The following is a 111,181-nucleotide window of genomic DNA, read 5'->3' as shown; positions in this document are numbered from 1 at the left end:
ATCTCGGCCAGGGACAGCCGTGTCAAGGTCCTCATCATTCCGACCGACGAAGAGCGGATGATCGCCGGTCACACCCTTGCAGTGCTGCGGTCGGAGCGATGAGCAAGGCAAACCTCGCATGGCCGTGCGCCGGCGCGCTCCTCAGCATCGCAACGCCGGCATCCGCCGCCCCTGGCATTGAGATTCTCATCGGCGATGCCAGGATGGAGACGTGCTGGTCGACCTGCGGCTGCTGAACGGAGAGAACGAAGCCCGTACCGTGGTCCTGAGCCCGGCCGACGAACCGCACCGGCTGCTGCATGACAAATTCAGGCGGAAGCCGCAAAGGATCACGGAAGCGAGGCATGGACATGACCGAACCCTATCGCTCGACGCCGGTTTTCGACGAGAACACATTGCCGGATGCCCTGCGAAGCAGCCACCAGACGAAGGAAGGGGTCTGGGGTTTAATCAGGATACTGGAAGGCGAACTGAAGCTGACCTATGTGCAACCGCACTCCGAAAAACTGCTGACGCCCGGCAATCCGGGTCTGGTCGCGCCGCAGCAAACGCACTTCGTCACGGCAATGGGCCCCATGCGCATGCAGGTCGATTTCTACCACGATCCACCCGCGCTCTGAAGCCAGGTTTCGGCACCTTCCAACTCGCCCAGAACCGTTGTGCCCGCGGTCGGGCCGGTCGGGTGCCCTGACCGCAGCGGCTATTGAATAGGGGGCCGATAATCGTGGTTCTTGAGAGTCAACATGTAAGCTGCAAGCGCATCGATTTGCCCAGGCTCGATCTCGAAATTCATGATCTCGGGGAAATTGTGCGACTCGCGAAGCCATGGGTTCAATGTATGGGTAGTCAGTCCGGGCGTATTGATGATCGTTTCGAAGGATGGCGCCTCCGGCTTGGGTGAGATTCCCTGATCGACGGCATGGCAGGCAGAGCAATGCTTCTGGGCAAATGCCAACCCGCGCCGCTGGGCCGTCACTTCGGCCCGGCTGGTTCCCCTTGCAGGCTCGACGTGCCCCGTGGCAATTGCCCCGCTGGCGGCTGCAATGGCGATGAGAGCTATCGGGAACACTTTCAGTCGCACGGCAAAGTCCCATCTAGGCTGCCTCGGGAAACGTCAACCGCCGCCCTTTCAAGGGGGATGCAGGCGCTCACGTTACTCGCTCAGGGTTTTGGAACAACCTGAGCTGTTACACCAAGCGCATCGACCAATTTGCCGCCAATCACGGAAGCAACCAGCGATCCCATGATCGCGCAGCACATGGCATTACTGCACTGGTCAGCAGCCGCTGGATCACGGATGCCGACCATACAAACTGCGGAGTTCCTCCAGGGCGGCCCTCAATCGAGCAAGTGTATAAGGCTTTTGAAGTACGTCGCGGACACCGCGCTGCATGATCACTACAGCCAGCCGGACCGGAGGCTTGGTGATCTGCAGAAGCATCGGAGTAGCCTTAAGCAAAGCTGCATTCTGATCGAGTGAGGCGATTAACCGCTCCGAGGGAAGATCACCATCAAGAAGGATAACGCAGGGGTGGGCAAGTGGGGGGCGGTCCAGAAATGCTTCAAGATTTTCTACATTGCCGAGCCAGGTGACCGGACCGCTGGTGAGCTGTTTGGCGGTGGCAAATTCCTCATCCGGACCAACTCCTACAAGATGCGTCGGAAACGCTTTAGACCCGGCGTCTTCGGCGCGGGCGCAGCCGTCATTCATCGAGTGCCTTGCGTACAGGCAGGTGAGGAATAAAGCGCACCAAATAAGAGGGATTTCGCAGCATCAGACCATCATCTCCAGCCGTCTGTTGGCACAAAGGCAAGCGCGATCAGGAATGGGCGGTTGCCTCGCCCGCACCTGTCAATCGAGCAACGGTCGCGCCGAGCACATGTTCGCGAAAGGGCTTCTCGAGGACCTGGCTGAAACCATGCGCGAGGGCTCGCTCGGTGAGATCAGCCGATGGAAAGGCGGTGATGAGCACCGCTGGACCGGACCAACCTCTTTCCCTCAGATGGCAGAGCACCTCGATCCCATCGGTTTCCTCCAGCCTGTAGTCCGCGATAAAGCAGCAGGCGTCGCGGGCGGCCGGATCGGCAAGCAGCGCGGCCCCGGCTGCGTAGGCCCGAACATCGAAACCCCGGGCACGAAACAGAAGCTGTAACGATCGGCGAACCCCGGCATCATCCTCCACCAGGAGGAGCCGTGGACGTTCCTGCATCTGGGATGCAATTCTCTCACTTGTCATGACACACCATCAAATCCAGCGACCATGCTGATTGATTGGGAATGTCAGGAAATCGGTGACGGGTCGCTACGTAAGTGTCCGAACCCTTAGCCGGTCACGCCCGCGGAAAATGCGATGCGAAGGGCTTCCGACAGGCTGCGAACACCGAGCTTGGTCATCAGATTGGCGCGATGGACTTCTACCGTGCGCGGCGAAATGCCGAGATCAAAAGCGATGGATTTGTTCGGCAAGCCCTGGGCCAGGCCCTTGAGGACGTCCTGCTCGCGCGCAGAGAGTCCCGCGATGAGGATAGTCGCATCGGCCGCCCGGCCCGCCCTGCCTTCGGCATCGGCAAGGCGCTCAAAGGCGGTTTCGATGGCCGTGATCAGCACTGCCTTCTCGAACGGCTTCTCAATGAAGTCGACCGCCCCGGCCTTCATCGCGCGAACGGCGACCGTGACATCGCCATGACCAGTCAGGACAACAACAGGCATGGAAACGCCACGCTCGTTCAGTTCCTTCTGAACTTCCAGGCCATCCATCTCGGGCATGCGAACATCGAGCAGAATACATCCCTGCTCGGCATGTTTGAGATTCTTGAGAAATTGCACGCCGGAAACCCACGGTGTCACCGAGAAGCCCGACTTCTTCAGCATGAATCCAGCCGAGCGCCGGATCGAGTCCTCGTCATCGACTATGTGAACAACACGCTTTTCATCCATCGAGCTTCTCCGCCTCCGCCCTTACCAAAGTGAAGTGAAACTGTGTACCGCCCCCTTCTGCTGACTCCATCCATATGCGGCCACCATTAGCCTCGACGATGGTTCTGCAAATTGAAAGACCAAGTCCCATGCCTTCCATTTTCGTGCTGACGAAAGCCTTGAAGAGCTGGGCCGCCACCTCGGGCGCCACGCCGGGCCCGGTGTCGGCCACCGTCACGCGGACAAGTCCCGGCTGATCGGGCGTCGTGCGGATAGTGAGGATGCGCCGAGCGGCCGGCCCCATGGCTTCGACGGCGTTACGGATCAGATTCACCAGAACTTGCTGGATCTGGATCTTGTCGACGAGGACGCTGGCTGCCTCGTGATCGATATCCATCCGCGTCTCGACGGCCTTCTCGATGGCGCCCATCAGGCCGAAGGCCGCCGCTTCGTTGATAAGGTCCGGCAGGTTCTCGGCAGTCCTTTCGACCTCACCGCGTGCCACAAAATCGCGCAAGCGCCTGACGATCTGGCCTGCACGCATGGCCTCGCCCGCCGCATCCTCCAGAGCCTCGATGATTTCGGGCAGGTCGTCGGGATCCGGCTGGGCCAGCAAATCGCGAACGGCTTCGACATAGTTCGCAACCGCGGTGATCGGCTGGTTGAGTTCGTGTGCGAGCGTGGACGCCATAGTCCCCATCGCGCTGACCCGGGCGACGTGGATGAGCTCGGATTGGAGTTCCTCGAGCTGCTCCTGTGTCCGGTGGCGGTCCGTCAGGTCGCGGATGAAGCCGGTGAAGACGCGCTGACTCTCGCCCGTCGCCTCTCCCACTGACAGTTCCATGGGGAATGTCGTCCCGTCCTTGCGCTGCGCGAAGACCACTCGGCCGATACCAATGATGCGGCGCTCGCCGGTCGTGAGATAGCGTTCGAGATAGCCGTCATGACGCTCGCGATAGGGCGAAGGCATCAGCATGCTGACATTGGCCCCCAGAACCTCGGCCTGCGAGTAGCCGAAAAGACGTTCCGCCGCATCGCTGAAGGAGATCATCTTTCCCCATTCGTCGATGACGACCATCGCATCGGGGACTGTCGAGAGGATTGAGCGAAGATGCGCCTCGCTGTGGCGGAGGGAGCTTTCGGTGGCCCTCTGGTCGCTGATGTCGTGAACGACGGTGGCAAAGCCGCGCACTGTCCCATCCGGGTTCTTCAAGGCCGTAATCGCCATGTGAGCGAGAAATTCGCTGCCGTCCTTGCGGACGCGCCAGTCGTCGATCTCTATTTTGCCGCGTGCGGCCGCCTCGGTGAGGAACGATCGCGGCTTGCCCGCTGCCACCGCGTCGGCCGGATAGAAGAGGTCGGCCGGCTTTCCGATCATTTCGGCAGCGGTCCAGCCCTTGAGCCGCTCAGCACCCTCGTTCCATATGGTGACGTTCCCATTGGGGTCGAGCATGTAGATGGCGTAGTCTTGAGCGCCATCGATCAGGAGACTCAACTCCTCCGCAAGCACGACGGTGCTATCAGCCAGGTTGCGAGCGACGGTGACGGTGCGATGATAGTTGCGCCACAAGAGGAGCATCGCGACCAGGAAAATCGCGACAGCGATCTGCTGGCTGCCTGCAGTGGGCCAGCCGTCGACGACAACAAGCGTCGCCAGGGTGATCAGCGTGACGCTCGAGATCACGAATAGATCAGGTCTGAGCGCAACGAGCACCATACCCGCCACACCGAGGGTCACGAAGTAGTGGACACGCTCATCGACGTGCTCGGCAAGCTGCTCGCGGGTCACGAAGGCAATGATGGCGATCGCGAGACCAGCCAGAACGGCCGTTATGAGCTGGGAGCGGATCGAACGGTTGGCGAGCAATGATGCAGCGGCTAATGCCGGCGAAAAAGCGCCCTTTCGCTCCGATGGTGGTTTGGTGTCAGTAATTCTTCGCCCCCATCGCCTTGGTAAACGGTACAGCGCCGCGCTGAAATCTCCCCCTTTCCGGTTCGTTTTCTATCAATTGAACACAGATTGAGCCATCGAAAGTTGCGGGGCCAGGCCCGAGGAAGTGGGAGCAAGGCGGATCGCAGCGTCCGCTTCAAATCCCTCCGCAGCCAATTGGAACAAAGACGGATTCGGCTAGTGGGGGGTGGAAGATTGGCACATTCTGCGCTGTTCGTCTGTGAACGGAAACGATCGAGGGATTAGTGGGTGGATCAGGTGGCACCGCAGTGGTCCGTTTGGAGTGTGTTGAATGCGCGGGCGCAGGCAGTCCCGTGCGTCACCACAATTCGTCATTCGAGCAGTCGGAACCCTGACAAGGCAGGTCTATGAACATTCCCGACACGGAATTGCTGCGCGCCCTGGCGGCATCTCTCGCGGTCGGCATCCTGATCGGCATCGAGCGCGGATGGCGACAGCGCGATGCGAGCGACGGAAGCCGCGTGAGCGGGCTCAGAACATTCGGTCTGCTTGGTCTCACTGGCGGGATCGCCGCGCATGTCGCCGATATTCTGGCTGCCGTCATCGCCCTCGCCGCGCTGTCGAGCCTTGTCCTCGGCTATCGCGGCGCTCTCGCCCGCGAGGGGAGCCTCTCGGTCACCAACACCCTGGTCGGGATCGTTACCTTCGCGCTCGGTTATATCGCCGCCAAGGGCCAGGTCAGCGAAGCGCTGGCGGTCGCTGCGGTGACCACGCTGATCCTCACGCTGCGAGAGCAGGCCCACGCCATGCTCAAGGGAATGACGGAAAAGGAAATCGAGTCGATCGCTCGCTTTGCGCTTGTGGCGCTCGTGATCTTGCCGCTGCTCCCGGATCGAAATCTCGGACCCTACGATGCCTGGAACCCCCGCCAGATCTGGATGGTAGTGGTCGTGGTCCTCGGGCTCTCCTTCGCTGGCTATGTCGCGACCCGCCGGTTGGGGCCGGAAAAGGGGATCATGATAACTGCGCTGTGCGGATCGCTCGTCTCCTCGACGGCCGTGACCGCGGCTTATGCGCGGCGATTGCGCCAGAAGGACGGTCCCGAAGCCCCTCTGATCGCGGGTATCGCTCTGGCGTCGCTCGTGATGTTCGTCCGCGTTCAGCTTCTGGCGATCACGCTTATCCCCTATACCGCCCGGTCACTGGCCCTGGCCATGATCCCCGCGTTAGTCGTCGGCGGGTTGACGACGTTACTGGCGTTTCGCGCACGCAGCGCCGAGGCGAGCGCTGGTGAGGTAGAACTCGGCAACCCACTCGATTTCGGGCCGGCGCTACTGCTCGCGGGATTGGTGGCGGTAATGGCCATACCGGCACGCTGGGCGCTCGAGCAGTTCGGCGACCAGGGCATCATCGTAGTGTTGGGCCTGACGGGCATGTGGGATGTCGACGCAGCGGTCCTCACCCTTGCGGGGATGCCCAGGGATATTCTCGACGGGAGCACGGCGGGACTTGCGCTAGCTGTTCCGGTTCTTGCGAACACGGCATTCAAGGGCGCTCTGGCGCTCGGGATCGCCGGACCTCGTCAACAGGGCTGGAAGGCGTCCGGACCTTTGTTCGCGTCTGTGCTCGCCTCTGGCGCAGGGATCGCGGTACTTCTCTCGCTCAGATAGCACTAGACACTGGCGGGATATTCCTCTGGCGGTGCATCCGGTACGGAATCAGGCTCGTCCGGGATGATTTCCGGGACACTCGGCATAGGTGTTTCTCTGGGTTCACTCGGCATGGGTGCCTCAGGCGGGGCCGAAGGTTCGATTATATCGGGCTTGGGTACAACCGGCTGGGTATCCATGCGGGCGCTGTTCCCGCTCGGCTGTCCACGCTGCGCTCTGCCGCAACGTCCACGCCGGAGGCTAGCCGGTGCCGACGTTCCTGCCGGCGGCGGCAATTCCACCTGACGGGTGAAGCCGACGTTGAGGACGAGCGGTATCATGACTACGGCAACGGTGCCTCGACCGGCAGCACTGCGAAGCCGGAACCTGGAGTGACAGGACTGCGCGAAATGGCGAACGCGGCCGAGACCCGTACCGTGTGCACCGGCTGGACTCGCACCCTCCAGAACGGCTGCGAGTTCCTCCCGGCTCATCCCTTTTCCCGTGTCGGCAACGGTAAGCCATAGTCTGCGACCGATACACTTGGTCCGCACAATGACGCGCCCCGCAGTTGTGAGAGCAGTACGTCCATTAGCGACAAGCTCGACGAGCGCGGCATCAAGGGCCGAAGCATCAAGCTTGACCGGAGACTTCTCCGCCGAGACCGTTATCGCAACCTCTGCCCGATCGCCAGCGTGGGCGTCGAGGAGCGATTGCAGCGTCCCGAGATGCTGGTTGAGGTCGAACGTGCGAACCATCGGGATGACTTCCTTGGCAAGCAGAGCGGTCGTCAAAGTTCCTCCACGGCGCGCTGCATGCGAGATCGCGTCGAGGAGCATGGCACGCTTCTCGGGTGAAGGATCGTCTTCAAGCAAGTGGCTCACCGAACTGACGTTCCCTAATAGATTGCGGAGGTCGTGGATATTCTCCCGCTCCGTAATCTGCGCCCGGCTTCGAGCATGCAGTCCTCCATCAGCACAATTCTGTCGCGGCAGGCAGGCTCTCGTGAATTGGGTAAGTTACGTAGCGGGTCACAGAAGCGGGGCAGGCCGTGTCGACGCCATGTCGCGACCTTAGTAAATTCCCGGATAGAGGCGACCCGGACGAGCGCCTAACCCTTGATGCACTCGAGGGCCGAATGTTTGAACGTCGTTCAAGACGTCGATCGCTCCCACCCCCCGCCAGCGGTCTGGCCCTCGAGTCCCTTTCCGCAGGATACGTGCCATCGCTGTCCAGGCCGAATGCTGGCATCAAGGTACCAAGCCTGCGATACCTTCGGGCCCAATGCGTCAGGCCGGTCCGGCATCGTGAATTGGAATGACCTAGATGACCCCGCCCGCGCCAGTCGCGTCGAATGATCCACAAGCCGAAGTGATCGCATATCTCGAGGCGCCGGGGACGCTTTGCCTCGACGACGAACCGCGCCGGATCGATACGCATGCCGCTCGCATTTTCCTTGCAGGCGATCGCGCCTGGAAGCTCAAGCGGTCCGTCAGGTTCGGCTATCTCGACTTTTCCAGCCCCGAAAAGCGCCGCCTGACACTGGAGAAGGAGCTTTTGCTCAATCGCCGGACCGCGCCAGACCTATATCTTGCAGTTCGGCCGATTCGGCGAAATGACGATGGCCTATTAAACTTCGGCGATGACGGAGAACCGATCGATTGGCTCCTGGAAATGCGCCGCTTTCCCGACGATGCGCTGCTTGAGCAAGTCGCCGCGCGCGGCGCGCTCACGGAACCTCTGGTCCTGCGATTGACGGACAGGATAAAGTCGTTTCACGATAGCGCCGAACAGGTCCGGTCACGCTCGGGCCGCGAGCGCATTGAAGCCGTTATCGCGGGAAATCGGGAGAGCATGGCCACCTATCCCGAGATACTGCCTCCGGATAGCGCAGGCCGTTTGATCCAGCGGCAACAGGTCTTGGCCGAACGGCACGCCCGGTTGCTCGATATACGCGCCGCGGCCGGTCGCGTCAGGCATGCCCACGGCGATCTGCATCTAGCCAACATTGCCATGATCGATGACGAACCTGTCCTGTTCGATTGCCTCGAATTCAGCGCCGTCCTCGCGACGATCGACGTGCTGTACGACTTGGCGTTCCTCTTGATGGACCTGTGGGCGAAAGGCTGCCGGGTCGAGGCCAATATGCTCTTCAACCGCTACCTAGACGTCTCACCAGAGGATGAAGACGCAGTGGTCCTCATCCCCCTGTTCCTTTCCATCCGCGCCGCCGTTCGGGCTCATGTGGCGGCAGCACAGGCAAACGGCGACCCATCGAGCGCACTTCGCAAAAAGGCCGAGCAATATCTGAGTCTGGCCCACGAGTTGCTCGCACCCGGTCCGACCCGTCTGGTTGCAATAGGGGGGCTATCCGGGACAGGAAAATCGACGATCGCGAGGCTCGTTGCCTATGGTGTCGGGAGCGCGCCTGGGGCGCGGATCCTACGGTCCGATGTCTTGCGCAAACGGTTGGCAGGCCTTCCGCCAGAGACCCCGCTTTCCAAGGAGGCCTATTCAACGTCTGCGAGCGCGGCGGTCTACGCCGAATTGGAGAGGTTAGCGCAGCTGGCGCTGAACGAGGGACGATCGCTGATCGTCGATGCTGTCTATGCGAGACCTGACGAACGACGGGCGATCGCTCAGGTCGCTGCTCAGAAAAACGTTCCATTCGCCGGCATCTGGCTCGATGCCCCGTCCGAGGTGTTAAAAGCACGGATTGCTGCACGGGTGAACGATGCGTCGGACGCGGATGTGGCTGTTGCCGGCTTGCAGGCCCACTACGATCTGGGCGCAATGGATTGGCGGCGGGTAAGCGCCGAAGGCGACCGTGGGGTCATCGCCGACCGGGTTCGATCAGCCTTGGCCGTGGCATAAGCGGGGTCGTCCCCTACGCGAATCCGAACCAAGGAGAGCCCCGCCGAAAGCCGGGCCAGGGAAAGGCGTAGGCATGTCGTCCAAGGCACTCGGGTCACGGCCTCGGAGCCAGCCGGAAAGCCCTAATGCGTTGCGCTCCTATTCGGTGGTCCGGCCGTCGAAATGCTCATGCGCTGCTTCAGCATCCACCTTGGTTGGGTGGACAGTCCCATCGATATGTTCGGGCGGCCCATAGATCGTGTAGAGTTGGAGCAACTCGTCGCCGGTGTTGATGATATTGTGCTGGGCGCCAGCCGGCACGATGATCCCGTCATCGCCTTTGATCGGTGTGCTGACACCGTCGATGAGGACCTCGCCCTTGCCGTTTTCGACGCGGAAGAATTGGTCACGATCATCATGGACCTCGAGCCCAATCTCCTCACCCGGCTTCAGCGCCATGAGAACGAGTTGGAGGTTGCGCCCAGTATAGAGCACCCGACGGAAATTACGGTTCTCCTCGGTGAGGGACTCGATATCTCCGATAAAGCCCTTCATGGCGGCGTCCTTGGCTTACCTGGCGGTTGGTGCCGCTTTCTGCCGCGAACCCGTCCACCCGTCTTTCCGGGATGTTACTTAGTGACGGTGCTCGCCAGGACAGGGAGAAGTGCGCTGTGGATGTGACGGTTTTCAGCACGCGCGGCTACGACCGCGAATTCCTCGACATAGCCAATTCGGCCGCCGGGGCGCCGCATGTACTGCACTTTATTGAAGCGGGCCTGTCCAAGCAGACCGCCGCGCTGGCGAAGGGAGCGACAGCGATCTGTGTCTTCGTGAACGACCGTCTCGATCGAACGGTACTAGCATCGCTCCGCGAACAGGGCACAAGGCTGGTCGCGCTGCGAAGCGCAGGCTTCAACCATGTCGACCTCGAAGCAGCCGAAGCCCTTGGAATAGCGGTCGCACGCGTGCCGTCCTATTCACCCGAAGCGATCGCGGAACATACGATCGCGCTGATCTTGTCGCTCAATCGAAAGCTACACCGGGCCTATGTTCGGGTGCGCGAGGGGAATTTCGCTCTGGACGGTCTGCTCGGCTTCGATCTGGGCAAGCGGACGGTTGGGATCGTCGGTACCGGCAAGATCGGCGCGACCGTGACGCGTATCCTCGGGGGCTTCGGGTGCCGGATTCTCGCTTTCGACCCCTCGCCCGATGCCGACCTTGTCGCTTCAGGCGTCGAGTATGTCACGTTCCCGGAGCTTCTGCAGCAGGCCGACGTCATTTCCATCCATTGCCCGCTCACGCCGCAAACCCATCATCTGATTAATGGGCAAGCGTTGCAGTTGATCCGGCCTGGCGCGATGCTCATCAACACGAGCCGTGGAGCCGTAATCGATACAAAAGCGGTTATTGAAGGCCTCAAATCGGGGAAGATCGGATCATTGGGTCTCGACGTCTACGAAGAGGAAGGGGATCTTTTCTTTCGCGATCTCTCCGACGAGATGCTGCAGGACGATGTCTTCGCCCGGCTCCTGACCTTCCCCAACGTCCTCATCACCGGGCACCAGGCGTTCTTTACCCGCGAGGCCCTCAGCGCGATCGCCGAAACGACGATCCGGAATATCTCGACTTTCGAGACGACCGGACAGGCCGAGTACCAGATCGGCACCGAACTGCTCACCTGAGGACACATAGGTTAAGCTCCCCAGCCAGGGCTCCGCACGGGATCTCAGAAAGCCGCTGTGCGCAAGCTCGAGATCGCGCAGGTCTCGGGATTGCGCAGGCCGTCCTCCCGGAACGACGACAACCTTGTCCGGCTCCTCGCTCCCCCATTCGACCGAATTCCGCGCGACCCGGGCTATATCAAGGCCTATTCCCCCGGCATCCGTGAGAGTGACGGCCAATACACCTCATGCAGCAGCCTGGCTTGCCATTGCGGTTGCGCGCAACCGTGATGGCGACTGCGCCAAGTCCCTGTTCGACTGGATCAACCCGATCCGGCACGCATCGATGCGCGAATCTGCGGAATATTATCGGACCGAACCTTACGTCGTCGCCGCGGACATTGCGGGTGTGCCGCAGCATCTGGGGCGCGGCGGCTGGACCTGGTACACTGGTGCGGCCGCGACGGCTAACGGCTTTGGGGCGTAGTCAGGCTTTCCGGCTTTCCGCGGTATCCCCTACTGCCTGGATGCGCCCCCCTTCCGGCGCTTCGGACTCTACGTATTCCGACCCGGGACGTAGGGCCATAGTCCTGACCACGAAGAACAACGTCTTTCCGTCGAAGAAACGAGCGGCGGTCACACGAACCCAGGAGTTGGGAAATGATCAAGAAATCCGTCATGGCGGCGCTCGCTGGCATAGCAATGCTCGGCGCCACCCCCGTGTTTGCGCAAGGCATCGGCCATACCTTCTTCATGCGGGGTTCGATCGTCGACACAAGCGCCAGCGGCACTGTCGTCTGCATCGGCAAGGCCGACGGCGCCGAGGTCGGGCAGACCCTCGAAGTCTACCGCGTCGTGCAGCACCCCGGCCCGGCTTCGTCCAAGGGCAATGTCGCGCCCTTCCATCGCCAGCGCATCGGCCAGGTGACGATCGATCACATCTACGACGATCACTTCGCCCATGTCAGCGTCACGGAAGGCAAGCCGGCCAAGCACGACATCGTCGAGCTGCGTCGCGGCAACTGACACAGCATCGCAGCGCGAGACGGCCGCTTCGGCGGGCGACCGTCGATAAGAGGCGATTGGCGCCCACTAGAAAGATGAAGGAGCTCTCCATGAAAGCACTCATGTTTGCGGCGGCGGCAGGGTTGGCCCTGTTCTCGACCGTACCCGCCACCGCCCAGGGCATCGGCCATACCTGGCTCATGCGTGGATCAATCGTCGGCAGCGACGACACTGGTCCCGTCGTCTGCATCGGCAAGGCCGATGGCGCCGAGGTCGGGCAGGTTCTCGAAGTCTACCGCAACGTGCCCGTAGCCGGCAGCTCGTACAAGGGCACTGGTCCCGCCTTTCGCAGGCAGGCGGTCGGGCATGTCAGGATCGATCACATCTATGACGATCATTTCGCCCACGTCAGCGTGACCGACGGCAAGCCTACCAAGCACGACATCGTCGAGCTGCGCAGGAATTAAACGTGGTTTCGCGTTCTCTCATGCCGTTCCGCCCTGCGTCAACCTGCACGACCGCAGGGCGGAGATGGCGGCAACCGCGAGGCAGCACGCGGCTTGCCGACCGGGCGAGGATCGAACCGCGTTGCGTCCCGACCCGAAACCCTGATCCGGTGCGCGGAGGCGCCGCGTTGTCATGACGGCCTTTAAGATCGGCGAGCTTGCCGCGGCCGCCGGCGTCGGGCGCGATACGATCCGCTACTATGAGCGGACCGGTCTCCTGCCCACGCCGGACCGCACCAGCGCCGGCTACCGGCTCTATGGAGATGTGGATCTCCTGCGTCTCAACTTCATCCGCTCCGCGCAATGGCTGGGCTTCACGCTCGCCGAGACGAGCGAGCTTCTCGCGCTCAAAGCCTCCGATACCGCGAAGGCATCCGCGGTGCTCGATATCACGCTCGAGAAAATCCGCGAGGCGGAAGCCCGCATCGAGCGGCTCACCGACATCCGCGATGTTCTCCGCGCGCTCGCCGATGATTGCCCGGTCGATGTTCCGGTGACCGACTGTCCCATTCTGACCTTCCTTTCGACGCGGCATGATTCGCGCCGAACCGAAGCACACACATGACAACCGCGGGAGAGCGACAACCACCAAGCAAGAGGGAGTGATCATGAAGACACGTATCATCATTGCAGCGGTACCGGCCCTGTTCCTTGCCGCCTGCGCAACCACGCCGCCGACAACGGCCGAGATCGACAGCTGCCGGACGATGGAGGGAAAGATGGGCCTCCAGAGTCCGCACGATCATGGCGAGATGAAGCAGCAGGGGCTCAACCCGATGAACCTGTCGCACGACCGTTGCCGCCGGATTCTCGGCGACAGCAAATGACGACGTCCCGGGTGGCTCCGCGCCACCCGGTTTTTTTCAATGAAAGAGGATAGAGGATCATGAACAGCATTTCGAAATCCGTTTTGCCCTTCACCGCCGCGCTGGCCGGCGCGCTTATGCTCGCCGGTTGCGGCAGCAAGAAGGACGAGACCGTGCCCGCCGCGACCGATTCCGCGGCGCCCTCCAACCTCGCGACCGATGGCTCGGGCGGCGCGGTGCCCGAGGCGGACACAAGCGACAATGCGATGCACGATGCCATGAAAGACAAAGAGCAGATGGAACGCCATCATCGCCAGGAAATGGACCATGACGCAATGCGCCAGGGCGGCATGAACCAGGGCGCTCCGGCGACCGACCCGGCGCCGATGAACCAGGCGACCCCGATGAAAGACATGTAAAAATCGTACGGGGATCCGGGATGCTGAATGCGATCGGCCTGCGCGGCCTGAGCCTTTGCGCGGCGCTCGCGCTGGGACTGTCCACCATCGCGAGCGCTCAGGAAGGCGAAGACCATGCCGCGCATCATGGCGGCGCGGCGTCGTCCATGGCCGGCGGCGACCCCATGGCGCCGTCGACGCCTGCGAACGGGTCCGGCATGGACGCGATGATGGGCGAGATGATGGGCGAAGCCGGCGAGCATGGCCGGAAGACGGGCCCCTTCATGTCCCAGTTGCTTGTGCCCACGCTCGGCGCGGACGATCGCAACCGGATCGCCCGGCAGGCGCGCGAACGTGTCGAGCAGGGGCTCGCCCTGATCGGCGAGGCGTCGACCGCCGCCCGCTCGGCTGATGCCGGAACGCGGACCGAGGCGGCCTGGCGGATGCGCGAGGGTGCCGACTTATTCCGTAGCGGCTCCACCGCGCTCGCCGCGCTCGATGGCGAACGGCCTCCCGAGCACACCGCCGTCTCGTGGTTCCGCGAGCGGATGGGCCTCGGCCCGCTACCGCACGAGATGCCGGCGCGGTGGTTGGGCGTCTCACCGTCGCATTTCATGCTGATGTTCGTGCTGGCGCTGGTCAGCGCCACACTCATCGCGCTTCAGCTCGCGCGGCTGCGCCGGATCCGGAAGATCGTCGGCGCAGGTGCGCCAGCGACGCCGGCGCTCGGAGCCGCGCCGGCCATTCCGGCCCCGGTCTCGCCCAGGGTTGCGCCGGCTTCCGCGACTGGCCCCGACGCCCTCGCCCCCAGCAATTCCGCGCCGGCGGCGGGCGCGTCTCTGCGCAAGCCGAAAAGCTGGTCCGGCCAACTCCGTGTCGTCCAGATCGTGCGCGAGACTCCGACAGTTCAGACTTTCCGCCTCGCCGATCCGGCGGCCGACCGCCTGCCGTTCGATTTCCTTCCCGGCCAGTTCTTGCAGGTCGAGGTCGAGCCGGACGGCGGCAAGGCGGCGCGCAGGTCCTACACGATCGCTTCGTCGCCGACGCAACGCGCCCATGTCGAGCTCACCGTGAAGCGCGAGGAACAGGGTGTCGTCTCGCGCCATCTGCACGACCAAGTGTCGGTCGGCGACCTGCTCAAGATCACCGGCCCTTTCGGCGCCTTCACCTTCACCGGAACCGATGCCGAGAGCATCGTGCTCATCGCTGGCGGCGTCGGGATCACGCCGATGATGTCGGTGCTGCGCTACCTCACCGACACTGCCTGGCAGGGTGAGATCTTCTTTCTTTACGGTGCGCGCTCGACCGAGGAGTTCGTCTTCCGCGACGAACTCGAGCGGCTCGAACGCCGCTTCGCCAACCTGCATGTCCTCGCCGCGATGCAGCGCGCGCCAGGGACGGTGTGGCTCGGCCCCGAGGGTCCGATCACACGGCAGATGCTGGTCGATGCGGTTCCCGACATCGCGCACCGCCGCATCCATATGTGCGGCCCGCCGGGCATGATGGCGGCGATGCGCCAGGAACTGGCCGAACTGGGCGTGCCCGAAGCCCAGCTTCATACCGAAGCCTTCGGTCCTGCCTCGCTGCCGACCGAGCCGGAAACGCTTGAAGTCAAGTCTCCGGCGGCAGCCGCAGAACGAACTCCGACAGCGGCGCCATCCGTCGCGGCCACCACGATCACCTTTTCGGTCGCCGGAGTCTCGGCCGCACTGCCGGCGGACCAGACCGTTCTCGAAGCCGCCGAAGGGGCCGGCGTCGAGATTCCCTATGCCTGCCGCTCGGGTGAGTGCGGGGTCTGCGTGACCCGGCTGATCTCGGGCGAGGTCACCATGGAGGTCGAGACCGGCCTGGCGCCCGAGGACAAGGCCAAGGGCTATGTCCTCGCCTGCCAGGCGAAGAGCACCGGGCAGCCGCTCGTGGTGGAAGCCTGATGCGCGAGCGCGGCGATCTGCTCGTCGGCCTGCTGGTCGGTTTCCTCCTGCTCTTCCCGCTCGGTTATGTGCTGCATGTCGCGCCGCGCTTCCCCGGCAGCGCCGCGGGCGGCATCATCGGCATCGCCGCCGTGCTGTTCATGCTCCTGACGCTCCCCTATGTCGCCGCCAAGCACTGGTCATGGGCCGATCGCCAGCTGACCCGGTTCGTCAGCAAGCCAACACTGTTGGCCGTGCATGTCTATGCCGGCGTCCTCGCGCCCATACTCGGGCTCATCCACGCCGCACACAAGTTCGCCAGCCCGGTCGGCATCCTGCTGACGGGGCTGCTGCTGCTGACCGTCCTCACCGGCTTCGTCGGCCGCTATTTGCTGGCGCAGGCCGCCAAGGCGCTGCGCGGGCGCCGCTCGGAACTTGCCTCGCTCCAGTCGGCCTTCCTGCACCTGCCCGCGCCCGCCGCCGCGCAGCGCATGCCGGGCGCACCACTCTCGCGCTGGAAGCGCCTGTTCTTCGTGTCCGCGGAGCCGCCCGTTCCGGCGATGCCCGAGGAGGCCGAGGACATCGCGGCGGCGCTCGCCGACACCGAGTTCGCGATCCGCGCCGAAGAGGCGACGAACCGGCTCTTCAAGCGCTGGCGGTGGCTGCACATCCTCGTGGGAAGCCTCGTCTATGGCCTGCTGCTGCTCCACATCGGCGCCGCGATCTACTTTGGGCTACGCTGGCTATGACACGCGGCAAGCTGCTCTACTGGCTCTTCCTCTCCGCGTCGCTCGCGCTGCTCGTGCTCGCGGTCGCGACGCGCTCGAGCGCACCGGCGGGCGCAGGGCCGATCGCGCGGCTCGTCATGCCGGGGCCGCTGTCGGCCGCACACCAATCCTTTGGCGCGCAGTGCACGAGCTGCCACACGCCGCTCAAGGGTGTCGAGGACAAGAGCTGTATCTCCTGCCACGCCGGCACGGATTTCGGCACCAAGCAGTCGACGCAGTTCCACGCCCAGGCGAAGCAATGCACCTCGTGCCATGTCGAGCATGAGGGCGATCGCGGCATCGTTCGTATGAATCACGAGGCGCTGCTCGATCCGAAGGTCTGGCAGGCAGGCCCCATGTCGGCGCCGTCAAATCCACTTCCGATGATTCCCGAGACGGCGCTCAACTGCGCGAGCTGTCATTCGATCCGCGACCCGCATCTCGGCCTGTTCGGGAAGGACTGTGCCAGTTGCCACACGACCACAAGCTGGCAGATCTCCAACTACCGGCATCCCTCGGTCAACTCGACGCAATGTTCCGAATGCCACAAGGCGCCGCCCAGCCATTTCATGGAGCATTTCAGCATGGTGTCGCAGCGCGCAGCCGGCTCCAAGGCGCGGGTCGATCAATGCTTCGCCTGCCACACCACGGACAGCTTCAACAACATCCGCCGGCGAGGCTGGTATGATCACCATTGATGCGGACTGGTTGAACGCCTTCTTCCGGCTTGCCGTAATCGGTCTCGAACTTGCGGGCACGCTAACGATCCTTGTCGGCGCCGCGCTGGCGACCTGGCTCTTTGCGAAACGCGCGCGCGCCGGCGACGGCACGCAGGCGTACAGCGCCTTTCGTTCCGCGCTCGGCCGGAGCATCCTGCTGGGCCTCGAATTCCTGGTCGCCGGCGACATAGTCAAGTCGCTGGTGATCAACCCGACGCTTGAGGACCTGATCGTGCTGGCGGGGCTGGTTCTGGTCCGCACCTTCCTCAGCATCTCGCTCGGGGTCGAGATCAACGGTCACTGGCCCTGGGAGGAGACCCGCATGGCCAGGGAGAAGGCACGCATGGCCAGGGAGAAGGCACGCATGGCGCCAGATGACACGGGTCCGAAGATAACGTGACGGCAAGGCAGTCAGGAGAGCCATGATGATCGAGAGACGGGAATTGTTGATTGCGGGCGCCGGCCTGGCGGTGGGCGCGGCGGCTCGTCCGGCCGCGGCGCAGCGTCATGCGATGGAGGGCATGGCGATGCCGATGTCGATGACCGAATGCATCGATGATTGCATCGCCTCGCACCGCATGTGCCTCCAGACGGCGGCCTATGCGAGCCGGAAAGGCGGCGCGCTGGCCACCGCGCCGCTCCTTGCCATGCTGGGTGATTGCGCGGAATTGTGTCAGGCGACCGCCAATTCGATGCTGCGCGAATCCCCGCTGCACAAAATTCTGTGCGGCGCCTGCGCCGAGGCGTGCGAACGATGCGCGCAGGAGTGCCTGCGTCATGCCGGTGACTCGCAGATGGCCCGTTGTTCCGCCACCTGCAGGGACTGCGCCGCAAGCTGCCGCGAGATGGCGGCAATGGATGGCTAAGTCCGACGCTTCGCACATTACGTATACTGATGCGCTCCGCGCCGCACCATCTCCGGGGCAAGCTCGGTCGAACGAGCGACAGACCGACCGTGCAACACCCGGGCGGAACTCACGAACAGACTGAAGGATAGCATAGTGCGAAAGAAGACGATCATTGTAACCGCGGCCGCCGCGCTCGGTGTTCTCGCCGTCGCCGCCGGACCGGTGCTGGCGGACGAGATGCCTCCCGGCATGCCGGACATCGCGGCGGCGCCGAAGGCCAAGACCGCCGCCCCCAGTGCCGAAGCGGCCCATCATATGCAGGGCATGCGGCACGGCGGCGAGCAGATGCACGCGCAGATGATGCCCGAGCACAAGATGGCCATGCACGGCGCCTCGGGATCGGACGACGCTTCGATGTCGGGCATGTCGCGGGGCGGCTGCTGACAGGCGACTAGGCCCGGTTCAGCGATGGCCACCACCAAATAACGGCAAAGATGTTGGCCCACCGTGCACGCCACGGTGGGCCACTTTTTTGGAGGACACCAAAGCAGGCTTTCGCGCGTCACATAAACCGTCGAGTAGACAACATGGCCGGACAGGATCGCGAATAGTCTTGACCCTGGACTACGGTCCAACCTGCATGATTGCTGCAATGCTCATCGGCCCGCCGGTGGATTCGTAACTTACGTATATCGACGACGAGGCCCCGACGGCATTGTCGTGTCGACGATGCCGGACGCGAAGAATGCGGCGGCGGGCAGTCAGGAGACAAGCCATGGACAAGACGACACTTCTCGCGGCCGCCCTCGGCCTTCTCGCGACCGGAACCCTCGCCGCCGGCCCGGTCATGGCCCAGTCGGCCCCCGCCCATCCAGCAACGGCACATCCGGCGCCGGCGCCCTCGACGGCGCCCGCCCATCAGGACGGCATGGATCATGGCGGACAGCAGATGCACGACCGGATGATGAGTGACCACCAGGCCGGCACGAACAAGCCCGCGAAGCCGGGTCATGCATCGGGCACGCCCAAGCCGGCCGCACCCAAGGCGCCGGCCATGTCCGACAAGCCGAAGGACGACTGCTGCATGGGTGGCATGCCGATGCCCAAGGACAAGCCGGCCGACAGGCCCATGGGCCACATGTGAGATTTCCAGCCCCATAACAGACCGACCACAGGGGCTGGAGGCCCGCCGTCGCCCCCCGCCGGCGGGCCAGTTCTTCGGCGACCCGGGTAACGGCCTCCCACGGCATCGACCGCCGCCGGCCGTCCCGGGCGCCCTTGACGGGGGCAACAGAAGGAGCGGGATCATGTTCGAACAGGCCATCGGGACCATAAACACGGCCCCGGCTTTCCGGCACCGCTATGACAATTTCATCGGTGGCCGCTGGAGCGCTCCCGCCGGCGGAGAATATTTCACCGACACGAGCCCGATCAACGGCGCCCTGATCGCCGAGTTCGCCCTCTCGACGCCGGAAGATGTCGAGCGCGCGCTCGATGCGGCGCACGCCGCCAAGGATCAATGGGCCAGGGTCTCGCCGGCCGAACGCGCCCGACTGCTCAACCGGATCGCCGATCGGCTCGAGGACAATCTGGAGCTGCTGGCGCTCGCCGAGACGATCGACAACGGCAAGCCGATCCGCGAGACGCGCGCCGCCGACGTGCCGCTCGCCATCGATCATTTCCGCTATTTCGCGGGCTGCATCCGGGCGGAAGAGGGCGGGATCTCGACGATCGACGCCGACACGATCGCCTATCATTTCCGCGAGCCGCTCGGTGTCGTCGGCCAGATCATCCCGTGGAATTTCCCGCTGCTGATGGCGGCCTGGAAGATCGCTCCCGCGCTGGCCGCCGGCAACTGCACCGTCATCAAGCCCGCGTCCCAAACGCCGCTCACGCTGATGATGCTCGCCGAACTCACCGCCGACATCCTGCCGCCGGGCGTGCTCAACGTCGTGACTGGGCCCGGGCGCACCGTCGGCCAGGCGATCGCCGCCAATCCCCGCATCGCCAAGGTCTCCTTCACCGGCGAGACCGTCACCGGCAAGCAGATCATGCACGCCGCCGCCGACCATCTCATCCCCCAGACGATGGAACTCGGCGGCAAATCGCCGAACATCTTCATGGCGGACGTACTCGACGAGGACGATGCCTTCTTCGACAAGGCGCTCGAGGGTTTCACGCTGTTCGCCTTCAACAAGGGCGAGGTCTGCACCTGTCCCTCGCGCGCGCTGATCCATGACTCGATCTTCGACCGCTTCATGGAACGCGCCGTGGCGCGCGTCGCGGCGATCCGTCAGGGCGACCCGCTCGATCCCTCGGTCCAGGTCGGCGCCCAGGCGTCCGAGGACCAGCTCCACAAGATCCTCGGCTATATCGACATCGGCAAGGCCGAAGGCGCGCAATGCCTGACCGGCGGCGCCCGGGCGCTTCCCGGCGGCGAGCTTGATCAGGGTTATTTCGTGCAGCCGACCGTGTTCGTCGGCGAGAACAGCATGCGCATCTTCCAGGAGGAGATCTTCGGGCCGGTGCTGTCGGTGACGACGTTCAAGACGGTCGAGGAGGCGATCGGGCTCGCCAACGACACCGCCTATGGGCTCGGCGCGGGCGTCTGGACACGGAGCGGCAATACCGCCTACCGCCTCGGCCGCGCGATCGAGGCCGGCCGGGTCTGGACCAACTGCTACCATCAGTACCCCGCCCATGCCGCGTTCGGCGGCTACAAGGCGTCGGGCTTCGGGCGCGAGAACCATAAGATGATGCTCGACCATTATCAGCAGACCAAGAACCTGCTCGTCTCCTATGACGAGCATGCGCTCGGCCTGTTCTGACACTCTCATAGAAGGAGATGCAGCCATGGCCAAAACCATGAAGGCGGCCGTCGTCCGCGAGTTCGGCAAGCCGCTCGTGATCGAAGAGGCGCCGATCCCCGAGGTCGGCCCTGGCCAGATCCTCGTCAAGATCGCGGCGACGGGGGTCTGTCATACCGATCTCCACGCCGCCGAGGGCGATTGGCCGGTGAAGCCCAACCCGCCGTTCATCCCGGGCCACGAGGGTGTCGGTCACGTCGCCGCGGTCGGGGCCGGCGTCACCCATGTCAAGGAAGGCGACCGGGTCGGCGTGCCGTGGCTCTACACCGCCTGCGGCCACTGCGTGCACTGCCTGGGCGGCTGGGAGACCCTGTGCGAACTCCAGCAGAACACCGGCTATTCGGTCAACGGCAGCTTCGCGGACTATGTCCTCGCCGATCCCAACTATGTCGGCCATCTTCCCGATAATGTCGGTTTCCTCGATATCGCGCCGATCCTCTGCGCGGGCGTCACGGTCTATAAGGGGCTGAAGGCCACCGAGGCGAAGCCGGGCGACTGGGTAGTGGTCTCCGGGATCGGTGGCCTCGGGCACATGGCGGTGCAATATGCCCGTGCGATGGGCCTCAACGTCGCCGCTGTCGACATCGATGATCGCAAGCTCGATCTCGCGACGCGCCTTGGTGCCGCATTGACGGTCAATGCGCGCGATCAGGATCCCTCGGCCGCCATCAAGAAGGCCATCGGCGGCGCCCACGGCGCGCTGGTGACAGCCGTTTCTCCCAAGGCGTTCCAGCAGGCGCTCGGGATGGTCCGGCGCGGCGGCACGGTCGCCTTGAACGGCCTGCCGCCCGGCGATTTCCCGCTGTCGATCTTCGACACCGTGCTCAACGGCATCACCGTTCGCGGCTCGATCGTCGGCACCCGGCTCGACCTGGTCGAGGCGCTCGCCTTCGCCGGCGAAGGCAAGGTCCGTGCGACGGTGCACACCGAGAAGCTCGAGGCCATCAACGATGTCTTCGCGCGCATGCACCATGGCGACATCGAGGGGCGGATCGTCCTCGATCTGGCCTGACCTCCCCCGGACGAAAGACCAATGGACCCGATGACTTCCTTTCACGCCTTTCCGATCGCGCGGCGCCGTTTCGTCCAGGGGCTGGCGCTCGGCGGCGCCGTCGCGGGCTTCGCCCCGGCGTTGCTGGCGCGATCCACTGCCGCGTCAGTCTCCGAGCTTCGCGGAACCGAGTTCGATCTCGAGCTGGCAGAACTGCCCGTCAACTTCACGGGCAAGCGCCGTATCGCGACGGCGGTGAACGGCAGCGTGCCCGCGCCGGTGCTGCGCTTCCGTGAGGGCGATACGGTCACGCTGCGGGTACGCAATGCGCTCAGGGAGATGTCGAGCATCCATTGGCACGGGATTATCCTGCCCCCTGAAATGGACGGCGTGCCGGGCATCAGCTTCGGCGGCATCGCCCCGGGTGAGACCTTCCACTATCGCTTCGAACTGCGCCAGACGGGCACCTACTGGTATCATGCCCATACGCTTGCTGAGCAGACCGGGCTCTATGGCGCGATCGTGGTCGAGCCGCGCGAGCCCTCCGCAGTCGCGCCCGACCGTGACTATCCCGTGATTCTCAGCGACTGGTCGGATGAGTCGCCGCTGCAGATTTTCACCAACCTCAAGAAGCTGAGCAGCTATTATAATTTCGCGCAGCCGACCGCTGGTGACTTCCTCAAGGACGTGAACAGGCTGGGATTGGGCAAGGCGCTTGAGCGTCGAGCCATGTGGAACGGCTCGCGCATGAACCCCACCGACTATAGCGACGTGTCGGCGGCGACTTACACTTATCTCATGAACGGCACGACGCCGGCGGGCAACTGGACCGGTATCGCCTCGCCCGGCGAGCGAGTCCGTCTGCGCTTCATCTGCGCGGGGACGGCGAGCTTCTTCGACGTTCGAATACCCGGCATCCGCCTCACCGTCGTCTCGACCGACGGCCAGGCGGTCGAGCCGGTCACGGTCGACGAGTTCCGGATCGGACCGGGCGAGACCTACGATGTCGAATTCACCATGCCCGATGCTGGGGCGCATACGATCTTCGCCCAGTCGATCGATCGGACCGGCTATGCCCGCGGCACGATCGCGCCGGCGTCCGGCATGATCGCGGCAGTGCCGCCGCTCGATGATCGGCCCTGGCTCGATCCGGTCGACATGATGGGCGCCATGAGTGCGATGGGGGGCGAGCATGGTGGGCATGGCATGACGGAGATGCCCCCCAAAGCCCGCCACGCCCGCACCGAATATGGCGCGAACACAGACATGCGCGTCGACTATCCGCGCACCAATCTCGACGATCCCGGTGCAGGTCTTCGCGGCCGTGCCTGGCGTGTGCTCACGCTTGCGGACCTTCGCACGCCAGGCGGCGATCCCGACCCGCGCGAACCGGAACGCGAGATCGAGCTCCATCTCAACGGCAATATGGAGCGCTTCATCTGGGCCCTGGACGGCATCAAGCTCAACGATTCCAGGCCATTGCATTTCAGGGCGAACGAACGCCTGCGCGTCACGCTGGTCAATGACACGATGATGGCCCATCCGATGCATCTCCACGGCATGTGGAGCGACGTCGAAGGGGCCGATGGGGCATTCCTCGTGCGCAAGCATACGGTCGTCGTCCAGCCCGCCCAGCGCGTAAGCTTCCGTGTCACCGCCGATGCGATGGGCCGCTGGGCGTTCCACTGCCATCTGCTCTACCATATGGCGGCCGGCATGTTCCGGGAGGTGGTGGTCGCATGATCTTCCCATCGCACGGCCGAGCCTCGCTCCTCGTTCTCGTCACCGGACTGTTGATTGCCGCTAGGCCCGCGCTCGGCCAGGAGCCCGCCCACCAGCATGATGCTACCGTTCCGGAGGCTGAACAGGCGCCGCAGCCCGAGCCTCAGGACCATGCCGGGATGGACATGCAGGGCAGGGACATGTCCGCCGGGGAAAGGTCCGGTGACCAAATGAAGATGGACATGGGCGCGATGCAAGGTGGCAAGGCCCCGCCAGATGCCCGCGATTCCGACGATTATGCGAACGGCTATCGCAACTCGATGCTGCCTGGCTGGGAGACGTCGGACAAACTCTCGATCCCGAGAGTCCTTATCGACGAACTCGAATTCGCCACCGGCAATGAAGGCCAGGGCATTGGCTGGACCGTACAGATCACGAACGGAACCGACAACGACAAGCTCTGGTTGCGCAGCCAGGGCCTGAAGAACTCGCGCGACCGCCTCGACCGCGAGAGCAGCGTCGAGGCGATGTGGTGGCATAGCAGCGGCCCGTTCTGGGGCACGCTGCTGGGCGTGCGCCAGGATCTCGGCAAGGGTGCCACGACCTGGCTCGCGGCCGGTGTCGAGGGGCTCGCACCCTACTGGTTCGAGGTCCAGCTCACCGGCTATGTCGGCGACGATGGCCGTCTCGCGGCCCGCGCCAAGGCGTCCTACGAGATTCTCTTCACCAACCGCCTGATCCTGACGCCGCAAGTCGAGAGCAACTTCTATTCCAAGCGCTCCACCGAACGGGAACTGGGCGGCGGCTTCAGCAACATCGAGCTGAGCGGACGCCTGCGCTACGAGCTCTCGCGGAAGATCGCACCCTATGTCGGGTTCGTCTGGGAACGCGCGCTCGGCGGCACCGCCGACTTCCGGCGCGCGGAGAGCGAGAGCCCGGTCGAGCGTCGCGTCGTCGTCGGCGTCCGACTATTGCTGTGATTCCGGAGGGCCTGTCGGGGAAATGGCAGGCCGGGCTCAGCCATCGCGCGCGCAGGCGGGACCCGCATTCGCTCTCGTCCATCCTGCTCCTGCTCGCCGTCGCCGCCGCGGCGGCGGGCCAGACCGCCATTCTCGCCTTCCTTCCCGCCTTGGTCGACGGCGAAGCCGTCGGCCTTGCGCCCCGCGTGCATGACTTCCACGTCGCCAGCCTGACCGCCATCCATCCGCTCGCGGCCCTGCTTACGGCGCCGCTCTGGGGTTGGCTTGCGGATCGGATGGATTATCGGGTCCTGCTTCGTACCACTCTCGTCATTCTCGCATTCGTGACGGCACCGATCGGAGCGGTGTCGCTGCCGGCGCTCTATCTGCTGCGCGCAATGGCGGGCATGGCGGCGGCCGCCATCATCCCGCTCGCGTTGCTGTCCGCGAGCTTCGCGGTGTTCGAGCGCGGCGAGCAGGCGAGGCGCTTCACCTGGCTGACCGCGTTTGTCTTCCTGGGAGACATGGTCGGCCCCCTGCTCGCCGAGATCTCCGCGGCCCTGACTCCTCGCATACCCCTGCTGATGGTGGCGCTCGGCATCGCTGGCGTCGCCATCCTGCTGTACCTCGCCCATCTGCCGCCCCGCTGTGTTGCCTGTCCCGAAATCCGCCACGCGCGAGCGTCGTCCCGTCCTGCAACCTCGATGCTTCTGCTCATCGCGGCGGTCGGCGGGGGCGGGCTCGCGGCCATGCATGTGGCCCTGCTCGTAGCGCGCGGCTCGGATGCGCCGGGTCGCGATACGATCGCCTGGATGCTCAGTCTTTGCGGATTCGCCATGCTCGCCGCGCAGCTGTTCCTCGCAAGGGTCGCCTGGCTCCTGACCATGCCGAGGCGGCTCGCCAGCCTCACCCTCGCCCTGCTCGCGGCGAGCCTCTTCCTATTTCCGCTGGGTCACGACGCGCTCCCGCTGGCAGGGATCATTTTCGTCGCGGGCTGGAGTTCCGCGAGCCTTCGTCTGGTCACCAGCTTCTGGATCGGCGGGAACGCCGTTGCTTCGGGATCCAGGCTGGGATTGCAGCATGCCGCCGCCAGCATTGGCCAGGCGCTCGGGCCATCGGCCCTCGCCGTGGCATCGCCGCAAGGTCAGCCCGTCATCCTGTGGACCATCGGCAGCCTCGCGCTGCTTCTGCTCCTTTTTCTGCCCCTCTTCTGGAGAGGGCCAAAGGCAGAGCCATGAGAATGGATCTCGAGCGTCGGCCACCTATTCCACCCGGATTTCCCGAATGGGATCGCTCTTGGTTCTGGCCGCTACCCCAGTGTGGCGACCTTCAGACATCGCGCAGTCGCAGAAACGGAGACTAGGTTATGCAATTGGCCATCATCGGCCTGGGGCGGATGGGCGCCGGTATTGCGCGCCGATTGATCCGCGGCGGTCATCAACTCGTCGTCTTCGACCATAACCAGAGCGCGACCAATGCTCTTGCCGACGAGGGCGCGATCGGCGCGATCTCGCTGGAAGACGCAGCCGCCAGGCTGTCACAGCCACGCATCTTCTGGATCATGCTGCCGGCGGGCGCGCCGACCGAAAGAACGGTTGAAACGCTGATCGACCTTGCCAGCCCTGGCGACATTCTGATCGATGGCGGCAACAGCTTCTACAAGGACGACATTCGGCGCGCGAAGACTTGCTGCGAGAAACAGCTACTATACGTCGATGTCGGAACATCCGGTGGGATCTGGGGGCTGGAACGGGGCTACTGCATGATGATCGGTGGCGCGAAAGCAGCGGTCGATCATCTCGATCCGATCTTCGCGACACTCGCGCCAGGGCTCGGCACGATCCCACGAACGCTCGGCCGGATCGAGAACGACGGCGAGGATTCACGCGCCGAAAAGGGGTATGTCCATGCCGGTCCGGTCGGGTCGGGCCACTTCGTCAAGATGGTGCACAACGGCATCGAATACGGGCTGATGCAGGCCTATGCTGAAGGCTTCGACGTGCTCAAAGGGAGATCCTCCGACAAGCTTGCCGAGAATGAGCGCTTCGACCTCAACCTCACCGACATCGCCGAAGTCTGGCGGCGCGGCAGCGTCATTTCGTCGTGGTTGCTCGACTTGTCAGCAGCGGCATTGGCCAAGGATCAGATGCTCGAAGCCTATAGCGGTCGAGTCGCTGATTCAGGCGAGGGCCACTGGACGATCGAGGCGGCGATGGAAGAATGCGTACCGGTCCACGTTTTGTCGGCGGCGCTGTTCGCGCGCTATCGCAGCCGTGTCGAGGGAACGTTCGGCGACAAGCTGCTGTCGGCGATGCGCTTCGGCTTTGGCGGTCATGTTGAAATTCCGCAATAATCGGGCCGCCCTGTGCTTTCACGACCGATAATGACGAGAAGGTTTGCTGATGGGCAAGACTGGCTTCTCCAACGAGAATAATGAATGTGCCGTCGGCGTTTCCGCGGCGAACCAAGGAGTATACGCATGAAGTTGAGCCTGCCCGTCGCCCTCCTGTTCCTGGCCTCGCCCGGCGCGGCGCTCGCGGCCGGTGATGCGCTCGTCCACCGGGATCCGGGCTGCGGCTGCTGCGAGAAATGGGCGAAGATGGTCCGGGACAGGCTCGGCCGGAAGGTCGTCATGCGTGAAGATCCCTCCCGGGCCGCCTTCCAGCGCCGTAACGGCGTCCCCCCCCGGCTGTCCTCCTGCCACACGGCCGTCATCGACGGCATGATCTTCGAAGGCCATGTGCCCATCGCCTACATGCAGCGCGTTCTGCGGACGCGGCCCGCGGGTGTCAAAGGCCTGGCGGTCGCAGGCATGCCACTGGGCTCGGACGGCATGGAAGTGCCGGGAGCGCAGCGGCAGCGTTACGACGTCGTTGCGTTCGGCTCAGGCGGCGTGAAGGTATTCGCCCGACATTGAGGTCGTGCGGCAGATGTCTCACGAGTGGTTGCTTCATTCCCTATTGGAAACCAGATTGCGCGTGACGGCCAACCGCATCGAGCACCGCTCGGCCGATCAGCGGCTTGGGAATGACGTGATCGAATCCGGCTTCGTGCGCGCGCCGGGCAAGGCGATTGTCGTGAAAGCCCGAGATCATGATCGCAGTGCCGTTCCAGCCTTGCGCGCGCAATTGCTCCAGCATCGCAAAACCGTCTATGTCGGGCATGCGATAGTCTAGGATTACGCAATTCGCATCGAGCGCTTCGGGATCCGCCAACAGGGCGCGTCCCGTCGTATAGCCGCACACCTGATACCCGTGCGACCGCAGCAGCAGGTGAAGCGCCCGCCGCACGGCCGGATCGTCATCGGACAGGAGGATCCTATACTCGCGGTTGGAAGAGGAACGACGAGACGACATGAGGCGAGGTGCAATACCGAGAAGGAGAAATTTGCTTTCCAAATGCCTATTTCCGGCGGGGTTCGTCGCTACGTAAACATCGCAGTCACTTCGATTTGCGGCCCATGCCGGCAGCGAATGCGATCCTCAGGGCCTCGGACAGGTTGCGAACCTCGAGCTTGGCCATGAGGCTGGCCCGATGGACCTCGACCGTTCGCGACGAGCATCCCAGATCGTAGGCAATCGTCTTGTTGGGATAGCCGTGCGCCAGTCCCTCTAGCACTTCCTGTTCCCTGGGCGTCAGGCCGGCGATGCGGACTTGCGCTTCAGAGGCTTCGATGGAGCGGACATCGGCATCATCGATCCGGGCGAACGCCCGCGTTACGGCCTGGAGCAGGGCCGCCTTCTCAAAAGGCTTTTCCAGAAAATCGATCGCGCCGGCTTTCATCGCCTGCACCGCAACCGAGATATCACCATGGCCCGTGAGGACGATGACCGGCATGTTTACGCCGCGTTCGGCCATCACCGCCTGCACCTCGAGACCATCCATGTCCGGCATCCGGACATCGAGGATGACGCAGCCGATCTCCGCCGACCTTGCCGACTTCAGGAACTCGACGCCCGATGCGTAGCTGACAACCTCATAGCCGGATGTCTTCAGCGCGAAGCCGGCTGCCTTGCGGATGACCTCTTCATCGTCGACCAAATGAATGGTTCTTCTATCCTCCATCGTCTCCCTCCGCCCGCGCGTGGATCAGTGTGAAATGAAAGCGGGTGCCGCCGCGGTCGGGGTGCTCGACCCAGATACGGCCGCCATGCGCCTCGATGATGGTCCGGCAGATCGAGAGACCGAGACCCATGCCGCCAGCCTTGGTCGACGTGAAAGCGGTGAACAGCTGCTCGCGGATCTCTTCGGCGATCCCAGGGCCGGTATCTTCGATCCTCACCTCAATCAGGCCGTCGGAGCGTAGCGTCGACGCCACCTTGAGGACACGGATCGAGGAGTTCGCCATGGCCTCGATGGCGTTGCGCATCAGATTGACGAGGACCTGCTGGACCTGGACCCGATCGACGAGGACCGGGGTCGCGGTAGGATCGACGGCGAAGAAGCTGCGCACGCCGCGCTCGCGCGCGCCGACGAGCGCCAGTTGGCACGCTTCGGCTATGACCTGGGGAAGATCGTGTAGGCTCTTGTCGACCTCGCCGCGCGCGACGAAGTCGCGCAGCCTCCGCACGATGTGCCCGGCCCGGAGCGTCTCCTGCGCGGCGTCGTCCATCACCGAGCGAAAGGATGCGAACGGCTCGCCGTCCTGCTCGTCCAGCATGTCGCGGATCGTTTCCAGATACAGCGCGACGGCGGCGAGCGGCTGGTTGAGCTCGTGCGCTAGGGTGGAGGCCATCGTCCCCATCGCGCTCAGCCGCGAGACATGGACCAGCTCGGCCTGCAATTCCTTGAGCTTCATCTCGTCCTGTTCCTTAGCAGTGAGGTCGCGGATGAAGCCGGTGAACATCCGCTGGCCATCTTCTCCGGCCTCGCCGACGGACAACTCCATCGGGAAGGTCGAGCCGTCGCGGCGCTGGCCGACCACCACCCGGCCCAGGCCGATGATCCGGCGCTCGCCGGTCTTGAGATAGTGCGCGATATATTCGTCATGACGGCCGCGATCGGGCTGCGGCATCAGGCAGGAGACATTGCGCCCGATCAGGTCGGCTTCCGAATAGCCGAACAGGCGCTCGGCCGCGGCGCTGAACGAGGTGATCGTCCCCACCTCGTCGATGATGATCATCGCATCCGGCACCGTCGCCAGGATGGACTGCAGATGCTGCTCTCGCGTCTCGATCGACGCACGGACCGCCGCCTCGTCGGTGACATCGCGTGTGATGCAGCCGAACCCGAGATGAACCCCGTCATCGAACAAGGCGGTGACGGTCAGGCGTGCCAGATATTCCGAACCGTTCTCGCAAACCCTCCAGGCTTCGCGCTCGAAGGTTCCTTCGTGCAGCGCTGCCGTGAGATCAGCTTGCGGCCGGCCCGCCGTGACCTCGTCGGGCGGGTAAAACATGTCGTGGGGCTTTCCCACGACATGGTCGATCGGCCAGCACTCGATCCGCTCTCCTTCCTCGTTATAGCTGAGCACCCGCCCCGAGACGTCGAGCAGCGAAAGGATGTAACCACCCGCTTGGCGCAGGAAGAGCGATGCGAGCCGTTCGGTGTGAGCCACACCGTCCTGGAGGTTGTGATCCTTGTCGGTCATGGCATTCTCAGCGCCGCGCGAGGATGGCCTTCATCTGGTCGATCTCCTGTCGCTGCGACCGTTCGATCGACCGGCAGAGCCCGATCACTTCCGGATCGCGCAGCTTCGCCTCGCGGCACATCAGGATCGCGCCGGAATGATGGGGAATCATCGAGCGCAGGAACGCCGCATCGCCGATCGTGGTCTGGGTGCGGATCAGCGCATAGCTGCCGAAGAAGGCGACGAGCGAGGCGGCGGTCAGGGCGATGTTGGCCGCTCTCGATGGGAACATGTGCCGCATGGTGAAGATCATCAGCACCACCATCGGCGCGACCATCATCAGCGTCATGTAGAGCATATTGAGGTTGTTGTAGAAGCTTTCGAGCCCATCGATCATGACGAACATCACGAGGTACATGATGATGCCGCTGACGAGGGTCTGGAGCGCAAGGCTCCAATAGGCTCCCTTTTTTCCGCCGCCGTTGCCTTGTGCATGGTCCATGGATCATCTCCTTGATTCGGCCCCCGGCGATTTCATCGAGATCGCTTCGTGCCCAGACACCCCGCCCCGCCATTGACCGCTCCCGAGCCTAGAACCAGAAGCGGACGCCGACGACCACGCTCGTGGCATGGACGTCCTCTCCCGCGAGGCGGGAAAGCCGCGCCGTATCGCCGGTCTTGCGCAGATAGGATACCCCGACATAGGGGGCGAACTGGCGGCTGATCTCGTAACGCAGCCGCGCTCCCAGCTCGATATTGACGAACCCGGAGCCGATGTCATTCTCCGGAACGTCCTGCGCCGCAAGATTGAGTTCAAGGCGTGGCTGCAGGACGAGGCGCTGGGTGATGCGCTGGTCGTAGTAGCCTTCCACCCGGCCCAGCAGGTCGCCCTTGTTCGAGAGGAACAGTGCGCCCTCCACCTCGAACATTCCGGGCGCCAGGCCCTCGAAGCCGATGGTCGCGTAGGTGCGGTCGGGTCCGCGGCCGAAGTCCTGGCGGACGCCGGCCTGCAGGTTGAAGTAGGGATCTATGGCATGGCTGTAGAGCGCCTGGATCTCGGCGGTGTCAATGCCGCGGCCGAACTCGCCTTCGCCCTCGCTCTTGAGCCAGAGCCGGTTGATGTCTCCGCCATAGAAGCCTTCGCCGTCCCAGCGATAACCATCGCGTCCACTGTGCGCCTGGTACTCGAAGACGTTGAGCATGAGCTGGCCGAACTGGCCGCCGCCGCTTTCCTTCATCATCGCCTCGCGCGAGCGGCCCATCTCGCCGCCCGGAAAGTCGCGATCGGCGTAATGATCGCGCGGGACCGGCGGCGGCGGGGCATTACCCGCGGGCAGCGCCGTGCCGGTCATCTCCTTTGCCGGCATCGACGCCTCACCATTTTGCGAACGATCCATCCCCGGCATGTCAGGCATCGCGCCACCCTGGTGCTGCGAATGGTCCATCTCCGGCGGCGTGTTGGGCTTCGCGCCGGATTGGTGCTGGCTATGATCCATGCCGGGCATGGCCGGGATGGGTTCGGCGGACAGACGCTGCTGATCGCTTGCTGGCGACCCATGCTGGGAATGATCCATGTCCTGCATGGTGTCGGCAGCGGGCGTGCGCGCGTCTGCAGGCTTTATCCTGGGGCGGGATGGCGCGGGCTGCGAGGCACGGGGCTTCGTAGGTGCCTTGGCCGGCTTGGTCTGTGCAGGTTGCCCCATGCCGGGCATGTCGTGTGTCGAATGATCCTGCGCGAACGCAGGCGCGGCGAGTACGAGCGCGACGGTACTACCGAGCATCGGAAGCGAGCGGATCATTGCGCGTCTCCCTTCGGGCGCACGCTTACGACGCGCATCATCCCGGCATGCATGTGGTAGAGGAGATGGCAATGGAACGCCCAGTCGCCGACCGCGTCGGCGGTGAAGTCCCAGGTCACCTTGCCGCCGGGCTGGACGATCACGGTGTGCTTGCGCGGCGCATGGTCGCCGTGGCCCGTCACCAGCTCGAAGAAATGGCCATGGATGTGGATCGGATGGCCCATCATCGTGTCGTTAATGAGGTTGATCCGCACGCGCTCGCCTTCTGTGAACGGGATCGGCTCGTGATGGTCCGACATCTTCTCGCCGTCGAACGACCACATGAACCGCTCCATGTTGCCGGTGAGGTGGATGTCGATGCTCCGGCCGGGCGCGCGGACGTCGGGATTGCGCTCCAGCGCCATCAGGTCCTTGTAGACGAGCACCTTGTGGCCGACATCCTCCAGACCCTGGCCGGGCTCTCCGGTGCGGTCGACCGGCATCGGCGAGATGGTCTGGACGCCGGGATCGCGCTTGACCTGGGGCGCGTTCGAGAAGTCGCGCATCTTCATCGAGCCCATCGCCATATCGTGGCCGCCATGGTCCATGCCCGCCATTTCGCCTCCGGCGTTACCGCCGGCCGCCATGGCCGAATGGTCCATGGCTGATTGATCCATGCCCGACATCGCGCCATGATCCATCGCGCCGTGGTCCATGGTGGAGGATCTAGCCGCCGCGCTCGCGGCTCCAGTCGCAAGGCCCGCCGACGCGTTCTGCTCGGCGCTCGGATCGACGCCGCGCGCCGCGCCGCCCGACATGTCCATCCCTTCCATTCCGTCCATGGAGGACATGTCCATGCCCATGTCCTTCATGTCGGCGAGCGGCCTGGGCCGCAGCGGCGGCACCTCGCCGGCCATGCCCGCTCGCGGCGCGAGCGTGGCGCGCGCCATCCCCGAGCGGTCGATCGCCTCGCCGACGAGGGTGAAGGCCTTGTTCTCGCCGGGCGTGACGATGACGTCGTAGGTCTCGGCGACGCCGATCTGGAACTCGTCGACCGTAACCGGCATCACGTTCTGGCCATCGGCCTGGACGATGGTGAGCGGCAGCCCGGGGATACGCACATTGAAGGTGGTCATGGCCGAAGCGTTGATCACCCGCAGCCGCACCCGCTCGCCCGGCGTGAACAAAGCGGTCCAATTGTCGGACGGACCGTGGCCGTTGACGAGATAGGTATAGGTGGAGCCCGTCACGTCCGAAATGTCGGCCGGGTCCATCCGCATCTGGCCCCAGTCGAGCCGGTCCTTGAGCTTCTGGTCGCGGGCCGACAGCAGACCTGACAGCGTCTGCCGCTGGAAGTTGAAGTGCCCTGGATTGACCTTGAGTCGACGGAAGATCGCTTGCGGCGACAGCGGGCTGTGATCGGCGAGGACGATCACGTGCTCACGGTCATAGGCGACCGGATCGGCGCCCGCCGGATCGATGATGATCGGCCCGTAATGGCCTTCCTGCTCCTGCAGGCCCGAATGGCTGTGATACCAGTAGGTGCCGCTCTGCACGACGGGGAACTGATAGAGGTAGTTCGATCCCGGCTTGATGCCCGGGAACGACACGCCCGGCACACCGTCCATATTGGCCGGCAGGATCAGCCCGTGCCAGTGAATCGAGCTGTCCTCCTCGAGTTGGTTGATGACGTTGAGCCGCACATGCTGGCCCTCACGCAACCGGATAAGCGGCGCGGGCACGGTGCCGTTGATCCCGATCGCCCGGAAGCGGCGGCCGTCGATGGTCATCGACTGGCGCGCGATGGTGAGCGTGATGTCCTCTCCCGACACCGTCGGCAGAGTCGGGCGCACCCCCGCCGAGATTGTCTGGGCCCAGGCCGGGAGCCAGGCGGAGAGGGCAAGGCCGCCGCCCGCGCGGGCCGCGCCCCGCATGAATTGCCGACGGTCGAGAACGGATGTCATGGGCGGCGTCTCAGCTCTTGTTCATATGGGCCTATTGGAGATACGCAGCCCGTCCGCCCAACCCTCAAACTTTTTGCAGAATTTCCGCCAGGCGCATCCGCGCGCGATAGAGCCTCGTCTCGACGGCCTTTTGACTTATGCCGAGAATCTGCGCGGTCTCCGCTTCGCTATGCCCCTCTATCGTCCGCAAGATGAGCGGCTCCTTGAGTGTTTCGGGCAAGGCCGAGATCGCGCTCATCGTACGCTCGAACTCCTGCTCGGCCGCCATTCTGTGATCGGCCAGCGGCGCTTCGTCCGCGACGTCCTCGGCGTCGCTGATCGGGAACGCAAAGGATAGGAAATTCCGGACTGTCCGGCGGCGGCGCCAGTCGTGACATTTGTTGATCGCGATCCGCGACATCCAGACCGGAAAGGGCCGTTCCGGATCGTAGCGGCGCAAGGCGCCGAAAGCCGCGACGAAACTGGCCTGGGTCACGTCGAGGGCTTCGTCGGTATCCCCGACATGGTTGCGCACCAGCCGGTAGACCCATTCACGGTGGCGCCGGACCAGTTCGCCGAAGGCCGGCTGCCGTCCCGCCAGCGCCAGCGTGGCGAGCTCGGCATCCGAACAGCCGGCGAGTTCGAGCGTCACCGTTCCTTGGCCGTCAGCGCTTTCACCACGGCCTCGTCGAACTTGACGGCTTGGTCGGGACGCAGCACGGCCCGCATCGAGAAGATGTGCTCCAGCGTTTCCTTCTGCAGCTCCCCCATCGCCTGGTGCGAACGGTCCACGGCGGCGGCGACCTTCGGCCCGTAACCATGTTCGATCTCAATCGCCTCGGCGAGCCGCACGTTATCGGCGCGCAGCTCCGCCTCCAGCGCCCGGCGGCGGATGGCGAACTTCTTCTCGATGACGTCAAGCCGCTCGTGCTGCTCTGCATCGATCCTGAGCTGACTGTGGAGAAGCTCGTGCAGTTCGTTCTCGACCGGCTTCTGCGGCACGACATAAAGCCGTCCGATCACGACGCCGGCCAGGGCTGCGGCGAAGGTCAGCAGGACCAGCAGGGCTATCCTGCGCCAGTCCCGCATCACTCGCCGCTCAGCAGAGTCGACGGCGCGAGCGCCAGCCGTGCGTCGAAGGGCGACAGGGTCGTGGCGGCACCCCGATCGGTTTGAACTACCGATCCGGCAATGCCGAACACCAGGGCGATCACGGCGACGGCGCCGAAGGTTCCGGCCCGGAGCGCGGGTGCGGCCCGGATGCGGGCCAGCTCCTCCATGACAGCGCTGTCGATCGTCGCGAGCGCGGCGGGAAGCGGCGCATTGCGCAAGCGCGCCAGCATCTGATCGAGATCATCCATCGTCGTTCTCCTTCCTCATTCTCCATTACGCATCACAGCCGCCTACCCCTCGTCAGCCACAAAAAGATAATCCGAGGGGTCCGCCGACGGGATGCGTATTTCCCTATGCCACCAACCTGGAGAACTCCGATGCGTCCCCTTCCCGTGTTTGCCGCCCTAACGGCCGCTGCCAGTCTCTTCGTTTCCGCACCGGCGCTTGCCCATCCCAAGCTCTTGTCTTCGACCCCCGCCGCCAGTGCAAGCGTGGCGGCGCCATCACGGATCACGCTCACCTTCAGCGAAGGCCTGATGCCCAAGCTGTCGGGCGCCGAAATCGTCATGGCCGGGATGCCGGGCATGCCCAATCACCGTATGGCCGTGACCGGTTTCCAGACCGCGGTCGATGCCGACGGCAAGACGCTGGTCCTGACGCTGGCGCGTCCGCTCTCGGCCGGCACCTATCAGGTCACCTGGCACGTCGTGTCGACCGACACCCACCGGATCCAGGGCAATCTCGCCTTCACCGTGAAATGACATCATGAGTGACGCCGGCCTCATCGCGGTCCGCTGGGCGCTCTACGTCGATCTCGGCCTGCTGTTCGGCCTGCCGCTGTTCGCGCTTTATGCGCCGGGTGGCGTCCGGATGGCTGCTCGGCATCTGCTCATGCCCGCACTGATCGCCGCTGTTGCGCTGGCCGGCGTCATACTTTCCGCGCTCGGGTTCGCGGTCCAAGCCTCGGCCATGACCGGCCTGCCGATCACCCGGCCGGATGTCTCGATCCTCGGCGACCTGCTCAACGAGACGGCGCTGGGCCTCGCGCTCAAGACACGGGTCGCCGCGCTCCTGATCCTCTTGCTATGCGCGCTGTTCTACGGCCGCGCACCGCGCGCAGCAGCCGCGGCATCGACCCTTGTCGGCGCATGCGCCCTGGCAACGCTTGCCTGGTCCGGCCACGCCGCGGCCGGTGAAGGCGGCATCGGCTGGCTGCAGCTGGCGGCCGATCTGGTCCATCTTCTCGCCGCGGGGGCCTGGATCGGCGCCATCGCCGCTTTTCTGCTGCTTGCCGTGCGATGGGTTGATGCCGACGACATGGACCATGTGTCGCTGACGGAAGCCGCCCTGCGCGGCTTCGCGATGGTCGGAACCCTGGTCGTCGGACTGCTGATCCTCACTGGAGCGGTGAACGGCGCCATCCTTGTCGGTCCGGGCAACGTGCTTTCGCTCGGAAAGACCACCTATGGCCTGCTCCTGATCGTCAAGCTGACGCTGTTCGCCGCGATGCTCGGCCTGGCGGCGCTCAACCGCTACCGCGTTACGCCCGCGCTCGGCCTTGCCATCGCGCAAGGCGATGCGCGGCGCGCCATGGCGATCCTGCGCAAGAGCCTGCTCGCCGAGGGCGGCCTTGCCATCGTCATCCTGGGGCTCGTGGCCTGGCTGGGTACTCTTTCCCCGCCGATGTCGGCATAGCAGGGATGACCGCCAGGAAGTCCTACACGCCGCCGCTCGGCACCGGGTCCACGCGAGACTATGATCGTGTGATCCGGCTCTGGACTCGCGAAACCCGCTGGCGGAGCGCGATGCTTGCCGCTGTTGCCGCTCGGCCAGACGAGACGATCGTCGATGTCGGTTGCGGAACGGGCAGCTTCGCGTTGATGCTGAAGCTTGCGGAACCACGGCTCACTGTCATCGGCATCGATCCGGATGCGGAAGCGCTCGAGATCGCGCGCGGCAAGACCCGTACCACGCAGGCCGACATCGAATGGCGCCAAGGGTTTGCCATGGACCTTCAGGCCCGGATGGCACACGCTGCCGTGTCGAGCCTCGTGCTGCATCAGATGCCGGTGGGTGAGAAAGCAGCGACGCTTCGCGCGATGCACAGGGTGCTGCGGCCCGGTGGCCGCCTCGTCATCGCTGATTATGGACGCCAGCGGGGGGTGATGCGGCTGCTGTTTCGCCTGACCGTGCAACGCCTTGATGGCGTGAGTGATACTCGGCCTAATGCCGACGGTGTCATTCCAAAGCTGATCGCAGCAGCGGGATTTGAGGACGTCGCGGAACCCTTCATGATCTCGACGATCACGGGAGCGATCCAGCTGTTCACCGCGCGCCGGCCGATCTCGGATATCCAGCGATCCGTTGCGAACGATCCCGACTGATCTTCGGGCGACCGGCGCCGACGCTTTCGCAGGATCACCTCGGAGATTACGTATTGCCCCTGACACGGTGTCAGACCCTACATCGTCAGGCGTCGAAAGGAGCAAGGCGATGAACGAGACACATGGAGCGGCGCAAGGCGGCGGTTGCTGCGGCGGCCACGGCGCCGCGAAGATCGCGGCCGGCGTCAAGGACCCGGTCTGCGGCATGACCGTGGATCCAGCCACGACCGCACACCATGCCGAGCATGGCGGCGAGACCTGGCATTTCTGCAGCGCGGGCTGCCGCACCAGGTTCATCGCCGACCCCGAGCGCTATCTCGGCCCGCCCCTACCGCCGGTCGCTGCGCCCGAAGGCACGATCTGGACTTGCCCGATGCATCCCGAGGTCCGGCAGGACCATCCCGGGTCCTGCCCGATCTGCGGCATGGCGCTGGAGCCCGCCACCGTGACCGCCGACAGCGGCCCCAGCCACGAGCTGGTCGATTTCACGCGGCGCTTCTGGGTCGGTCTCGCGCTCGCTCTCCCCGTTCTGATCCTGGAGATGGGCGCACATCTCTTTCCGGTGATCCATCGCCTGGTGCCGATGTCGATCTCGGTGTGGATCCAACTCGTCCTGGCGACGCCGGTCGTACTCTGGGCCGGCTGGCCCTTCTTCGAGCGCGGCTGGGCATCGGTGAAGACGCGCAACCTCAACATGTTCACCCTGATCGCGATGGGGACCGGGGTCGCCTGGATCTACAGCGTCGTCGCGACCCTCGCGCCGCAAGTGTTCCCGCCCGCCTTCCGCAGCGAGGATGGCATGGTCGCGGTCTATTTCGAGGCAGCCGCGGTCATCACCGTCCTCGTTCTGCTCGGCCAGGTGCTCGAACTGCGTGCACGGGAGCGAACCTCGGGCGCGATCAAGGCGCTCCTCAACCTCGCCCCCAAGACCGCGCGCCGCATCGGTGCCGATGGCCGCGAGGAAGAAATCGGCCTCGATCTGGTCGTGGTGGGCGACCGCCTGCGCGTGCGGCCCGGCGAGAAGGTGCCGGTCGACGGCGTCGTCGAGGACGGCCGCTCCTCGCTCGACGAATCCATGGTGACCGGCGAGTCCATGCCGGTCACCAAGACGAAGGCCGACAAGGTGATCGGCGGCACGCTCAACCAGACCGGTGCGCTGGTGATCGTTGCCGACAAGGTCGGGCGCGATACCATGCTCGCGCGGATTGTTCAGATGGTCGCCGAGGCGCAGCGCTCGCGCGCACCGATCCAGCGAATGGCCGATCAGGTCTCTGGCTGGTTCGTCCCCATCGTCATCGCCATCGCGGTGATCGCGTTCATCGCCTGGGGCATCTGGGGGCCTGAGCCGCGCTTCGCCTATGGGCTGGTGGCCGCGGTCGCCGTGCTGATTATCGCCTGTCCCTGCGCGCTGGGGCTCGCCACGCCCATGTCGATCATGGTCGGGGTCGGGCGGGGTGCCGGGCTCGGCGTCCTCATCAAGAATGCCGAGGCACTCGAGCATATGGAGAAGGTCGACACGCTCGTCGTCGACAAGACCGGCACGCTGACCGAAGGGCGTCCCGCCGTGACGACGATCGTGCCGACGCCGGGTTTCGATGAGACGGAGCTGCTGCGGCTTGCCGCGTCGGTCGAGCGCGCCTCCGAGCATCCGCTGGCGCTGGCGATCGTCGAGGCGGCCAAGGAACGGGGTGTCGCCACAAGTGACGTCGGCGATTTCGATTCTCCGACCGGACGCGGCGCACTCGGAACGGTCGATGGCCGCCGAATCGTACTCGGCAATGCCCGCTTCCTCAGCGAAGAGGGTGTTGCGACCGAAGCGCTGGCCGAGCAGGCCGACGCGTTGCGCCGCGACGGCGCCACCGCCATTTTCATCGGGGTCGACGGCAAGGTCGGCGGGGCCTTCGCGATTGCGGACCCGGTCAAGGAGACCACGCCCGACGCGCTCACCGCGCTCAAGGCCGAGGGTATCCGCGTGGTCATGCTGACTGGTGACAATCGCACGACCGCGGAAGCTGTCGCGAGACGCCTGGGGATCGACGAAGTCGAGGCCGAGGTGCTGCCCGACCAGAAGAGCGCTGTGGTCGCCAAGTTCAAGCGCGAGGGACGCGTGGTCGCCATGGCCGGCGACGGCGTCAACGACGCGCCGGCACTGGCAGCCGCAGATGTCGGCATCGCCATGGGATCTGGCACCGACGTCGCGATCGAGAGCGCGGGGGTGACCTTGCTCAAGGGAGACCTCATGGGCATCGTGCGGGCACGGCGGCTGTCTCAGGCGACCATGTCCAACATTCGGCAGAACCTGGTGTTCGCCTTCATCTACAATGTCGCCGGCGTGCCCGTCGCGGCAGGCGCGCTCTATCCGCTGTTCGGCATCCTCCTGTCACCGATCATCGCGGCGGCGGCCATGGCGCTCTCCTCGGTCAGCGTGGTCACCAATGCGCTGCGGCTCAACCGGAAAGCGCTGTGAACATCGGCGAGACATCGAGGCAAAGCGGCGTCTCGGAGCGTATGATCCGCCATTATGAGAAGATCGGTCTCATCCCGGCGCCGCCGCGCCGGGGTGCCGGCTATCGCGATTATGGCGAGCGCGACCTCCATCGCCTGCGGTTCATTGCCAATGCCCGCGATCTCGGCTTTCCGATTGAGGAGATCCGTACCTTGCTCGGCCTGTGGACTGACACTGGCCGCGCTAGCGCGGAGGTTAAGCAGCTCGCACTTGCGCGCGCCGAGGAACTCCAGCGTAAGGCAGAAGCTCTTACCGTCCTTCATGACACGCTGGTCGATCTGGCCGAGCGTTGCCAGGGCGATCATCGACCGGATTGCCCAATCATCAATGAGCTTGCCGCCAGACGCACCTGAAAGTCGCTGACACAGCGAACCACGCTTCCCGGATAGCACCGCCCGCTATGGCGACCGGGAGCTTGGCTCGCCTGCCCGGCTGCCCGACCCCTCACAGGCAAGGGCGTAAACACTCCGCTCCAGTTCATCCAGGATGCTGGCCGCCGTCGACGGGTATGACCATCCCGGTGATGCACCGCACCGCGCCGCGCGCGTGGCGATAGGACCGGGCGAGATGGCATGGACCCGGATGCCCTTGGACCCGAGCTCGGCGGCCGCATAGCGCGTGGCGCTATGCGCTCGGGCCGTCGATCGGCCCGGCCGGGGAGGCGGATGCCTTGAGGCGCGGGATGAAGCCGGGCACGCGCTGCATATAGCCGCGATAGTCTTCGCCGAAGGTCGCCAGCGCCTCGCGCTCTTCGTGCTGCGCCAGACGAATGTACATCACGACCAGCACCGGAAACATGGCGAGCGTAAGGACGGTCGGCCATTGCAGCAGGAAGCCGAGCATGACGAGGATGAAACCGACATATTGAGGGTGGCGCACCCTGGCATAGATCCCGGTAGTCGCAAGCTTGTGGTGGCGCTGGCTCTCATGAAGCGTGGTCCAACCCGCCGAGATCAACCAGAAGCCCGCGCCGATCAGGACGAAGCTCGCGACATGGAAGGGCCCGAAATGCGGGTTGACCTTCCAACCGAACATCATCTCGAGGAGATGGCCGGCGTCGTGACTCCACCAGTCGACCCCGGGGAAATGGGATTGAAGCCATCCCGAGAGGAGGAAGATCGTAAGCGGAAATCCATACATTTCGGCGAAAAGCGCGACGATGAACGCGCTGAACGCACCGAAACTGCGCCAGTCTCGCTTGGTGGCCGGCTTGAAGAAGCTGAACGCGAAGAGAATGAACACCGCCGCGTTGACCAGCGCGAGCCCCCATAGGCCATAGCCATAATCGGGATGCGTCATCGCGGCTCCCCTTCGGTGCGCTGGATGGAACTGGCCGGCAGGGCGGTCGGCGATTGGGTGTTTCCGTGATCCTGGCCATGCTGATGACTGCCATGGCCGTGGTGCATGAACAGATGCATGAGCGGACAGGCGAGCAGGATCAGATAGGGCAGCACGCCGAGGAAGTGCGCCGTATGCTCGGTGATCAGGAAGAAGCCTGCAATCAAAAGAAAGCCGATCAGAACGATCGTCCCACGTTTGCGCATTCGATGGTCACGATCGTCCATTTGCCGCTCTCTTCTAGCCGATGCCATGCGAGGTTAGGCCCAAGTCCGGGTAGCAAAGTATAAGTAGAGGCCGCAGTCTGACGCGGGTCTATCCGGTCGGCCGATCGCCGCCGTCTTCTCGTCATCATGCCAAGTGAAAGCCCAAGGGTCGTCCTGCGGCTTTTGCGTATAGTCGCAGGCCAGCCGCGCACCGAATGCTGGGGCCACGAAAAGAGCGTGAGAGGCAGGCCAGAAACATGCATAAGCGGAAAAAGAAGCATCGTCTTCACCGCCACCTGAGCGCCACCATGCTCGAGCACGAGGCAAGGATCGAGCTTGCGCAGCGCCCTGCCGAAGGCCTCGGCGTCGCCTTTCTCGGGGCATCGGGAACCGTGACGGGTTCGCGTTATCTGGTGGACGATGGCGAGACGCAGCTGGTGGTCGATTCTGGTTTGTTCCAGGGTCCCAAGGATCTGCGGCGCTTCAATTGGGCTCCGATGCCGCCCGAGGTTGCCGATGTCGATCTGGTGCTGTTGACCCATGCACATCTTGATCATTCCGGTGCACTGCCCCGCATGGCGCGCCTCGGCTGGGACGGAACCGTTTTGAGCACCCGCGCCACCGAGGCCCTGTGCGAACTTCTGCTCCCGGATAGCGGTCATCTTCAGGAGAAGGATGCCGAGTTCGCCAACCGTCACGGCTTTTCGAAGCACCAGCCCGCGTTGCCCCTTTACACCCAGGCCGATGCGCGCCTGGCGCTGCAACGGTTCCGGACGATCGAGTTCGGGGTGTGGCATCCGATCGCCGACGGCATCAAGGCGCGCTATCATCGCGCCGGCCATATCCTCGGCGCCGCCTCGATCGAGATCGACTGGAGGGGGCGCACGATCCTCTTCTCAGGCGATGTCGGGCGTTATGGCGATGCCGTCATGAAGGATCCCGAGCCCCCTGCGCGGGCGGACTATGTGCTGATCGAGTCCACCTATGGCGATCGCCGCCATGAACAGGTCGACCCGACACGGGCGTTGGGGGACTATGTCGAGCGGTGCATCAAGCGCGGCGGGACCGTCGTGATCCCCGCCTTCGCGGTGGGGCGCGTCCAGTCGCTTCTCTATCATTTCTCGCGCCTGCGCGCCGGTGGCCGCCTGCGCGACATTCCGATCTTTCTCGACAGTCCAATGGCGATCAACGCGAGCGGGCTGATGTGCGACTTCATGGAGGAGCATCGGCTGACCCGCGCCGAGTGCGAGGCGGCATGCGGCGTCGCGCACTATGTCCGGGAAGTCGAGGAGTCCAAGGAACTGACCGCCAACCCCGCCCCCAAGGTCATCATCTCGGCCAGCGGCATGGCAACCGGTGGCCGCGTCCTCCATCATCTCAAGCGCTTCGCGCCGGACGGGAAGAACCTCATCCTCTTTTCCGGATTTCAGGCGGCGGGAACGCGCGGCGCGGCGATGATCGGCGGTGCCCGGACCATCAAGATCCACGGCGAATATGTCCCGGTCGAGGCCGAAGTCGCGAACCTCACCATGCTCTCGGCGCACGCCGATAGCGACGAGCTCATGCGATGGCTCGGCTCGCTGAAGGAAGCGCCCAAGCAGGTGTTCGTCACCCATGGCGAGCCGTCCGGCGCCCATGTGCTGGCGAAACGCGTCTCGGAAGAGTTGGGCTGGTCCTGCAGCGTGCCGACGCTGGGAAGCTGGGGTCTGCTCGCATGAAGGCCGATCCGATGGTCGAGAGCGAGGCCGACGCCATCGCGACGATGCTGCGCGCGCGTCGACTTGGCCTCAGCGCGGCCGGCAATGATCTCATTGCCGTCATGCGTCACGACTGTCCGGTCTGCCGGTCCGAAGGACTCGCGTCGCGCGCGCAGGTGAGCCTGCGCGCCGGCGAGCGTGAAGTGGTGGTTTCCCTGCTCCACAGCTCGGGCGATGTTCCGGGCCCGGGGGAGATCGGCTTGTCCGAGACGGCCTGGCACCGGCTCGGTGTCAGTGACGGCGATCTGGTCGAGATAGCCCACGCCCAGCCGCTCGCCTCGCTGAGCGACGTTCGCCGCCGCATTTATGGGAACCGGCTCGGCGAAGAGGCCTTCTCGGCGATCATCGCCGACATCGCGGAACGCCGGTACAGTGATGTCCATCTCTCGGCGTTCGTCACAGCTTGCTCGGCTGTCCCGCTCGATACCGGCGAGACGATCAGCCTCACAAGGGCGATGGTCAATGTCGGCGAACGGCTGAGCTGGCCCGGCGCGGTCATCGTCGACAAGCACAGCGTTGGCGGATTGCCGGGTAATCGCACGACGCCGATCATCGTGTCGATCATGGCAGCAGAAGGCCTGATCATGCCCAAGACATCCTCGCGTGCGATCACCTCGCCGGCCGGCACCGCGGACACGATGGAAGTGCTGGCGCCCGTCGACCTAGACGTTTCGGCTATCCGCCGTGTGGTCGAGCGCGAAGGCGGCTGCATCGCCTGGGGCGGCGCGGTGAAGCTCAGTCCGGCCGATGATGTGATCATCGGCGTCGAGCGCGTGCTCGACATCGATGCGGTCGGCCAGATGGTGGCCTCGGTGCTCTCCAAGAAGATTGCCGCCGGGGCGACCCATCTGGTGATCGATATCCCTGTCGGGCCTACGGCGAAGGTGCGTAGCGCCGAGGCAGCAGCGACACTAGAGACGGCGCTGACCGCTACCGCCGAAGCCTTCGGCCTTCGCACCCGCGTAATGTGCGGCCCGGGTCTGGAGCCGATCGGACGGGGCATTGGCCCGGCGCTCGAAGCGCAGGATATATTGGCCATACTTCAGGGCGAACCCGGTGCCGACGATCTCGCACAGCGTGCCTGCGAGCTCGCGGGAGGCCTGTTCGAGCTGGCGGACGTCACGCCCGTGGGGCAAGGGTTTGCGCGGGCGCTGGAGAGCCTGGAAAGCGGCCGCGCGTGGGCGAAGTTCCAGCGTATCTGCGATGCGCAAGGCGGGATGCGCGCACCGCCGATCGCCCGGTTTCAGCAGGATATGATCGCACCGCAGAGCGGTCGGCTCGTCAGTATCGACAACCGCAAGCTCGCGACCGTCGCCAAGCTTGCCGGCGCACCGATCGCCAAAGCCGCGGGCGTCGCGCTGCATTGTCGCCTTGAGCAGACGGTTGAGGCGGGTGCGCCCTTGTGCACCATCCACGCCGAGAGCCCGGGAGAGCTCGACTATGCGGCGGCTTTCGCTGTGAGCGACGGCGCGATCTTCGGGATCGCCGAAGCATGAGCGGGCCCGTCGTCTTCGCCCTGCCGGGCAGCGAGCCGTTCGCCCATTCCTTGCGCCAGCGCCTTGGCGGCGAGGCCGGCCTGCTCGAGCATCGGCAGTTTCCCGACGGGGAAACCTATCTGCGGATCATGACCGATGTCACCGGCCGTAACATCGTGCTGGTCTGCGGCCTCGACCATCCCGACGTCAAGCTGCTGCCGCTCCTGTTCGCGGCGGATACGCTACGCGAACTCGGTGCGCGGAGGATCGGCCTTGTCGCGCCCTATCTCGCCTATATGCGCCAGGACATCCGCTTCCACGCGGGCGAGGCGGTGACCTCGCGCAGCTTTGCCACGATCCTCTCGCGCCATCTCGACTGGCTGGTGACGGTCGACCCGCATCTGCACCGCTACCATGCTTTGGGCGAGATCTATCGCATACCGAACCGGGTCGTTCATGCCGCACCGTTGATAGCAGGGTGGATACGAGAAGACGTCGCGCGGCCGGTCATTATCGGCCCTGACAAAGAAAGCGAACAGTGGGTCGCGGAGGTTGCGGCCGGTGCGAATGCCCCCTTCCTCGTCTGCGAGAAGGAACGCTCTGGCGACCGAGACGTGCGGATCGCAATCCCCAACGCCGGATCCCTGCTCGATCGCCAGCCCGTGCTTGTGGACGATATAGCGTCCTCGGGCCGGACCCTGGCGGTTGCGGCAAGGCAGCTCGTCGCACTCGGCTTCCCCCCGCCCGATTGCGTTGTGGTCCATCCGCTCTTCGCAGGCGATGCGGCGCAGGTGCTGAGCGGTGTCGTCCGCCGCATCGTCAGCACCAATACAATCCCGCATGCGACGAACGCGATCGAGGTGGCCGCTCCTGTCGCCAAAGCTGTGCGTGACGTTCTTACGGAGCTCCGGGGGTGAACACGGCCCCGGAGCTCTGGGACAGTGGCTTCAGGACAAGGGAGAGCATCGACGGGCGAGCGTGGAGTCCTGCAAGGCGCGCTGTCGAACACCAGCATAGCTGCTGTAGGACGGCTGAAGACGTTTCAGGATATCGGGGAATCTACGGATCAACGGACCATCAGGATCGGTGTTGGTTCCGTGATCGACTCACCAACAGCCCGACATCGGAGCACGACATGCGCTACAGCAGTGGAAACTATGAAGCCTTCGTCCGTCCCCGCAAGCCCGAGAGGGCGGATCGGAAATCGGCATGGTTCGTTGGATCGGGCCTGGCTGGGCTGGCCGGGGCAGCCTTCCTGATCCGCGACGGGGGCGTAGCCGGGGGTCGCGTCACCATCCTGGAGGAACTGGAGATACCGGGCGGCGCGCTGGACGGCCTGGACGTGCCGGAAAAGGGGTTCGTTATCCGGGGCGGGCGCGAAATGGAGTCGCATTTCGAATGCCTGTGGGATCTGTACCGGTCGATCCCGTCGCTGGAGATTGAAGATGCAAGCGTCCTCGATGAATTCTATCGGCTCAACAAGGATGACCCGAATATCTCGCTGCAGCGCGTGACCCAGAACCGGGGGCAAGATGTTCCCGACAAGGCTCTGCTGACGTTGAACGACGCGGCGCAGAAGAATCTGCTCTCGGTCTTTCTCGCGACGCGCGAGGAGATGGAGAACAAACGGATCAACGAAGTGTTCGGCGAGGACTTCCTCAACAGCAATTTTTGGCTCTATTGGCGCACAATGTTCGCCTTCGAGGAATGGCATTCAGCGCTGGAGATGAAGCTCTATCTCCACCGTTTCATCCATCATATCGGCAGCCTCGCCGACTTCTCTTCCCTCAAGTTCAACCGCTACAACCAGTATGAATCCATGGTTCTGCCGCTGGTGAAATGGTTGCAGGGCCAAGGCGTCCGCTTCCGTTATGGCGTGAAGGTGACCGACGTCGATTTCGACATACAGCCCGATCGCAAACAGGCGACGCGGATACGCTGGGTCGAAAAGGGCGTCGAAGGCGGCGTCGATCTCGGCCCTGACGATCTGATCTTCATCACGATCGGCTCGCTCACCGAGAACTCGGACAGCGGTGATCACCAAACGCCCGCGAAACTGAAGGAGGGGCCAGCACCGGCCTGGGACTTATGGCGCCGCGTCGCGGCCAAGGATCCCGTGTTCGGGCGCCCTGACGTGTTCGGATCGCATATTCCCGAGACCAAATGGGCATCGGCGACGATCACCACTCTGGATGCGCGCATTCCCGAATATATCCGCCGCATCGCCAAGCGCGATCCATTCAGCGGAAAGGTGGTGACGGCCGGCATCGTCACCGTGAAGGATTCGAACTGGCTCCTGAGCTGGACCGTGAGCCGTCAGCCGCACTTCAAGAAGCAGCCGAATGACCAGCTCGTGACCTGGTTGTATGCGTTGTTCGTGGACCGGCCCGGCGACTTCGTGAAGAAGCCGATGCAGGATTGCACCGGCGAGGAGATCACCCAGGAATGGCTGTATCATATAGGCGTGCCGGTCGAGGACATCCCGGAACTCGCCGCGACCGGGGCGAAAGCGGTGCCGGTGATGATGCCCTACATCACCGCCTTCTTCATGCCTCGTCGGGCCGGCGATCGCCCCGACGTGGTGCCGGAAGGCGCCGTGAACTTCGCCTTCATCGGGCAGTTCGCGGAATCGAAGCAGCGCGACTGCATCTTCACCACGGAGTATTCGGTACGCACCCCGATGGAGGCGGTCTACACCCTGCTCGATGTCGAGCGCGGCGTGCCCGAAGTTTTCAACTCGACCTATGACATCCGTACGTTGCTGGCCGCGATTGCACCGCTGCGGGATGGCAAGGGGATCGACATCCCAGGGCCGGCCTTCCTGCGCGGACTGCTGATGAAGAAGCTCGAAGGGACGGAGATCGGCGCGCTGCTGGAGGAGTTCCATCTGATCGAGAGATAGCGGGGAGTCCGGGAAACGGATGGGCGCGATGGGATAAAAGGACGCAGTGATCGGGCTTGGCGGTTCCGCGGGGCGACAGGGCGATCGATGCCCGGCCTGACTACGCTCAACGGACGCCCGCTGTCGAACCGGACGATCCCCACCTTTGCGTCAGTCTGCTTGATGCGAGAGACTGCCGCATCGACGGTCGTGGATGGAAAGACGCCACACGGAAAATACCCTCTTGACCCTGGACTATGGTCCAACCCGCACAAGCGGCGAGCGTGAAGCGGTGGCGCGTCCATCGCCGACGCATGTTGCTCATTTTGCCGGTCTCAGGAGGATCATGGGAGAGAGACGTGTTGTTCATCTCGTCGACGATGATGAAGCCATACGCAAATCGGTCGGGTTCACGTTGCGCAAAGCCGGCTTTGTCGTTCAACTCTATACATCTGGGGTAGAATTTCTGCAGAACGCGGACGAAGCCGAAACCGGCTGCGTACTGCTGGACATGCACATGCCCGTCATCGACGGTCTGCAGGTTCAGGCCGCCATGGCGGAGCGAGGGATTGCCATGCCGGTGGTGGTGCTTACCGCCAACGGCGATGTCGCCCTGGCCGTCCAGGCGATGAAGGGCGGCGCGGTCGATTTCCTCGCCAAGCCGATCGAGAAGGCGTCGCTGCTCGATGCGATCGAGCGCGGCTTTGCGCGGATCGAGCACGTTGACAGGCGCACTGCCGAACAGGCGCAGGCCCGCGAGCAGATCGCAGCGCTGACCCCGCGCGAGCAGGAGGTGTTGGAAGGCATGGCGCAAGGTTATCCGAACAAGACGATTGCCTATGACCTGGGCATTTCGTCGCGAACCGTCGAGGTTCATCGCGCCAGCCTGATGCTCAAGCTGGGCGTGCAGACGCAGGCGGACGCCCTGCGGATCGCGTTCACGGCCGGCATGGGCAAAGGGGCCGAAAAAATAAGGGCAACCATGCATCCCAAGGTTGGGAGCAGCGCGGCAGCGAAAGAACGTAGCTTGTCCGGGCCTCGGTGCGTCGAGGCTCTCTATAAGCCGGGACCCCGGGCGGCACGTGACGCGGCGCCGAGTTCGACGACCTCCGCCGTGATCTGGTCCTGACGTGTGATCCGCTCCTCGAGGCGCAGGGCCTCGCCCTTGCGATCGATGTGGCTGCGGGCGGTCGCCATGGTGCGCAGCCGTGCCTCGTTCTCGGCGACGAATGTCTCGACTGCCGCCGCGCAGATCTGGGCGAAGACATATTCCACGGTCAGGTCGCCGATGAGGTCCGCCGCCTTGATGTTGATGAGCGGCGGCAGATCCGCCGTGGACGTGGGGAAAGTGTCGAGGTCGAGCGGCAGGAGGCTCGCACGCACGATCGAGACGCCCTTGCCGCTGCTCCAAACCGGATAAGCCATGGTGATAGGCACCGCGCCGGCCTCCTCCAGAAAGTCGTAAAGCGCGTCGATGATGCTTGTCGCCAGAGCGGGTAGCGCATCGGCCTTGCTCGGCATGCTCGCGCTCCATGCGATGCGCAGACCGCGCTCGGCCGCAAGTGCGGCCGTGCGCGCGCCAATCAGAAGAATATGCCTGTCCTGCAAGTCGGCCGCGGCGCCGTCGAGCAACTGCTCCGGAAAGGCGCCGGCAAAGCCTTGCTCCGCACCGAACAAAATAAGGCCACCTTTTGCAGCGTGATCCGTCCGTTTGCGAGAATGCTCCAGCGGTTCGGCAAGGCGGCGTGCCTGGCCGATAGCCGTGCGGGCGGTTTCCGCGTAACGGCGCACCGCGGGCAGCAGCGCGCGCGCCTGCTGCGCCCGCTGCGCGGCAATGCCCTGCATGGCATTGACCACCGCGCCGAGCTGACGGACGGTCTCGATCCGGTGGCCAATCTCGGCGAGGCGATCGCTCATGATGCAGAGCCGGCCGGCCGGCTCTCGATCAGCGCTTTGACCGTCATCATCAGAGCGGACCGCTGCGCGGTGTCGATCTGTCCAGTCCGCTCGATCTGCGCGCATAGATCGGGGACGTGATCGTCGATCCAACTTGCCAGCCGCGTGCGAAGCGACGGTATCTCCGAGACTGCCATGTCGTCGAGCAACCCTTCACCAAGCGCGAGCGCCAGCGCCACCTGGTCAACGACCCGCAGCGGGCTGAGCAAGGGCTGCACGAGCAGGGCGCGCAAGCGCTTGCCGCGTTCGATCTGCGCCCGCACGCGCGGCTCGGGCTGCTCGCCGAAGCGGGTGAACATCTCGAGCTCGAGGAACTGCGCATAGTCGAGGCGCATGGTCCCGCTCGCGTCGCGCAGGACGCGAAGCTGCGTCTTGCCGCCGACCCGGCTCACGCTCGTGCCCACATCAATGGCGGGCTTGTGCCCTTGCGCGAACAGCTTCGCGTCGAGAATGATCTGACCGTCGGTGATCGAGATCAGATTGGTCGGGATATAGGCGCTGACATTGCCGGCATCGGTCTCCGCGATCGGCAGGGCCGTAAGCGAACCACCCCCTTGTTGGGCCGAGAGACACGCCGCGCGTTCGAGCAGGCGCGAATGGAGGAAGAAGACGTCGCCGGGATAGGCCTCGCGCCCAGGCGGCTGTCCGGTCAGCAGGGCGATCTCGCGATGGGTCGCGGCATGCTTGGTGAGATCGTCGAGAACCACCAGCGCATGGCCGCCACCATCCCGAAAATATTCGGCCATCGTGAAACCCGCGAACGGCGCGATCCATTGAAGCCCCGGCGCCGCGGCGGGGCTCGCCACAACGAAGATGGTGCGGTCCGGCGCGCCATGCCGCCGCACCTGATCGATCGCGCGCGCGACCGCCGAGCTTTTCTGGCCGATCGCGACATAGACACAGATCATGTCGCTGGTGCGCTGGTTGATGATCGTGTCGACCGCGAGCGCCGTCTTGCCGGTGGCGCGGTCGCCGAGAATGAGTTCGCGCTGCCCCCGGCCGATGGCGAACATCGCATCGATCGCGAGCGTGCCGGTCTGGACCGGCTGGACGACAAGGTCGCGTTCGATGATCGCCGGCGCCGGCCGTTCGACAGGATCGAAACGCCTGGCCCTTATCGGCGCGCCGCCATCGAGCGGACGGCCGAGCGGATCGACGACGCGGCCGAGCAATGCCTCGCCGACAGGTACGCGGACCACCTCGCCCGAGCCGGTTACGGTATCTCCTGCCTCCACCTCCGTGGCATCGTCGAGCAGCACGCAGCCGATCCGGTCACGGTCGAGCGTGTGGACGAACCCGGTCTGGCCGCGGGCGAAATAGAGCAATTCGTCGAGGCGCGCGTCCGGAAGGCCCGAGACCATGGCAACGCCGTCGCCGATCGATTCCACCCGGCCAATTGCATCGACACGCGGCCCGAGATTGGCGCGCGCGATGCAGCTCTGGGCCTGCGTCAGCCAGTCTTCAGGCGATCCGGGCATGATCGTCCTCATGGAGGCTCTCCACCATGGCGTCGAGATCGGCGCGCCAGCTGTTGCGCACGACGGCGTGGGGCGTGCGAAGCTCCGCGCCGGCGATGAGATCTGGATCGACCGCGAAGATCGGGGTCGCGGTATCCGGCAGGATTTCGCCAAGCGCGCGCGCTACCTGCGTCTGCAGATCTGCCGTCAGCGGCGCGGGCGTCGCGACGGTGACGGGCCCGGCGGCCGCCAGGCTGCGGCGATCCGCCTCGGAAAGGTCCCCGAGCCGCGCCTTGAGCGCGTCGACCATGGCCTGCACCGTCTGCTCGGGCGGGAGACGAGCGAGCAATGTGCCCGCCATCGAGGCGGCGAGGCTCGCTGCCTTTTCCCGCCACTGCGCCGCCACCCGCCCGCGTTCGGCATCGATCGCCGCATGGCCTTGCTCGACGACGGCGTCCGCCTCGAGCCTGGCCTGCGCGAGGAGGCGCTGGCGCTCCGCTTCGGCCTCGGTCCGGATCTCGGCGCGACGAGCCGCCGCATCCGCGACGAAGCCGTCATTCTGCGTCTTGAGCGCCTGCGCTTCGGCCTGTGCCCGGTCCTTTGCCTCCCGCGCTTCGTCGAGCAGCGCCTGGGCCGATGCCTGGCGGGCAGCGATGGCATCCATCACCGGACGGAACAGGAAGCGTCCGAGCAGCCACACGAGGATGAGGACATTGACCGCCTGCAGCGCCAGCGTCCACCAGTCGATCCGCATGTCAGGCGAACGGGTTGGCGAAGAGCAGCAGCAGCGCGATCACGAGGCAGTAGATCGCCATCGTCTCGATCATCGCGAGGCCCACGAACAGCGTGCGCGAGACGGTGTTGGCGGCTTCGGGCTGGCGCGCGATCGCGTCCATCGCGGCGGCGACGGCCCTGCCCTGCCCGAGCGCCGGGGCGATTGCGCCGATCGAGATCGCGAAAGCGGCGCCGAGGATGCTGGCGAGATGGATCCAGTTCATGCGGGGGACTCCTGTTTGGATGGCGGGCGGGCGCCGTTCTCGCTGATAGCGCTCCCGATAAAGACCATGGCGAGCGCGCCGAAAATGTAGGCCTGGACCGCGCCGGTCAGCATTTCGAGCGCCATGAGCGGGATCGGGACGAGCAGCCCGGCGAGGCTCAGCACGACGCCGATCATGAAGACGCCGCTCATGACGTTGCCGAACAGGCGCACCATCAGCGAGAAGCTGCGGGTGAAGAGCTCGACGATATTGAGCGGGGCGAGCAGGATCGAGGGGCGCGCGAAGGTCGCGAGATAGGCCCTGGGCCCGAGCGCGCGGACGCCGAACCAGAGCGTTGCGCCGAAGACGATCAGCGCCAGCGCCGCGTCGGTTTCGAGGGTCGCGGTCGGCGGCTCGACGCCGGGGATCAGCGACGACCAGTTGGCGACCAGCAGGAACAGGAACAGCGTGCCGATCAGCGGCAGATAACGCCGCGGCTCCGCCTCCATCGTCTCGCGGATCTGGCCGGCGACGGTCTCGACGACCAGCTCGAGCGCCGCTTGGGCTCGTGATGGGCGTAACGCAAGGCGGCGGGTCAACAGCCAGCTTCCGATTGTAAGGACAGCCATGATGCCCCAGGTCGTGGCCACAGGCTGGCTGATCGGCACCGGACCGATCGCGAACAGCACATGGCTTTCAAGTGGTGACGCGAATTTCATCGGGCGCCTCCGAGCCGGTGGAGCATGATCTGGCGCCCGCCCATGAAGCCGGTTGTAGCGGCAAGAAGCGCCGGCCACCCTTGCCGGCTGGCGATGACGAGAACCAGAATAGTGACGGCGAGACGCCCGAGCCTGAGCAGGATCGCGCGCGATGCCGGGCCGCCATGGGTGACGAGGTCGGCTTCTCTGGCGATGGCCGCGAAATGGGCGAGGCCGACCGCAAATCCGAGGGCCAGGAACAGGATGGGGGAGAGCTGGCTCATTGCCGGTGCATCCAGCGCCAGCCCGACCAGCAGCCGAGGGCGAGCCCGACGAGCAGGAGCGGCGCGGTCCAGAAGATGCCGCTATCCAGCCGGTGGTCGAGCCAGCGGCCGATCGCGAGACCGACCAGCGCGGGCAGGACGATCTGCCAGCCGAGCACGCCGATCTGGCCGAGATTGCGGGCGACGGAAGGAAGCCGCTGCGCAAGCCGCCGCCGTTCCGCGCGGGTCCGGATGGCTTCGACGATCGGCTGCTCGGGCTTGTCCGCGGTCACAGACCAAGCTCCCGGCCACCACCCTGCAGGGCCTCGACCATATGGCGGATCGCCTGCATCCTGAGTTTCGCCGACGCGGTCCGTTCGGATCGTTCGCCCTCGTCGCGCTCGCGGTAGCGCGCGAGCACGTCATGCTCGAGCGTTCCGAGGTCATCGCCGACATGGCCTTCGCGCGTCGCGACCGCGACCTCCGTGCCGTGGCTCACGGTCAGAATGCCGTTGCGCACCGCGCAATAGCCGGGAGCGCCATCGAGGCCCCGCCAGGAGACGATCGAGACGCCAAGCGCGGTCAGGAAATCGGCGTGGCCCGACAGGATGCCGAAACTGCCGCTGGCATCCTCGGCGCGAACCGACCTGACGTCCGTGTCGACGAGGATCGCGGTCGGATCGGTGATCCGCAGCTTCATGCGCCCTCCCCCACGCGAGAGCGTGCCTCTTCAATATCGCCCACCATGTAGAAGGCGCTCTCGGGCCAGTCGTCGGTCTCGCCGGCCAGGATGGCCGCGACGCCCTGCAGCGTATCGGCCAGCGCCACAGAACGGCCGGCTTGCCCGGTGAAGGCCTGGGTCACCATGAAGGGCTGGGTCAGGAAGCGCTGCAGCCGCCGCGCCCTGCCGACGATCAGCCGATCCTCGCGGCCCAGTTCCTCGATACCGAGCAGCGAGATGATGTCCTGAAGCTCGCGATAATGCGCGATCGTCTCCCGGACCTGCTGGGCGAGCGCGTAATGATGATCGCCCACGACCTGCGGATCGAGCAGGATCGACGACGATCCCAGCGGATCGACCGCGGGATAGATGCCTTCGGCCGCCATGGCGCGCGAGAGCAGAATGGAACTGTCGAGATGGGCGGAGATGGCGGTGACCGCAGGGTCGGTGAAATCGTCGGCGGGCACATAGACCGCCTCGATCGCGGTCACCGCCGCCCCATGCACCGAGGCGATGCGCTCCTGCAGCGCGGCCACCTCGCTGGCCAGCGTCGGCTGGTAGCCGACGCGCGAGGGCATGCGTCCAAGCAGGCCCGACACCTCGCTACCGGCCTGGACGAAGCGGAACACGTTATCCATGAGCAGCAGGACATTGCGCTTCTGCTCGTCGCGAAAATATTCGGCGATGGTGAGCGCGGTCAGCCCGACGCGCCAGCGCGCGCCCGGCGGCTCGTTCATCTGCCCAAAAACGAGCACGGTCTTGTCGATCACACCCGAGCCGCGCATGTCGGTGAGCAGCTCATGGCCCTCGCGCGACCGCTCGCCGATGCCGGCAAAGACGGAAACGCCTTCATAACGCGCGACCATCGCGTTGATGAGTTCCATCACCAGCACGGTCTTGCCGACCCCCGCGCCCCCGAACATCGCCGCCTTGCCGCCCTCGGCAAGCGGCGCGAGCAGATCGATGACCTTGATGCCGGTCTCGAACATTGCCGTCGTCGCGCTCTGCTCGTCGAGCGGCGGGGGTGCGCGATGAATTGGCCTCAGCGGCACATCTGCGGCGAGCGGCTCACCGCCGTCGCCGATCTGGCCAGTCGGGGTGAGGAGGCGTCCAAGGACCGTGTCGCCGACCGGCACCAGGATAGGGCCGCCGAGAGCCGTCACCGCGACATTACGGTTAAGACCGGAGGTTGGCTGAAGCGCGACCGCGCGCACGGTCTGTTCGTCGATGTGGCTCTGCACCTCCGCGATCAGCGGGATCGATCCCGCTTCGACGCGGAGCGCTTCATTGACGGCGGGGAGCGGAACCTGGGTAAACTCGACATCGAGCACCGGACCGCGCAGCGCGATAAGCCGCCCCATCCTGGCCGCGGTTAGCATCGCACCCATGGCGGCCTCCGGGCCCACTTCCCAGTCTGAGCGATCGCGCGGCGGATGGCGCACTGCCGATGGCGGAAGGGATCGTCGATGACGAACTCCGGGATGAACTCAGGGATGGACGAGGCGTGCATCAGCGAAGCTTCGCAGGGACGCCGCGGAATCGACATACGTAAAGTTCGCGGTTCTCTGTGGCTTCACCTTCGCTCGCTAGGTGCTAACGCTATCGACACGAATGACGATGCCGACAGCTGAGCCGTCATTCCCGATCCGGCGCGCTCCGGCGGGGGACCTTCAGCCACAGCGATCTCGGGCTATCGTCCATAGTATCCTTACGTAGTGACCAAGCAGCAAAGGGTGGCGATGGTCTAGGCGAACGGCGGCTCTCAAATGGAGCCGCCCCCCGATGGGAAGCCGGAAGGTCATGTCAAAACCGCACGTTCTCTGGTTCGAGGATATCAGGATAACCGACCTGCCGGCGGTCGGCGGCAAGAACGCGTCGCTGGGTGAAATGACCGCCGCGCTTTCCAGCAAGGGCGTCAAGGTCCCGTCGGGCTTCGCCACCGACGCGAGCGCCTATCGGACCTATGTCGCCGAGAACCGCCTCGAACAGGGGATCGCCACCCGTCTCGGCGAGTTCCATTCCGGCAAAGCCACCCTCCAGGAAACCGGTACTGCCATCCGCGCGCTCTTCCTCGAGAGCAGCTTTCCGGCGCAGATCGCCGACGAAATCCTCTCGGCCTACGGAGACTTGAGCCGACGCTTGGGCGTTGATCGCCCGGCCGTTGCCGTCCGCAGCAGTGCCACGGCAGAAGATCTTCCGGACGCGAGCTTTGCCGGCCAGCAGGAAACCTTCCTCAACGTCCGGGGCGAGCGTGAACTCCTCGACGCCTGCAGACGCTGCTATGCTTCGCTCTTCACCGATCGCGCCATCAGTTATCGCGAAACCAAGGGGTTCGATCATCTCGACGTCGCGCTGTCGATCGGCATCCAGCAGATGGTACGCTCGGATCTTTCAGGCTCGGGAGTGATGTTCTCGGTCGATACCGAGACAGGTTTTCCCGACGCCATCGTAATCAGCGCGGCTTGGGGACTTGGCGAGACCGTGGTCCAAGGCACGGTCAACCCCGACAAATATGTCGTTTTCAAGCCGCTGCTCGCGCAGCCGGGAACCGAGCCCATCGTGGACAAGGAACTGGGCGGCAAGGCTTTCCGCATGGTCTATGGCGAGGGCGGAAGCCACCGCACGAGGATCGTCGAAACGACAGCGCAGGAACGCGCTACGCTCGTGCTCGAAAATGCGGACATCATCCAGCTCGCGCGCTGGGCAGTTGCTATCGAGGAGCACTACCTGCGCCCCATGGACATGGAATGGGCGAAGGACGGCGAAAGCGGCGAACTCTACATCGTTCAGGCGCGGCCAGAGACCGTCCAGGCACAGTCGAGCAGCACCTCCTTTCGGCACTACAGCCTCACGCCGAAAGGCAAGCCGCTCGCGACCGGTGCCGCCATCGGCATGGCCATCGCCGCAGGCAAGGCCTGCGTGATCCGCACCGCTGCGGACATCGAACAGTTCCGCGACGGGTCAATTCTCGTCACCGAGACGACCGATCCGGACTGGGTTCCGATCATGAAGCGCGCGGCCGGCATCGTGACCGACCATGGCGGCACGACGAGCCACGCCGCGATCGTCAGCCGCGAGCTCGGCGTGCCCGCGATCGTCGGCACCGGCAACGCCACCGAACTCCTTCTGGACAACCAGGAAATCACGATCAGCTGCGCCGACGGCGACATCGGCACGATCTACGAGGGTGCGCTCGATTTCGCCGTGACCGATATCGACATCGGCTCCCTGCCGGCGACTGGAACCGACATAATGGTCAACATCGCGAATCCCGCCGCCGCCTTCCAGTGGTGGCGGTTGCCGGCGCGCGGCGTCGGGCTCGCGCGGATGGAGTTCATCATCAATGCGCACATCAAGGTGCATCCCATGGCACTTGTCCATCCGGAACGCACGGCGCCGGAGACACAGCGCCGGATCCGCGACCTCACGCACGGCTACCCGCAGCCTGCCGACTATTTCGTGGATGTTCTGGCGCGCGGCATCGCGAAACTCGCAAGCCCCTATTATCCGCACCCGGCGATCGTGCGACTCAGCGACTTCAAGACCAACGAATACGCGCATCTCGTCGGCGGGGACGCTTTCGAGCCGGAAGAGGAAAATCCGATGCTCGGCTTCCGCGGTGCCTCGCGCTACTATGACGAGCGCTACCGCGAGGGCTTCGCCCTCGAATGCCGCGCCCTCAAACGGGTCCGCGAGACCTTGGGCTTTGCCAACGTCATCGTCATGGTCCCGTTCTGTCGCACGCCGGCCGAAGCGGACCGCGTGCTCGAGGCGATGGCCGCCAACGGTCTCGTCCGGGGTGAACACGGACTACAAATCTACATGATGTGCGAAATCCCGTCGAACGTGATCCTCGCGGAACAGTTCGCCACGCGCTTCGACGGGTTCTCCATCGGATCCAACGACCTTACCCAGTTGGTGCTCGGCGTCGATCGCGATTCCGGTATTCTCGCTAGTCTGTTCGACGAGCGGGATGAGGCCGTCACCCGGATGATCGCGGAGGCCATCCGCAAGGCGCATGCCGCCGGGATCAAGATCGGCATCTGCGGACAGGCGCCGAGCAACCATCCGGAGTTCGCGGCCTTCCTCGTTTCCGAAGGGATCGATTCGATTTCCCTTAATCCCGACAGCTTCGTTCGGACGATAGGCGCGGTCGCGGATGCGGAGCAATGCAAGCCTGGCTGAGAAGTTCTGCGAGGACGGATCTGAGCCCATTTCACGCCGCAGCCACTTTCCACCGCATGGGGCGTTACCGGACAGAGGCTGTGCCGCCGGCATTAGTAAATATCCCAATGTCCCCTGCACCGTCGCGCCGATACCGTCATTAAGGTTGGCCGGAATCGGGCAGAAGGCCAGACCTTATGTAGCTGCCCCGAATCGAAGCCGTCGGCGACCGGGGGGACGGACGGCAACTGGAGGTCGTCCCATGTCTGTCATTTCCGCGTTCCCGTCGCTCTCCCCGGCTCCTGCATCGCCAAAAACGCCCGGTATCGTCGCCTGCATCGACCGCTCCGATCGCAACGCCTGGATCTACCCGCACGCCCTCGCGCTCGCGACGACGCTCGATGTCCCGATAACCCTTCTGCAAGTGCTGGACAGCGGCAATTCGCCCGATGCATGCCCGGACCCGATCGAATGCAGCCTGCGCCGCCGCGAGGCCCTGCGCGCGCTGGATCGATGCACCTCCGCCGTTGATGCGCCCTCGACCCAAACCACTATCGAACTCGCGGAAGGCCCCGCTGCCGAAGAAATCTGCCGTTTCGTGCGCGACTGCGAAGACAGAATGGTCGTGCTGGGGCGACGCGGAACGCAGGAAAGCGGCCGCAGCGGCATGGGAGGCACCGTTCACAAGGTGCTGTCGCAGGCGCCAGGCTCCGTGTTGCTCGTCCCCGTGGAGGCGCCGGCCCCGGCTGGCGCCTATAGACGGATCGTCGTGCCGCTGGATGGCTCTCGCTGGGCGGAAAGCGTCCTGCCCCTCGCCGCACGACTCGCAAGGACCGCTGATGCGGAACTTCTCCTCGTTCATGTCGTGCCTACCCCCGAAATGATTGAAGCGCGCCCCCTGGAGGTCGAGGACAAGAGACTCCGGCAAGGTCTGATCGAGCGCAACGAGCAAGCCGCTCGAAGCTATCTGGACCGAACCCGATCCAACTTGTCATCGTCCGGCTTGCGCGTGCGCACCATCTCGATCCGCGGCGAGGATGTGCGCGAAGCGCTCAACGACCTCATCCGGCGAGAGGGTGCAGATCTCGCCATATTGTCAGCGCGCGGGCATAACCATCAGCATGTCTCCGATCTCCCCTATGGGACGGTTGCCTCCTACCTGATGGCGCACTGCAACGTGCCGATGCTGGTGACGCCCGCGACGAGCCGCAATGCTCAAACGTCCATCCAGAATGGGAACGATCGCCTCCGGTTACCGCTCGCGACCCAGGCCTGATCATGGCCGATATCGAGGAGAACGACCCCATCGTTGGGGCGGCAGACGAGGCTGCCTCCCGCCATCAGCTCACCGGACTGATCGGCAACTCCGCGCCCCTCCCGATCTGGTCGCATCTCGACGCGATGAAGGACTGGCTGACCCGAGCCCGCCAGGAAGCTGCCCAAGCCGATCGGCACGGCAGCGCCGCCGCCGAATGGCTGCTCGACAACGACTATCAGATCCAGCGCGCAATCCTCCAGATTCGCGAGGATCTTCCCGCCGAATTCTACGCAAAGCTTCCCGGCCTCGCCGAAGCTGGCCTCAGGCGGCCGCGCATCCATCAGCTCGCCCATGCTTTCCTGCAGGCGTCCCACCTGCAGGTGTCGCTGAATATCGCCGTCCAGTTCATCGACCGCTATCAGAAGAAACTGCCCCTCAGCATCGCGGAGACCTGGGCATTCCCCACGATGCTGCGCATCGTCAGCCTAGAACTTCTGGTCACAGGCTTTTCTCGCCTCTTTCCCCAGATCGCCCCCCCATTCCAGGTGGATGATACACCCGGCACGTCGATTGCGGCGATCGACGACACCGAATGCGTCGCGCGAGGGATCGCCAATCTCGCGGTGACCGCGACCATCCAGTGGAACGACTTCTTCGATCGAACCAGCCGGGTCGAGACGATCCTCAAGCGAGATCCGGCCGGCATCTACGCACGCATGGATTTCGAAACCCGAGACCGATATCGGCACGCTGTCGAGCAGCTTGCCAAGCAGTCCGGCCTACCTGAATGGGACGTGGCGCAACGCGCCCTGCGGCAATGCCATACCACGAGCGAAACCCCTTCGGGTCACGTCGGCTACTGGCTGGTCGATGCGGGACGGCGGCTTTTCGCGGATGCCCTCGATCCTCGCCCCTGGACGTTCGGATCGACGATGCGGCGCGCGGCGTCATCCTGGCGGTCTGTATGCAGCCGGCCTGCTCCTCGCTGGGCTTGCAGCCTTTGCCCTTCCGACCTGGTATCTCGTCTGGTCTGGCGCGCCTCCCCGATCCTTGCTGCTTTGCATCGCGCTCACGCTGCTACCTGCCTCGATCATCAGCATAACCTTCGTGAACTGGCTCGTGACCCAAATCACACCGCCTCGAGTCCTTCCCAAACTGGCTTTCAAAAAGGGCATCCCCAAGGACTGCGCGACCGCGGTCGTGATGCCCGTTCTCCTCGCCCAGGTGTCCGACGTCCCCCCGCTGCTCCAGCGCCTCGAAGCGCACCGCCTCTCCAGTCCCGACGCGAGCCTCGCATTCGTGCTTCTCAGCGACTTGGCCGACGCAGATACCGCGACGCTTCCCACCGACACCGAGATCGAAGCCGCGCTGATCGCAGGCATCGAGGACCTGAACGCGCGCTATGCGGATCCCAAAGGCCACGGTCCCTTTCATTTGCTCCATCGCCCACGGCTCTTCAATGCGGCGCAGGGCTGCTGGATGGGCTGGGAGCGTAAGCGCGGAAAGCTGGAGCAGTTCAATGCCTTCGTGCTGCGTGGCGATGCGATGCCGTTCAGCCTTACGGCGGGACGGACGGAAGCGCTTAGGCAATGCCGTTTCGTGATGACAGTAGACGCGGATACGCGTCTCGCGCCCGGGGTTGTCCGGCGTCTGGTGGGCACGCTGGCCCATCCTCTCAACCGCGCTCATTTCGACCCCGAAACCGGCTGCATCGAACGGGGCTATACGATCCTTCAGCCCCGCGTCGAACTCGCTCCCGAAGCCACCGGCCAATCCCTGTTCGCCCGCTTGTACGGCGGGGACACGACGATCGACATATACTCGCGCGCTGTCTCCGACGTGTACCAGGATCTCCTCGGCACCGGCGTCTTCGTCGGCAAGGGCCTTTACGACGTCGCTGCGTTCGAACGAAGCCTCGAAGGGCGCATCCCCGAAAATGCCCTGCTGAGCCACGACCTCTTCGAGGGACTGCACGGACGCGCCGCGCTGGTGAGCGACGTGATCGTCTATGAAGAGTTTCCGACCGGCTATCTCGACTTCGCCGGGCGCTGGCACAGATGGGTGCGCGGAGACTGGCAAATCCTGCCCTGGCTGTTGCCCTTCGTGCCAGGCCGCGACGGGCGTTGGCTGCGCAACCGGCTCGGCTGGTTCGACCGTCTCAAGATTTTCGACAATCTGCGGCGCAGTCTGGTGCCCGCCAGTATCGTCGCCCTGCTCCTGGGCGGATGGTTCCTTCTCCACGGCGAGCCATGGGTCTGGACCCTGCTCGCGGTCGTCGCGCCCGGCGCCTACCTTTTCACCGACCTTGTGACGGGTTTCGCGCAGGGCCGGCGGCGCGGCGTGATGCACCGCGTCCTGCGCCGCCTGACCGACCAGTTGGGGCGCTGGACCCTCGCCATCGCCTTCCTCGTGAGCGACTCCTTCATCGCGCTGCACGCGATCGCGGTTACGATCTGGAGGCTTCGGTCGGGGCGCCGCCGCCTGGAGTGGACATCCGCCGCTCATACGGCCGCGCGAAACGCAGCGCGCCATCCGCGCATCGCGGCCTGGCGCGAGATGGCCGCCTCTCCACTGCTCGCAACGGTGATCGCCGGCGCTTTGTTTGCCGTTGCCCCGGCTTCGCTGCCGGTCGCGGCGCCGCTTCTGCTGCTCTGGTTCCTGGCGCCGGAGATCGCGATCCGGATCAGCCGTCCTCTCCAGCCGTCGCAGGAACCATTGCCCCCGGCGGACAGGAAATTCCTCAGGCTCATGGCCCGGCGTACCTGGTTGTTCTTCGAGACGTTCGTGCGGCCCGAGGACAACTGGCTGCCTCCCGACAACTATCAGGAGCCCCCTGACGAAGAGATCGCCCACCGCACATCGCCAACCAACATCGGCATGCTGCTGGTGTCGATTCTGACCGCGTGGCGGCTCGGGCATGTCGGCCTCAACGAGGTCGCGACCCGCCTTGGCGACACGCTCGACAGCCTCGACCGTCTGGAACGCTACCGCGGCCACATCCTCAACTGGTACGACACCAGGACGCTCGCGGCCCTCGAGCCACGCTACGTATCCACGGTCGACAGCGGCAATCTCGCGGTCTGCCTGATCACCGTCGCCCAGGCGCTTCGCGAAGCGGGAAGCGTGCCGCCGGTGGCGGCCGATCTCTGGCTTGGACTCGAGGACAACATCGAGCTGCTCGTCCAGGCAATCGGGTCGGTCGAGGCCTCCTCAGCCGCCGGCACGATCCTTGCGGCCATGCGCCAGACGGCGGAGCGCATCGGCGCTGACGAACCGGCGTGGTACCAAGGGATCGACGATCTCATTTCGACCTGCCTGCCGAAACTGCGCGAGCAGATCGGCCTGATGGCGGCCGGCACTGCCCAATCCGATATCGGCACCTTGCGCGACATCCAGGCCTGGCTCGAACGCCTCGACCATCATCTGACCAGAATGCGGGGCGACTTGCGGATGTTCTCGCCATGGTGGGAGATTCTCAAAAATCGCCCGGCTGATTGCGCTGAGACCGCGGCAAGGGTCGCCGCCCTCCTGGCAAGTGGCTCCAGTCCGACACTGGGAGTCCGCGCGAGGCAGGCCACCAGCGTCCTCGAAGCGTTCAGGCAGACGTCTGTGTCGGACCCGAGCCGGCAATGGGTAGACGCGGTTCTGGCGGCGATCGAACAGGGCCAGGCGGCCTCGTACGAGCTTTACGATCGTCTCGGCGGCCTATCGCGCCGCGCGGCTGCCGCCGCCCACGCGATGGACTTTGCCTTCCTGCTCGATGGGGGCAGCCGGCTCTTCCACATTGGTTACAACGTCAGCGCCGACCGCATCGACCCGCATCACTACGACCTGCTCGCCAGCGAGGCGCGTCTCGCCAGCTTTTTCGCTATCGCGAAGGGCGATATTGATCCGTCTCACTGGTTTCACCTCGGCCGCCCCATCACGAAGCAGGAGGTCGGTCTCGCGCTGGTTTCCTGGAACGGCTCGATGTTCGAGTATCTCATGCCGAACATCTTCCTGCACAGCGACCCCGGCACTCTGCTCGGAATGAGCGATCGGACTGCCATCAGCATTCAGGCCGCTTTCGGCAAGGCGCACGGCATCCCCTGGGGCGTTTCCGAATCGTCCTTCGCCTCCATGGGTCCGGATCGCGTCTATCGTTATCATGCGTTCGGCGTCCCTGCCCTCGGGCTGCAGCGGGGCCTTGGCCGCGACCTTGTAGTGAGCCCCTATGCGACCGCGCTCGCTCTCACGATCCGGCCAGCACTGGCGACGAGAAACCTCAAGCTGCTCGCCGAACTTCAGTTGATCGGCCGGTATGGCTTCTTCGAAGCTGCCGATTTTACGCCAGAGCGGCTGCCGTCGGGCGAACACTTCGCGCTGGTCCGCTCCTACATGGCCCCTGTGCATTGTAGGGACACAGATTCACGGTAGCGGTTTGATGAGCAGCGGCATGAGGCCATTGGCGTCGAGATCGAGGTGATCGGACCAGACATAATCGCCGGTGAGATTGATGCGATCCCAACCCAACGGCGAGAGCCGGGACAGCATAGCTGGATCGATGGGGCTTCCTCGACGACGCATTTCGTCGACGGCGCGCCCCAGATAGCGACAGTTGAACAGGATAATCGCTGCGGTGACGAGGTTGAGCGCGGCCGCTCGGGTCTGCTGGTTCTCCAGGCCACGGTCGCGAAAACGGCCGAGCCGATGGAAGGCGACCGCCCGGGCAAGGCTGTTGCGGGCCTCGCCCTTGTTCAACTCGGCAGTGACGGTACGGCGCAGAGCCGGATCCTCGAACCAGCGGAGCGTGAACAGCGTGCGCTCGATCCGCCCGATCTCCCGCAGCGCCGCAGCGAGGCTGTTCTGCTGGCGGTAGGCGGACAGCTTCTTCAGGATCAACGATGGCGTGACGGTGCGGTGACGGATCGCGCCAATGACACGTTCAATATCGGGCCAGTGGCTGACGATCAGGTCCCGGTTGAGCCTGTGACCGAACAGTGGCGCAAGCCTGCCATAGCGCTTCGAGGGTTCGAAAGCGTAGAGGCGCCGGTCGGACAGGCGAGGAATGCGCGGCTCGAAATCGAGCCCGAGGAGATGCATCGTCGCGAATACGATGTCGGAAACGCCGCCTCCATCGACGTGCAGCGCGGTCAGATCGGCGTTGCTGTCATGGCCGAGGAGCCCATCGAGCGCATGGATGGCTTCTCCTGCCGTGCCGGCGATCACCGTCTGGTGCAGCGGCGCGTAGCGGTCGGTGATGGTGGTGTAGATCTTGACCACTGGGTCGCGACCATAATGGGCGTTGACCGCTCCGCCGGCTTCGCCCGGCCCGCCCAGGTAGAAGGCCTGGCCATCCGCGGAAGCCCGGTGTCCTTGCCCAAACCAGGCGGCGATCGGCTCGGCGTGGATGGCGTCGGTCAGACAGGCGAGCGCCGCCCGAAAGGTTTCCTCGCGCATGTGCCATGTCTGCATGCGCAGCAGCGCGCGGCGTGATCCTGCGCCGCATACCTCGGCCATGCGCGACAACCCGAGATTGGTCGCTTCGGCAATCAGAGTGGCGAGGAAGGTCCGCTCGTCGCCGGGCGGCAACCCGGTCGAGACGTGCCCGAAGTGCCGGGTGAAGCCGGTCCAGCGTTCGACCTGCGAAAGTACGTCGGTGATACGCGTCGCAGGCAGCATGCCGTAGCAGGCAAGCGTCAGGTGCCGTCCTTCGTCGTGCCCGGCATCATCGTCCTTCAGTTCCTTGGGAAAGCGCAATCGCTCGCCAGCGAACAGGGCAGCATCGCGTCCGGCCAGATTGTGGGCGACGGCGCGCAAGGCGCTGTCGAGCTGCGCGGCGCGCTGATCGAGCCATGCGTGTGGATTACCGAGCGAGAACGGCGGTTGCAGCGCTGCGCCGGATAACGGCGCGAGCAGCACGTCCAGCGACCTGTGCAGCCTTGACCTCGGCACCCAGATATCACCCGAGGCCAGTGCATTGGTGAGCGCGCCGTAAGTCGCCATCTCCCAGTGCGTCCGGTCGATCTTGCCGGCGACCACGACATGGCGGTGCCAGCGCCGCTCGACATGACCGAGCGGAACGTCGGCAGGGAGCGGCTTGCGCCAGTTGCCATCAAGATCCGACAGGACCGTCATCGCGTTGCGCAATGCCGCGGTGCCGGCTCGACCGTGGAAATCGAGCGTTTGCAGGAATAGAGGTCCTGTTCGCTTGAAGGTCCGGTACTCGGCTGCGATCTCGCTTAGCACATCGTCCCTGTGAGGTGCCGCGGTACGACGGATGATCGCGGCATCGGCATCGAGCATGTCGAGAGGCACGATATCCCTGAGGGCCGCGCCGATATCTTCACCGGCACGTGCTGCCCGGCTAACTGTTTCCAGCACAGTGGCGATGCGCATCAGCCGGTCGCGGCCTTCGCGTCCCGAGATCGCGATCCCCTGTTCCAGGCGTTTGCGGGCACGAAGATGAGCGCGTCCCATCAAGGTGCCGAACATGGCGATCGCCGCGTCGGTAAGCGTGGCCTCCAGCTCGCGCAGCGTAGCAAGCAGGATGACCCGCCTGCGGGAAGCGCGCATCTGTTGGAAAGCCTGGGCGGTATAGCGCACGCCTTCGCGGGCGAACTGCGTCAGGCGTGGCTCGTGCAGGGGATCGACCGGAACACAGGCAATACCGGTCCTGTGAATCAGCGCGACCTTTTCGAGGATTTCAGCGAGCGAGGCTGACGCTACGCGGGGCTCCGGTTCGCGCAACCACGACAAGCGGCTCTGTCGGTGATGCACCTTCTCGTCGACCAGCGTATCGAGACGCTGACGCATATCCGCATCGAGTTTATCGTCGACTGCGGCGACCAGATCGGTTTCCGCCCGCAGCATCGCCTCGGCCGCCATCCGCTCAACGACGCTGATGCCAGGGATGACGATGCGCCGCGTGCGCAGCTCGTCGAGCAGTCGATCGAGCAGAATACGCCCGTCCACGATGGCCATGGCTTCGGTTTCTAGCCAGGTCATCATGATGCCGCGCGCTGGCCGGCTGAGATCGGTGAAGCCGAAGCGCGCCTTGATGGCGGCAAGCTGATCGTAGCGGGTCGGCGCTCGCCGCGCGAAGTCGGCGACGACGCCTGCATCCACTCCGACCTGTTCGGCGATGTGGTCGAGCATGATTGCAGGCAACAGCTCGCCTGTGCGCAGATGTCGCCCCGGATAGCGCAGGCAGCAGAGTTGCAGGGCATAGCTCAAGCGGGTCGCCGGAGTGCGTGCGAAGCCGATCGCAGCAAGGTCCTCGGCATCGAGGCCATGATGTCGCACCACCGCCGCCTCGCTGTCGGGCAAAGCAAGCAACGCGGCGCGCTGCCGCTGGGTCATCGGAATACGTGCGGGCATGTTTCATCCTCCAAAAACCTCTTGCCTTTTGTTGGCTTAGTGAAAGAGGATTGTGAAAGACCCAAGGCTGCGGAAATTGGTGCATGCTGTTTCCGCCTCCAGATACGGCCGTTTGTGAAAGAGACGCAGATGACGCGCGAACCCTATCTGATCGGTTATGCCCGCGTGTCGAAGGGCGACGACCAGTCGAACGCCGCGCAGCGGCGCGCGCTCGATGCGGCCGGCTGCAAGCGGGTGTTCGAGGAGACCGCCAGCGGTGGGCGGTGGGACCGACCCAAGCTTCTGGAGATGATCGGCCAGTTGCGCGACGGAGACGTCGTCGTCGTCTGGAAGCTTGACCGGCTGTCGCGCAGCCTAAAGGATATGCTGCACATCATGGAGCGGATCGAGCTGGCAGGCGCGGGCTTCCGCTCACTGACCGAGGCGATCGACACCACCACCGCGGCAGGGCGGATGATGATGCAGATGGTGGGAAGCTTCGCCGAGTTCGAGCGGGCCATGATCCGCGAGCGTACCAGCGCCGGCCTTGCCCAGGCTCGCGCAGAAGGACGGATCGGCGGGCGTCGGCCCAAGCTCGGCGACAAGCAGCGCCGCGAAATCGCCGAGTCCGTCACGTCCGGCCGCAAGTCCGGTGCCGAGATGGCGCGGCTCTACGGCGTCAGTGAACCCACCGTCTCGCGCATCGTCGCCGCGCACCGCCAGCAATTCAGTCAGCAGCAGAGGGAACAGGCATGAAGCGTGGTCACGATCTGTCCGGCGTCATGAAGTTCGCCACCTCGCCGGCCTGGGGCGAGCATCTGGGCGAGGCGCTCGGCGATCATCTCGGGCTGGCGATGGAGGAGTTCGACTTCGAAGCGGACGAGCTGGCGGACATCGTCGGCGATCATTGGGCCGGCGTGTTGTGGGGATGCGCGTTCGAGGATCTGCTGACGCGCACCATCCAACCCGACCGGAACATCGTCGATGACTATATTCGGCGCCGGGGCTGGAATGAGAGCGGCCCGACCAAAATCTACCTGCGTGCCCTTCGATCGTCAGTGATGAGCCTCCACGAGGTCAGCGAGGTCGAGCCCGGCAGCGGCTTCCTCGTGCGCGACCTGATCCGGGGCGGCGAGCCGCTTCGAGTATCCGAGCGCAGCGCCTCGCAGACGCTGAAGCAATGGGACAGGATCGGTGCCCGCGTCGTGCAGGTCGGAGGCAAGCACCTCCTGTCGGGCGGCGTGCTGTCGTTCACGATGGAGGCGGCCGAGGCGCTCGTCGCCGATCTACGGCGCTCGAAGGGCAAGCGCAGCCCGCGCACCGCGTTGAACCTAGACGCCGACGATCTGGCTGCACTTCCGGCCCTCATCAGCACGGCATGGCTGTTCGATGTCGTTCCCAAGACCATGGGACCGGCGCCCATCCCCACGCTGCACAACATTGATGGCGAGGAGGTGATGTTCCACCGCGTGCGCTTTCCCTTCGCACGCGGCGTGACCCAGGCGCTGGTCGGCGAGCGGCTTGATACTGTCCCTGCGCTTCAGCGGGAAACCACGCACTTTTGGAACTGGCTGGGCGAGAAACCGAACGGAAAAGCGAAAAGCACCGGGCGCATGGCGTGGGGTGTGACGATGGCGGACGGCACCCCGGTGCTCGGCAATGTCGAATTGAAAGGCCGCGCCCTGATGCTCGCCGTCACCTCGGCCGAGCGAGCGAAACGCGGCACCGCGCTTATCAACGATGCGCTCGCCGGGTTGGTCGGCTCGCCGCTGACCACGATTGAGACGGTCGAACAGGCCATGGCGGCGCGGGCCGAGGGGCTGACATCATCCGAACCGGCACCCGCCATTGCGCCAGAGGTTGCAACCCCGCTCATCCATGCCATGCTCGACCGTCAGTACCGCGCGACGCTCGATGAACCCGTCGGCATGCTCGGCGACATCACCCCGCGCGCAGCCGTTCAAACTGCCGCAGGCCGGCACCGAGTAGCCGGGTGGCTCAAGCATCTCGAAAACCGCAGCAGCAGCCAACTCGACGCGAACGACCCGATGGCCACCTACGACTTCACTTGGATATGGCGCGAACTTGGCATCGAGAACCTGCGCAAATAGTTCGCTACCCCTGACGTCGATGCCTACCGTGAATCCGTGTCCCTACAATGCACAGAGGCCATGTAGAGCGCGGGTGCGAGCATCAGCAAATTTGCCGTCGCGCTGAATGCCGCGATGGCGCGGATGCTGCCACGCAGGCTCAGGACCGCTGCGCGAATTTCATCGAAGGTCTCGGTCTTTTGCATCGGGCTCTTTCGGGAAAGGCACAGTCGGGATGGCGGGCGAAACCGCCATCCCTCCCATGTTCGCGCCTGTTGGGGGTTCAGGCGGCGAGCAGCAGCACTTCCTCGCTGAACGGCGAATTGGCGACCAAATCGGCAACCGAGTCAGTCAGATCGATGTTGTAGTTATTCACGAGAACCGACTGGAGCGCGTCAGTCGAGCCATTCATCAGGTCCCAGATGATGTTATGGACATCGGTATTCTGGCCATCCAGCAGGTCACTTGTCAGATCCCCTGGCGAGAACGTGAAGCTCAGAAGAGCATCATCGTCGAAGTCCGCGAGACTGTTTGAGATGGTGATGCCGGTGATCTCACCATAAACTGTATGGTTCGTTGCACCGGAGATAACCCCATCCACCCAGAGGTTGTAATAGAAGATGTTGCCGGTGATCTCGACGGCATACCCCAGCGTCTCGTTGCCATAGGTGTAGGTCGAACCATAGTTCGCGACGCCATAAACATTCGACGCCGTGATCGTTCCCGTAAAGTCACCCGTCGTGTCAGGGTGCGATCCCGCCATGCCAGCTTCTTCCACGGCATCCAGAACCGTTCCGAGCGAACTGGAGGCGGTCAGAATTCCAGGGAAGTTGTTCACATCTTCAAGAATAATCGATACGGTCATTTTCATTCTCCTGCATTTTTACTTCAGGAATGTGCCGCAGAAAATGCTCCGGCACGGCGTTCGGAGACGGTTTATCCATCTCCCATGCGGGCATTGCCCGCATGTCTGGTGTGAGACGCCGATTGCAGCGTCATCAGAATTTCATCTGGATTCCCCCTGTAATCGTGCGTCCGGGGGCAGCGACCATCGCAATATAATCGCTCTTGCCATCAATATACCGTTGATTGGTGAGGTTCTCGACTGACGCAAAGAAGCGGACGCGTTCGTTAAATATGTAGCTTCCGTACCAATCGAGCGTTGAATAGCTCGGCCACATGTCACGCATGGCGGAGGTCTCATCGCTCCACATGATGAGATCGCCTGTGCCGCTGTGGATGAACCGGAAGCCCGTATCCAGCTTACGGTTAAAAAGCCTGATACCTGCATTCACAGATACCTTGTCTATCAGTGCGCCGGCGACGCTATTCAGAACATTAAACGTCGCCCAGGTCTGGGCCTCTGCCCATGCCTGCCAAGTAGGATAGCCAGCATCGAGAGCCATCTGGGCTTCTGCGGTCAGTGAGCCGTCCTCATTGGCGATATCGTACTTGCTTGTGCCGACGCCGACTGGATAAAGGTCTTGGCTAAAGATGTTCTTTTTCCCAGTGTAGAGCGTGGCGGCAGCGCCAGCGTAAAATACACCGGCATCGTAGCGAGCCTCCAATTCGAATCCTTGAAAACGCATGGGCGTCCGATTATTGACGAACATCACACGCCCGAGACCGGTCGGAGTGCTGATATTATCCCCAGGAAGGTTGTTCTGCATTGAAGTGTATAAATAGTCTCTCGCCCGCGTGTTAAAATATCCGAACTTGGCGAAGAACACGTCGTTTTCTTTAAAGACATCGCTGAAATTTATGTTTGCGCCCAATTCCCATGTCGTGGTCTTTTCGGGATCGGCGTAAGGGTTAGCAAACATGCTGGCGATCGGGTCGCCTGGATGGCCGCCGGTCATCAGTGTTTCGTTGATGGCAGGCGGCCGCCAGGACTTAGCCCAGCTACCATAAAGTTCGAGCCAGTGCGTAGGCCGGAGCGCACCGGAGAAAGAAGGAAGGAAGCGCCCCTCGGAGCGATCTACTCGATAATCGTAGAAATCACGTACATCGAGCCAACGTGGCCGAATGCTTCGGTTTGTAAGATAGTTCGCAAGATTGGCGATAGCCCATTCCTCGCCGCCGGCAGTTAAGTTCTGGCAGGTACCGGCGTCATAAGTACCCGCACTTTCCCTGCATGTATTGCTGAGAAGCCTTTGGAAGCGAGTTTCATATGTGCTTACTACGCCCAATATCTGGGTCGTTCCCTTTAGCCAATAGCGATCATATCGTAGGCCCGCGCCGATCGTATAAAGATCGTTCTTCACCTCGAAATTAGCGAACAGGCCGCCCATCGACCGTCGCCCGCGTGGATTAAGCGTGTCGCCACGTCCATATTGGTTGTAGGTATCTATGAGTCGGCCTTCGCGATCGACTATTACCGATGAATGCGCGCGATCCTGATAGACCTCGACGCCATAATTAGCGGTCAGGACATTCCCGCCTCCAAAATCAAAACGGGATGTATTATCTAATTGAACGCCATAGGTGCGCGTCCTGAGTCGCTGATCCATTCCGTAACCATATCCGCATGGCGTAACCCAACTTGTGGGTATCTCTTCTCGTTCGCAGAACCCACCGGCCCATGCCAGATCGACTCTCGATGCAGCCGTGGCGTCGACGGGGTAACGAGCCGTGGTATAGTTGCGATTGCGCGTGTTGACGTGATAGAGCTTTAGCCTGAGATTTATCCAGTTGCTGTCCGGCTTCCAGTTATAGTCGAACGCGAAATTCTCTGACGTGATGCTCGATGTACCCAAGCGCTTCCAAGGCGAGCCATTCTCATCCAGCAGACCAGTCCGAGTGTCACTCACATGCTCATAATCGAGCCAGGTGCCAACGTAGCTGAGCTGAACGACATGGCCGTCCCCCAGCGTCCAACGCGCTTTGATGAGCGCGGATTCCTGAAGCTGACTCGCATATTTGATGCGGCTGATCGTCTCCAGCCCATCAGCACCCGTAAAAGTGAAATTGGCCAGCCCATCATCACCTTTGGTGCCGACGTCGTAATCGCCAATGTCGCGCCGTGAGTAAGCAGCCATTAGCTCGATGTTATCGGTCAACCTGCCGGCGATCGCGGCGCTTCCAAGAAAATTGACTCCATTGCCTTCCCCGCCAAGGCCAGTCGTAGCGCGCAGTCTCGCGCCAATGCGATCGCTCTCGCCGTTTAGAATATCTTCTGGTCCAATAGTCTTGAAATCGACGCTACCCGCTATCGCACCCATCCCGTAAACATTGCTTCGCGGTCCTCGCTCTATAGCGACGGCTGTCAGTAATTCAGGATCGACATACATCTGCCCGTTTCGACCCTGGTGGCCGTTCTGGACGAAGTTCTGGCGCATACCGTCGATCATCATGTTGACGCGGCCGAAGTCCTGCATGCCCCGGATATTGACCGAGAGCCCCGGATTGAGCCGGTTGACCGCGCTGGTAACGCCGGGAACTTCCGCGATCAGATCGGCAGCGTGGCGTGCGGGCGTGCGGTCCATTTCCTCGCGCGTGACGACGCTAACTGCGCGTGGGGCCGCGAAAATCTCGTCCGCGCCGCCCGCCGCACCACCGGTGCCGACGCTCCCGTCACGACCGAACCCGCCATTGCCACCGGATTGCTGGCCTTCCACACGCAACGAGCCCAGATTGACGGTACTTCGCGTATCCCCGGAGGCTTGCGCCGTCTGGGGTGCTGGTTGGAGCGTGACGAACCCGTTATTGAGTCTCCAAGTCAGGCCAGTTCCTGCCAACAAGCGGTTCAAGGCTTGGTCGCTCGACATGCGGCCCGACACACCCGGCGACGCGCGGTCGCGGATCTCGTCCGCGTCCACGTTTACCTGCATCCCTGACTGGCGCCCGAAATCGGCCAATGCTTCGCTCAACGTCCGCGCGGGTATGTTGAAATCATGTGTAGCAGCCTCGCCGCCAGTCTGGGCCTGCGCTGCATGCGGGGCCATAATGCCCACCGCCGCAACCGATGCCAGCAACGATATCGCCAGCATCCGGCCCTGTGTTTTATCTGAATTTGAAACCCCCGAACGCACTATGAGCCACCCTTTCATTCCTTAGCGGCGGCATCTCATGCAACTGATAATCAATTGCAGATGCCCCTACTATAAAGAACAATCGAGGCTCGGGAATTTCCGGAAAAAAAATGCACAGGAAGCGGAAAAAAGCGCGAATCCCTGTTAATCGTCGCCCTGATCGGCGGTGATGACCGTGACCCATGGCGTGACGTTCCGCACTGTCAAACCATGCGACTGGGCGAGGGCCTGCAGCACTTCTCTCGACTGGCGCGTGTCATAAACGCCGGTAACCCGCCGTGTGTCGAGACCGGTGCCATAGGTCAGGATCAAACCGCTATGCCAGGGTCTCAGCGCGTCGATCACTTCGCGCACTGGCCTGTCGCTTACGATGATCTGATGATCGGTCCAGGCCGCGATCCGCGCAGGATCGACATCCTTCCGGAAGGCGCTCTGCTCCGCACATCTCAGATCGAGTGCTTCGCCGGCGGTCAGCCTCTCCGTCTGATCTGGCTGGTCGTCGCAGGCCACACGGACGAGGCCGTTCCGAACGGCCACCGACACCTGATGCCCCGCCCCTTTCCGCACTTCGAAAGCTGTGCCGAGAACCGTGGTCGTGGTAACGTCCGTGACGACCTGGAATGGATGATCGGGATCGGGCGCGACATCAAACCATGCCCTGCCCCGAAGCAGCTGCACTGTGCGTTCTCCGCCCCTGCTCACATCGAACGCGACGGCGCTTTCTGGCGCGAGGATCATTTTGCTGCCATCGGCAAGCTCAACCGATCGCATTTCGCCGGTCCCCGCAATGGCATCGGCGCGCAGATCGAGCAGCACACCGGGGGCCACGGTGATCGCAAGACAGGCTACCGCTGCTCCCAGAAAGATATGCGCGGCTCGCCGCCTGTTGTTTCGGCCGAGGAACGGCAGGATGGATGGCTTCACCCTGCGCCAACGATGGGCGTGGGCCGGAGGCATCGTGCGGACAACATGCGATATGCGCTGCGTTTCGGCCCATGCGTCCCGGTGAACCGGCTTTGCATCCAGCCATGCGTCGAACTCGGAGCGTAGGGCGTGATCTTCAGGATCTTCCTGAAGGAGAATGACCCATCCTGACGCCTCGCGGTTGGCGCGGCGCCGTTCGGCCATGTCTTCACCTGTGTCGCGCCCGGCGCTCATGGTTTCCCTTTGTGATGAACAGTCGCCATGATGGCTTTCCCCCATTCATTAAACAATCGAGCAGGGCATTTTTCCGGATGAAATGCGAATTTTCATGCGGACATGCGATCCGCTATGGCGCGGCAACGCTCAATGCCTTCAAGGATCAGCGTGTGAGCTGTCGATTTCGAGATTCCCAGAAAGGCTGCGATCTCTGTGAGTTTTTTACCGCCGATCCGATGCATTTCGACAGCGATCCGCATCTTTTCCGGCATCTCCCGGAGCGCGAAAATAATTCGCGCATATTCGTCGCGCGAGATCGCGATCACTTCCGGGTCCGGCTGATCTGACGCAATGCCAATCGCTTCTATCTCGTCGCGCGCATCGAAGATCCGCGCCTCGATCTGCTTGCGCCTCGTCCCGTTCAGCGCAAGGTTGCGCACCGTCATTCGCAGATAGGCAATAGCGTCCGGCGCTGGCAGCTTGGCGGTTCCAGTGCTGGCGCGAAGCCAGGCCTCCTGCACAATGTCTTCCGCGTCGGCGGTTTCGCCCATTATCCTCTTTGCATAACGGATAAGGGCCTCGCGATGCGAGAGGAACAATTTGAGGGTAGCCTTTCCGTTGGGCACTCCTGGCCCCTCATCGCCTTGCCAAATTCGGTTACGCTATCATCATTCTTAATGCGATCCAATCGCAATTGGGGAGAGAAGTACACCCTCGAGGATACTTCAGTTTTCGAGAATGAGCGAACTGATGTTCAAGAGCCGCGGATTGGCCCAAAAAACCCCGGACTCAGTTCGCTCATTCTTAAAAAATGACATTATATCCTCACCGTGGCCCAGGCGAACGGGTTGCGCGCAAGGGACGCGACATCCATAGCGGTGGGCTCGTGCCATATGCATAAATGAAGGCTCACTGCGGACTTGAACGATTACATTTTGCTGTTCGTCATCATATTGGGCGTGAACCTGCTACCCGCATTCGGTCCGCCAACATGGTCGATCATCCTGTTATTCAGTCTGAACACAGACCTGCCGGTAGTCGCTCTGGTTCTCATTGGCGCACTGGCGGCTGCATCCGGGCGACTGGCGCTGGCCTATGCTTTCCGATTTTTCGGCGGGTATTTGCCGGCAAAATATCGTCAGAACCTGGAAGCCGCCCGCCAGGCGCTGGAAGCCAGGCAGCGCAATATGATACTGGCCCTGGGCCTGTTCGCACTGTCGCCGTTACCCTCGGCTCAACTGTTCGCTGCGGCAGGTTTTGCAGGCATTCGCTTGCTGGGTTTTACGCTCGCCTTTTTCGCGGGGCGGCTCGTTTCCTATTCCATCTACGCCTATTCCGCGAAGGGCATCCGCGAAACCAGCATGAACGACCTTTTCACCTCCATGTTCTCCAGCCCCATGGGAATAGCGCTGCAGGTCGCGATGATCGGCTTCGTCGTGCTTTTGGTCCGGATCGATTGGAGCAAACTGTTGAACAAGGTCGGTGTAAAGGATGCCTCCGAGAAAAGCGCAAATGGTTCATCGAAACCGTAACGGTCATCTCGCTCAGGATGCCCAATCAGCGCAAGGTCGTGACACGAACAGGAAAAACCTTCGCACTCATTGTCGGCACGCCAGAACGGGCATATGAGCCCAAAACAGGACGAAGCCCATCGCTGAGGCGCCGCTGCGCACCCTTTACTCTTGATCGCCACCCTATTCCCCTACCCTCCGGTCCCCCCGGCGCTGCGAGCCTTCACTGCGCCCGGGATCGCCTTTGACGAGCGATATGAGAGCATACGTCGGCTCCCGCTCCATCATGGACTTCAATCGATCGGCAATTCGAGGTCGGGATCGGCTTTTGCTTTTGCGGCTTGAAAGCCGGGACGCCCGGATACCCGCTTCAAATAAGCCCGAAGGTCTGGATAGGGAGACAGGTCAAGGGGAACAAACGCCCGCATCGTGGTCAACGGAAACATGATCATGATGTCGGCGATCGTGAAAACATCACCGGCGAGCCAGCTATGACCCTGGCCGAAATGCGTGTCGAGCGCCGTCAGATAACGGGCGATGCGATCACGCATAACCTGGGCCATTCCTCCCTCACCCATCAGCATCATCATCGCGGGCATGAGCGAACCGTTGGCGAAATGGCACCAGTAGAGGAAACGCGCATAGTCAGGATGATCCGACGGCAGGGTCAGCCGCCCGTTTCCATAGCGGGCTACGATATAGTCGACGATCGCACCGGATTCGGAAAGTGCAAGGGCGTCATCGGTAATGACTGGCGCCGTCCCGGCGGGATGCAGCGCCTTATATGTGGCAGGTGCAAGCCGTGTGACGGGATCGCGGTCGTAGCGGACCAAGTCATAGGGTATCGCCAATTCCTCGCAAAGCCAGACGATCCGGTCTGATTGCGATATGCCAAGATGATGAACGGTCAGCATGGGTCGTCTCCTCTGGAAATACGGTCATTGTGCAAGGCTCGGCAAGGCGCCAAGCGTCGTGACGAGCCCGCGAACCTGCTTGCACAGCGGGACCACGGATGCGGCATCTAGGGGGAGGCAGACCTGCCGATCAAGATTCTGAGGATCGCCATCATCCGGGCAGGTTCATAGCGTGCCTCCTCCGTTGTCGGCAGGTGTTTCTGAAAGGCGATCCGGGCAGCGGTCCCGGTGATCGATCATATAAAATCATCCGAATGACAATCCCGCTCACCGCGTTCTCTCAGCCTCTATGACCATCCCCGAACGCGTCTTCTCGCCGGCCTTGAGGCCCTCCACGATCGCCGCTGCTGTGCGACAGGCAAGCGCGATAATCGTCAGGGTCGGATTGGCCCAGCCCGATGTCAGGAAGAGTGAACTGCCTGCAATGGACAGGTTTTCGATGCCATGGACCCGACCATAGCTGTCGGTAACTCCCTCGTGCGGGCTATCCGACATGCGGGTGGTACCCATATGATGATAACCGCCGATCGGATGCGCGCTCACCAGCGGATCAAATTGCCAGTCCTCGCCTTCCAGCCAGGGTGCCGCCTCGACTGTGCCCAGATTCAGGCGCCGCAATTCGGCGTCGAGCGCATGGACGAGACCGGCGACGCTATGCGTGTCTATTGCACTGGTGCGCCAATGCAGGCGCGAAATCGGCACGCCCATCGGATCACGAAGGTTCGACAGCATGACCCGGCTTTCCCGATTGGGTGCCTGCTCGGCCCGCACAAGCAGGGCGACATCGAGCAGCCGCATCTTGTTGAGGACCCAAGGCCGCGCCGGCTCGGAATAACGCAGGATGCGATGGGCGTTTTTCTTGACCGTCATCCACAGTCTGCGGCCACGGCGGTCAGGCGCCATTTCATGCTTCAGTCGGCCATAGGTCCGCATTGCATAGCTTTCACGCCCATGAGGCGGCTGACGTCCAGCGATCGTCAGCGAGGTGTTGAGCAGCCCTTGCTCCTTCTGGAGCTCGATGCCCGGTGCCAGCAGCGCAGCAACCGGCTGCCCCTCCACTCTATGCCTTTTGGCAAAAGCGTTCAGCAGTAGCCATGTCTTTCCCGAGATGACACGTCCGCCTCGCGCATGAGGATGTTCCATGAAGCAACGGCCGACCCAGTCGTGACCATTACCCAGTCCCATCGGCATGATGGATCGCGATGCCAGCAGCAGCCGGGCATTTTCGATGCCGCCGGTCGCAAGCACATAGTGGCGCGCCCGGACAGTGATGCGATTTCCCGAAAGGCTGCGCACATCCAGATGGTCGATAGTTCGCGCGCTGGGAGCGGCCACCACCTCCTGTACGGTCGCCTGCGTGACAATCCGGCAGCGGGGATGGTCACGCAGGTCCCGGCAATTATCGAAGGAAAAGCGGCCATGTATCTCATCGAAGGTCCAAAGCAGGGAGCGAATGCGATCGGGGTTGAAATCAGGCATGGCGATGCCCGCCGCGATCAGATCAGATGCGACAGGATGCCTTGGGCGCAACCCAAGAATTTCCCTGGCTTGCCGATAATAAGGCTGCATCTGCGCCCAACTGACCGGCCAGCCACTATGTTCGACCCAAGATCTCTTGGCAAAATCGATCGGGTCGAGTTCCGCGCAGCGGCCGCCCCATATCGCTGTTGACCCACCAAAGAAGCGCAACCGCGCATTTTCCAGGTCGTAATAGTCGAGCCCGGTGATTTCGCCTTCATTGAGCGCGGCAATCTCGGGGTCGAAGTCGATACCGCCGCTTTCCAGCAACACGACGTCGATGCCTGACTCGAGCAGCTTTCGGGCTAATGTGATGCCAGCGGCGCCGGCTCCGACAACGCACACTTACGTGAGCAGCGCCTGGCCCGCGACTGCGTCGAGATGATGATGCATGGGTGCTTAAACCAATATCTTCTATAAATTGATTGATCGACCGTTTGCCTCCTTCGGCGAGAGATAAGCGTCAGGGTAGGGCCAAAGAGCCGGCCCGCGGCGCTTTCATCGCATCTGTCAGCGCGATCGGACCAGACGAACCTCTGTATCTTTCTGCGTTCATTCGTCGGTCCCGCCGCTCAAGCCATCGACGCGATCGTCTTGCGAAATCGCGACACCGCGATCGCGAAGAACAGCGCGCCGATCCCCGCGATCGCGAGAAATTGGGACCAGACGACATCGAACCCGGCGCCGCGGAACAGGATCGCCTGGCCTAGCTCGACAAAATGGGTCGTAGGCGCAATCAACATGACGTCCTGAACGATCTGCGGCATGCTCTCGCGGGGCGTGGTGCCCCCGGAGAGCATTTGCAGCGGCAACAGGACCAGGACCGCGAGCATTCCGAATTGCGGCATGTTGCGCGCGAGCGTCGCCATGAAGATGCCGAGCGATGTCGTCGCGAACAGGACAAGTGCCGCGCCGGCGAAAAATAATGTCGTTGATCCCGCAACGGGAACGCCAAGCGCGCCGCGCACCACGAATGTGAGCGACACGAAGGAGGCGACGAGAACGACCAGCCCCATCGACCAGACCTTGCTCATCATGATCTCAAACGGCGTCACAGGCATTACGAGCAGATGCTCGATCGTGCCATGCTCCCGTTCGCGGATGAGCGCGGCGCCGGTGAGAATGATGGACAGCATCGTGATCTGGTTGATGATCTGGCGGAGGCCGCCGAACCAGCTCTTGTCGAGGGTCGGATTGAACCGGGCGCGCAGCTCGAGGTCGACCGGCAGCGCCGTCCTGCCGCGATAGCGCTGCAGGAACTCATTGGCCTCGCCAAGAGCGATCTGCTGGATATAGGCGCTGCCGGTAAAAGCCTGGGACATGCGCGTCGCATCGGTGTTGAGCTGCACCTCGGCGGGACGCCCCGCCAGCACGTCGCGCTGGAAACCGGAGGGGATATGCAGCACGAACGTGTATGTACCCGCGTCCAGGCCGGGGTCGATCTGTGCCGGGCTAATCATTACCGGCTCCTTGAACTGGGGCGGATAAAACGCCGCGACGATCCGCTGCGAGAGCGGTGAATTATCTTCATCGACAATCGCAAGCGCAGCCTTGTGCAGCGTTTCGGGCATGGAGGAAGCCGACATATAGACCGACAAGGTGAAGCTGAACCCGATCAACAGAAGCATCATCGGATCGCGCCACAGGCTCCACAATTCCTTCACGCCCAGACGGTAGATGTTGGAGAGCTTCTGGCGCATGTCAGCTTTCCTGCTTTTTAAGGAGCGCGATCGCCAGACCGACGATGACCGGTCCCGAGACCAGGAGCGGCCAGAAGGAGTGGACGAGGTCGCCAAAGCCCAGCGCCTTGTTGAACACGCCGCGCGTGATCGTGAACATATGGCTTGCGGGATAGATCTCGCCGATCGCCCGCCCTACCCCTTCGAGCGACGATACGGGATCTATCATGCCGCCATAGGTCACCGCCGGGATCAGGGTGCCGACCATGGCGAGGAACATCGCCGCGATCTGGGTGCGCGTTATGGCGGAGGCAAGCAGACCCATGCCCGTCGCGATCAGCGAGAAGAGGAAAGCCGACGTCATCATGGCCACGATGCTGCCATTGGGAAGAACATCGAAGAGGATGGCCGAGACCAGCACCATGACGATGAAATTGACCATGGCGAGCGCGACATAGGGCAGTTGTGTTGATTTCCACTGAGAAGTGACCCGGGTAGGGCGTAAATTTCCACTGAGAATTGACCCATGTTGAACTCGTCCCTGGCTTTGGCAAGCGAGGGTATATGGAGTGTTGGACATGGCGTTATTGAGCGTTATCCGGCGCTGGCATTTTCGCGATCATCTACCGATCCGAGAGATAGCGCGGCGCACCGGACTATCACGCAACACGATCCGCAAATATTTGCGGTCCGAGACGATCGATCCGCGATTCAAGGTGCCTGATCGACCAAGCAAACTGGATCCATTTGCTGAGCATCTGGCGGCCTGGCTGCGGCGCGAGATGGGCCGATCGCGCAAGCAGAAGCGCACGATCAAGCAGTTTCACGCCGATCTGGTGAGCCTGGGTTATGAAGGATCCTACAACCGGGTTGCCGCTTTTGCTCGGGACTGGCGCGAAGATTATCGGCGCCAGCAACAGATTGGCGGGCGTGGGACATTCGTGCCCCTGTCGTTCGCGCCGGGGGAAGCTTTCCAGTTTGATTGGAGCGAGGACTGGGCAATCATTGCCGGGGTTCGGACCAAGCTGCAGGTCGCGCATTTCAAGCTCAGTTACAGCCGGGCATTCATCGTGCGCGCCTACCTTCTGCAAACCCATGAGATGCTGTTCGACGCCCATAATCACGCCTTCCGCGTGCTGGGCGGCGTGCCGCGCCGGGGTATCTATGACAATATGCGCACGGCGGTCGACAAGGTCGGGCGTGGTAAGGAACGCACCGTCAACGCACGCTTCCTGACGATGGTCAGCCACTATCTGTTCGAAGCCGAGTTCTGTAACCCGGCTGCGGGATGGGAAAAGGGGCAGGTCGAGAAGAATGTCCAGGATGCGCGGCACCGTCTGTGGCAACCCACGCCGCAGGCCGAGAGCCTTGATGCGCTGAACCTGTGGCTGGAGGAGCGCTGCAAGGCGTTATGGGAGGACATCTCTCACGGGATCGAACCCGGGTCGGTTGCCAATGCCTGGGCCGATGAATCTGAGTGTCTGATGGTTGCGGGCAGGCCCTTCGATGGTTTTGTGGAATATCGCAAACGGGTATCGCCGACGTGCCTCATCCACTTTGAGCGCAATCGCTACAGCGTACCGGCCTCTTTCGCCAATCGCACTGTCAGCCTGCGCGTCTATCCTGATCGCTTCCAGGTCGTCGCCGAGGGGCAGCCAATCTGCGCGCATCAGCGCATCATCAACCGCTCTCACGACGGTCCAGGTCATACGGTTTATGACTGGCGTCATTATCTGGCGGTCGTGCAGCGCAAACCCGGCGCCCTGCGCAACGGAGCGCCCTTCCTTGAGCTACCCGATGCGTTCCAGCGTCTGCAGCGACATCTGTTGCGCAATCCTGGCGGCGACAGGGAAATGGTCGAAATACTGGCGCTGGTTCTTCATCATGATGAGCAACTGGTGCTGACGGCGGTCACCATGGCGCTGGAGGCTGGCGTTCCGACCAAGACCCATATCCTCAATCTGCTCTATAGGCTGGTCGACGGAAAACCGATCTCCACGCCGCCGGTGACGGCGCCCCAGGCGCTCAAGCTGGTCAGCGAGCCGATGGCCAATGTCGAACGCTATGATGATCTGCGCAAGGAGAAGCGTCATGCGTCATGACCCTGCCAGCGGCGCCATCGTTGTCATGCTCCGCAGCCTCAAGATGCATGGCATGGCGCAGGCCGTCACCGATCTCATGGAACAGGGATCTCCAGCCTTCGAAGCCGCCATCCCGATCCTCTCCCAGTTGCTCAAAGCCGAGACAGCAGAACGGGAGGTTCGGTCTGTGGCCTATCAGCTCAAGATCGCGCGCTTCCCTGTCTATCGCGATCTGGCCGGCTTCGACTTTACCAGTAGCGAGGTCAATGAAGCTCTGGTGCGTCAGTTGCATCGCTGCGACTTCATCGACATCGCCGACAATATCGTGCTGGTCGGCGGTCCTGGCACCGGCAAGAGCCATGTGGCAACCGCGCTGGGCATCCAGGCCATCGAACATCATCGAAAGCGCGTCCGCTTCTTCTCGACGGTCGAACTGGTCAATGCGCTCGAGCAGGAAAAAGCACAGGGCAAGGCCGGTCAGATCGCCAATCGCCTCCTGCACTCCGATCTCGTTATCCTGGATGAGCTTGGATATCTGCCGTTCAGTGCTTCAGGTGGCGCGCTGCTCTTCCATCTGCTGAGCAAACTCTACGAGCGCACCAGCGTCATCATCACCACAAACCTGAGCTTCAGCGAATGGGCCACCGTGTTCGGCGACGCCAAAATGACCACGGCGCTTCTCGATCGGCTTACCCATCACTGCCACATCCTGGAGACCGGCAACGATAGCTTCCGCTTCAAAAACAGCTCTGCCAAGCAGGCCAGAACCCAAAGGAGAAAACCACGGGTTGACCCACCCATGACACCCGAAACATAATCCGCAGACGGGTCACTTCTCGATGGAAAACCCGGGTCACTTCTCAGTGGAAATCAACAGCCTTGCGGCCTAAGCGTTCGCTGATTGTTCGCTCTTAGCGTTGTTTAGCGTACCATCCACGCTATGCCCTCAGCCACTGAACAGATCGACGCGTTGCCCGATCAGGCTTGTCCCAACGATCAGGCGGTAGTCGGTTTAACGCTCAATCCCGAGTATTTGTCCAAATCCGCCTACCCGCTTGAGCTTCTCAAAGCCGCCGGCGTCACTCCGGTTGGAAGCCGCCCCAAAAGGGTCACCCCCGAGAAGCGCTCCCGGAACCGCGAGCCGGCGGAAGCGCTAACGACAGAGTTGTTCGTGATGGCGCCGCGCGCGACGTTCCGAAACTGGAATCAAGCCTTGCCCGCCTTAACGGAGAACGCGCCGGGCGCAAACGATCTCGCTTCGCTGGAAGATATCGAAGCGCCCAGCTCAGACGACAAAATCAAGGGTAGATTGCCGGACGCCAGTGAAGCCGTTTTCGAAGTGGTGCTGCACGCCGACCCCCTCGCGGGTGATCAATTTGTCCTACCCTATTTCCGAGAATTCCTCGCGTCACTTGGCGTCGAGACTAACTTTAATCGTCGCTTCTATGCGGGAGGATTGTGTTTTCTTGAATTAGAGGCGCCGGTGGACCTGGCCGATGAAATCGCTACCTTCACGGTCGTCAGGGCGCTTCGGGAAATGCCCCGCCTGCGAATGCTGCGTCCGACGATCCGGGCCGCAGCACTTCCTGGTCAAAAGGTCATTCTTCCTACCGGATTAGCTCTCGAACGGAATGACCGAGGACGAGCTGCGCAAGGATGCCTGGAAATGGGAAAACTGCCTTCACGCGACCAAAACCTTGCGTGGCAATAGCCTACGTAATCCCGCTTTCGACATCCATTACAATGCGAGGCTCGAAGGCCGGGATTTTCGGCCATCCGAACCTCTGTCCTATGCAATGATTATCTCTGTTCACGCGAAGAACTCGGCTGACCTCTATGATCAGGTCGTTCGTCGTTACGTTACCCAGCTTGAGCCGATCCGGCCTGTCATCGATATTCCGGTTCGTATTTGACAATGGCCGCGTCACGAATGCACCCAAGGCCCTAAATGGCGACACTACTCGCAGATTTGATCCCAGACTTGTGTTAGAAAGTGGCATGAGCATTCCACCCCGCCGGCGAAAGACGGCTTATTCCTCTCTGCGCAGGATTTGCCGGCGGCTCGACGTGCCTTTTGTTGTCGGACAGCGGAACCGGGATGGTTTGATATCTACTGGCGTTCATCCGCACGAAAATCCGGCCGATGAAGGGACTGCCGATTTATCGACTTCGGTTCCGTAGCCGGGCGGCAAAGGCTACCACACTTCAACCGACAATTGGCCGTCTTCGGATTTCAATGCGCTGCAACAGCGTCGTGACCATATTGCAAAATAAGCGGCATCGCCACGTTCTGCGGCATGCGCATATCGAGCAGCATTTCGATGAAAGCTGCGTCCTGCGCCGCCATTTCCGCTCCTTCGATCCGCGCACTGGCAACAGACTCGGCATAAGCCGCGCGCGCCTGCGCCGCCGCTTCATCGGAGAGAGGAGTGAAATCCAATTCCGCGATGCGGACTCGATAGGCGTCAAGAATATCCATCATCAGATTTCGCCAGCAACATCAGTCATCGAGTCTACCCCCCAGTCGCGTCATCAAGTCCATGCGCTCATGGAAGATCGCGATAATCAGCGCAGGAGCGCCCTCTCGGGGGAGGCAAAACAGGTAGTGATGTTCACAGTGCGACATGCGCAGCGCCGGGTAGATTGCGCTCATGTCCTTGAACGCGCCTTTGCTCGCAGCAAGGTTGGCAATGCCAGCTTGCAGCTTGGCAATATAGCGACGAACCTGCGCCTCGCCCCATTGCTTTCGCGTGTATCGGATGATGCTCCGTAAATCGGCTTCCGCCTCATCCGTCAGAACATAGCCGTTCAAATGCGATTGCCCTCGGCCAGTTCCTCCTCGAGAATTTCGTCAATGCTTTTGCTGGACACCTTGCCCGCAAGCCCTGCCTCGATGCGAGCCTGAAGCAGAGTCCGCAATTCGCCCCAGGCTTGGTCCGATCCGGCGCCGGTCGGAAACAACCGCTCAAGTGCATATTGCTTGATCGTTTTGCCCTGCAACGCAGCCATCGCCTTAAGGCTTTGATGCTGCTGGTCGGTAATGTCGATGGTCAGTCGACTCATGTCTCGATGCTCCATCATTTTGTACAAACCCACATTTAGCACATTTGTGGCACTGGTGACAGCGCTAATGGTCCTGTGATTATTCGTCGACCGACCGGTGGCAGCTGCCACCACCTAGCGGGACCGCTCAGGCGATCGTGTGCGCTCCGGGCTTTCGCGCTTCATCTTCCGCTCCATCGCGGCCACCGTTCGTTCGTGGACGGTCGGAGAGCGTCCAACCCTCACAAATGCTCGCACCTCATCCGCGAGTTGCCGGTCCTTCGGATCGGTGCTGCCCGCAAGGCGTTGCGCGGCGGCAAGATAGTGTCGACACACGGCTTCCCATGCCCGTTTGCCGCGCGCCACGAAAAGAGGCGCTCCAGACTGACACCGGATCTGCGCATAAGCTGCAACCGTGATTTTCCCGTTTGCTTTCGGTGCGGGCCCAGTGCCCGCCCTATAGCGTTCCCGTGCTCGCAGCAGCGCGGTGCTTTGGCCAGCCCTACCAACCCCGCGCACTCGGCGGGGCGTCGCTTCGGCCGCCACACCCCTTTCCCGCAATTCTTCGGCGAAGCGCTCGCGATAATGATGAAGCGTGTGACGCCGCGGGTTGAAGCGCAGTCCGGTGTCACCTCGGGCTGCAACGGTCAGGTGGACGTGAGGCCTCGGGGTATCGGTATGCAGCGCCAACACATAATCCCACTCATGCGCGATTTCGCTGCGAGCCACTTCGCCCACGGCCGCGAGAACCGCATCAGCGCCCGTGCCTGCCGGCATCGAGAAAACCATGCTCACCGCAGCGACCGTTGCCTTGTCGCGCCGATAGGCGGGATCGCTCCAATCGCGGGCAAGTTCGGACCGATCGATCTGCTCGGCAAGAATGTCGCCGTCGCGCGTTTCCAGGGCAACTTTACCCTTACGGCCGATATAGTCGAAATGGGCGGTCAACTTCTGCACGCCCTGCTTTCGGCACGTGACTTTGACCATAACCTCTGGCGTTCGGGAGACCACGCGAGCAAGACGGGCGCGTGTGCCACCGGCTCGCGCTCCGCCATATGCGGACATGAGCTTGCGTGCGCCGCGCACATTGGGGTCGGCCACGCTCCTGGGCCGAAAGAGTTCCGAGAGAACGCGCGCCTCAAAGCTGCTGTCAAAGTCGCTCACCGGGAATCTCCCAATATGAAAGGTCCGCCTTTGTCGCCGCGCCGATGCCATCGACGGCAGCGCCGATTGCCGCCCGCAGCTCGTTCACCTTGCGCAGTTCCTCACCAATTTCGGCTGCATTATCCGCCAAAGCCATTCTGTTGGCGGCCCGCGCTAGCTGGTTCACGTTGCGGCCGATACGCTGCAACGCCTGTCGGCAATTCAGCAGCTCTTCTCGCAGTTCACGATCAACCGGTGCCGCGATCCCAAGTCTGCGCCGTACCAATACCGTGGCCCATGTCGTCGGTGTCATCCGCCGCGCCTCCGCCTGGTGGCGGAGTACGATCATTTCGGTATCGGTTAGACTCAGGCGCGGGAGACGTTTCTGAGCACCTTGCTTAGCCTCCGCTGACGGCTCCCGTTCATCACACGTCGCGCCGGACTGTCTGAGAACCGCGTCAACAAGCTGGCGCATGAATGGGCCGCGACCTCCTCGCGATCCCGCAAGCGTATCGATCATGGTCAGCTTGGCCGCCTCGATCCTGAAGGCCAGTGTCCTATCCATGTCGGGGTAGGTTTCGTTCAGTGGAGCGGTCCAGACCGTCAGGAACGCACCAGACGTTAACAATTGTCGCCGCCGGGCTTATCCTGCCATCAACAAAACCTACCCCGCCATCAACAAAACCTACCCCGATTAAGCTGGAAAACGGTGGCAGCTGCCACCAGCATCGTCTGCTCCGTAACCAGCCAGAACCGTTGACCGGTAATGGCTCACATGCCGGCAAATCCCGCTCGCTCACTGCAGGCGCCCCTTGCTGGAGAAATCCGGCTTCGTGCGATCAAGGATTGCGCCCATGAGGCCCGAGAAGTTCACCTGTCCCCGCAGGCCCTTCTCCCCCATGGCAGCCAAGCAGCCATTCGGCTTTCTGACGTGATAGCGGTCAGCCGGGTCAAGTGCAGCATTGCGCTGGATGATTATGACGCACAAAGCGGCCCTCTCGCGTCCAAGACGCTCACAAGCTGCCTGCCACGTTCGTCGGTCGATGCCCATTTGCTGCGCCATCTGGAAGGACGTTTCTACGATGGCAGGCCAATTCACCCCTCCATACATATCCAGCACGCTCCGATACTCATCGGTCGCAAGCGCCGACGCCAGCCTCGGCGTCACCTGGTCGTGCGAGCGGCGCGACGCGGTGGCGGCGCTACAGGTTTTTGAAAATTGTTTTGTTGGTATATCAGGTGCGAAGTTTTCTTCCGATCGATCGGAAGTGTTTGACGCACCGGAGCATTCCGCCAACTCAGCCAAAACCGCTGACAGTGCGGCCTTGATCGCCTCCAATCGGGTTAGGTCAGCGATGCGCGCCGTGCGGCCATGGGGCAATATGTCGGCTGCAAGCGCCTGTGCCTCAGCACTCTCGCTCTTCCTGATGGCACGGTTAATCTGCCGTATCTCAGCCCTGCATCGGTCGAAGGTGTGATTGCGGAGCCGCAGTGCATCCATCTTGTCCAGCATCTCCCGATGGCGCTGGATCAGGGGAGCCAGATTGATGCCCGCGGCCCATGTAATCCGCCCATCACGGCGATCTCCTGACCGGGCGCCATTAGTCCCCATCGATCGGACAAGGAAGCCGGCCTCCTCCAGTTCGCGTTCGGCTGAGTTAATCGACCTGGGCGACAAGTTTAGCGCGCGAGCGGTGCGACATACCTGTCCCCAGACCGCGCAAATGCGGCCACGCAGATAATCCTCATCGGAAGTCTTCAGCACATAGTGTCGAACCAAGGCGATGGCGGTGCGGGAGAGGCGATAATGAACCTTGGCCACCGCTTCGAACGCCGCCAGCAGTTCGAAGCGGCTGCACCCATCTGGAAGACCAGAATGCGTCAAGGTGATGCTCATTGCGCCAGCCCCTCGCTTCCGATAGACTGTGCGAGCCAATCCCCAGCTATGGTTTGGTTTGCCCTCGCGATGGTGCCAGCCTTCGCGGGGGTTTTATTTTGCCTGCCGGACGGCCTGCCCCGGTTAGACATTGCCCCCGCAACCGCTTGATCTTCCGTGCGGCGAGAATCAGAGGTTAGACAATTGAAACCCGCAGCGGCTCGTACTTCTCGAAGCCCAGGCAAGGATCACGGTATCCCCGACCACTGACCCGTGCCAGTCGCCGGGGATAAGAAGAACAGGAATACCCGTCGCGAGCAAAAGACGTTCGGCGGACCAGGACGATGGGAGAAAATCCAGCAAAGGATGGGTTGCGACGATCAGGTCGCAATGCAATGCCCGCAACATCGCATCATCATTGGTGCCGTCATGCCATATGATGCGGAACTCCGAACGGATGCCATATTCTTCGGTCAGATCGGCGAAATGACGTGCGGCGGCAACGGCGCGCTGCTCATCCTCTTCTCTCTGTTTCTGAATGACGGAAGATATTGCCCCGCCACGCGCATAGCTGGACGCGGGATCGAGCGGTGTGCGGGCGACACCATAAATCCCGATGAGATGGGCATCATGACGCTGCGCAAGCGCTGCCGCATGGCGACCAATCCGTTCTCCTTCAGGCCTGGCATTCAGGAATACGGCGATATCTCTCCAACTGGTCAGCAATGGTCATCACCCTGAAGATATGCCGGCCCATGGAGGTACGGAAGCGCCCTCGGGCCAAGCGCAAGCCACCATATAAAAAGGAAACTCTGGAGTATAGATGCTTTCTTCTTCATAACCCTCATCGGAACAGGGCACCCTTCCCGCAAATGTTACAAATCCGTAACCGCGCAGACAAACCATGAGGCTTCAAATCGCGTAGCCTCTGGTGACATGGATGAAAGCAGCGGGAAGCGCGGCACCTGGAAGACCGCCCTATTGCAAAGGAACAACGAAACGTGAGCGTGGCCGGTTCAACCAGAGACTATCACTCGCTCGATACCGACACCGTCCTCGATGAACTCGGTGTCGACGGCGCAGGCTTGAACCATGCCGAAGCTGCAGAACGATATCGGTTTCATGGTCCCAACGCCCTGCCCCAGGCTCGCTCGACCCCTGCGCTCATCCGTTTCCTGGCGCAGTTCAACAGCGCCCTTATCTATTTTCTTCTCGCCGCAGCAGCTGCGGCTGCGCTGCTCGGCCACATCGTCGACGCCGCGGTCATTTTCGTTGTGGTGCTGATCAACGCGATTGTCGGCTTCGTCCAGGAGGGCAAGGCCGAGCGGGCTCTGGGGGCGATCCGCGACATGATCGCGCCGCATGCGACAGTGCTGCGGGCCGGCGCGAAAGAGACGATCCCTGTTCCGCAGGTCGTGCCCGGCGATATCATTTTGCTGGAGGCCGGCGACCGCGTCCCCGCTGATATGCGTCTGATCCGCACCCGCGGCTTGCTTATCGACGAAGCGCCACTGACAGGAGAGTCCCTGCCGGTGGAAAAGCAGGACAGCCCTGTGGCGACCGAGGCAGATTTGGCTGACCGTCTCAGCATGGCCTATTCCGGCACGCTGGTCGCATCGGGTCAGGCGACCGGGGTCGTAACGGGAACAGGGCTAAATACGCAGATCGGCCGGATCAGCGGTCTGCTCCAGGGTGTCGCAACCGTGGCCACGCCTCTTCTGCGCCAGATCAACCGCTTTGCCCACCGCTTCACCCTAGTCGTCCTGGCTGGCTCCGTCGCGCTGTTCGCCTTCGCCGTACTGGCGCGCGAGTTTCATTGGGTCGATGCGCTGATCGCGGTCGTGGCCCTTGCCGTCGGTATCATTCCGGAAGGACTGCCGGCGGTGATCACCATCACGCTTGCCATCGGCGTACAAAGAATGAACGACCGAAATCGGCGATCGCGCGGGATCTGCCGATGACCGCCATCGTACCAAGATCGCGATAGCGAAACGGCACCGCCTTTTTGCGGCCCGCGATCCGGTCGGCAATCAGTCTTCCGACATATTTTCCCTGTTGCTTCGCCACGGGGGCCAGGCCGGGCAGCGGTTTGGCCGTGCCCGGATCGAAGCTGGCGACGTCGCCGATCGCGAAGATGTTGGCATGCCCGGGCACGGAGCAATTCTCCGTCACCTTGACGGCGCCATTGCGCGCAGCCGCGGCACCAAGCCAGATCGCGGCGGGCCGCGCTTGCGTGCCCGCGCACCATAACACGACAGCGGCGTCGATCCGCTCATCGCCCAGAACGATCCCGTCCGCATCCACGAGCGTGACCGCCTCGCCCAGACGGACCTCGACGCCGAGCGAGCGAAGCGCGCCCGACGCATAGTCTGGCAGATCGCCGGGAAATGCGCCCAGGACATGCTGGCCAGCCTCGCACAGGACGATGCGGGCCGATTGGGGATCGATATGCCGGAAATCACGGGCGAGAGTGGTCCGTGCCAGTTCAGCAATGGTGCCGGCCAGTTCGACACCGGTCGGACCGCCCCCGACGACTACGAATGTCAGGAGCCTCGTCACCTCCGCAGGATCGTCGCATTGCTCGGCGCGTTCGAACGCGAACAGCAATCGGTCCCGAATCGACAAGGCGTCATCGATCGATTTCAGGACCTTTGCGTGGTCCGCCCACTCGTCACGGCCGAAAAAACTGTACGCCGCGCCAGTGGCAAGGACCAGATAATCGTAGCGGAGCGTTCTGCCGTCTGCGAGTTTCACGACCTGCGCGGTCGGTTCGACGCCAGTCACATCGGCCATCAGGACGCTCGCATTGCGGTTTCGCCTCAGGAGCACCCGGCTCGCCGTGGCGATATCAGCCGGCGACAGGGCCGCTGTCGCGACCTGATAAAGCAATGGCTGAAAAAGATGGTGATTGGTACGATCGACGAGGAGTACATCCGCATCCGCGTGCTTTAGCGCTTTCACAGCCGCCATTCCGCCAAAGCCGGCGCCCACGATCAAAATCTTCGGTCGCATCCTAAATTCTCATAGCCATTCCGACGAGCCTCCATCTTCGCTTCTGTAATCACGTCCATTGCTGGGATTTGCAACCGACCGCGCCGATCGCCCCGATTCGGTGGAACTGACAATCCCGGTGGCATTCTATTTGCGATAAGCCGCCAGTTGCCAACATATCGGGTAAGCACCGTTGGTTCGGCCTCATGAAACATGGCCAGGTGGATAGGGCAGCCGAACAGAACGATTCCAAATATTCACCTTAGCCGTTTGGCATTACACGCCGCATGAACGCGTCGAGTAATGGCACCGTAAACGCGGTATCTCCATGGGCCGGACTGTAAAGCATCCCCTTGGCGATCAAATTGTTGCGGGTCGGCGCCACGCTTGAAACCTTCACGCTCATCGCTTCGGCCAGTGCGCTCCGCGTCGCGCTATCGACATCCCCTCTGTGACAGGGAATATCAGCGGCATCCCAACTGTGCTTCTCCCATTCCTGGAAGAAATACGGATATCCTTGCGTTCTATCCACGATAGCGCTCAGCGCAATATCTTCGATCGTTTCACCTTCCCGTTCAATCGGGAGGCAGATCGCATCTCTAGCAGACACATTGTCGAGCAGCCCGATCGCAACAAATTCGAAAAGGCGTTCTGCATAGGATTTGGCGCGCCCCATTCGACCAATAAGCTGAGGCAATCCTGCAGCGATCATCGTCACCGGCAACTGCTTCTGCCTCGCCCGGCGCAAAGCGCTGGTCAACGCCGCAAGCTGCGCTTCAGGCACGTATTGCACCTCATCGATCACCAGTTCCATCGCCGAACCCCATTCCCGTGCGGCCTTCCCTATCGTGACTATCAGATCCGAAAGATCCGCTTCGAGATCGCCCCCTCTGAAGCCTGCTTCTCTCGGTGGAGCCGCAGCAGCGCCGCCCGAAGCGCCGAACGAGAATGCCGGGGAGAGATCGGTTCTCAGGCGCTTCGATCATAAAGATCGACGTCCCCTCCACCTCGGCGGCATCCCGCATCGTCACCAGCAACACGGTCTTGCCGACACCGCGAAGACCGTAGAGGACACTGGGACGCGCGGCGCGGCCCATGCGAATGCGATCCAGCGCGACAGCGTTGCGGTTCATTCTGCCCCAAAAACGCCAGATCTGGGGTAATACGCGGCACGGTCTCGTCACCGGCGATGACGACTGTCATGCCAAGCCGCGTGATATCGTAGAGCTTGCGGCGAAGTACCGACAGCGTTTCATCGCGGGCCTCCCCCTCAGCCCTGGTGCCGAGGACGATCAGCTTCTACCCACTCTCGCGCCAGACCTCGGCTAGTTTGACGCCCAGTTGAGTGTTTGCCTTCGCCAGAGCGACAACATGGTCGAGGATTGACTGACCTGTTCATCTCGCGTGGCCCACCCGAACACATACGCTGAGATAGTAGCGCCGAGCTCATCACCAATGCCGTCCAGCAATGGCAGCCTAGGATACCAGTCACCCAGGAAACGGCGACACTGCCATATCCGGCCACCGGTTCCCGCTTCTCGTCGCCCCTATCTCGGTGCGTCGATACCGGTTGCTGCGAACACCTTCGGTCCGAACCTCACGCGCATGTGGGTTGCGACCTTTGTTGCATAGGCCCGCTGTCGCCAGGCGGTGGGGCTGTGATAAGTGCCGATGGCCTTCCAATAGTCGCCTGTAGCCTCCAGTCCGGAGATGAATATCCAGCGCGCCGCTTCGACATTGAAGCAGGCATCGTAGCGCAGCCAATGGCGGACCTGATGCTCGGACCTGCCGATGAGGCGGGCGATGCGGGGCACCCACCATGAGTTGATCTGGAGCGGTCCCAGGTCATGCGTTCCGTTGGTGTTGGCGATTTCGGCTCCGATCCAGCCCGCCTCCTGCTTGCGCAGTCCCCAGAGGGTCTTTTCGAGCCAGCCATAGCCCCGCGCAGCAATGCGGATGCAGCGCGCGAGCTCGGCCGCCTCCGCCGATCCTCCACGCTGTGCCAGTGCGGGCGTTGGCGCGAGAACAAGCGAGAGCGACAAAAGCGAGGCGATGCCGATATAATAGCGGGGTCGCTGCGATCGTGAGCAGGACAGCGCGTTCATGACGACGTCCGCCTGAAAGCGATGGTTTCTCTGGGGCGACGAGGTTCACACAGGTCAGGTAAGAACGGCGCCCCCGTCAACAGGGCGAGCAGTTTCTGGCCTGACACGATCTGGATACCCGTCGCACCATCGACAACGGCGCGACTCATCCCGCCGGTGCGGCCGGTATGAATGAACAGGCCGCGCTGCCTTCTGGTGGCGCAGAGCTGGGCAAAGTCCCAGACATGTTCGGGCCTGATGGCGTCTTTGTAGCGCTTGGCCTGGATCAGGAAGCGTATTCCATCGATGATGACTTCGCCGTCGACGCCGCCGTCACCCGTATAGCGGCAATTGCGGATGACGCGGTGCCCGCGCCGCTCGAAGGCTTCGAGCAGCAACTCCTCGAACGCGAGCGGGTCCATGGCGCGGAACCGCGCATAATGGAGCGCGACCGGCTGATCGCGGTCCCGCCCCCGCAGTTGCTCGCACATCTCCCGGGCCTGCCGCCGTCGCCATCGATGGCGGATGGGGATGCGGTCGTGACGAAAGAGAAGCGCCAGCAGTGCGGTGCAGAGGATCAGAATGAGAACAAGATTCAGATTCATGGGTAACCCTCCTATCGGTCGTGTCCGCTGCCATGATCGCCATGGTCATGCTGCGGTTGAGGTGCTGGCTGGTGAACATGATGGGGCGCGCTGCCACGCTCGGTGGATTCGGGCGCGCGATCGCGATCGAGAGTGCCGCGCAGGAAGCGGTCGACCAAAACGGCAGCCTCTTGCGCGCGACTGGCAAGGCTGTCAGCGAAGCCCGGCGGGCCTGTGTTACCCCGCCCCTGCCGGCGCTGTTCGCGCTCGGCGTTGCGTTCGTCCCGTTCGCGGGCATTCGCCTCGCGCGACCGATCGTGGCGTTCCTTGTGGCGCGCGCCCCGCTGCTTGTGGCTGTCGGCCTTGAGCCGGCCAAGCCCTTCGAGCGTCGAGGTCTTCTCGCCCGAGCGCGACGCCAGCTTGGCCGCAAGACGTGTCACATCCTCGGTCCACAGCTTCACACCATAGCGAGCGCGGGTGATCGCAGTGTAATAGTTCTGGCCGTTGACCAGACCGGATTCGACCGGCGCCAGCACATAGGTCCGCGGGTAGCTTTTCGACTGGGAGGAATAGACAGTTTCCGCGTAGCCGTGGTCCCAGGTCCTATGAGCGGACAGGTCCACATCCTGCACACGCTCGCCGCGGTCCCATTTGATAGTGGCAATCGTCCCGTCGAAGGCCAACACAGTGCCACGCTCGGCGTTCTTGACGCCGATATCCTTGTTGACGAGCCGCCACTGGATGCGGTCCCCCTCGCCGAGCTGGCGCTGCTCGGTCAGGAAGACGTTGACGTGCGCCGCTTTGCCAAGCCGGGGATTCCATTCAATCTGACGGCCATGCTCGTCGGCCAGGCGCACGACCTGGCGGCCATTATTATTCCGCCCAATCCCGACCACGCGATATTCCGCGTCCCGGGCGATTCCGAGACCCGCGTAGTCGCGCGCAAACTTGAGCACCTGGCCTTCAGTGTAGAAGCGGGCGATCTGCTTTTCCTGATCTGTCATGCCCGCCGGCGTCAGGACTTCGAGCCGGTGATCATTGGCCGCGACCGCGCCCTCGCGTTTCAGCACTTCGCGGATGTGGCTGTTGACGATCAACCGGGTCGCATTGTCGAGCACAAGGATATTGGTGGCATTGCGCGCAGCGGGCCGCAGCCGGGTCCACTCGACGACGATATCCTTGGCGAGAGCCTCTGCGGTCTCCCCGGTGTTCACACGATCGAGCGCGGCAAGCGAAGCCGCATAGTCGCCCTTGCGCGCCATCGCCACCGACTCTTTCGTCGTCCTGGTTTGCTGGCGCATGGGATCGAGAAGTTGACTGGTGGGCAGTCCCAGCTGCTGAAGGAGCCAGAACGCCTTGCCCTGCTCGATCGCACCGGTCTGCTTGTTGTCGCCAAGCAGGATGAGCCTCGCGCCGGTCGCGCGGCTGATCTCCAGGATGCGCAATGCCTGACGGTTACCGAGCTGGCCCGCCTCGTCGAGCACAAGAATATGCCTGTCGGTGATATTATGGCCGCCACCGGCGAGCAGTGAGGCGACCGTGCGGGATTCGATATTTGCCTGGTTACCCAGTTCTGCCGCTGCCGAAGACGTCGGCGCAAGTGCGATTGTCATGTAATCGTCGCGGGTCGCATCGACCAGCGCGCCGACCAGGGTCGATTTTCCTGCGCCCGCGACGCCGTGGATCGCGACAAGACGGTTGTTGCCCGTACCGATCCCTTCGAGCGCGCGCGCCTGCTCTTGCGTCAGACCGGCAGCAACCGCGGCCTCTGCCAGCCGCTCGGAGCTGGCGACGGGAGAGGCATCGCCCATGGCGAGCGATAGATGTTCCGACAGGGCCAGTTCCAGTTTCGCGGTCCGCCGCGACGAGCGTCCCCGTGGAAGCGGTTGATCGCCGGTCTGGCGTACTGTGCGGAGCAGCTTGCGATCGGCTTCCTGAGCATCGAATATCGGACGCACGTCACCGAACCGGACCTCACCGACATGGGAGGCGAGCGCGGTGCGGTACAGCCGCCCGATATTGTTGACCGCTTCACGCGTCTCGCTTTGCCGGATTCCGAATAGCGCAGCGCGGCGGGCGACGCCCGGATCAGTCTCGATCGTGCGTTCGCCGCGCTCCGCGACGGCCGCCAGGAGCTTGTCGAGATCCTCGCGCCAGGGTTCGGCACGTTTGTTCCACCGCTCCTGGAGGTCCTCCAGTCCGATCTTTTCCTTGGCTTTGCGCGTCTCGAAGAAGGATATGCGCCGAGCAGCCTGTCCGGTGAGGCAATGTTCCTTCGCATGGGCGTTTATCTCCTCTGCCCGCTGCGAATATTCGCGGATCATTTCGCCGGGGACGCCGGCTACCTCGAACAGACCGCGGCGCGGATCGAACACAATCTCGTGACCGAGCTCACGCACGTCATGGGCTAGTTCGTTGCGATAAATCTGCCCAGTAACGAGCTGTTCCGCGAACATCGAACGCGTCTCGAGGCTCGACATCCGGTCGCCACGAAGATGGTTGGTCATGTTGAGGACGACGACATGGGTATGAAGGTGCGGATCGAGGTCGCGGCTCGCATGTTCGGTGAAGCGGGCGAAGAGAAGCCGGCCGGTCGTTTCATGGACGATCTCGCCCTCGACGCGGCGGCGCAGTTCGGCATGCTCTTCAAGATGGGCCAGCGCGACGCCAACCGCCCGTTCATGCGCTGCGATGATCCGCTCGTCGCCCGTCACCAGCGCCAGGATCGAGATCGACTTGGGGGCGCTGATGTTGAAGTCCCAGCCGGGATGGTGCTGGATACCTTCCTTGCGGCGCCGACCGAGTTGCTGGTCGCCGACCTTGCCGGCCAGCAGTTCCTCGAACTGTTTGGGATCGACCTTGCCCGACAGGCCGAGACCGGGAGCAAGCTTGCCACCCCATTCAGACGGTTCGTCGCCGCCCTTGGTATAATAGTCGCCGATCGTATAGTAGCGGCTGATATTGGCGGCCGTGCCCTTGAGACGGCGGGGATGTATCATGCCGGCTTCGCCTTCTCGCGCGGTCCTTCGGACCGGCCATGGCTATCGAGCGATACGCGAAGGGTCCCCCGCCGCGCGCCCAGCAGTGGGATGGGCGTCGCGACCACGTCGTCCGCATCAGCATGGTCCTCGATCGGCAAATCGCCCTCGCCCATGTCGGGATCAGGATGATCCGGAGGTATTGTGCTTTTGTCGTGACCGGCCGCCTCTTCGGGGATCGGCACACCGGTCGTCTCGTCCACGGGTGGAGGATCGTTCGGGCGGTTGAAAAAGTCGCCCTGCGGCTTCCCGGGTGTCGGTCTTGCGCCTTGGTCCGATGAAGCCTCTCCTTTCCTAGCGGCCGTTTGTCGTGCTTGCGCCGCCCGGCGACTTTTCCGTGTCTCGCATATGATCTTCTCGCCGATCGGCAGTCGCTTGGGCGGTTCGTTCCGTTCGATGAAGGCGGGTGCGACCGTTGGCAGGAGATTGAAGCGATCAGTGAAGCGCACGACGGGGAGGTTGCGACCGAACCGGAGAAACCCCGAAAGGTTGGGCAGGTGGTTGACCTCGGTGTCCATCACCAGCGGGCGGGTCACCTGCATACGGCTTAAGTTCACCCCGTCGCGCATGTCGTTGACGCCGTAGGACATGCCCTCGTTCGCCTCGACTTGCTCGACCCGGCCGAGATTCTTGGAGATGAGTTGCGAGGTATCGGAATCGTTGGCCCGGAGCGCCACCCAGGTCGAGCAGTAGCCGGTGATGGCGGCGGCATCCTCCTTGCCGTAGGTGGCATTGAGCTGGGGATAGGACTGGAACCCCAATATGCCGCAGCCCCCATATTTGCGCGCACGGGCCAGGAAGTCGGATAGCGAAGGAAGCTTCTGAAGCGTCGGCAACTCGTCGATCACGCAATAGAGCCGCCGGTTGCGATCGGGCGTAAGGCTCATGATCGCGCTGATCGCGATATCGAGCCAGACGGTGATGAGGGGACGCAGCGAGGGAAGCTGGTCGGCCTTGACGGTCACGAACAGCCAGCTGTCGTCCTTCTCGTCCTCGACCCATTTACGGATCGAGAAACCGTCCACCGTATCGTCAAGATAGGAGAAACTGCGCATGACCGAGGCGAGCTCGGCCTGGACGCCGGCAGAAGTGCGCTCCCCTTCCGAGGAGATGAACGCGGCGGCATCAGTGCCCTTCACATAGGCGGCGAGGTCCGCGACCGGGGAGCGGAGCACGCGGTCGAGCAGGATCGAGATGAGGGTGTGCTTCTGCCGGGCAAGCTTGCGCAGGACCGCGACCAGCGTACCGCGTGCTGCCTTCGACCAGAAGGGATCGCCATGCTTGTCGGGGATGGTAGATTCCGCGATCTGGTCGTAGTGATACTCCTGCGGGACATCGACCCAGGGGCTCCAGATGTCAGTGCGCTTGTCCAGCGGGTTAAGGAGGATGTCGCGTCCGGGGCGGTAGAATTTCTCGACGAAGCTCCCGGCGGTGTCATAGACGATGGCCCGCTTGCCCTGCTTGCGGATCCCAGCGAGCATGGTGGTGATGAGGTTGGTTTTCCCCGTGCCGGGGGCGCCGACAAGCAGGATATGCTCCGGCTCGAAGGCCTCTGGCACCGCGACGCCGCCGATGTTGAGCGCCCCTTTCTTCTGCCCCCGGAGAGCACGGCGGACTTCCGAGATCGTCCCAAAGCGGGCGCCGCGAATATATTCGTTGGACCCGAGGCCGCGTCCTGTCCGGGTAAAATAGAACCAGGCGAAAACCAGCGCGGCGAGTGCCCCCATACCGGCAATGGCCGCCCCATGGATGAGGTCGGTTTCGAGTTTACCGAGCGCCTTCTTACCGACGCGGGATTCGATAAGGGCGTCGGCCGACGTCCAATATTCCCGACCGTCCGGGGTGCGGAACAGCATGGGGTCACTGGTTCCTCGCGCGGTATCGGCCTTGAAGCTGGCCTCCGCCATCTTGACCAGAACGAAACGCTGATACTCGCTCGACTTCTCGAAGGCATACCAGCCAGTCCCCATCGCCCACAGGACGATCCCCGCGACCACGGTCTGGAAGAAGACCTGGGTGGTCATCCTGACATTGTGGACGATCGCCTGACCACCGCGGGTCCATGAGCCCAATGTGTCGTTACGGAAGATGCTCATGATTGCGCCCTCCCCCGAACAGAGGCATCCGGGACCGCCTGATCCTTCAGTTCGGGGTGAGACCCGGACGGCAGAAGGAAGCGATCGCCGCCATCGCCACCGTGGCAGGAGCCTCTAGTGGGGGACAGGGAGCCGACAAGCGCGCCCGTGACGGGGGTATCCCCACGCCCGCTCATGGCTGGTCCTCCGGCCCGAGCAGGCCCTTCGCTTCGAGCAACGCTTTGGCGTCGGCCATGCCCTGCTCGAGCGCTTCGGGCGACCGACGGCGTACCGATGCCGCGACGATCGAGAGTGTCTGTATGACGCAGGAGAGGATTTCGTCCTGCGTCGTATAGACGTAGCCGCCGCGAGGGTCGGCGGCCTGGTCGATCGCAGGGCGGAGGAGTTCGGCAACGCTGATGCCGACTTTACGAGCACGGCGCTGCAGCCGCTCGCAAAGCGCATCGTCTATCCGGATTGTGATCCTTGCCAACGTGGGCGCTCCATCAGGAGCTTCGGCAAGGAGATCACGACGCAGCCGCAATATAGCGCGGATGGACGGCAATCACAATAAAATCGACGTGGCAGACGCGTCTGCCAGCAGAAAACGGCGGAAATGCTGGGGGTTTGGGACGCCGCTTTCTGGGGCGGCAGACGTGTCAGCCACTTTTGTGGTTTTTTGGCTGACGCGTCTGCCAGCGCAAGGCACTGATTACAGGGCCGTTTTCGGCCACAGCACCCGTGCGTACGGTGCATTACAAACCGCGCAGCGCGTGCGTCGCTTGCCCGCAGCGACAGCGTCGCTGCGTCATCTCTACCGCTGCCGGGCGCACCCTTGCGGTTTCGGTCGATGTGGGGGAATTTGCCGCGCTATGCGGCGGGGGTCGCTTGTGGCGCGTGTGCGCCTGTGCGACAAGGCGGGCGTGACGAGTGGGCCAGCCTGAACAAGGAAACTGGTCATGCCGAAAATGTCTGAACGCGATAAGCTCGCCGATCTGGAAGCGCGCGAGAAACGTATTGCGAGCGAGATTGCCGCAACGCGCCAGAGGCTGCGCGATCGCTATGCGGGAATCGTCACGGCGCTGCCGGTCGAGCAAGTGTCGGAACGCGAGTTCCGCGACGTGCTGGGCCATGTGTTGCGGCTGGGCGGTGCTGCCGCGCTGGCCGCGCTCAAGGGGGCATCGGTTGCGCCCGATGCCTCCCGTTCGGGGAAAGCGCCAACGGCCCAAGCGCCCGCGAAGGGAGACAACGGCGCGGCTGCCGTTCCCGGCGCGGGGACGTGAGACTGTCGGCCCTTCCCTTTTTGGGTTCCTCCCGCCGCCGCGCCGTCAGGCGCGGCGGCGTCCGGTGGCACGAAAAAAGGCCAGCGCGCTGGAAAGCGCGCCAGCCTTGGCGGGGGTGTCGCAATGTGGGGCGCGGCGCTTGAGGCAGCGCCGCGCCGTCTCGTGTCAGCCGTAGCGGCGCGCTCGCCTGAACGTGTCCGAGGGCTGGAATATATCCTCCGCCCGGTAGGTGTCGATAGTGTGCGGTCGTTGGGGCTTGGGCTTATCCTTCGGCCAGTGGAAAGCGTGAATGGGAACGCCCTGCTTCCGCATGGTCTGGTAAAGATTGGCCTGTATGCCCGATCCCTCGCAAAGCACGGCTTCGACCGGACGAAGTTCGGCTATTTTCTTGTTGCGGGTGAAGGCGGGTTTCTTGCCGCCGCCATAAAGGCCGAAAGCGACAATCGGCACACCTTCGCGCGCGGCCCATGCTGCCGCGATGGCATCGGCCCCCTTGCGCTGCCCGGTCGTCACAAGCGTCATGTGCGGAACGCGCGCCTTGATTTCGGTCAGCTTCGTCCAGAGGGGTTCCCATTCCTCCCATATGGCGGGGCCGGAAAAGACGACAACCGGGCCTTGCGGATGGTGCTGTTCCCGCTTGGCGAGGGCGCGTTCCCGCAGGAAATCAACCGCGCTGATATAGCTTGCGGTCGTTACGGATGACGCCTTGCTACCCTTGGCCGGTGCCCATGCGCGACGCCAGCAAGCCTTATACATGGCGGCGGCGTAGTCGCGCATTGTTTCGATATTGGCGCGCTGCTCGGCAAGCGACTGGCATTGAAGCTGCGTATCCTCAAGGTCTTTGTTGAATACCTCGCTCGGCTCCATGCGCCGTGTCATGTCTAGGATTTTGCTGGCCAGGTCATCCTCTTGGCGTTTCAGCGTTCCCGCGACGAATTGGAAGCTGTTGACGATGCCCCAAGCGACTTGCGGGGCCAGCGGGTCAAGGCGTGTGTCGGTGAATAGGCAGTAAAGCGACGTGATAAGTTCGCCGCAAACCTTCTGCGCGGCAAACGGCTCGGGCATGTCATGTTCGCCCGGTTCTTCGCCCGGTTCAATGATCGAAAGGGGAAGCGGGTCGCCAAACGACGCTTCAAACTCCGGCGTTGCGGTTTCCTCCGCGATAAGTTCCGACAAGTCGGCAAGTGTGCTAACGCTTCTCTTAGCTGACTTCTTGGTCATGGGTCACTCCTGATGGCAGGTTGATCGGTCAGGGTCCGGGGAAGCGTTGCTGCGCTCCCCCGGCCCGTCTCGGCCTAGCGGCTAGAACTGGACTTCATCGTCCAGATCGGCGGCGGCGCCTTGGCTGGACAGTTCGCCGTTTTCATTGGCGGTGCTGTCCCCGAAGCCGTAGTCGTCACCGCCGCCGCGACCGGAAGGTGCATCGTTGCGCGACGTGCGGAGGGTAGGCCCGAAATCGTCGCGTTCCTGCCTGCGCCATGCTGCGCGGAAGCCTTCTTCAATCGAGCCGAAAAGCGCGATGGGGAGGGGTTCGGGCATAGACGGATCGTCCACATGGCCTTGATAGAATACCTCGCCCGTCCGCTTTGCGACGGCTGCCCAGAGCGCGCCGACCTGCACGACGCGGCCGCCGACATTGGGGGCGATGATCTCAAAAGCGGGGGCCAGTTCGTTTTCGCTTTCGACCGGGCGCAAGGCCAGCTTGGGCAGGTCGATGGTGCGGGTAGCAATCCAGCCCAAAATGCGCCCCTTGTTCAACTTGAACTCACCGATATTCATTGCCTTTACTCCTATATGTGCCTCCGGGGATCATTCCCCGTCTGCACCTATACTTATACCACCTCCCCTTTATTTGTTATATGTCATTGTTTTCTTGACAGTATTTCATCGTGTCTGGTGAGCCTGAGCCAAGAAAAAGGCCGCGGTAGCGGCCCGAACAAGGAAAAGCATGGCGAAGCCATTCCTTCCTGATCACCTGAGGAGAAGCGGGTGCCTGTCTGTCATCGCATCCGGAGCCGCCTTCGCCGGGGCTCAAGGGTCAGGGCTGGTCCGGGCAAGCAAGGGACGTCGCGCTGCGCCCTAGTGGAGGTTGAAGAAAATGGGCCTGCCGACACCTTTGGGACAGGCAATTCCGTCGGCAGGCCCATTTTCTTCTACCGGAGCTTGGGCGGAGGCAGCCCTTGCTTGCCCGGACCAGCCCTGGCACGCCGAGACCGTGCGAAGCGGCGCAGGATGCGATGACAGACCTGCTCCGAGGGTGATGGCGGGCCGAGGCGTCCTCGCCGAGGTCCGCAGCGACGGTGCCGCCGGCGCGACGCTCGAAGACCAGCGCCGGGCGCGCCGCCAAGGTGCTAGGCCGGCCCCATCCAGAGAACGTCGAGGAGGATGCTGCTGGCCTTGCGTGCCTCGACGATGACGGCAGTATCCAGGAGCGGCGGGAAATCCTGCGCGCCCCTGAGCCGCCAGACGTGGCCATCGTCCATCTCGAGGAGGAAGCCACGCGCGTTGCGGCGAAGACGGCCATGGAGACGCAGGGGTGCAGCCGCCATGGACACTGCGCGGGAGGATGGCCGCTGTGGGCGGCCCCTGCGGAGGAAGAAAGCATGACGAAAGTCCTTCAGCATAGGAGGTTTGAGAGCTTGATTGCGTTCTTTTTATGTTCTAGTAAATGGTTGAAAGGACGTTTCTCCATGATCGCGGATTATCTCACCACCTTCGATTTTAACATGCCACTGATCGATGCGGTGAACGACTCCGATCTTACCGGCGTGCGTAGCGAACTCGCCGCCCTCGCTCTGGGGGAAGGCCTGGATTCCGGCTACTATGAGGCGCAGGAACTGGCAGAAGCCTTTCTCGATGCGGCTCGCGAAGCCAATGCGGAAATCACCGATCCGAACAGCCCGGCGCGCAACCGTCTGGTTGAGATTCACGATCACGGGTCTTCCTATCAGCGCCGTCTGTTCGACAAGGTTGCGCCCCTGCCGCTGGCTGATGCCGCAAGCGATCTGGTCTGGCTCGCTGCCCTGATGCGCGATCGGGCAGACATGTATCGCCCGGTCGAAGCGGCCCGCCAGTCGACGCGCTGATCCCGCACACCTGACCTCGACATCCGGTAATTTCACACGAACCGACTGGCAACTAACGCTTGATCGGGCTAGGGGATGTGCGTCTGCCGGTGGTGGGCCGGAGCGTTGAAACTCCGAGAGATAGAGTCGGCTGCATGCCTTTGCGGCCGGATGGCCTGTACTATGTCCAGGCTCCGGCTAAAAATTCAGGCACGCGTCTATCTTTCGCGTTTTCAACCGTCCGGCTCAGGGGCCGGCATCCTCCACAAGGAGGGTGCCCGCCGACTGAGCGCGGACTAGCGGAGAACCAAAGATGACGGATGAAGCACCTGGGTTGGAAAACGCTATCAAGCACATGGAGGCGGCTCTTGAATGCCTCGTCGATCCCAAGGACCAGGTGGTGGCGATGCGGCTGTCGCATGCGCTGGATTTGGCCCGCGAGCGGCTGCTCGAAGGGGCCTGAGGCTGTGCCGCCTATGCGGAAATGCGTTTCAGCATGTCCGCGGGCGACACGATCGTGGGGGCAGGCAAACCTTGAACCTCAAGTAAATCCCGGTCCCCACTCACCAGCCAGCGGGCCGATCCGGCAATGGCGGCGCGGATAAACATATCATCGTCGGGATCCCGGCTGCTGACCGGGAGAGGATCGCTGTTCAGTTCCACCCAGTCCGCGATAGCGCTGAAATCGTGCAGGATCTGGTTCCGACGCTCGATCGTCAAATATCTGTCGAACTTCGGACGCCAGAGCCGGGATCGGAATTCCTCGAAAGTGGGTTCGGCGAAGATCAGCCGGGCATTAGCGATCACCCAGTGGGTCACTCTGGCAGGGGGCGATTCCGCCGAAAGCGCGGCGCTGATGAGGACATTCGTATCGAGAACGAAAGCGTCACCCTTCATCGGAAAGCAGACGCTCCAGTTCGCTGTCGGTCAGGCCCTTGCGCGCAGCCTCGCTCGCGGTTTCGCGTAGCGTGCGGGCAAGCCTGTCCGCGTAGAACTCCCGCATCGCCGCGTAATCCTCCGGGGAAACCATGACGCCGACCACCCGGTTGCGGCGCGTAACCCGCACGGGCTCGCGCTGAACCCGGTCGATCAGTTCGCCGAAGCGGGTTTTGGCTTCATTGGCCGTAATCGTCTGCATAATACCTCCATTCGATCGTATCGATCGAAACGATCGATTCAATATCTAGAGATGAAACGCCCGCCTTTCAAGCGGTGGACAACGGTCCGCAAAGGATCAGAGGTCCATGAAGCGAAGCTGTTGCAGAGTTCGGAAATTGGCATCGCGCCGAGCCTCGGTGTGGCAGGCGCAACGGCCAGTGTCGGTCTCCTTGATGCCGGTCGAGAGGCAAGGATAGGTTTTTCCGGCGCGAGAGCCGGTCATGATTCGAGCGGTCGAACGGCAGTCCAGGCGACGATCAAGGGCGTAACCGATATCGCGCAGCCGCCGCTCGATGTCGTCGAGAGTGACAGGGTGCCAACCCTCGTCGACGCGAGCGGCAAGCTCATTGGCAAGGGCGGGATTCATAAGCGAATGTCCTTCGATTGATGGCCCTGCGTGCCCGTGTGGGCCAGGAGTTTTCGCGAAAGCCCCGGCGTGGTCACCGTGATGTCAGTCGAGGCGGCCGGAAGTTAGAAAGGCCATCCGTTTCGCGTTGCTGGACAGGACGGCAAAGCGGTTTTCGGCTCGGAGAAAGACGACGATATAGCGTCCACGCTCGCACAAGTGACGGATGTTGGCCCGGCTGCCTTGGCTGGACCCATCCCAGATGACGAAGCCGGCCCCTGCCAGGCCAGACATTTCGCGGTCTTTCGCGTTGTGGAAGGCGCGCGTGCCGGAAGGTGCGTTGGCTCTCACGTGTTGGACAGGCCAGTGCCCGAGATTGTGCCGGGGGCTCGTGTCGCTGCAAAAGACCGTGACATGACGCACGCCGCAATCGGCAAGGAACCGCTGGACAGCCGCGTCCGCACCGCGTGCATCCCCGATAACGACGGGCAGCGCCTGGTCGACGATGGCGCAGAGCCGCTCCTTCACGACGGTCGGGAGGTGCCGGATCGACAGGGATCCCGAAATGAAGACCGGCGGCGTTCGAGACAGACTACCCGAAGCGTGGTTGGCAACGTGCATGGCTGGTGGACTCCCAAATGGACCTCACCACCATCCCTCCTCCTTCTCTTCGCGCGGCTAAGACGAGGCCCGCGGACTATGCACCGTCCCGATGCCGCAGTTCGCGGAATTGCCGCAAAAACTCCGCCTGATCGGGGTATCGCGCAATCCATTCGGCGCGGGGGATCAGAAACCCGGCGGCGATCAGCCGGCTGCGCAGGTCCGCGGTGACGATGTCCTTGAGGCGCTCGGGCATCTCGAGCGGAAACGTGTGAAACTGGCATAGCCAGGATAGGTCGTCCGGCTCCTGATGATGCCGGAAATACTCGGCGTCGAAGAACAGCTCGGCGTTCACGACCTGATTATTCCTGATCTGCACGACATATTGGCCGCCTGGCGGCGTCGTCGCCAATTTGGGGGCCGATACCTGCCGGGCGTACCATGCGCGGGCGGAGGCGAACGCGATCCCGCAGGCACGACCGTAGACGGCATGGAGGGTCCAGCTTACCGGATGTCCGGCGGAGCCGAGATGAAATGTGATTTCCTGCATGGCGCAACTCCTGTGAAGAGCAGAGGCAGCGCCTCGCCCCGATGCGACCCACTTCCCGGATTGCGTGCATCCCGCTGACGCGAGATCGTCATTTCTGATATTTGGCGATGATCCGCCGAGCGAGATGCTCGATTTCTCCGCGGTCGGCGGTTTCGGTGCAGTCGCCCGGAAAGACCGTGAAGTCGTCCGACGCCGCACTGCCTTTGCTGACGTATATCCGCCAGACGTTACGACGCAGTTCGGCCTGTTCCCTTGGCTCGGTCCCTGGCATGAACATATCCGCCCACCGGCGCTCGTCGGGGTGGTCCGAGAGGTCGGTCCAGTCTCCGAGCGTGCCGAAGACCGTAAAGCCGTCGACCACGGCGTGATGCTCGCGTGCGGCGCGGCGTTCGGCCTCGCGCCTGGGTGCGTCGCGTCTCTCCCTGGCCTCCGCCTGCTTCCACCGAAGCGATGCCAGGCCGTCTTCGAGGCCCTTGATGATGTCGGGCGCCACGGCTTCCTGCCGCTTGGGCACGATGTAATAGTCGCGCGACCGCGATCTGTTCGGCGCCATAGCGCGCGAGGGTCAGCAACGCCTGGAGTTCGGTTTTTGACAGCGTGATCCGAAGGCCGCTGGTCATGACGTGGGTTTTCATCGGCGGCGCTCCTGGTGCCAGGGTTGCAGGCCCGCGAGCGGGAGCTTGTGTTCCCGTGTGGCGTGGTGGCGGTCTTCCGAGAAGAAGCCCCAATGGCCGGTCAACGAGTATCGCAGGAAGAAGAGCTTCTCGCCCTCCTCGGTCCTGATCCACATGCCCGGCTTGATGGGATATTGGGCGGCAGCGTCCATTGGCGTAGCTCCGTGACGATGGGAATCGGGATCAGGCGACGTGCAGGACCAGACCTTCGTCCATTGCCGGACGCGTCTCCGTTATGCGGAATGGCTGGATCGGATCGCCCGTGCGCAGGACGAACTGATGGCGTCCGGTGGTCTCGCGTATGCGGATCGCCAGCGCATAGGCTCGGTCGAAATCGCAAAGGCGGGATCTGAGCGGCGACAGTTGGGCCATGATATCCTCCTTGTGTGTGCGTTGAGGAAGCTTTGCGTCCCGCCAGGCGGGCAAGGTCGACGCTGGATCAGGGTCTCAGGTGATGGGCCGTCGCGATCGGAGAAGTGCGAGCAGCGCCATGTGCATTTCGATCATCAGGCGACCGCTTCCACGGCAATGCGGAACGCCGCGCCATCGTCCAGGACGAGGTAGATTTGCGTCCCGGTTTCGATGTCGCAGCTCGCGATGCTGTCGATATTGGCGCTGGTGCCGTGGACTTCCGAAATCACATGCGGCGGACGGTCTTCCTCACGAGCTCCGCCATCGTCACATTTGGCGGCATGCGTCTCCAGAAGCTCTGACAAAAGCCCGGCGATCGTGCTTGCGCGGGTCGGATTGTCGCTGTCGTCCCCGGCGGTGTCGACCACCTCGCGCAGGATCGGCGTCAGCACGTCGTTGATCTGGAAAAGCAGGTTCGACCTTCCGCTATCGCCCAGGCCGTCGAGCAGCCGGTCGGGAATTAGGTTGTTGACGGCATGGGTCGCGTCGTCGACCAGCGCGTCGAATTGATCGTCGTGCATCGGATGTTTCCTTAAAAGGCACGGCCGGAGCCGGCGCGGCAGGCACCGGCCCGATCGTTCGGGATCAGTCGGGATTCTTCCACCGGGCGTGGAAAAAGACGTGCATGGGCACGTGCCGCGCGGCGGCTGCCACGGCGTCCTCGAGCCCCGGACGCCATTCTTCGGGAATCTCGACCATGATATTGGTGCCGCAAAGGCCGCCATCCGGCTCGACCGCGATCGGCGCTTCACCAGTCCAGGCCTCGGCTGGAATCGTCACGCTCCATGCGGGTTCGGTTTCATCGGGACCGGACCGGACGATCGTATGCCGTCCAACCAGGCTCGATAGCGCGAGGCCAGATGAAGGCTGCGACCGCAGACGGGCCGCGCGCCAACCGAAGGCGTCCAGTGCGAGCAAGGCCCGTGGACTGTCGATCCCCGAGCCATTGTCGAGGACGGAGAGGGTCGGACGTCCTTCATAATCGAACGTTTCGACATGGATCCGGCAGGCACCGGCGCGTTGGGCGATGCGGAACAGTTCGCGTAAGATCGTATCGAGCGGACCGGGCGGCTCGTCGGCCTGTGTGAAGCCGGAACGGCCGCTTGTCGTGCGTGTCGAGGTGGAAAATGACATAGGAGTCTCCTGACTGGCAGCGAACCCATCGCCGCACCCCTCCCGCCACCTTCCCTTCCATCAGGGCGATTGAGCCGTTCACTGACCGAGGACGTCAACGCTGGGCGGTCATCCTGGCCCGAACACGCTCCAGCCATTTGTCCGGGTTGCAGTGGTGATCGATAAACTCGTGGGACCACGCGAACACCGTCGCGGTGTCGGGCTCGACCGTGTCGAGCGCATCGCCATAGTCGGGATGGTGCGCACCTTTGCACGAGTTGCGCATGAATATGAGCGCGCCGGCGCACATGGCGCGGGCATCGGTGCCGTCGCCCGGGATGGTCTTATGGCATGGCAGCGGCGGCCCATCGAACTGGATTTGCTGCGTGAAGTCTTCCGGCCGATAGCCGCCAAGCCAGCCGGCAGGATGGTCGCGGCGCCAGGGGCACTCGTTGCACGGCCGTTTGAGCAGGGGCTTCACGCCGCACCTGCCCGCAGGGTGTGCAGCGTTTCATTCATGAGCCAGCGGGTCGGGCCGCCGAAGATCTCGGTGTCGGATATGACATAATATCCGCCCGCAAAGGAGCGGCACCCGTCGTCCTCCTCGTTACCTTCCGCCCACTGAAAACCGAAGGGCAACGCGGATTTGCAGACCTTCTGGATCAGCGAGGCGATTGACGGAACGTCGACATCATGGCCGCTGATGAATGCGAACTGCGCTTTGCCCTCCGGATCGCCCCGGATACTGAGGTCGGCGTCAAAGCCGAGAAAGCCGGGATCGGACCAGAGGTCGAAGAAGCCGGCGAAAGGATCGTCTTCTTCCGGTTTCTTCGGGAAGGTGATCTTGAAAGCGTCGCTGCGGGATGCGTAGTAAGCTTTCACCGTCTGCATGCCGTCGATCGGAAGTTCGGCGAAATCGCTGGACAGCTCATCGGCCACGGCAAAGCATTCTTCGAGTAACAGGGCTTCGTGCGGCATCACCGGAATGGCGAAAGCCGTTCGCACAAAATTGTTGGTCATGTTTCGGCTCCTTGATGAAAATGACGGGATTTGGCTCGACCGGGCGAATCCCGTTCGGTCACCGATCGCGTCATCGGGGTTCGCGGGCGGCTCCTCGTGGAGCGGAAGGTCTCGCGGACGCAGCTAGATCGTCGGCCCGTGCGGCAGCCGGTCGGCGATCTCGGCGTCGGTGAGATTTTCGAGAAGCTTCTGGACAGTGCCGACGCCCGGTTCATGGACGAGGATGGACCGTTTGCCGTGATGCTCGGTGGGCCAGGCGTCGGGATTGAACTGACCTGCGAGACCGCGAAAATCATCGTGCGTGCGCTCCCAGATCAAATCCAGGGCGGCGTCTCGCGACAGGTTGGCCATAGCGACCTTCTCATACGCGATGATCGCGGCCCGCATCGCGTCGGGGCTGCTGCGATCGCCGAGGTTGCAATATCCGGTGAACCAGCGCCTGCGTCCGTCGATGCTATCGATCTCGAAGAAAACCGAGCCGACGAAGCCGGCCTTGAGCTCGGACAAAGCGAACATCCCGGCTCGCATGAAGAGCGGCGGCAGCACTTCAAGCATCGTGTCATAGCCCTCGCGGTCCACCTCGAACCACGTATTTTCGTAGGCTTTCCCGGAGATTCGATCCTCGAACGGGCAGTCGGGAATCCGGTTGAACAACTCGAACATCTGCTTGCGCGTCGCAACGCCGTCGAAGATTTTCGTGAAGGGCGGCTTTTGTGTCATGGCACGGCTCCTTGTGGACGCGGCCCGACGCGCCGCGCGAAACGACGCGCCGGACATGCGCGAGGGGAAAGCTTGGCTACTCGGCGGCGTCGACCGAAGGCGCGTCGTCATTGTCCGCGAAGGCGGCCTCGACCAGATGGTTGACCGCCTGCATGCTGATCGCCCGGTCCTTGGGGATCAGCCAGGTGACATGCTGGCGCAACGCCTCGCGCACGCGCTCGAGGACCGCCGCATCCTCGCCGAGAAGCAGCATGTTCGCGGCGAAGCGGGCCTGCATCTCGAATGCCGCCTGTTGGGTGTAATGGCTGTCGGCGTCGCAATCCTCGTTGGGCCAGAAGCAGGAGGCTTCGAGCAGCGAGGCGAGTTCGCCGGGCGTGATCGCGCAGTCGGTGCCGAGCAGGATGGCGACGTCGTCGAGGTCGCTGCAACAGTCGGTGGGGACGATCAGCACATCGGCGGGGAATGCGAGGATGTCGGCGGGTTCCTCGGAATCGGCGGTGGCCCGCACTGCGAGCTCGAGCGTGATCGCGCCGACGCGGCCGGAATCGACGTCGTCGGGAACCGATGCCCCGTCGTCATAGTGGAACGTCTCGTTGTCCGTCTCGACCTGAAAGGACAGCCCCAGGACGCGCGGGAGCGCATTGTACCAGCCATATCCGGCGAATTCGAGCATCGCGCGAACGGGCGAGCCGCCGAGACCATCTGCGGATTTCAGCGCGCGGTCGACGCACTGCTCGATGTTCGCGGATAGCGTGGGCATGATGACCATCGGTTCCCCGGCGATCCGCTCACCCGGAAAGATGTCGTTCGTTTCGGCGATGCGGGGTGTCCAGAGGTGCAGGAAGGGCGCCGCCTCGGGCAGCGAGATGCCGAGTTCTCGCGCGCGGAGCCATTGTGTGTAGGAAAGCCGATGATGGCCCTCACGGGCGATGGTGCGGAAAATCGCCGCTTGGCAGGCTTCGCGCAGGGCGTCGAGCGCCGTATTCTGGACCATTTCCTTGCGTGCCGGAAGCACAAACTGCAAATTTTTCGCGTCCACGATGTCGACCTTGGCATACCAACCGCGCCCGCCATCGGCGTCATGGACATGCGGCAGGCGGCACGGGACGGTGAGGCCATGGAAGTTGATTCGGGCCTGCTCGCGGTGGGGCGTGTACTTGTCGAGAAAAACGCCGATGCTGCACCCGTTCCAGTTTTCGACGCGCACGGCCTCTTTCAAAAAGGCTTCATGGGCCTGCCGCTCCTCGCCATAAAAGACCGGAAGCGGATAGAAGCGCGCCGCGTTTTTCACCGCTTCTCCAAGCTCGTCGATCCACGCCTTGGACAATTCGATTTCGATTTCGGTGCCCTTGGCGATTATTGCCGGGACAAGTTCGAGCGGCTCCCCGCTCTCCCACTCCTGCGGCGGGATCGTCACTTGCCATCCGTCCTCGGCGTCGGCGGGGCGCGACCGGATGACGACATGGCGACCGGCAAGGCTGAAGACACCCATGCCCGCCGGATCCTCGCTGCGGGCAATGTCGCTGTCCCAGCCTGAGTCGCCGAGCGCGAGAAGCTTGGTCGGATCGGCTATGCCTCTGCCATCGTCGCGGATGCGCAGGATCGTGGCGCTATCCCGGTCGAACCGGCGGATGTCGACGCGAGTGGCACCTGCTCTGCGGGCGTTCTGGAGGAGCTCGTGGAGCGCGTCGGCGACGCAGCCGGCAAAAAGTCTTGTCGCCTTGTGGATGATCGACTCGCCGACACTGGCGTGGATCGTGGTGGGAAATGTCATGTGAGCCTCCTGGGTTGCCGCGACCTCATCGCCGCACCCCATCACTCTCCCTTCGCTCCACGGCCGGGCCGCGCCGCCGAGCGGTGGCCGCTCGGCGGGATCATGCCGGTGTCGGATGTTAGGAGGGGCGCGATCGGGGAGCCGCGCGGTCAGGGGGCAGTTCGCTCGAAAATAGCCTCGCCGTTGGAGAACACGTCCAAGCGGACGAGGGTCGCGAACCGCTTCTTGAAACCGACCGCGATCTGGTCGACCCAGCGTTGCGCCAACCCTTCCTGACCGGGATGGATGTCGTGGCGCAGGACCACCCAATATGCGATGCAGCCGCAATATTCCGAGATGCCGAAGCGGGCGTAGCGGTTCATGGCGACAATACGGTCTTCGCGGTCGATCCAGCCGGT

At 63.2% G+C, this 111,181-nt stretch carries 117 protein-coding genes and 1 pseudogene (2 of these 118 cut by a window edge); 49 read left to right on the top strand and 69 right to left on the bottom strand.

From position 1 onward, the window contains the following. Together AC07X9_RS04670 and AC07X9_RS04665 are read left to right on the top strand one after the other, a co-directional pair. Nucleotides 1-102 carry the end of an acetate/propionate family kinase gene (locus tag AC07X9_RS04670; protein ID WP_086485583.1) on the top strand. 1,086 nt of this gene lie to the left of the window's left edge, so 102 of the gene's 1,188 nt are visible here — the last part of the coding sequence; its start codon lies off the left edge, out of view; it ends in the stop codon at nucleotides 100-102. Nucleotides 103-344: 242 nt separating this feature from the next. Then, on the top strand, nucleotides 345-620 hold the full coding sequence (locus tag AC07X9_RS04665) for a TehB family protein (RefSeq protein ID WP_441347663.1): 276 nt from the start codon (nucleotides 345-347) through the stop codon (nucleotides 618-620). An 80-nt stretch (nucleotides 621-700) separates the two neighbouring features. Here the strand turns inward: AC07X9_RS04665 and AC07X9_RS04660 are convergent, their stop codons facing one another. The 5 genes from AC07X9_RS04660 to AC07X9_RS04640 all read right to left on the bottom strand — a co-directional run bounded on the left by AC07X9_RS04660 (nucleotide 701) and on the right by AC07X9_RS04640 (nucleotide 4,634). After that, nucleotides 701-1,081 (bottom strand): c-type cytochrome, encoded by a 381-nt coding sequence (locus tag AC07X9_RS04660; protein ID WP_140159565.1) that lies wholly within the window; start codon nucleotides 1,079-1,081, stop codon nucleotides 701-703. Between the two features lie 210 nt (nucleotides 1,082-1,291). Further along, nucleotides 1,292-1,711 carry a DNA-binding transcriptional response regulator gene (locus AC07X9_RS04655; protein WP_140159564.1) on the bottom strand — a complete coding sequence of 140 codons (420 nt, stop codon included), beginning with the start codon at nucleotides 1,709-1,711 and terminating at the stop codon, nucleotides 1,292-1,294. Nucleotides 1,712-1,820: 109 nt separating this feature from the next. Next, nucleotides 1,821-2,210: a response regulator gene (locus AC07X9_RS04650; protein WP_065846095.1), complete on the bottom strand. Its 390-nt coding sequence runs from the start codon at nucleotides 2,208-2,210 to the stop codon at nucleotides 1,821-1,823. A gap of 113 nt (nucleotides 2,211-2,323) precedes the next feature. Then, nucleotides 2,324-2,938, bottom strand: a complete 615-nt coding sequence (locus AC07X9_RS04645) for a response regulator transcription factor (RefSeq protein ID WP_086485579.1) — start codon at nucleotides 2,936-2,938, stop codon at nucleotides 2,324-2,326. Beyond that, the gene (locus AC07X9_RS04640) at nucleotides 2,931-4,634 is read right to left on the bottom strand and encodes a PAS domain-containing sensor histidine kinase (protein ID WP_441347668.1); all 1,704 of its coding nucleotides are present in this window, start codon (nucleotides 4,632-4,634) and stop codon (nucleotides 2,931-2,933) included. Before AC07X9_RS04640 ends, AC07X9_RS04645 begins: the two co-directional genes overlap by 8 nt. 602 nt (nucleotides 4,635-5,236) lie before the next feature. Between AC07X9_RS04640 and AC07X9_RS04635 the strand changes: the two genes are divergently transcribed. After that, nucleotides 5,237-6,499, top strand: a complete 1,263-nt coding sequence (locus AC07X9_RS04635; protein ID WP_176342107.1) for an MgtC/SapB family protein — start codon at nucleotides 5,237-5,239, stop codon at nucleotides 6,497-6,499. Between the two features lie 2 nt (nucleotides 6,500-6,501). Here the strand turns inward: AC07X9_RS04635 and AC07X9_RS04630 are convergent, their stop codons facing one another. Next, complete coding sequence (locus tag AC07X9_RS04630) at nucleotides 6,502-7,236, bottom strand: sensor histidine kinase (RefSeq protein ID WP_369596850.1); 735 nt, start codon at nucleotides 7,234-7,236, stop codon at nucleotides 6,502-6,504. Nucleotides 7,237-7,804: 568 nt separating this feature from the next. Here AC07X9_RS04630 and AC07X9_RS04625 point away from each other — a divergent pair. Next, nucleotides 7,805-9,352, top strand: coding sequence for a bifunctional aminoglycoside phosphotransferase/ATP-binding protein (locus AC07X9_RS04625; RefSeq protein ID WP_086485577.1), 1,548 nt, complete (start codon nucleotides 7,805-7,807; stop codon nucleotides 9,350-9,352). Nucleotides 9,353-9,490: 138 nt separating this feature from the next. Here the strand turns inward: AC07X9_RS04625 and AC07X9_RS04620 are convergent, their stop codons facing one another. Then, a complete protein-coding gene (locus tag AC07X9_RS04620; RefSeq protein ID WP_086485576.1) occupies nucleotides 9,491-9,886 on the bottom strand; it encodes a cupin domain-containing protein in 396 nt (131 codons plus the stop codon). A 116-nt stretch (nucleotides 9,887-10,002) separates the two neighbouring features. On the opposite strand from AC07X9_RS04620, the gene AC07X9_RS04615 reads away from it, so the two are divergent. From AC07X9_RS04615 to AC07X9_RS04515, 21 genes are all read left to right on the top strand, one after another. Further along, entirely contained in the window at nucleotides 10,003-11,013 is a 1,011-nt protein-coding gene (locus AC07X9_RS04615) for a 2-hydroxyacid dehydrogenase (protein WP_086485575.1), read from the top strand. Between the two features lie 208 nt (nucleotides 11,014-11,221). Next, nucleotides 11,222-11,479 (top strand): GH36-type glycosyl hydrolase domain-containing protein, encoded by a 258-nt coding sequence (locus AC07X9_RS04610; RefSeq protein ID WP_217884239.1) that lies wholly within the window; start codon nucleotides 11,222-11,224, stop codon nucleotides 11,477-11,479. 173 nt (nucleotides 11,480-11,652) lie between these two features. Then, a complete protein-coding gene (locus tag AC07X9_RS04605; protein ID WP_176342105.1) occupies nucleotides 11,653-12,018 on the top strand; it encodes a hypothetical protein in 366 nt (121 codons plus the stop codon). An 89-nt stretch (nucleotides 12,019-12,107) separates the two neighbouring features. After that, a complete protein-coding gene (locus tag AC07X9_RS04600) occupies nucleotides 12,108-12,464 on the top strand; it encodes a hypothetical protein (protein ID WP_176342104.1) in 357 nt (118 codons plus the stop codon). Nucleotides 12,465-12,636: 172 nt separating this feature from the next. Next, nucleotides 12,637-13,068 (top strand): heavy metal-responsive transcriptional regulator, encoded by a 432-nt coding sequence (locus tag AC07X9_RS04595; protein WP_086485574.1) that lies wholly within the window; start codon nucleotides 12,637-12,639, stop codon nucleotides 13,066-13,068. A gap of 43 nt (nucleotides 13,069-13,111) precedes the next feature. Then, a complete protein-coding gene (locus AC07X9_RS04590) occupies nucleotides 13,112-13,330 on the top strand; it encodes a hypothetical protein (RefSeq protein WP_086485939.1) in 219 nt (72 codons plus the stop codon). Between the two features lie 59 nt (nucleotides 13,331-13,389). Beyond that, nucleotides 13,390-13,728 carry a hypothetical protein gene (locus AC07X9_RS04585; protein WP_086485573.1) on the top strand — a complete coding sequence of 113 codons (339 nt, stop codon included), beginning with the start codon at nucleotides 13,390-13,392 and terminating at the stop codon, nucleotides 13,726-13,728. 20 nt (nucleotides 13,729-13,748) lie between these two features. Further along, a complete protein-coding gene (locus AC07X9_RS04580) occupies nucleotides 13,749-15,638 on the top strand; it encodes a 2Fe-2S iron-sulfur cluster-binding protein (protein ID WP_086485572.1) in 1,890 nt (629 codons plus the stop codon). Beyond that, nucleotides 15,638-16,366, top strand: a complete 729-nt coding sequence (locus AC07X9_RS04575) for a hypothetical protein (RefSeq protein WP_086485571.1) — start codon at nucleotides 15,638-15,640, stop codon at nucleotides 16,364-16,366. Before AC07X9_RS04580 ends, AC07X9_RS04575 begins: the two co-directional genes overlap by 1 nt. Then, nucleotides 16,363-17,082 (top strand): cytochrome C, encoded by a 720-nt coding sequence (locus tag AC07X9_RS04570; protein WP_086485570.1) that lies wholly within the window; start codon nucleotides 16,363-16,365, stop codon nucleotides 17,080-17,082. Before AC07X9_RS04575 ends, AC07X9_RS04570 begins: the two co-directional genes overlap by 4 nt. Further along, on the top strand, nucleotides 17,069-17,503 hold the full coding sequence (locus AC07X9_RS04565; protein ID WP_086485569.1) for a DUF1622 domain-containing protein: 435 nt from the start codon (nucleotides 17,069-17,071) through the stop codon (nucleotides 17,501-17,503). Before AC07X9_RS04570 ends, AC07X9_RS04565 begins: the two co-directional genes overlap by 14 nt. A gap of 22 nt (nucleotides 17,504-17,525) precedes the next feature. Beyond that, entirely contained in the window at nucleotides 17,526-17,969 is a 444-nt protein-coding gene (locus AC07X9_RS04560) for a four-helix bundle copper-binding protein (RefSeq protein ID WP_086485568.1), read from the top strand. Between the two features lie 135 nt (nucleotides 17,970-18,104). Then, the gene (locus tag AC07X9_RS04555) at nucleotides 18,105-18,395 is read left to right on the top strand and encodes a hypothetical protein (protein WP_086485567.1); all 291 of its coding nucleotides are present in this window, start codon (nucleotides 18,105-18,107) and stop codon (nucleotides 18,393-18,395) included. Between the two features lie 331 nt (nucleotides 18,396-18,726). Continuing rightward, nucleotides 18,727-19,095 (top strand): hypothetical protein, encoded by a 369-nt coding sequence (locus AC07X9_RS04550; protein ID WP_176342103.1) that lies wholly within the window; start codon nucleotides 18,727-18,729, stop codon nucleotides 19,093-19,095. A gap of 163 nt (nucleotides 19,096-19,258) precedes the next feature. Continuing rightward, a complete protein-coding gene (locus AC07X9_RS04545) occupies nucleotides 19,259-20,779 on the top strand; it encodes an aldehyde dehydrogenase family protein (protein ID WP_086485565.1) in 1,521 nt (506 codons plus the stop codon). Between the two features lie 25 nt (nucleotides 20,780-20,804). Further along, nucleotides 20,805-21,830 (top strand): alcohol dehydrogenase AdhP, encoded by a 1,026-nt coding sequence (gene adhP, locus AC07X9_RS04540; RefSeq protein ID WP_086485564.1) that lies wholly within the window; start codon nucleotides 20,805-20,807, stop codon nucleotides 21,828-21,830. Between the two features lie 30 nt (nucleotides 21,831-21,860). Next, complete coding sequence (locus tag AC07X9_RS04535; protein WP_086485938.1) at nucleotides 21,861-23,552, top strand: copper resistance system multicopper oxidase; 1,692 nt, start codon at nucleotides 21,861-21,863, stop codon at nucleotides 23,550-23,552. A gap of 158 nt (nucleotides 23,553-23,710) precedes the next feature. Beyond that, nucleotides 23,711-24,511: a copper resistance protein B gene (locus AC07X9_RS04530; RefSeq protein ID WP_086485937.1), complete on the top strand. Its 801-nt coding sequence runs from the start codon at nucleotides 23,711-23,713 to the stop codon at nucleotides 24,509-24,511. After that, on the top strand, nucleotides 24,508-25,728 hold the full coding sequence (locus tag AC07X9_RS04525) for an MFS transporter (RefSeq protein ID WP_254908038.1): 1,221 nt from the start codon (nucleotides 24,508-24,510) through the stop codon (nucleotides 25,726-25,728). The genes AC07X9_RS04530 and AC07X9_RS04525 overlap by 4 nt, the downstream gene beginning before the upstream one ends. Before the next feature lie 128 nt (nucleotides 25,729-25,856). Continuing rightward, a complete protein-coding gene (gene gnd / locus AC07X9_RS04520) occupies nucleotides 25,857-26,843 on the top strand; it encodes a phosphogluconate dehydrogenase (NAD(+)-dependent, decarboxylating) (protein WP_086485563.1) in 987 nt (328 codons plus the stop codon). 126 nt (nucleotides 26,844-26,969) lie between these two features. Continuing rightward, entirely contained in the window at nucleotides 26,970-27,407 is a 438-nt protein-coding gene (locus tag AC07X9_RS04515) for a DUF411 domain-containing protein (RefSeq protein ID WP_086485562.1), read from the top strand. 40 nt (nucleotides 27,408-27,447) lie between these two features. Here AC07X9_RS04515 and AC07X9_RS04510 read toward each other — a convergent pair whose 3' ends face one another. From AC07X9_RS04510 to AC07X9_RS04470, 9 genes are all read right to left on the bottom strand, one after another. Beyond that, entirely contained in the window at nucleotides 27,448-27,846 is a 399-nt protein-coding gene (locus AC07X9_RS04510) for a response regulator transcription factor (RefSeq protein ID WP_086485561.1), read from the bottom strand. An 85-nt stretch (nucleotides 27,847-27,931) separates the two neighbouring features. Beyond that, entirely contained in the window at nucleotides 27,932-28,555 is a 624-nt protein-coding gene (locus AC07X9_RS04505) for a response regulator transcription factor (RefSeq protein WP_086485560.1), read from the bottom strand. Then, entirely contained in the window at nucleotides 28,545-30,080 is a 1,536-nt protein-coding gene (locus AC07X9_RS04500) for a PAS domain-containing sensor histidine kinase (RefSeq protein WP_086485559.1), read from the bottom strand. The genes AC07X9_RS04505 and AC07X9_RS04500 overlap by 11 nt, the downstream gene beginning before the upstream one ends. Before the next feature lie 7 nt (nucleotides 30,081-30,087). After that, the gene (locus AC07X9_RS04495) at nucleotides 30,088-30,561 is read right to left on the bottom strand and encodes a DUF305 domain-containing protein (RefSeq protein WP_086485558.1); all 474 of its coding nucleotides are present in this window, start codon (nucleotides 30,559-30,561) and stop codon (nucleotides 30,088-30,090) included. A gap of 88 nt (nucleotides 30,562-30,649) precedes the next feature. Then, nucleotides 30,650-31,858 carry a copper resistance protein B gene (locus AC07X9_RS04490; protein ID WP_086485557.1) on the bottom strand — a complete coding sequence of 403 codons (1,209 nt, stop codon included), beginning with the start codon at nucleotides 31,856-31,858 and terminating at the stop codon, nucleotides 30,650-30,652. After that, nucleotides 31,855-33,801: a copper resistance system multicopper oxidase gene (locus AC07X9_RS04485; RefSeq protein ID WP_086485556.1), complete on the bottom strand. Its 1,947-nt coding sequence runs from the start codon at nucleotides 33,799-33,801 to the stop codon at nucleotides 31,855-31,857. Before AC07X9_RS04485 ends, AC07X9_RS04490 begins: the two co-directional genes overlap by 4 nt. Nucleotides 33,802-33,865: 64 nt before the next feature. Continuing rightward, complete coding sequence (locus tag AC07X9_RS04480; RefSeq protein WP_086485555.1) at nucleotides 33,866-34,432, bottom strand: RNA polymerase sigma factor; 567 nt, start codon at nucleotides 34,430-34,432, stop codon at nucleotides 33,866-33,868. Then, complete coding sequence (locus AC07X9_RS04475) at nucleotides 34,429-34,869, bottom strand: periplasmic heavy metal sensor (protein WP_086485554.1); 441 nt, start codon at nucleotides 34,867-34,869, stop codon at nucleotides 34,429-34,431. Before AC07X9_RS04475 ends, AC07X9_RS04480 begins: the two co-directional genes overlap by 4 nt. Next, entirely contained in the window at nucleotides 34,869-35,141 is a 273-nt protein-coding gene (locus AC07X9_RS04470) for a hypothetical protein (RefSeq protein WP_086485553.1), read from the bottom strand. Before AC07X9_RS04470 ends, AC07X9_RS04475 begins: the two co-directional genes overlap by 1 nt. Nucleotides 35,142-35,270: 129 nt before the next feature. Between AC07X9_RS04470 and copC the strand changes: the two genes are divergently transcribed. From copC to cueR, 5 genes are all read left to right on the top strand, one after another. Continuing rightward, the gene (gene copC / locus AC07X9_RS04465; RefSeq protein ID WP_086485552.1) at nucleotides 35,271-35,654 is read left to right on the top strand and encodes a copper homeostasis periplasmic binding protein CopC; all 384 of its coding nucleotides are present in this window, start codon (nucleotides 35,271-35,273) and stop codon (nucleotides 35,652-35,654) included. Nucleotides 35,655-35,658: 4 nt separating this feature from the next. Then, the gene (copD, locus tag AC07X9_RS04460; RefSeq protein WP_086485551.1) at nucleotides 35,659-36,588 is read left to right on the top strand and encodes a copper homeostasis membrane protein CopD; all 930 of its coding nucleotides are present in this window, start codon (nucleotides 35,659-35,661) and stop codon (nucleotides 36,586-36,588) included. Between the two features lie 5 nt (nucleotides 36,589-36,593). Beyond that, nucleotides 36,594-37,277, top strand: a complete 684-nt coding sequence (locus AC07X9_RS04455; protein WP_086485550.1) for a class I SAM-dependent methyltransferase — start codon at nucleotides 36,594-36,596, stop codon at nucleotides 37,275-37,277. Between the two features lie 109 nt (nucleotides 37,278-37,386). Next, the gene (locus AC07X9_RS04450; RefSeq protein ID WP_086485549.1) at nucleotides 37,387-39,744 is read left to right on the top strand and encodes a heavy metal translocating P-type ATPase; all 2,358 of its coding nucleotides are present in this window, start codon (nucleotides 37,387-37,389) and stop codon (nucleotides 39,742-39,744) included. Further along, entirely contained in the window at nucleotides 39,741-40,136 is a 396-nt protein-coding gene (gene cueR, locus AC07X9_RS04445) for a Cu(I)-responsive transcriptional regulator (RefSeq protein ID WP_086485548.1), read from the top strand. The genes AC07X9_RS04450 and cueR overlap by 4 nt, the downstream gene beginning before the upstream one ends. Before the next feature lie 45 nt (nucleotides 40,137-40,181). Here cueR and AC07X9_RS04440 read toward each other — a convergent pair whose 3' ends face one another. From AC07X9_RS04440 to AC07X9_RS04430, 3 genes are read right to left on the bottom strand one after another with little or no spacing between them, the layout of a single operon-like run. Further along, nucleotides 40,182-40,490 (bottom strand): SDR family oxidoreductase, encoded by a 309-nt coding sequence (locus AC07X9_RS04440; RefSeq protein ID WP_254908092.1) that lies wholly within the window; start codon nucleotides 40,488-40,490, stop codon nucleotides 40,182-40,184. After that, nucleotides 40,408-41,082: a methyltransferase family protein gene (locus tag AC07X9_RS04435; RefSeq protein WP_086485547.1), complete on the bottom strand. Its 675-nt coding sequence runs from the start codon at nucleotides 41,080-41,082 to the stop codon at nucleotides 40,408-40,410. Before AC07X9_RS04435 ends, AC07X9_RS04440 begins: the two co-directional genes overlap by 83 nt. Continuing rightward, nucleotides 41,079-41,348, bottom strand: a complete 270-nt coding sequence (locus AC07X9_RS04430; protein ID WP_086485546.1) for a DUF2933 domain-containing protein — start codon at nucleotides 41,346-41,348, stop codon at nucleotides 41,079-41,081. Before AC07X9_RS04430 ends, AC07X9_RS04435 begins: the two co-directional genes overlap by 4 nt. 236 nt (nucleotides 41,349-41,584) lie before the next feature. On the opposite strand from AC07X9_RS04430, the gene AC07X9_RS04425 reads away from it, so the two are divergent. The 5 genes and pseudogenes from AC07X9_RS04425 to AC07X9_RS04405 all read left to right on the top strand — a co-directional run. Beyond that, nucleotides 41,585-43,045, top strand: a complete 1,461-nt coding sequence (locus AC07X9_RS04425; RefSeq protein WP_441347662.1) for an MBL fold metallo-hydrolase RNA specificity domain-containing protein — start codon at nucleotides 41,585-41,587, stop codon at nucleotides 43,043-43,045. Further along, nucleotides 43,042-44,580, top strand: coding sequence for a thymidine phosphorylase family protein (locus AC07X9_RS04420; protein ID WP_086485544.1), 1,539 nt, complete (start codon nucleotides 43,042-43,044; stop codon nucleotides 44,578-44,580). The genes AC07X9_RS04425 and AC07X9_RS04420 overlap by 4 nt, the downstream gene beginning before the upstream one ends. Further along, complete coding sequence (locus AC07X9_RS04415) at nucleotides 44,577-45,476, top strand: ribose-phosphate pyrophosphokinase (RefSeq protein WP_086485543.1); 900 nt, start codon at nucleotides 44,577-44,579, stop codon at nucleotides 45,474-45,476. Before AC07X9_RS04420 ends, AC07X9_RS04415 begins: the two co-directional genes overlap by 4 nt. Before the next feature lie 218 nt (nucleotides 45,477-45,694). Beyond that, entirely contained in the window at nucleotides 45,695-47,461 is a 1,767-nt protein-coding gene (locus AC07X9_RS04410) for an oleate hydratase (protein WP_086485542.1), read from the top strand. Between the two features lie 325 nt (nucleotides 47,462-47,786). Then, nucleotides 47,787-48,398: pseudogene (locus tag AC07X9_RS04405) on the top strand (response regulator transcription factor); the annotation flags it as partial. Nucleotides 48,399-48,496: 98 nt separating this feature from the next. On the opposite strand, the gene AC07X9_RS04400 reads toward AC07X9_RS04405, so the two are convergent. From AC07X9_RS04400 to atpD, 9 genes are read right to left on the bottom strand one after another with little or no spacing between them, the layout of a single operon-like run. Next, on the bottom strand, nucleotides 48,497-49,357 hold the full coding sequence (locus AC07X9_RS04400; RefSeq protein ID WP_086485540.1) for a F0F1 ATP synthase subunit gamma: 861 nt from the start codon (nucleotides 49,355-49,357) through the stop codon (nucleotides 48,497-48,499). Beyond that, on the bottom strand, nucleotides 49,354-50,874 hold the full coding sequence (locus AC07X9_RS04395) for a F0F1 ATP synthase subunit alpha (RefSeq protein ID WP_086485539.1): 1,521 nt from the start codon (nucleotides 50,872-50,874) through the stop codon (nucleotides 49,354-49,356). Before AC07X9_RS04395 ends, AC07X9_RS04400 begins: the two co-directional genes overlap by 4 nt. Then, the gene (locus AC07X9_RS04390; RefSeq protein ID WP_086485538.1) at nucleotides 50,858-51,607 is read right to left on the bottom strand and encodes a F0F1 ATP synthase subunit B family protein; all 750 of its coding nucleotides are present in this window, start codon (nucleotides 51,605-51,607) and stop codon (nucleotides 50,858-50,860) included. The genes AC07X9_RS04395 and AC07X9_RS04390 overlap by 17 nt, the downstream gene beginning before the upstream one ends. 1 nt (nucleotide 51,608) lies before the next feature. Continuing rightward, entirely contained in the window at nucleotides 51,609-51,851 is a 243-nt protein-coding gene (locus AC07X9_RS04385) for a F0F1 ATP synthase subunit C (RefSeq protein WP_017501321.1), read from the bottom strand. Beyond that, complete coding sequence (locus AC07X9_RS04380) at nucleotides 51,848-52,519, bottom strand: F0F1 ATP synthase subunit A (protein ID WP_441347661.1); 672 nt, start codon at nucleotides 52,517-52,519, stop codon at nucleotides 51,848-51,850. The genes AC07X9_RS04385 and AC07X9_RS04380 overlap by 4 nt, the downstream gene beginning before the upstream one ends. 26 nt (nucleotides 52,520-52,545) lie before the next feature. Next, on the bottom strand, nucleotides 52,546-52,812 hold the full coding sequence (locus AC07X9_RS04375) for an ATP synthase subunit I (RefSeq protein ID WP_017501319.1): 267 nt from the start codon (nucleotides 52,810-52,812) through the stop codon (nucleotides 52,546-52,548). After that, nucleotides 52,809-53,084, bottom strand: coding sequence for an AtpZ/AtpI family protein (locus AC07X9_RS04370; protein WP_021245229.1), 276 nt, complete (start codon nucleotides 53,082-53,084; stop codon nucleotides 52,809-52,811). The genes AC07X9_RS04375 and AC07X9_RS04370 overlap by 4 nt, the downstream gene beginning before the upstream one ends. Continuing rightward, complete coding sequence (locus tag AC07X9_RS04365; RefSeq protein ID WP_017501317.1) at nucleotides 53,081-53,491, bottom strand: F0F1 ATP synthase subunit epsilon; 411 nt, start codon at nucleotides 53,489-53,491, stop codon at nucleotides 53,081-53,083. Before AC07X9_RS04365 ends, AC07X9_RS04370 begins: the two co-directional genes overlap by 4 nt. After that, nucleotides 53,488-54,891 carry a F0F1 ATP synthase subunit beta gene (gene atpD / locus AC07X9_RS04360; RefSeq protein ID WP_369596849.1) on the bottom strand — a complete coding sequence of 468 codons (1,404 nt, stop codon included), beginning with the start codon at nucleotides 54,889-54,891 and terminating at the stop codon, nucleotides 53,488-53,490. The genes AC07X9_RS04365 and atpD overlap by 4 nt, the downstream gene beginning before the upstream one ends. A 421-nt stretch (nucleotides 54,892-55,312) precedes the next feature. Between atpD and ppsA the strand changes: the two genes are divergently transcribed. The 4 genes from ppsA to AC07X9_RS04340 all read left to right on the top strand — a co-directional run bounded on the left by ppsA (nucleotide 55,313) and on the right by AC07X9_RS04340 (nucleotide 63,350). Next, nucleotides 55,313-57,697 (top strand): phosphoenolpyruvate synthase, encoded by a 2,385-nt coding sequence (ppsA, locus tag AC07X9_RS04355; protein WP_086485935.1) that lies wholly within the window; start codon nucleotides 55,313-55,315, stop codon nucleotides 57,695-57,697. A 241-nt stretch (nucleotides 57,698-57,938) separates the two neighbouring features. After that, complete coding sequence (locus AC07X9_RS04350) at nucleotides 57,939-58,952, top strand: universal stress protein (protein ID WP_086485534.1); 1,014 nt, start codon at nucleotides 57,939-57,941, stop codon at nucleotides 58,950-58,952. 2 nt (nucleotides 58,953-58,954) lie between these two features. Continuing rightward, entirely contained in the window at nucleotides 58,955-60,430 is a 1,476-nt protein-coding gene (locus tag AC07X9_RS04345; protein WP_254908037.1) for a hypothetical protein, read from the top strand. Beyond that, a complete protein-coding gene (locus AC07X9_RS04340) occupies nucleotides 60,414-63,350 on the top strand; it encodes a glucoamylase family protein (RefSeq protein WP_369596848.1) in 2,937 nt (978 codons plus the stop codon). The genes AC07X9_RS04345 and AC07X9_RS04340 overlap by 17 nt, the downstream gene beginning before the upstream one ends. Here AC07X9_RS04340 and AC07X9_RS04335 read toward each other — a convergent pair. Next, entirely contained in the window at nucleotides 63,342-66,293 is a 2,952-nt protein-coding gene (locus AC07X9_RS04335; RefSeq protein ID WP_254908004.1) for a Tn3 family transposase, read from the bottom strand. The genes AC07X9_RS04340 and AC07X9_RS04335 overlap by 9 nt on opposite strands. A gap of 129 nt (nucleotides 66,294-66,422) precedes the next feature. On the opposite strand from AC07X9_RS04335, the gene AC07X9_RS04330 reads away from it, so the two are divergent. Together AC07X9_RS04330 and AC07X9_RS04325 are read left to right on the top strand one after the other, a co-directional pair. Next, entirely contained in the window at nucleotides 66,423-67,028 is a 606-nt protein-coding gene (locus AC07X9_RS04330) for a recombinase family protein (protein WP_026109404.1), read from the top strand. Nucleotides 67,029-67,054: 26 nt separating this feature from the next. Next, nucleotides 67,055-68,383, top strand: a complete 1,329-nt coding sequence (locus AC07X9_RS04325; protein ID WP_020817906.1) for a DUF7986 domain-containing protein — start codon at nucleotides 67,055-67,057, stop codon at nucleotides 68,381-68,383. 262 nt (nucleotides 68,384-68,645) lie between these two features. Here the strand turns inward: AC07X9_RS04325 and AC07X9_RS04320 are convergent, their stop codons facing one another. The 4 genes from AC07X9_RS04320 to AC07X9_RS04305 form a co-directional block, all read right to left on the bottom strand. Continuing rightward, the gene (locus AC07X9_RS04320; RefSeq protein ID WP_140159562.1) at nucleotides 68,646-69,227 is read right to left on the bottom strand and encodes a hypothetical protein; all 582 of its coding nucleotides are present in this window, start codon (nucleotides 69,225-69,227) and stop codon (nucleotides 68,646-68,648) included. A gap of 133 nt (nucleotides 69,228-69,360) precedes the next feature. Continuing rightward, on the bottom strand, nucleotides 69,361-72,351 hold the full coding sequence (locus AC07X9_RS04315; protein ID WP_176342101.1) for a TonB-dependent receptor: 2,991 nt from the start codon (nucleotides 72,349-72,351) through the stop codon (nucleotides 69,361-69,363). A 186-nt stretch (nucleotides 72,352-72,537) separates the two neighbouring features. Next, nucleotides 72,538-73,551 (bottom strand): FecR family protein, encoded by a 1,014-nt coding sequence (locus tag AC07X9_RS04310; protein WP_176342100.1) that lies wholly within the window; start codon nucleotides 73,549-73,551, stop codon nucleotides 72,538-72,540. Nucleotides 73,552-73,643: 92 nt separating this feature from the next. Further along, the gene (locus AC07X9_RS04305) at nucleotides 73,644-74,159 is read right to left on the bottom strand and encodes an RNA polymerase sigma factor (RefSeq protein WP_066516484.1); all 516 of its coding nucleotides are present in this window, start codon (nucleotides 74,157-74,159) and stop codon (nucleotides 73,644-73,646) included. 309 nt (nucleotides 74,160-74,468) lie between these two features. Between AC07X9_RS04305 and AC07X9_RS04300 the strand changes: the two genes are divergently transcribed. After that, nucleotides 74,469-75,065 carry a hypothetical protein gene (locus tag AC07X9_RS04300; protein ID WP_254908036.1) on the top strand — a complete coding sequence of 199 codons (597 nt, stop codon included), beginning with the start codon at nucleotides 74,469-74,471 and terminating at the stop codon, nucleotides 75,063-75,065. Nucleotides 75,066-75,337: 272 nt separating this feature from the next. Here AC07X9_RS04300 and AC07X9_RS04295 read toward each other — a convergent pair whose 3' ends face one another. The 4 genes from AC07X9_RS04295 to AC07X9_RS04280 form a co-directional block, all read right to left on the bottom strand. Beyond that, complete coding sequence (locus AC07X9_RS04295) at nucleotides 75,338-75,958, bottom strand: glutathione S-transferase family protein (protein ID WP_066516482.1); 621 nt, start codon at nucleotides 75,956-75,958, stop codon at nucleotides 75,338-75,340. A 267-nt stretch (nucleotides 75,959-76,225) separates the two neighbouring features. Further along, a complete protein-coding gene (locus tag AC07X9_RS04290; RefSeq protein ID WP_086485530.1) occupies nucleotides 76,226-77,821 on the bottom strand; it encodes an FAD-dependent oxidoreductase in 1,596 nt (531 codons plus the stop codon). Nucleotides 77,822-78,048: 227 nt separating this feature from the next. After that, a complete protein-coding gene (locus tag AC07X9_RS04285) occupies nucleotides 78,049-79,176 on the bottom strand; it encodes an ABC transporter permease (RefSeq protein WP_086485529.1) in 1,128 nt (375 codons plus the stop codon). A 1-nt stretch (nucleotide 79,177) separates the two neighbouring features. After that, entirely contained in the window at nucleotides 79,178-79,735 is a 558-nt protein-coding gene (locus tag AC07X9_RS04280; RefSeq protein ID WP_086485528.1) for an ABC transporter permease, read from the bottom strand. Here AC07X9_RS04280 and istA point away from each other — a divergent pair. The 3 genes from istA to AC07X9_RS04265 all read left to right on the top strand — a co-directional run bounded on the left by istA (nucleotide 79,734) and on the right by AC07X9_RS04265 (nucleotide 82,947). After that, nucleotides 79,734-81,257: an IS21 family transposase gene (istA, locus tag AC07X9_RS04275; protein WP_086485527.1), complete on the top strand. Its 1,524-nt coding sequence runs from the start codon at nucleotides 79,734-79,736 to the stop codon at nucleotides 81,255-81,257. The two genes, AC07X9_RS04280 and istA, sit on opposite strands and share 2 nt — an antisense overlap. After that, nucleotides 81,247-82,053, top strand: a complete 807-nt coding sequence (gene istB / locus AC07X9_RS04270) for an IS21-like element helper ATPase IstB (protein WP_069338825.1) — start codon at nucleotides 81,247-81,249, stop codon at nucleotides 82,051-82,053. Before istA ends, istB begins: the two co-directional genes overlap by 11 nt. A 123-nt stretch (nucleotides 82,054-82,176) precedes the next feature. Continuing rightward, nucleotides 82,177-82,947, top strand: a complete 771-nt coding sequence (locus AC07X9_RS04265) for a hypothetical protein (RefSeq protein ID WP_086485526.1) — start codon at nucleotides 82,177-82,179, stop codon at nucleotides 82,945-82,947. 522 nt (nucleotides 82,948-83,469) lie between these two features. Here the strand turns inward: AC07X9_RS04265 and AC07X9_RS04260 are convergent. From AC07X9_RS04260 to AC07X9_RS04230, 7 genes are all read right to left on the bottom strand, one after another. After that, nucleotides 83,470-83,718 carry a hypothetical protein gene (locus tag AC07X9_RS04260; protein ID WP_086485524.1) on the bottom strand — a complete coding sequence of 83 codons (249 nt, stop codon included), beginning with the start codon at nucleotides 83,716-83,718 and terminating at the stop codon, nucleotides 83,470-83,472. 18 nt (nucleotides 83,719-83,736) lie between these two features. Next, complete coding sequence (locus tag AC07X9_RS04255) at nucleotides 83,737-84,048, bottom strand: type II toxin-antitoxin system RelE/ParE family toxin (protein ID WP_086485523.1); 312 nt, start codon at nucleotides 84,046-84,048, stop codon at nucleotides 83,737-83,739. Continuing rightward, entirely contained in the window at nucleotides 84,045-84,299 is a 255-nt protein-coding gene (locus tag AC07X9_RS04250) for an antitoxin (RefSeq protein WP_086485522.1), read from the bottom strand. Before AC07X9_RS04250 ends, AC07X9_RS04255 begins: the two co-directional genes overlap by 4 nt. Nucleotides 84,300-84,413: 114 nt before the next feature. After that, nucleotides 84,414-85,442, bottom strand: a complete 1,029-nt coding sequence (locus AC07X9_RS04245) for a relaxase/mobilization nuclease domain-containing protein (protein ID WP_086485521.1) — start codon at nucleotides 85,440-85,442, stop codon at nucleotides 84,414-84,416. Further along, nucleotides 85,429-85,986 carry a plasmid mobilization relaxosome protein MobC gene (gene mobC / locus AC07X9_RS04240; RefSeq protein ID WP_086485934.1) on the bottom strand — a complete coding sequence of 186 codons (558 nt, stop codon included), beginning with the start codon at nucleotides 85,984-85,986 and terminating at the stop codon, nucleotides 85,429-85,431. The genes AC07X9_RS04245 and mobC overlap by 14 nt, the downstream gene beginning before the upstream one ends. A 231-nt stretch (nucleotides 85,987-86,217) precedes the next feature. After that, the gene (gene repC / locus AC07X9_RS04235; RefSeq protein WP_086485520.1) at nucleotides 86,218-87,318 is read right to left on the bottom strand and encodes a replication initiation protein RepC; all 1,101 of its coding nucleotides are present in this window, start codon (nucleotides 87,316-87,318) and stop codon (nucleotides 86,218-86,220) included. A gap of 168 nt (nucleotides 87,319-87,486) precedes the next feature. Next, entirely contained in the window at nucleotides 87,487-88,023 is a 537-nt protein-coding gene (locus AC07X9_RS04230; protein ID WP_140159560.1) for an adenine nucleotide alpha hydrolase family protein, read from the bottom strand. A 275-nt stretch (nucleotides 88,024-88,298) separates the two neighbouring features. Between AC07X9_RS04230 and AC07X9_RS04225 the strand changes: the two genes are divergently transcribed. Then, nucleotides 88,299-89,258 (top strand): HAD-IC family P-type ATPase, encoded by a 960-nt coding sequence (locus tag AC07X9_RS04225; RefSeq protein ID WP_231923296.1) that lies wholly within the window; start codon nucleotides 88,299-88,301, stop codon nucleotides 89,256-89,258. On the opposite strand, the gene AC07X9_RS04220 is transcribed toward AC07X9_RS04225, so the two are convergent. The 7 genes from AC07X9_RS04220 to AC07X9_RS04190 all read right to left on the bottom strand — a co-directional run bounded on the left by AC07X9_RS04220 (nucleotide 89,191) and on the right by AC07X9_RS04190 (nucleotide 98,562). Further along, on the bottom strand, nucleotides 89,191-90,309 hold the full coding sequence (locus AC07X9_RS04220) for an NAD(P)/FAD-dependent oxidoreductase (protein WP_086485519.1): 1,119 nt from the start codon (nucleotides 90,307-90,309) through the stop codon (nucleotides 89,191-89,193). The genes AC07X9_RS04225 and AC07X9_RS04220 overlap by 68 nt on opposite strands. Nucleotides 90,310-90,550: 241 nt before the next feature. After that, a complete protein-coding gene (locus AC07X9_RS04215; protein WP_053085621.1) occupies nucleotides 90,551-91,102 on the bottom strand; it encodes a DUF8462 domain-containing protein in 552 nt (183 codons plus the stop codon). A 733-nt stretch (nucleotides 91,103-91,835) separates the two neighbouring features. Beyond that, on the bottom strand, nucleotides 91,836-92,393 hold the full coding sequence (locus tag AC07X9_RS04210; RefSeq protein WP_048575778.1) for a lytic transglycosylase domain-containing protein: 558 nt from the start codon (nucleotides 92,391-92,393) through the stop codon (nucleotides 91,836-91,838). After that, complete coding sequence (locus tag AC07X9_RS04205) at nucleotides 92,390-92,977, bottom strand: restriction endonuclease (protein WP_048575779.1); 588 nt, start codon at nucleotides 92,975-92,977, stop codon at nucleotides 92,390-92,392. Before AC07X9_RS04205 ends, AC07X9_RS04210 begins: the two co-directional genes overlap by 4 nt. A gap of 11 nt (nucleotides 92,978-92,988) precedes the next feature. Further along, nucleotides 92,989-95,955 (bottom strand): MobF family relaxase, encoded by a 2,967-nt coding sequence (mobF, locus tag AC07X9_RS04200; RefSeq protein ID WP_066519823.1) that lies wholly within the window; start codon nucleotides 95,953-95,955, stop codon nucleotides 92,989-92,991. Further along, nucleotides 95,952-98,090 carry a type IV secretion system DNA-binding domain-containing protein gene (locus AC07X9_RS04195; protein ID WP_086485518.1) on the bottom strand — a complete coding sequence of 713 codons (2,139 nt, stop codon included), beginning with the start codon at nucleotides 98,088-98,090 and terminating at the stop codon, nucleotides 95,952-95,954. Before AC07X9_RS04195 ends, mobF begins: the two co-directional genes overlap by 4 nt. A gap of 172 nt (nucleotides 98,091-98,262) precedes the next feature. Continuing rightward, complete coding sequence (locus AC07X9_RS04190; protein ID WP_048575782.1) at nucleotides 98,263-98,562, bottom strand: ribbon-helix-helix domain-containing protein; 300 nt, start codon at nucleotides 98,560-98,562, stop codon at nucleotides 98,263-98,265. A gap of 466 nt (nucleotides 98,563-99,028) precedes the next feature. Here AC07X9_RS04190 and AC07X9_RS04185 point away from each other — a divergent pair, with 466 nt between their 5' ends. Further along, entirely contained in the window at nucleotides 99,029-99,352 is a 324-nt protein-coding gene (locus AC07X9_RS04185; RefSeq protein ID WP_048575783.1) for a hypothetical protein, read from the top strand. 165 nt (nucleotides 99,353-99,517) lie between these two features. On the opposite strand, the gene AC07X9_RS04180 is transcribed toward AC07X9_RS04185, so the two are convergent. From AC07X9_RS04180 to AC07X9_RS04170, 3 genes are all read right to left on the bottom strand, one after another. Further along, nucleotides 99,518-100,573, bottom strand: a complete 1,056-nt coding sequence (locus tag AC07X9_RS04180) for an SLOG family protein (protein ID WP_048575784.1) — start codon at nucleotides 100,571-100,573, stop codon at nucleotides 99,518-99,520. Between the two features lie 81 nt (nucleotides 100,574-100,654). Continuing rightward, on the bottom strand, nucleotides 100,655-101,131 hold the full coding sequence (locus AC07X9_RS04175) for a DUF736 domain-containing protein (protein ID WP_048575785.1): 477 nt from the start codon (nucleotides 101,129-101,131) through the stop codon (nucleotides 100,655-100,657). Between the two features lie 572 nt (nucleotides 101,132-101,703). After that, nucleotides 101,704-101,901 carry a DUF5818 domain-containing protein gene (locus AC07X9_RS04170; protein WP_048575786.1) on the bottom strand — a complete coding sequence of 66 codons (198 nt, stop codon included), beginning with the start codon at nucleotides 101,899-101,901 and terminating at the stop codon, nucleotides 101,704-101,706. Between the two features lie 54 nt (nucleotides 101,902-101,955). Here AC07X9_RS04170 and AC07X9_RS04165 point away from each other — a divergent pair, with 54 nt between their 5' ends. Continuing rightward, nucleotides 101,956-102,438 (top strand): hypothetical protein, encoded by a 483-nt coding sequence (locus AC07X9_RS04165; protein WP_231923294.1) that lies wholly within the window; start codon nucleotides 101,956-101,958, stop codon nucleotides 102,436-102,438. A gap of 292 nt (nucleotides 102,439-102,730) precedes the next feature. Continuing rightward, complete coding sequence (locus AC07X9_RS04160) at nucleotides 102,731-102,880, top strand: hypothetical protein (protein ID WP_169800572.1); 150 nt, start codon at nucleotides 102,731-102,733, stop codon at nucleotides 102,878-102,880. 11 nt (nucleotides 102,881-102,891) lie between these two features. Here the strand turns inward: AC07X9_RS04160 and AC07X9_RS04155 are convergent, their stop codons facing one another. The 15 genes from AC07X9_RS04155 to AC07X9_RS04085 form a co-directional block, all read right to left on the bottom strand. After that, nucleotides 102,892-103,314: a putative toxin-antitoxin system toxin component, PIN family gene (locus AC07X9_RS04155; RefSeq protein ID WP_048575788.1), complete on the bottom strand. Its 423-nt coding sequence runs from the start codon at nucleotides 103,312-103,314 to the stop codon at nucleotides 102,892-102,894. Beyond that, nucleotides 103,304-103,555, bottom strand: a complete 252-nt coding sequence (locus tag AC07X9_RS04150; RefSeq protein WP_048575789.1) for a type II toxin-antitoxin system prevent-host-death family antitoxin — start codon at nucleotides 103,553-103,555, stop codon at nucleotides 103,304-103,306. The genes AC07X9_RS04155 and AC07X9_RS04150 overlap by 11 nt, the downstream gene beginning before the upstream one ends. 96 nt (nucleotides 103,556-103,651) lie before the next feature. Next, a complete protein-coding gene (locus AC07X9_RS04145; protein WP_048575790.1) occupies nucleotides 103,652-103,942 on the bottom strand; it encodes a hypothetical protein in 291 nt (96 codons plus the stop codon). Nucleotides 103,943-104,026: 84 nt separating this feature from the next. Further along, nucleotides 104,027-104,542: a hypothetical protein gene (locus tag AC07X9_RS04140; RefSeq protein WP_048575791.1), complete on the bottom strand. Its 516-nt coding sequence runs from the start codon at nucleotides 104,540-104,542 to the stop codon at nucleotides 104,027-104,029. A gap of 76 nt (nucleotides 104,543-104,618) precedes the next feature. Next, on the bottom strand, nucleotides 104,619-105,071 hold the full coding sequence (locus AC07X9_RS04135) for a hypothetical protein (RefSeq protein WP_048575792.1): 453 nt from the start codon (nucleotides 105,069-105,071) through the stop codon (nucleotides 104,619-104,621). 88 nt (nucleotides 105,072-105,159) lie between these two features. Then, nucleotides 105,160-105,624 carry a hypothetical protein gene (locus tag AC07X9_RS04130; RefSeq protein ID WP_048575793.1) on the bottom strand — a complete coding sequence of 155 codons (465 nt, stop codon included), beginning with the start codon at nucleotides 105,622-105,624 and terminating at the stop codon, nucleotides 105,160-105,162. A gap of 78 nt (nucleotides 105,625-105,702) precedes the next feature. Then, complete coding sequence (locus AC07X9_RS04125) at nucleotides 105,703-105,897, bottom strand: hypothetical protein (protein WP_048575794.1); 195 nt, start codon at nucleotides 105,895-105,897, stop codon at nucleotides 105,703-105,705. 31 nt (nucleotides 105,898-105,928) lie between these two features. Beyond that, nucleotides 105,929-106,117, bottom strand: coding sequence for a hypothetical protein (locus tag AC07X9_RS04120; RefSeq protein WP_048575795.1), 189 nt, complete (start codon nucleotides 106,115-106,117; stop codon nucleotides 105,929-105,931). A 134-nt stretch (nucleotides 106,118-106,251) separates the two neighbouring features. After that, the gene (locus AC07X9_RS04115; RefSeq protein WP_048575796.1) at nucleotides 106,252-106,677 is read right to left on the bottom strand and encodes a hypothetical protein; all 426 of its coding nucleotides are present in this window, start codon (nucleotides 106,675-106,677) and stop codon (nucleotides 106,252-106,254) included. A gap of 64 nt (nucleotides 106,678-106,741) precedes the next feature. Further along, a complete protein-coding gene (locus AC07X9_RS04110) occupies nucleotides 106,742-107,290 on the bottom strand; it encodes an ATP-binding protein (protein ID WP_048575797.1) in 549 nt (182 codons plus the stop codon). Nucleotides 107,291-107,384: 94 nt separating this feature from the next. Further along, on the bottom strand, nucleotides 107,385-107,750 hold the full coding sequence (locus tag AC07X9_RS04105) for a DUF6283 family protein (protein WP_048575798.1): 366 nt from the start codon (nucleotides 107,748-107,750) through the stop codon (nucleotides 107,385-107,387). Next, entirely contained in the window at nucleotides 107,747-108,289 is a 543-nt protein-coding gene (locus AC07X9_RS04100; RefSeq protein WP_048575799.1) for a hypothetical protein, read from the bottom strand. The genes AC07X9_RS04105 and AC07X9_RS04100 overlap by 4 nt, the downstream gene beginning before the upstream one ends. A 123-nt stretch (nucleotides 108,290-108,412) precedes the next feature. Beyond that, nucleotides 108,413-109,066, bottom strand: a complete 654-nt coding sequence (locus AC07X9_RS04095) for a DUF1419 domain-containing protein (protein WP_231923293.1) — start codon at nucleotides 109,064-109,066, stop codon at nucleotides 108,413-108,415. A gap of 19 nt (nucleotides 109,067-109,085) precedes the next feature. Further along, nucleotides 109,086-110,783, bottom strand: coding sequence for an ATP-binding protein (locus tag AC07X9_RS04090; RefSeq protein WP_048575801.1), 1,698 nt, complete (start codon nucleotides 110,781-110,783; stop codon nucleotides 109,086-109,088). 149 nt (nucleotides 110,784-110,932) lie between these two features. Beyond that, a protein-coding gene (locus AC07X9_RS04085) for a hypothetical protein (RefSeq protein ID WP_048575802.1) crosses the window boundary here: on the bottom strand, nucleotides 110,933-111,181 show its 3' portion. Its footprint extends 192 nt past the window's final position; 249 of the gene's 441 nt are visible here — the last part of the coding sequence; the start codon falls outside the window, past its right edge; the stop codon is at nucleotides 110,933-110,935.

It is taken from the genome of Sphingobium sp. GW456-12-10-14-TSB1 (genome assembly GCF_059424385.1).
This window is presented reverse-complemented; position numbering and strand designations above follow the sequence as displayed.

Bases quoted from the DNA above. Each gene is read 5' to 3' on its own strand.
- AC07X9_RS04325 (WP_020817906.1), top strand. From the start codon at position 67,055: ATGAAGTTCGCCACCTCGCCGGCCTGGGGCGAGCATCTGGGCGAGGCG.
- AC07X9_RS04595 (WP_086485574.1), top strand. From the start codon at position 12,637: ATGACGGCCTTTAAGATCGGCGAGCTTGCCGCGGCCGCCGGCGTCGGG.
- adhP (WP_086485564.1), top strand. From the start codon at position 20,805: ATGGCCAAAACCATGAAGGCGGCCGTCGTCCGCGAGTTCGGCAAGCCG.
- AC07X9_RS04545 (WP_086485565.1), top strand. From the start codon at position 19,259: ATGTTCGAACAGGCCATCGGGACCATAAACACGGCCCCGGCTTTCCGG.
- AC07X9_RS04605 (WP_176342105.1), top strand. From the start codon at position 11,653: ATGATCAAGAAATCCGTCATGGCGGCGCTCGCTGGCATAGCAATGCTC.
- repC (WP_086485520.1), bottom strand. From the start codon at position 87,318: ATGAGCATCACCTTGACGCATTCTGGTCTTCCAGATGGGTGCAGCCGC.
- AC07X9_RS04330 (WP_026109404.1), top strand. From the start codon at position 66,423: ATGACGCGCGAACCCTATCTGATCGGTTATGCCCGCGTGTCGAAGGGC.
- AC07X9_RS04295 (WP_066516482.1), bottom strand. From the start codon at position 75,958: ATGCTGACCGTTCATCATCTTGGCATATCGCAATCAGACCGGATCGTC.
- AC07X9_RS04395 (WP_086485539.1), bottom strand. From the start codon at position 50,874: ATGCCCGGATCGCCTGAAGACTGGCTGACGCAGGCCCAGAGCTGCATC.
- AC07X9_RS04430 (WP_086485546.1), bottom strand. From the start codon at position 41,348: ATGGACGATCGTGACCATCGAATGCGCAAACGTGGGACGATCGTTCTG.
- AC07X9_RS04375 (WP_017501319.1), bottom strand. From the start codon at position 52,812: ATGAGCCAGCTCTCCCCCATCCTGTTCCTGGCCCTCGGATTTGCGGTC.
- AC07X9_RS04550 (WP_176342103.1), top strand. From the start codon at position 18,727: ATGGACAAGACGACACTTCTCGCGGCCGCCCTCGGCCTTCTCGCGACC.
- AC07X9_RS04600 (WP_176342104.1), top strand. From the start codon at position 12,108: ATGAAAGCACTCATGTTTGCGGCGGCGGCAGGGTTGGCCCTGTTCTCG.
- AC07X9_RS04145 (WP_048575790.1), bottom strand. From the start codon at position 103,942: ATGAATCCCGCCCTTGCCAATGAGCTTGCCGCTCGCGTCGACGAGGGT.
- AC07X9_RS04575 (WP_086485571.1), top strand. From the start codon at position 15,638: ATGCGCGAGCGCGGCGATCTGCTCGTCGGCCTGCTGGTCGGTTTCCTC.
- AC07X9_RS04180 (WP_048575784.1), bottom strand. From the start codon at position 100,573: ATGACCAAGAAGTCAGCTAAGAGAAGCGTTAGCACACTTGCCGACTTG.
- AC07X9_RS04150 (WP_048575789.1), bottom strand. From the start codon at position 103,555: ATGCAGACGATTACGGCCAATGAAGCCAAAACCCGCTTCGGCGAACTG.
- AC07X9_RS04475 (WP_086485554.1), bottom strand. From the start codon at position 34,869: ATGCGGGACTGGCGCAGGATAGCCCTGCTGGTCCTGCTGACCTTCGCC.
- AC07X9_RS04160 (WP_169800572.1), top strand. From the start codon at position 102,731: ATGACGGATGAAGCACCTGGGTTGGAAAACGCTATCAAGCACATGGAG.
- AC07X9_RS04585 (WP_086485573.1), top strand. From the start codon at position 13,390: ATGAACAGCATTTCGAAATCCGTTTTGCCCTTCACCGCCGCGCTGGCC.
- AC07X9_RS04630 (WP_369596850.1), bottom strand. From the start codon at position 7,236: ATGGTTCGCACGTTCGACCTCAACCAGCATCTCGGGACGCTGCAATCG.
- AC07X9_RS04495 (WP_086485558.1), bottom strand. From the start codon at position 30,561: ATGGACCATGCACAAGGCAACGGCGGCGGAAAAAAGGGAGCCTATTGG.
- AC07X9_RS04400 (WP_086485540.1), bottom strand. From the start codon at position 49,357: ATGAGCGATCGCCTCGCCGAGATTGGCCACCGGATCGAGACCGTCCGT.
- AC07X9_RS04530 (WP_086485937.1), top strand. From the start codon at position 23,711: ATGGACATGCAGGGCAGGGACATGTCCGCCGGGGAAAGGTCCGGTGAC.
- AC07X9_RS04335 (WP_254908004.1), bottom strand. From the start codon at position 66,293: ATGCCCGCACGTATTCCGATGACCCAGCGGCAGCGCGCCGCGTTGCTT.
- AC07X9_RS04110 (WP_048575797.1), bottom strand. From the start codon at position 107,290: ATGTCATTTTCCACCTCGACACGCACGACAAGCGGCCGTTCCGGCTTC.
- AC07X9_RS04625 (WP_086485577.1), top strand. From the start codon at position 7,805: ATGACCCCGCCCGCGCCAGTCGCGTCGAATGATCCACAAGCCGAAGTG.
- AC07X9_RS04310 (WP_176342100.1), bottom strand. From the start codon at position 73,551: ATGAGCGCCGGGCGCGACACAGGTGAAGACATGGCCGAACGGCGCCGC.
- AC07X9_RS04215 (WP_053085621.1), bottom strand. From the start codon at position 91,102: ATGGAACTGGTGATCGATGAGGTGCAATACGTGCCTGAAGCGCAGCTT.
- AC07X9_RS04425 (WP_441347662.1), top strand. From the start codon at position 41,585: ATGCATAAGCGGAAAAAGAAGCATCGTCTTCACCGCCACCTGAGCGCC.
- AC07X9_RS04560 (WP_086485568.1), top strand. From the start codon at position 17,526: ATGATGATCGAGAGACGGGAATTGTTGATTGCGGGCGCCGGCCTGGCG.
- AC07X9_RS04265 (WP_086485526.1), top strand. From the start codon at position 82,177: ATGCCCTCAGCCACTGAACAGATCGACGCGTTGCCCGATCAGGCTTGT.
- AC07X9_RS04410 (WP_086485542.1), top strand. From the start codon at position 45,695: ATGCGCTACAGCAGTGGAAACTATGAAGCCTTCGTCCGTCCCCGCAAG.
- AC07X9_RS04170 (WP_048575786.1), bottom strand. From the start codon at position 101,901: ATGGCGGCTGCACCCCTGCGTCTCCATGGCCGTCTTCGCCGCAACGCG.
- AC07X9_RS04210 (WP_048575778.1), bottom strand. From the start codon at position 92,393: ATGAACGCGCTGTCCTGCTCACGATCGCAGCGACCCCGCTATTATATC.
- copD (WP_086485551.1), top strand. From the start codon at position 35,659: ATGAGTGACGCCGGCCTCATCGCGGTCCGCTGGGCGCTCTACGTCGAT.
- AC07X9_RS04455 (WP_086485550.1), top strand. From the start codon at position 36,594: ATGACCGCCAGGAAGTCCTACACGCCGCCGCTCGGCACCGGGTCCACG.
- AC07X9_RS04570 (WP_086485570.1), top strand. From the start codon at position 16,363: ATGACACGCGGCAAGCTGCTCTACTGGCTCTTCCTCTCCGCGTCGCTC.
- gnd (WP_086485563.1), top strand. From the start codon at position 25,857: ATGCAATTGGCCATCATCGGCCTGGGGCGGATGGGCGCCGGTATTGCG.
- AC07X9_RS04285 (WP_086485529.1), bottom strand. From the start codon at position 79,176: ATGCGCCAGAAGCTCTCCAACATCTACCGTCTGGGCGTGAAGGAATTG.
- istA (WP_086485527.1), top strand. From the start codon at position 79,734: ATGGCGTTATTGAGCGTTATCCGGCGCTGGCATTTTCGCGATCATCTA.
- AC07X9_RS04155 (WP_048575788.1), bottom strand. From the start codon at position 103,314: ATGAAGGGTGACGCTTTCGTTCTCGATACGAATGTCCTCATCAGCGCC.
- AC07X9_RS04340 (WP_369596848.1), top strand. From the start codon at position 60,414: ATGGGCTGGGAGCGTAAGCGCGGAAAGCTGGAGCAGTTCAATGCCTTC.
- AC07X9_RS04500 (WP_086485559.1), bottom strand. From the start codon at position 30,080: ATGACCGACAAGGATCACAACCTCCAGGACGGTGTGGCTCACACCGAA.
- AC07X9_RS04420 (WP_086485544.1), top strand. From the start codon at position 43,042: ATGAAGGCCGATCCGATGGTCGAGAGCGAGGCCGACGCCATCGCGACG.
- AC07X9_RS04640 (WP_441347668.1), bottom strand. From the start codon at position 4,634: ATGGTGCTCGTTGCGCTCAGACCTGATCTATTCGTGATCTCGAGCGTC.
- AC07X9_RS04505 (WP_086485560.1), bottom strand. From the start codon at position 28,555: ATGGAGGATAGAAGAACCATTCATTTGGTCGACGATGAAGAGGTCATC.
- AC07X9_RS04655 (WP_140159564.1), bottom strand. From the start codon at position 1,711: ATGAATGACGGCTGCGCCCGCGCCGAAGACGCCGGGTCTAAAGCGTTT.
- AC07X9_RS04205 (WP_048575779.1), bottom strand. From the start codon at position 92,977: ATGAATCTGAATCTTGTTCTCATTCTGATCCTCTGCACCGCACTGCTG.
- AC07X9_RS04510 (WP_086485561.1), bottom strand. From the start codon at position 27,846: ATGTCGTCTCGTCGTTCCTCTTCCAACCGCGAGTATAGGATCCTCCTG.
- AC07X9_RS04365 (WP_017501317.1), bottom strand. From the start codon at position 53,491: ATGAAGCTGCGGATCACCGATCCGACCGCGATCCTCGTCGACACGGAC.
- AC07X9_RS04165 (WP_231923294.1), top strand. From the start codon at position 101,956: ATGACGAAAGTCCTTCAGCATAGGAGGTTTGAGAGCTTGATTGCGTTC.
- AC07X9_RS04590 (WP_086485939.1), top strand. From the start codon at position 13,112: ATGAAGACACGTATCATCATTGCAGCGGTACCGGCCCTGTTCCTTGCC.
- mobC (WP_086485934.1), bottom strand. From the start codon at position 85,986: ATGGATAGGACACTGGCCTTCAGGATCGAGGCGGCCAAGCTGACCATG.
- istB (WP_069338825.1), top strand. From the start codon at position 81,247: ATGCGTCATGACCCTGCCAGCGGCGCCATCGTTGTCATGCTCCGCAGC.
- AC07X9_RS04490 (WP_086485557.1), bottom strand. From the start codon at position 31,858: ATGATCCGCTCGCTTCCGATGCTCGGTAGTACCGTCGCGCTCGTACTC.
- atpD (WP_369596849.1), bottom strand. From the start codon at position 54,891: ATGCTAACCGCGGCCAGGATGGGGCGGCTTATCGCGCTGCGCGGTCCG.
- AC07X9_RS04390 (WP_086485538.1), bottom strand. From the start codon at position 51,607: ATGCGGATCGACTGGTGGACGCTGGCGCTGCAGGCGGTCAATGTCCTC.
- copC (WP_086485552.1), top strand. From the start codon at position 35,271: ATGCGTCCCCTTCCCGTGTTTGCCGCCCTAACGGCCGCTGCCAGTCTC.
- AC07X9_RS04315 (WP_176342101.1), bottom strand. From the start codon at position 72,351: ATGCTGGCGATATCGTTGCTGGCATCGGTTGCGGCGGTGGGCATTATG.
- AC07X9_RS04350 (WP_086485534.1), top strand. From the start codon at position 57,939: ATGTCTGTCATTTCCGCGTTCCCGTCGCTCTCCCCGGCTCCTGCATCG.
- AC07X9_RS04450 (WP_086485549.1), top strand. From the start codon at position 37,387: ATGAACGAGACACATGGAGCGGCGCAAGGCGGCGGTTGCTGCGGCGGC.
- AC07X9_RS04620 (WP_086485576.1), bottom strand. From the start codon at position 9,886: ATGAAGGGCTTTATCGGAGATATCGAGTCCCTCACCGAGGAGAACCGT.
- AC07X9_RS04320 (WP_140159562.1), bottom strand. From the start codon at position 69,227: ATGACCGTATCGATTATTCTTGAAGATGTGAACAACTTCCCTGGAATT.
- AC07X9_RS04095 (WP_231923293.1), bottom strand. From the start codon at position 109,066: ATGTCCGGCGCGTCGTTTCGCGCGGCGCGTCGGGCCGCGTCCACAAGG.
- AC07X9_RS04345 (WP_254908037.1), top strand. From the start codon at position 58,955: ATGGCCGATATCGAGGAGAACGACCCCATCGTTGGGGCGGCAGACGAG.
- AC07X9_RS04090 (WP_048575801.1), bottom strand. From the start codon at position 110,783: ATGACATTTCCCACCACGATCCACGCCAGTGTCGGCGAGTCGATCATC.
- AC07X9_RS04140 (WP_048575791.1), bottom strand. From the start codon at position 104,542: ATGCACGTTGCCAACCACGCTTCGGGTAGTCTGTCTCGAACGCCGCCG.
- AC07X9_RS04665 (WP_441347663.1), top strand. From the start codon at position 345: ATGGACATGACCGAACCCTATCGCTCGACGCCGGTTTTCGACGAGAAC.
- AC07X9_RS04485 (WP_086485556.1), bottom strand. From the start codon at position 33,801: ATGACATCCGTTCTCGACCGTCGGCAATTCATGCGGGGCGCGGCCCGC.
- AC07X9_RS04185 (WP_048575783.1), top strand. From the start codon at position 99,029: ATGCCGAAAATGTCTGAACGCGATAAGCTCGCCGATCTGGAAGCGCGC.
- AC07X9_RS04195 (WP_086485518.1), bottom strand. From the start codon at position 98,090: ATGAGCATCTTCCGTAACGACACATTGGGCTCATGGACCCGCGGTGGT.
- AC07X9_RS04635 (WP_176342107.1), top strand. From the start codon at position 5,237: ATGAACATTCCCGACACGGAATTGCTGCGCGCCCTGGCGGCATCTCTC.
- AC07X9_RS04580 (WP_086485572.1), top strand. From the start codon at position 13,749: ATGCTGAATGCGATCGGCCTGCGCGGCCTGAGCCTTTGCGCGGCGCTC.
- AC07X9_RS04250 (WP_086485522.1), bottom strand. From the start codon at position 84,299: ATGAGTCGACTGACCATCGACATTACCGACCAGCAGCATCAAAGCCTT.
- AC07X9_RS04565 (WP_086485569.1), top strand. From the start codon at position 17,069: ATGATCACCATTGATGCGGACTGGTTGAACGCCTTCTTCCGGCTTGCC.
- AC07X9_RS04220 (WP_086485519.1), bottom strand. From the start codon at position 90,309: ATGCGACCGAAGATTTTGATCGTGGGCGCCGGCTTTGGCGGAATGGCG.
- AC07X9_RS04125 (WP_048575794.1), bottom strand. From the start codon at position 105,897: ATGGACGCTGCCGCCCAATATCCCATCAAGCCGGGCATGTGGATCAGG.
- AC07X9_RS04435 (WP_086485547.1), bottom strand. From the start codon at position 41,082: ATGACGCATCCCGATTATGGCTATGGCCTATGGGGGCTCGCGCTGGTC.
- AC07X9_RS04280 (WP_086485528.1), bottom strand. From the start codon at position 79,735: ATGTCCAACACTCCATATACCCTCGCTTGCCAAAGCCAGGGACGAGTT.
- AC07X9_RS04385 (WP_017501321.1), bottom strand. From the start codon at position 51,851: ATGAACTGGATCCATCTCGCCAGCATCCTCGGCGCCGCTTTCGCGATC.
- AC07X9_RS04115 (WP_048575796.1), bottom strand. From the start codon at position 106,677: ATGCACGACGATCAATTCGACGCGCTGGTCGACGACGCGACCCATGCC.
- AC07X9_RS04120 (WP_048575795.1), bottom strand. From the start codon at position 106,117: ATGGCCCAACTGTCGCCGCTCAGATCCCGCCTTTGCGATTTCGACCGA.
- AC07X9_RS04100 (WP_048575799.1), bottom strand. From the start codon at position 108,289: ATGACCAACAATTTTGTGCGAACGGCTTTCGCCATTCCGGTGATGCCG.
- AC07X9_RS04415 (WP_086485543.1), top strand. From the start codon at position 44,577: ATGAGCGGGCCCGTCGTCTTCGCCCTGCCGGGCAGCGAGCCGTTCGCC.
- mobF (WP_066519823.1), bottom strand. From the start codon at position 95,955: ATGATACATCCCCGCCGTCTCAAGGGCACGGCCGCCAATATCAGCCGC.
- AC07X9_RS04470 (WP_086485553.1), bottom strand. From the start codon at position 35,141: ATGGATGATCTCGATCAGATGCTGGCGCGCTTGCGCAATGCGCCGCTT.
- AC07X9_RS04650 (WP_065846095.1), bottom strand. From the start codon at position 2,210: ATGCAGGAACGTCCACGGCTCCTCCTGGTGGAGGATGATGCCGGGGTT.
- AC07X9_RS04175 (WP_048575785.1), bottom strand. From the start codon at position 101,131: ATGAATATCGGTGAGTTCAAGTTGAACAAGGGGCGCATTTTGGGCTGG.
- ppsA (WP_086485935.1), top strand. From the start codon at position 55,313: ATGTCAAAACCGCACGTTCTCTGGTTCGAGGATATCAGGATAACCGAC.
- AC07X9_RS04135 (WP_048575792.1), bottom strand. From the start codon at position 105,071: ATGCAGGAAATCACATTTCATCTCGGCTCCGCCGGACATCCGGTAAGC.
- AC07X9_RS04130 (WP_048575793.1), bottom strand. From the start codon at position 105,624: ATGGCGCCGAACAGATCGCGGTCGCGCGACTATTACATCGTGCCCAAG.
- AC07X9_RS04260 (WP_086485524.1), bottom strand. From the start codon at position 83,718: ATGATGGATATTCTTGACGCCTATCGAGTCCGCATCGCGGAATTGGAT.
- AC07X9_RS04645 (WP_086485579.1), bottom strand. From the start codon at position 2,938: ATGGATGAAAAGCGTGTTGTTCACATAGTCGATGACGAGGACTCGATC.
- AC07X9_RS04515 (WP_086485562.1), top strand. From the start codon at position 26,970: ATGAAGTTGAGCCTGCCCGTCGCCCTCCTGTTCCTGGCCTCGCCCGGC.
- AC07X9_RS04535 (WP_086485938.1), top strand. From the start codon at position 21,861: ATGACTTCCTTTCACGCCTTTCCGATCGCGCGGCGCCGTTTCGTCCAG.